Origin of the sequence: Staphylococcus saccharolyticus (genome assembly GCF_900458815.1) — a bacterium.
Taxonomy (GTDB): domain Bacteria; phylum Bacillota; class Bacilli; order Staphylococcales; family Staphylococcaceae; genus Staphylococcus; species Staphylococcus saccharolyticus.
Map to the genome: position 1 here is coordinate 2,191,512 of NZ_UHDZ01000001.1, position 115,343 is coordinate 2,306,854.

Genomic DNA, 115,343 nt, shown 5'->3' on the forward strand with positions numbered 1-115,343 from the left:
TAACGGAATTGATAGGATGCGCGATGTCACGGAATTCACCATCTGGTGTACGTTTGCTTGGCATTGCGACGAAAAGACCAGAGTTTCCTTCAATTACACGTAAATCATGAATCACAAAGGCTTCATCTAGTGTAATGGAAACAAGTGCTTTCATTCTACCATGTGTTTGTATTTTTCTAAGTCTTACATCTGTCACTTTCATGTAGTGAGCCTCCCTAGTATATATTTATATTATTAGAAGCTTGACAATTTTTTAAGAAAATTATAATTCCTTAACTTTACCTATCAATTCAATTTCTACCTTTACGTCTTTAGGTAACCGTGATACTTCAACACAACTGCGTGCTGGTTGATGTTTGACGAAATAGTTTCCATAGATTTGATTAATTTGCTGAAAATCATTCATATCAGAAACAAAAATTGTCGCTTTAACGACAGAATCTAAATCAGAACCTGCTTCTTTCAATACCACAGTTAAATTTTCTAAAACTTGTTTCGTTTATTCTTGAACATTGTCACTTATTAGTGTTCCATCGAGGGTCAAAGGAATTTGACCAAATGTGAATACTAAATCATTTAATACAGTTGCAAGTGAATATGGACCTAACGCTGCTGCCACTTTTTCTGAGTTGATTACTTTCATGATGTTTGTGCTCCTTTTAAGAAAATTTAGACAAACTATTGCCAGGCTCTACTTTGAATTCTTGATTGTACTCATCGACATCTGATAATCTGACTAAGGAAGTATAATCTTCAATTAATCTTTGTTTAACTTCTTTCGATTCTACAAGTACTGATACCCCTTTTACATGAGCTTTAAACTCGTTCATCAAATTCATCACTCCGTTAATGGAACCACCAGCTCTCATAAAATCGTCTACTACAAGGACATTAGAATTCTCAGCCAATGTACGTTTGGATAACACCATGGTCTCTATCTTTCTAGAAGATCCAGAAACATAATTAATGGACACAGTAGAACCCTCAGTAACTTTATTGTCTTTTCTAATTACTACTACAGGTAAATTTAATACGTTTGCTACTGCATTAGCAAGTGATATACCTTTCGTCGCAATTGTCACAACGGCATCTAAGTCCTCATCCATATAAATACTCGCAATTAATTTTCCTACTTTTCTAAGCAATGTAGGATTACCTACAAGGTCAGATAAGAATAAATATCCACCTGGTAACAAACGTTCCTTCTCTTGCAAATGAGAGATAACATCGTTAACAACTTTAGTTGCCTCTGACTTGCTCATCATTGGTTTATAAGTAACACCACCACTTGCACCAGCAGTTGTTATTACTATACCCAATTCTTCTTTTTGAAAAGTATTTTTTATAATTTGTACGTCCTCACTAATTGAAGATTTCGCTTGTTTAAATTTTTTTACAAAAAAAGTGAGAGGTATTAATTTATTCGGATTATTCATTAGGTATTGTGTCATAAACACTATACGTTCGCTTCTTTTATATCTCATCTTTTCAAACCCTTCTATCCTAATAATCTTACTAAGTACACTTCATTGCAACATCCGTTGACTGCATTGTAAATATTCTTAGCCTGTCTTTCTTTTTGTGCTAAAGCATAGACGGTAGGTCCACTTCCACTCATGAGTGCTCCGTCTGCACCGCATTGCATCATATTATCTTTGATTTTTTTAATTTCAGGATGCATTGATATTGAGATTGGCTCAAGACGATTAGATAAACTTTTGCATAACATATCATAATCATTCAATTTCAATGCGCTCTTACACAAATCATTATGAACGATATGTTTCTTATTTAAATCAAGTGCTTTAAAAACTTCAGGGGATGATATTCCTATATCTGGTTTAGCTAAAACGACCCATGCAGAAGGCGGTTTATCCAAAAATGTTATACATTCCCCTCGTCCTGTACAAATAGCTGTCTGATTAAAAATACAAAATGGTATATCTGTACCGATTTCTATCCCTAAAGCTGATAAATCATCTAAAGATTGTCCTAATTCAAATAATCGATTCATTCCTCTCATAGTAGCTGCAGCATCTGCAGACCCACCTGCAAGACCTGCTGAAACTGGAATATCCTTATCAATCGTTATCGTAACGCCTTCTTTAATATGATAATGATTCAACATCAATTCTGCTGCTTTATATGCAAGGTTTTTATTATTATTAGGCACATAATTATGCTCAATATCTACTACTATTTTTTTATCTTTCCGTTTTTGAAATGATAGCCGGTCATTTAAATCAACCGTTGTCATAATCATCTCTATTTCATGATAACCATCATTTCTTTTAAGCAGTGTATCGAGCGTAAAATTTATTTTGGCTGGTGCCGTTTCATATATCATTTTCTCGCCCTCGCTTCGAATTGTTATTAAGATGATTTTAACATAAAGGACTTAAATATTTGATAGATTATGTGCAATTTTTCGTAAAATCTTAATGAAATACATTTTAAAAGGTAATAATATACGTTTTTTGAATTTTATAAATATAGATTTACATAAGTGTAAATATCTAAAGTATACTGATAACTAAAAATTTATTATTTCATCAACATAAAACTATAAAGAAAAAGAGTATTGAACTCAATGCCCAATACTCACCTTAATTAATAAAATATAAAACTATAAAGTTCAGAGTAAACTCTTTCTCTAGTTAATTGATTCTTATTAGTGTGCGACTGCTTCTTGATGATTATTTTCTTCAAATGAAACTTGTACATTTTCTGTAAGCACATCAGTGTATGTATATGATACGCGTTCAAAGTTGTGTTTATCTTGATCTAATTCGACTATGAATACTGAAGGGTATGTTTCTTTTAAAACACCTGAGCGTTCAATCGTCTTCTTACGTCCACCATTGGCTTTAAGTACAATACGATTTCCTAAATGACAATCAATAGAATTTTTGATGTCCAAAATTGATTTTGGCATAGTGCCCCACCTCGCTACAAGTTACATAATACCATATTTGAGGCGTTTTCGTCAAATAAAGATAATTTTATCAATGTCAAAGGACTTTGTCAACATTTTAATTTGTTAATTTAGGGAAATTTTTCTTTTCTTCATATAATTTGGCAAAATCTTGAATTGTAAGCGTTTCGCCACGTCTTTTAGGATCGATACCTGCGCTCTCTAACCATTGACGTATATCATCTTTGTACTGTTTACCATCTTTAAAGAAGTTTTTATAGTTATTATTAATTGTTTTACGTCGTTGTGCAAAAGCAGCTTTAGCGAGTTTGAAAAATGCTTCCTCGTTATCTACATCTATAAGCGGTTGTTGCCTTTGCATTAATTTAACTACGATAGAGTCTACATCTGGGGGTGGCATAAATACAGTATTAGGCACAGTTAAAACTTTACTTGTTTCTGTATAGTACTGCGCAACAATAGATAATGAACCATAAGCTTTAGTCCCAACAGTTGCGTTAAGTCGTTCGCCTACCTCTTTTTGCATCATAACAACAAATCCATCAATAGGAACATCTTGTTGCATTAAGTTAAGTAATATAGGAGTCGTAATATAATAAGGTAAATTAGCAACTACCATTATCTTGTCACAATCTTTTAGGTGTGTATTCACAGATTTAGTGATATCGGCTTTAAGTATATCTTCGTTTATTATTGTGACATTATCATAAGGTGAAAGTGTATCTTCAAGAACTGTAATAAGTCTTTGGTCTATTTCAAATGCCATGACTTTCTTAGCATTTTTAGCAAGTTGCTCTGTCAATGAACCCATTCCAGGTCCTACTTCAATCACTCCTGTTGATTTATCTATTTGACTTGCCTCAATAATTTTATTGATAATATTTACATCAACTAAAAAATTTTGTCCTAAGCTCTTCTTAAAATTAAATCCATATTGATCAAGCAAGGCACGTGTACATGATGGGGTAGCAATATCTTTATGTTCCATTTAATTCTCCTTTTTTTTTTCAAATAAAGCCTTTCTCACATCATCCTCAGTATATCCAAAAGCATTAAGTTTCTTTAAGAGTTGTTTACCATTAGAATGTCCGATATGAAGCTTTCGTCCTAAGACTTCTCTTTTATATCTAGCATCTTTTCCTATAATAAGTCCTAAATCGATAAGTACACTTTTATCTATCGTTTCTTCAGATTCCTCAAAGGGTGAACTCACATGCATCAATGCTTCTTGAATATCTTTTATATTAGCATGTTCTATACCAATTTTACCCCTTTTATTTTTAGCTTTTTCTTTATCAAGATATGCATGTTTGACACCAGGAACATGATTACGTATTGTCGTTCTAATTTTATCACCCGGGAAATCTGGGTCAGTAAATACTATCACACCTCTATTTTCTTGAGCATTTTGAATAACATCTAAAATGTCTTTATTAATCGCACTACCATTCGTTTCAATAGTATCACACTCTACTGCACTTTTTACACGTTGTGTATCATCTCTACCTTCAACTACTATGAATTCATTTATTTTCATTTTATAACCTTCCAATAATGTTAAAGTTGTTAGCCTCATTTTATAAAATCTATAAGTATTATCAAAATGTAAACAATTAAACATGAGCTGTTTACGATGCTCTTATGCTCATGTTTAAAGAAAATGAGAAAGATATCCTTAACTTTTGAAAGAGTAAAGATTTACCTCCTATTCAAAGTTAGACACCTTTCTCATTGGAAAACACACTTATAATTGCTTTAAGTGAAATAAGCGCTCTGCATTTTCAGTTGTTTGTTGACATACTTCCTCATATGATATACCACGTAACTCAGCTATCTGTTGAGCGACTAGTGTAACACGTTCAGGCTCATTTCGTTTACCTCTATACGGATGTGGAGATAAATATGGTGCATCAGTTTCACATAATAATCGATTCATAGGCACATGTTTTGCCACTTCTTTCGGTTGTTTAGCATTTTTAAATGTTACCGGTCCACCAAGGGACACATAGAAGTTTAGTTTATTAATAATAACGTCAGCAATTTCAGGTGAAGCACTAAAACTATGCATAATACCTCCGACTTCTTCAGCATGTTCTTCTAATAGGATGTCCACACAGTCTTGAGTCGCTTCACGATTATGAATAATAATAGGTAATTGAACACGTTTAGCAAGTGCAATTTGTTTTCTAAATACTTCCTTTTGCACATCTGCTGGTGATTTATCCCAATGATAATCCAAGCCCATTTCTCCAATACCTATAATTTTAGGATGCTTAGATAGACTTTCAATCCATTCCAATCTCTCTTCCGTACAATCAATAGCATCGACAGGATGCCAACCGATAATGCCATAGATAAAATCATATTTATCTATGAGTTCCATAGTACGTTCTATCGTAGGTGTATCAAACCCCACTACAAACATTCTATCCACGCCTGCTTCTCTAGCGCGAGAGATTACCTCATTTAAATCTTCATCATATTGTTCATCATTTAAATGTACATGTGTATCGATCAACATCATCATCTCTCCTATCTTTAGACAAAATTACTTTATGATTGCACCATTCAGTATAGCACTTGGTAAACTTACTAAAGTAAGTACACCATCTTTTTCAGCAGATAGAATCATACCTTCAGATTTTTGTCCCATTAATTTAGCAGGTTTTAAATTTGTTACGACAGCGACTTTTTTACCAATAATGTCTTCAGGTTTATAGAATTTGGCTATACCTGATACGATTTGGCACTGTTCATTACCTAATTCAACTTGAATTTTCAACAATTTATCTGATTTTTTTACGTTTTCAGCATCAGTAATTGTTGCTGCTTTAATCTCAACTTTATCAAAGTCTTTAATATCAATTTGTTCCTTACTTACTACTTCTTCTTTGTCTTCAGATTTAGGTGATTGCATTGATGCTTTAATATAGGCAATTTCTGCTTTAGTATCCAATCTTGGGAAAATTGGTGTTGGCTTTTCAATAACAGTGATTGGTTCAGTAAGGGCACCATAATGATCAAGACTTTCTAATTGAGATAATTTAGGGTCGTTAATGTTGAGTTGTTTGAAAATCTCTCTAGGTGCATGTGTTAAGAATGGTTGTAATAATATAGCTGCAAAGCGAATATTTTCAACAAGGTGCGCCATAACGTTACCAAGCATGTCACGTTGTTCCTCGTCTTTGGCTAATACCCATGGTTGTGTTTCATCGATATACTTATTCGTACGACTAATAAACTTCCAAACTGTAGATAAAGCCACGGAGAATTGTAAACTTTCCATGTTCTCATTAAATGTTTTAACCGTTTCAAGTGACATTGCTTCCATGCTTTCATCTAATTCATGTTTAGGTCCTTGATAAGCTGGTAACTCACCATGGAAATATTTATTAATCATAGAAATTGTACGATTAACTAAATTTCCTAAGTCATTGGCTAAATCATAATTGGTTCTTTCAACAAAAGCTTCTGGTGTAAACACTCCATCTGATCCAAATGGTAACTCACGCATTAAATAATAACGTGTTGCATCAAGCCCATAACGATCAATAAGAACATTTGGATCAACAACATTACCTTTGGATTTACTCATTTTACCGTCTTTCATTAATATCCAACCGTGTGCGAAGACCTTCTTAGGTAACGGTAAGTCTAAAGCCATTAATAAGATAGGCCAAATAATTGAATGGAAACGTACAATTTCTTTAGCCATTAAGTGAATATCTGCTGGCCAATATTTGTTATATAACGTTTCATCATCTGAAAGATAACCTAATGAAGAAATATAGTTAACAAGGGCATCTATCCAAACATATACTACATGTTTAGGGTTTGATGGTACACGCACACCCCAATCAAATGAAGTACGCGATACAGCTAAATCTTCTAAACCAGGTTTGATAAAATTATTAATCATTTCATTTTTTCTAGATGGTGGTTGAATAAAATCCGGATTTTCATCATAGAATTCAAGCAATCGATCAGTATATTTATTAATATTAAAGAAGTAACTTTCTTCTTTAACTAATTCAACTTCATGCCCGGAATCAGGGCTTTTACCACCAATGATTTTTCCATTTTCATAAACTGGTTCAACAAGTTGAGATTCAGTATAGTATGTTTCATCTGGGACAGAATACCATCCCTCATACTCTCCTAAATAAATATCTCCTTGCTTTAATAACCTTTCGAACACTTTTTCTACAACCTGTTTGTGGCGTTCTTCAGTAGTTCGAATAAAATCATCATTTGAAATTTCAAGCTTACTCCATAAACTTTTAATTCCAGCAATCATTTCATCTAAATATTCTAATTCTGTTTTACCAGCTTTATGAGCTTTTTCTTGAATTTTTTGGCCATGTTCATCAGTACCAGTTAAATATCGAACATCATATCCTTGCATTCTTTTATAGCGAGCAATGACGTCACCTGCGACTGTTGAGTATGCATGACCGATGTGTAAGTTCCCACTAGGATAGTATATTGGGGTTGTTATATAAAATGTTTCTTTAGCCATCACTGGTCCTCCTCATTAATTACATAATAAATGATATCTAAATTTATTTTTCTTTTCAATGAAGTAGCGCACCACTATGTATTAGTTTTTACAAATTCACATCATTTGAAAATTAATTGTCATCATCTTTACTACAATACCATAAAATCAATGTATTATGGTGCTTTTACTTTAATTTACTCATTTCAAATATACGATTGAGATATACAGTTTTTAAACTCTAGAAAGTTGATAAATAACACACAAAAACAGTAAGCATGATTATCACTTACACATCTTACTCAACATTATGATAAATATTGTAAACTTCTCCCGTTTTCATCTGTCGATCTTGAGCAACCATTTTAATTGCTTGCTTAGGTTTTATTTGATTATTTTCGATGTAGTAATTAACATGTTCTTTGATAGTGAACATTTCATACCAAAATTCATCATTCAGAGGCACTGCACCTTCAATTAAAATGACAAATTCCCCTTTTAGTGGTATTTCTTCTTTGCTAATTTTTTCTATCATAACGTCAACAGAATGCGTAAGTACTTGCTCAAATTTTTTTGTAAGCTCTCTACCGACAGTTACATATCTTTGAGAATCAACTTTCGCAATGGCTTTCAAGGTGTCAGTAATCCTATGAGGAGATTCATACAATATTAATGTGCTATTTTGAAACATTCTCATATTCAATATTTCAATTTTTTCTTTCTCTTTTCTAGGTAAAAATCCTAAAAATGTATATGTAAATGAAGGGAGTCCACTAGACATCAAGGCAGTTAATCCTGCATTAGGACCAGGTACAGTTTCAACGTTAATATTCTTAAGTCGTGCCTCAACAACTAGTTCATAACCTGGGTCACTTATCAAAGGGAGTCCTGCATCAGAAACTAAAGCAATATTTAATCCCTCTTCTAATTGGTCAATTAAATAACTAGTTTGTTGTTCTTTATTATGTTCATGGTAAGACTTCAAGGGAGTCTTAATATCATAATAATTACATAACTTACTCGTCACACGAGTATCCTCGCAAGCAATCATGTCCACTTTTTTTAATGTTTCTATAGCACGATATGTAATATCACCTAAATTTCCTATTGGTGTACCTACTAAATATAAAGTTGTCATCCTATCCCCCCTCTATCATTTTTAACTTTTTTTGTCTTGAAAAGGTTTTTATTTCATATTCTCGTTTTAACGCTTCAGATTTTGTATAATAAACTTCTTGATAAACTAACTGAACAGGGCGTCTCATTTTTGTATATTTAGCACCTTTTCCTTCATTATGCATACTAATTCGAGCATTTACATCTTTGGCATAACCTGTATATAAACTTCCATCGTTGCACTTTACTATATAAACAAAATGCTTATCCATAATATATACCCTTCATTTCATCACTATACGTGTTATCTTCATTATAAATGTATAAAGGTTGACGAATGTCTAACCCTTGTTTACCACCTTTACGCCCTTCCACTACTATGGCTTGAGCAGGTTTGTTCATCTTACTATACACAAGCGTGAGTCTCTTTGGCTCAATTTTAGCACTTCTCATTTCAGTTAAGACATCCATAAGTCTTTCCGCTCTGTGAACAATGATAAATCGTCCACCTTCTTTAAGTACATGCTTAGCAGCTACAACACAATCTTTCAAATCACACATTACCTCATGACGCGCTATTTTATGAGCTTCTATTTGATGCTGATTGAGCTGATTCATTTTAAAATAAGGAGGGTTACAGGTAACTAATGTGTATTGTGAAGGTTTGAATGTACGATTTACAGTTTTTAAGTCCATCAAGTGCATTGTCAGCTTACTATCTAGCTGATTTAAAACAAAGCTTCGGCGTGCCATATCAACTAGTTGAGGCTGTACTTCAATGCCTTCAATAGATTGTGTGCACTTTGCAGATAGTAATAATGGAATAACTCCATTTCCAGAACATAAATCTATTATCTTGTCATTTTTTCTAACTTCTGTTAAATGGCCTAATAATAATGCATCTGTTGAAAATGAAAAAACATCATCATTTTGAATGATTTCATAACCTTCTCTAATCAAATAATCAATTCGTTCGTTTTCTTTTAGCATGTCACTTACACCTAAAAAAAGGATGTATTTATAGCATTAAGTCCATACTTTTAATACACCCTTATGTTTACCCTTTCAATCATTTAGAACTTTAATCACTTAAAACATTTAAACATAATAGACAATCTTCACCATACCGATGTTTTCCAAATAATTCACCTTTACATATATGAAAACCTTCTCGATAAAGCATTGCCAAATTATCTTTACTCGGAGATGGCATCTTTATATTTTTTGAGTGGTTTCTTTCTTGATTGTTATCAGTTGCTTGCTCAGTTTTATCCATTAATCTTTTTAAATTTTCATTCTCTACTTGTAGAGCAACGTTGTCCTCAACCAGCTCTACAGCTAGATCTTTGAGTTCTATCATATCTTCAGTCAACTGATTTACATTACGTTCTAACCTTGTAAGTCTTTCAAACAATTCATTTCTATTCAAAGATCAGTCAACCTCCTTAGTTCAACGCTTCTATTTCTTCCAATCTATATTCTAACGGTTGCTCAAGACCTTCTATTTTAACCTGCATAGAAATATCTAAAATATTTAGTCCAACGACCTTTCCATTACCATCAGGAGTATGAATAGTATCTCCAATATCAGGTAATTGAGATCTTGCTTCTTCATAATAATCATTTTCATATTTAAGACAACACATTAAACGGCCACATGCTCCTGAAATTTTAGTAGGATTTAAGGATAAATTTTGATCTTTTGCCATCTTAATAGAAACAGGTTCAAAATCTCCTAAAAAAGTAGAGCAACATAGTGAACGGCCACATGGACCTATACCACCTAATAATTTCGCTTCATCTCTGACACCAATCTGACGTAATTCAATTCTTGTTTTTAAATTTTGTGCCAATATTTTAACTAATTTTCGAAAATCAATACGATCATCAGCTGTAAAATTAAAAATCACCTTAGATTTATCTAATGTATATTCACAATTTACTAAACGCATATCTAGTCTTTGTTCTTTCACAACTCTTTTGCATAGTTCTAATGCTTTTAAAGCATCACGTTCATTATTGTCATATGTAGTTTTATCTTCATTAGTCACTAAACGTATAATTTCTTTTAATGGTAAAGTAACATCTTTGTTATCCACTTCTTTTGGCGGAAACTTTACTAGTCCTATTTCAATACCTCTTTTAGATTCAACAACAACCTGATCTCCTACCTTTACATCTAAGTGGTTAGGCGCGTAGTATTCCAATTTCCCAGCTTTCTGAAACTGAACACCTACAACATTTGGCATTTTAAATCACACCTTTTATTACTATTTGTTCAAATACAAGTGTTGGGTTAACATTTTGATTTAATTTTTTGTGCGCTTCAGTGATTTGATCATACATTAAAATTAACTGATTATACGTTAAACGTTCCGCATAATTCTTAATTTCTTCACTTAAATCACTATATATAAAATGATTGTCAATATCTACTTTAGCGTGCATAATATCTTCAAAAAAACCATTCACTGCAGCTAAAGTTAACAATTGTAATTTGCGATTCTTGGCTTGTTTAAGTAATTCAATAATTCCTATCAAAGCCATGGATTTATTTGTTAAAATTAATTCGCACCATCGAATCATTGACTTTCTCAAAGCAGTTAAATCAAATTCTTCATTTAATGATATAGCAGTTTCTAACTGAGTTGTATATGTACTTATCATTTCTGCCACTGGTCTCGTTAAAGAAGCTTCTACCAATTTTTCAATAAATTGCTGTCTGTCTATAGGCTTAAAATAAACATGTTGGCATCTCGAATGTATAGTATCCAAAATTTGTTCAGGCTTGGTAGATAATAAAATAGCAATTGTATTCTTAGGTGGTTCCTCTAAAAATTTTAGTATACTATTTTCACCTTGAACAGTTAATTTTTCAAAATCTTCTATAATATAAACTTTATACTGACCTTCTATGGATAATTGATTCATGTGATGAACAAGTTTTTCAATTTGTTCTTTTTTTATTGTATTCTCTTCAGTTGAAACATACATAAAGTCAGGGTGATTAAACGTACCAACTTTCAGTTCACATTGCTCATCATTATCACAAAGAATTAATTTAGAAAAATTAATAGCAACACGCTTCATTGTTTGAGCATCATCACCTTCAAACAAGTAAGCATGGGATAATTTACTTGAATGATACGCATTCGCTAACTGTTGTTGCTCATCCATGATCAGCTTGCTCCTTCTACTTACTCTTTTATAATACAAAAAGGCCACCCAAATCATAGCTTTAGACTTTCGACATGTTTCCTTCATTCAAATTCCAAACGACAAATACAATCTTAATCAAACGCATATAACTATTAAATTCTATGCTATAATTCTAAGGATATTCATTAAAATTTGAATGAAAACGTCTTTAATCTTAAACTTCATTTAAAGTAGCCAACATTATAAAATAAAGAATTCTATATTAAAAATGTACCCCAATAAATTCATTCATCAATGTTGTCACAATTATACGTAAACGACATAATCAATCTTTATAACTGATTAAAATTGATGAAATGCTTCAATTGGCATTACAAATACTGTTGCTCCGCCTACTTCTACTTCAACAGGATAAGGAATGTAAGAATCTGCACTGCCACCCATTGGTGTAATTGGAGAAACAAGTTGTTCCCTATTACCACAAGTGTTATCAATAACATATAAAATTTCATCTACTCGGTCATCATCAACACCACATAGGAAAGTTGTGTTACCGGCTCTTAAAAATCCGCCTGTTGTCGCTAATTTTGTAGCTTTAAAATTATTTTTTACGAGTTGGTCTGAAAGTTCTTGACTATCTTGATCTTGAACGATCGCTATAATCATCTTCATCTTTTTAACACCTCTTATCGACATTATATCATAATTGTTTTAAATATTTGATGATACTTTGATAAGTTTCATCAACGACGTGTTCCAAATCTTGATTAGCATTAATCTTAATAAATCTGCTTGCATTATTTTCAATCACTTTACGGTACCCTTCTATCACTTTATCATGAAAATTTTTATCCTCTTGATCTAAGCGATTTTGGTCACGTTTATTTTGTATAATACGTTGGTGTCCTACTTCTGTACTAACATCTAAGTAAATTGTTAAATCTGGATATAATCCATTAATTGCAAATTCATTTAAAGTTTTGACTTCTTCAATACCTATACCCCTTGCATACCCTTGATATGCTAAAGAACTATCAATATATCTATCGCAAAGGACAATTTTACCTGCTTTTAAAGCTGGAATCACTTTTTCGACAAGATGCTCTCGTCTTGAAGCTGCAAATAACATCGCTTCAGTACGAATATCCATATGATCACCATCAAGCACAACTTTGCGAATTTGTTCTCCTGTAGATACACCTCCAGGCTCACGAGTTGTAATAACATCGTAATCCTTTGCTAGTTTTTGATTAATTTCTTTGATAACTGAGGTTTTACCAGCTCCCTCTGGTCCTTCGAACGTTATAAAAGCAGACATTTTTACTCATCCTTAACTATAATTTTTTTATTACTTAATCCTTCAACTTTTAGACCTTTACTTGCGTAATCTTTAAATAATTCTATCATATGACGAGTAACTACTTCCCCTTTAAATAAAATTGGAATACCAGGTGGATAAGGCACTATATGCTGAGCTAATATCTCACCTTCCGCATCTTCTATCGACACTTCTTTAATTTTTTGAAAGTACGAAGCACTATAATCACTCGATTTTGTCATTAGCGGAGAGACTTTAGAATTTATCTTTTTTCTCTCTGGAATAATCATATTTTCAATTTTTTCAATGAGTACCTTAAATGGATATATATCGTTTTTATGCCATAAAGGTAATACTAATAATATTTGAAATTCATCTGCTAGCTCAATATAAATATCTTCATTTTCAAACCACTCTTGTACCTCATAACCCTCAAAGCCATCATAATTAATTACTATCTTTAAAGGATCTGCTGGCTCATGTAAGTTAAAACCTTTCTTTAATAATGTTTCAATTAACTTAGACCTTTTTTCGAAAAATATGTTACTTTTAAATTCCTCAAAAAATTCTTGTGCAAGTTCTAAACTAGACATAATCAAATATGATGGACTTGAAGTTTGAAAGTACGTCAAGTATTCAATAACTTGATCTTTGCGCGGTGCTTCTTTATGTATAAACAACACAGAACCCATCGTTAAGGCAGGCAATGTCTTATGATAAGATTGGACCACATAATCTGCATTATACTTCATAGATGACCTAGGAAAACCCTCTAAATCAAAATGCGCACCATGAGCTTCATCTACTAATACTGGTATGTTTCTGTCATGCAGTGTTTCAATCCATTTATCAACCTCAAATGTTTCCCCATAATAATTGGGATAAGTACATATACCTAACTTAAATTCTTCATCGAAGTCATTATTTAACAGAGGTTCAACATACTGATGAGTATATCGACTTACTTGCATACTTGTAATTTTAGCTTGTTGTTTTGTTAAATCTAAACCATGAAAAACTGATTTATGTACATTTCTAGATATCAGATATTTGCTATTCCCTTCTGAAAAAGCTTGAATAACAGTTAATATTCCTGAAGTAGTACCATTAACTAGAAAATAAACATCATAATCATCATACTTTTTAAACTTTTCCATACTTTCTAAGATAATTTCTTCAGGATGATGCATATCATCAAGTCCAGTAATTTCAGTCATATCCAAAGCAAGATTTAATTTTTTTAGATTACCAATCGTCATATTTTTGTGTCCAGGCACATGCATAGAAATAGCACCATGATTCTTTAACCTAGTAAGATTTTTTATTATTGGTTTATTCATTATTAGCCACTCTTTTCAAATACAAATCTAACACCTTATCTTATATGTGATAAATCGTCATCATGTTTATTAATCCAATTTTTCTTGAGTAAACCCATAACATAACAATCTCTGTACTCACCTCTTGTATAAAAATGTTCTTTTAATGTTCCCTCTATTTCAAAATTATTACTTTTATAAATATGTACTGCTTTCTCATTCTTTATATCCACATATAAATATACTTTATTCATATTTAATACTAAAAATGCGTAATCTATTGCCATTTTAAATGCTTTCTTAGCATAACCTTTATTCGCATATTGAGGATCAATAATAATCAACACTTCACATGTTCTATGTATAAAATTAATTTCTAATAGCTCTACAACACCTATAGACTTCGACTTTTCTTCTACAATGAAACGACGCTCTGACTCATCTAAGATATGTTTCTTATATAAATTTTCTAATTCACTCAGTGATTGGTAAGGTTCTTCAAACCAATATGACATAATAGAATACTCATTGTTCAAATAATGAACAAAAGGTAAATCTGTCTCTTCCAATGCCCGAATAATCATAATAAAATCCTTTCCTCTTATATCTATTTAATACTAGTGTATTAAAAAAACAAAAAATACTCTAATACTTTAAACAATTACTATTTAAAACTTGCGCTTAGTATGATAAAAAGAGACATTCAATACTTTCATTTTTCAACGTCTACTTCCAAGTATGATATATTGTCTAATAATTTCCAATAGTTCCTAATAATTCACATTATTAATTAAGGAGATAGGATAGAATTCGTTGTCCCACCCCAGCAACGAAAGCTAGTGTTGAAAAAAGCTTGACTTGATATAAGTGCATTTTCAATTCAGTCATCGATTGCCGATACAAAAGAGACCTGAGACAATGATTGATGTCCGAGGCTATTTAGAACATCAGTCTACTACCATTGGGTACTAAAAAGCTTACTCTACTCAAGATAAGCGCTCTCATCTTTCTTCATTTGTATCCCTCATCAGATTCATTTAGCTCGACTAAATTCGTTGCTCTCGCTTCTTAATTCATTAGCTCCAAACACTTTCTCTTCGTTGAGAATTTTACTTTTTCTATATCAAATACTCTCTATTTTTAAACATAAAAAAAGAGACCTTACGGTCCCGATTCAGCTCATCGCATCCATACGATTTGTATATTGCCTGGCAACGTCCTACTCTAGCGGAACGTCAGTCCGACTACCATCGGCGCTAAGGAGCTTAACTTCTGTGTTCGGCATGGGAACAGGTGTGACCTCCTTGCCATTGTCACCAGACAAGTGAATGTTTATACATTCAAAACTAGATAGTAAGTAAGGTTTTGTGTCGCAAAACATTTTTATTTGATTAAGTCTTCGATCGATTAGTATTCGTCAGCTCCACGTGTCACCACGCTTCCACCTCGAACCTATTAACCTCGTCATCTTCGAGGGATCTTATAACCGAAGTTGGGAAATCTCATCTTGAGGAGGGCTTCATGCTTAGATGCTTTCAGCACTTATCCCGTCCATACATAGCTACCCAGCTATGCCGTTGGCACGACAACTGGTACACCAGAGGTATGTCCATCCCGGTCCTCTCGTACTAAGGACAGCTCCTCTCAAATTTCCTACGCCCACGACGGATAGGGACCGAACTGTCTCACGACGTTCTGAACCCAGCTCGCGTACCGCTTTAATGGGCGAACAGCCCAACCCTTGGGACCGACTACAGCCCCAGGATGCGATGAGCCGACATCGAGGTGCCAAACCTCCCCGTCGATGTGAACTCTTGGGGGAGATAAGCCTGTTATCCCCGGGGTAGCTTTTATCCGTTGAGCGATGGCCCTTCCATATGGAACCACCGGATCACTAAGTCCGTCTTTCGACCCTGCTCGACTTGTAAGTCTCGCAGTCAAGCTCCCTTATGCCTTTACACTCTGTGAATGATTTCCAACCATTCTGAGGGAACCTTTGAGCGCCTCCGTTACCTTTTAGGAGGCGACCGCCCCAGTCAAACTGCCCACCTGACACTGTCTCCCACCACGATAAGTGGTGCGGGTTAGAAAGCCAACACAGCTAGGGTAGTATCCCACCAACGCCTCCACATAAGCTAGCGCTCACGTTTCAATGGCTCCTACCTATCCTGTACAAGCTGTGCCGAATTTCAATATCAGGCTACAGTAAAGCTCCACGGGGTCTTTCCGTCCTGTCGCGGGTAACCTGCATCTTCACAGGTACTATGATTTCACCGAGTCTCTCGTTGAGACAGTGCCCAAATCGTTACGCCTTTCGTGCGGGTCGGAACTTACCCGACAAGGAATTTCGCTACCTTAGGACCGTTATAGTTACGGCCGCCGTTTACTGGGGCTTCGATTCGTGGCTTCGCAGAAGCTAACCACTCCTCTTAACCTTCCAGCACCGGGCAGGCGTCAGCCCCTATACATCACCTTACGGTTTAGCAGAGACCTGTGTTTTTGATAAACAGTCGCTTGGGCCTATTCACTGCGGCTCTTCTGGGCGTAAACCCTAAAGAGCACCCCTTCTCCCGAAGTTACGGGGTCATTTTGCCGAGTTCCTTAACGAGAGTTCGCTCGCTCACCTTAGAATTCTCATCTTGACTACCTGTGTCGGTTTGCGGTACGGGCACCTGTTATCTATCTAGAGGCTTTTCTCGGCAGTGTGAAATCAACGACTCGAGGAAACAATTTCCTCTCCCCATCACAGCTTAGCCTGATGAGTGCCGGATTTGCCTAACACTCAGCCTTACTGCTTAGACGTGCACTCCAACAGCACGCTTCGCCTATCCTACTGCGTCCCCCCATCGATTAAAACGATACTAAGTGGTACAGGAATATCAACCTGTTATCCATCGCCTACGCCTGTCGGCCTCAGCTTAGGACCCGACTAACCCAGAGCGGACGAGCCTTCCTCTGGAAACCTTAGTCAATCGGTGGACGGGATTCTCACCCGTCTTTCGCTACTCACACCGGCATTCTCACTTCTAAACGCTCCACATGTCCTTGCGATCATGCTTCAACGCCCTTAGAACGCTCTCCTACCATTGTCCGAAGGACAATCCACAGCTTCGGTAATATGTTTAGCCCCGGTACATTTTCGGCGCAGTGTCACTCGACTAGTGAGCTATTACGCACTCTTTAAATGATGGCTGCTTCTAAGCCAACATCCTAGTTGTCTGGGCAACGCCACATCCTTTTCCACTTAACATATATTTGGGGACCTTAGCTGGTGGTCTGGGCTGTTTCCCTTTCGAACACGGACCTTATCACCCATGTTCTGACTCCCAAGTTAAATTAATTGGCATTCGGAGTTTGTCTGAATTCGGTAACCCGAGAGAGGCCCCTCGTCCAAACAGTGCTCTACCTCCAATAATCATCACTTGAGGCTAGCCCTAAAGCTATTTCGGAGAGAACCAGCTATCTCCAAGTTCGATTGGAATTTCTCCGCTACCCTCAGTTCATCCGCTCACTTTTCAACGTAAGTCGGTTCGGTCCTCCATTCAGTGTTACCTGAACTTCAACCTGACCAAGGGTAGATCACCTGGTTTCGGGTCTACGACCAAATACTCAACGCCCTATTCAGACTCGCTTTCGCTACGGCTCCACATTCGCTGCTTAACCTTGCATCAGATCGTAACTCGCCGGTTCATTCTACAAAAGGCACGCCATCACCCATTAACGGGCTCTGACTACTTGTAAGCACACGGTTTCAAGTTCTCTTTCACTCCCCTTTCGGGGTACTTTTCACCTTTCCCTCACGGTACTGGTTCACTATCGGTCACTAGAGAGTATTTAGCCTTAGGAGATGGTCCTCCCAGATTCCGACGGAATTTCACGTGCTCCGTCGTACTCAGGATCCACTCAAGAGAGAATACGTTTTCGACTACAGGATTATTACCTTCTTTGATTCATCTTTCCAGATGATTCGTCTAACATGTTCTTTTGTAACTCCGTATAGAGTGTCCTACAACCCCAACAAGCAAGCTTGTTGGTTTGGGCTCTTCCCGTTTCGCTCGCCGCTACTCAGGGAATCGATTTTTCTTTCTTTTCCTCCGGGTACTAAGATGTTTCAGTTCTCCGGGTCTGCCTTCTGACATGCTATGAATTCACATGTCAATAACATGACATCACTCATGTTGGGTTCCCCCATTCGGAAATCTCTGGATCAACGCTTACTTACAGCTACCCAAAGCATATCGTCGTTAGTAACGTCCTTCATCGGCTTCTAGTGCCAAGGCATCCACCGTGCGCCCTTAATAACTTAATCTCTGTTTTCGCTCAACTTTAAGTCAATCGCTTTCATATGGCTTCGTTTCCATTCGTTACCTGAAAAACGATTTCTTTTAAAGTTTAAAACAAAAACACGTTATTAATCTTGTGAGTGTTCTTTCGAACACTAGCGATTATTTATGAATTCAAGCTTATTTAAAACTCTATTCACTCGGTTTTGCTTGGTAAAATCTTTACTTACTTATCTAGTTTTCAATGTACAATGTCTAATTTCAAGTCAAGCATTTGTAACGTTGTCGTTTTCATTAGCCTAATTTTGAAATTATTTTCACTTGAATGATAATAAACATTCAAAACTGAATACAATATGTCACGTTATTCCTCATCTTCTACGAAGATATTCCGAATATATCCTTAGAAAGGAGGTGATCCAGCCGCACCTTCCGATACGGCTACCTTGTTACGACTTCACCCCAATCATTTGTCCCACCTTCGACGGCTAGCTCCAAAAGGTTACTCCACCGGCTTCGGGTGTTACAAACTCTCGTGGTGTGACGGGCGGTGTGTACAAGACCCGGGAACGTATTCACCGTAGCATGCTGATCTACGATTACTAGCGATTCCAGCTTCATATAGTCGAGTTGCAGACTACAATCCGAACTGAGAACAACTTTATGGGGTTTGCTTGACCTCGCGGTTTCGCTGCCCTTTGTATTGTCCATTGTAGCACGTGTGTAGCCCAAATCATAAGGGGCATGATGATTTGACGTCATCCCCACCTTCCTCCGGTTTGTCACCGGCAGTCAACTTAGAGTGCCCAACTTAATGATGGCAACTAAGCTTAAGGGTTGCGCTCGTTGCGGGACTTAACCCAACATCTCACGACACGAGCTGACGACAACCATGCACCACCTGTCACTCTGTCCCCCGAAGGGGAAAACTCTATCTCTAGAGGGGTCAGAGGATGTCAAGATTTGGTAAGGTTCTTCGCGTTGCTTCGAATTAAACCACATGCTCCACCGCTTGTGCGGGTCCCCGTCAATTCCTTTGAGTTTCAACCTTGCGGTCGTACTCCCCAGGCGGAGTGCTTAATGCGTTAGCTGCAGCACTAAGGGGCGGAAACCCCCTAACACTTAGCACTCATCGTTTACGGCGTGGACTACCAGGGTATCTAATCCTGTTTGATCCCCACGCTTTCGCACATCAGCGTCAGTTACAGACCAGAAAGTCGCCTTCGCCACTGGTGTTCCTCCATATCTCTGCGCATTTCACCGCTACACATGGAATTCCACTTTCCTCTTCTGCACTCAAGTTTTCCAGTTTCCAATGACCCTCCACGGTTGAGCCGTGGGCTTTCACATCAGACTTAAAAAACCGCCTACGCGCGCTTTACGCCCAATAATTCCGGATAACGCTTGCCACCTACGTATTACCGCGGCTGCTGGCACGTAGTTAGCCGTGGCTTTCTGATTAGGTGCCGTCAAGACGTGCATAGTTACTTACACATTTGTTCTTCCCTAATAACAGAGTTTTACGATCCGAAGACCTTCATCACTCACGCGGCGTTGCTCCGTCAGGCTTTCGCCCATTGCGGAAGATTCCCTACTGCTGCCTCCCGTAGGAGTCTGGACCGTGTCTCAGTTCCAGTGTGGCCGATCACCCTCTCAGGTCGGCTACGCATCGTTGCCTTGGTAAGCCGTTACCTTACCAACTAGCTAATGCGGCGCGGATCCATCTATAAGTGACAGCAAGACCGTCTTTCACTGTTGAACCATGCGGTTCAACATGTTATCTGGTATTAGCTCCGGTTTCCCGAAGTTATCCCAGTCTTATAGGTAGGTTATCCACGTGTTACTCACCCGTCCGCCGCTAACGTCAGAGGAGCAAGCTCCTCGTCTGTTCGCTCGACTTGCATGTATTAGGCACGCCGCCAGCGTTCATCCTGAGCCAGGATCAAACTCTCCATAAAAAATTATGATGTTTGATTAGCTCATAAATACTAATAGTTTATAACGTTTCGTTACTATTTATTGGAATTAACGTTGACATATTGTCATTCAGTTTTCAATGTTCATTTCGTTACCGACAAGAAGTAATTATACGCTTCATTAAAGACTAAGTCAACAACTTTTTATAATTAATTTCAACATCGATTTTGAAAGTTCGTTAAGTTGTTTCGCTCAACAAATAAATACTATACAGGTTTCGAGATGTTTTAACAACAGTAAAATTTACACTAAATTAACATGACACTTCTGATCCCAAACCAAAAACCGAACTTTTTTACCTAAAAACGAATTAAAAGCCATTATATCATTAAATATCAACTTATATCACATTAAAAAACTTACACTATAGAGCAATTCACAAACTTTGAATGCTTTATTAATTTCTCTAATCTTTATAGGATTTTCGACTTATTCTTACTAATCCCTTCAACATTTTCAAACATACCCCTGTTCTTTAATGAAACCATAACTTTTAATTTTAAAAAAAGACAACACCAACTTGGCATTGTCTTTACGAACATATTTACATTTCAGTTCTTCCTGCAATCGCTTTAGAAAGTGTCACCTCATCTGCGTATTCTAAATCACCGCCGACTGATAACCCTTGTGCTAAGCGTGTGACTTTTATTCCAATAGGTTTAACTAATCTTGAAATATACATAGCAGTAGACTCCCCTTCTAAATTGGGATTCATTGCTAAGATAAGCTCTTTGACTTCATCGTTTTTTAAACGTTCTACTAATGAGGGTATATTAATATCTTCTGGCCCAATCCCATCCATAGGTGAAATTGAACCATGAAGTACGTGATATAATCCTTTATACTCGCGCATTTTTTCCATTGCAATAACGTCTTTATCATCTTCAACTACACAAATCACTGACCAATCGCGTTGTTTGTCCTCACAAATATAACAAGGATTGTTTTCAGTGATGTGTCCACAAACACTGCAGTAAGTAAGCTCTCTCTTAACATCTACTAAGGCCTTAGCAAATTGTACAACATCGTCTTCTTTCATATCTAAAGTATGAAAAGCCAGACGTTGAGCCGTCTTAGGACCAATGCCTGGCAATTTCATAAAACTGTCTATCAGTTTTGAAATAGGTTCTGGATAGTGCATTCTTTATCACATTCCAGGGATATTTAAGCCTTGAGTATGTTTACCTAAACGTTCTTGTGTTAACTCATCAGCTTTATTCATCGCTTCATTTGTAGCTGCTAATACTAAATCTTGAAGCATTTCTACATCTTCTGGATCAACAGCTTCTTCTTTAATCTCAACATCTACGACTTCTTTATGACCTGTAACAATTACAGTGACCATACCTCCACCGGCTGTTCCAGCAACACGTTCTTCTTTTAATTTTTCTTGTTCTTGAGCCATTTTCTTTTGCATTTTTTGCATTTGTTTCATCATTTGTTGCATATTTCCGCCACCGCGCATAATATCATTTCCTCCTCGAAATTAAACAGTTTCTATAAAAAATAAGCTTTTATTACATTATACATACGAATATATTGCTTGTCATGTATCATTCCTCATCAATCATATGTACAGTTTCTTCACCAAATAAGTCTTTTGCTTTTTGAGCAACATCCACGTATTGACTTTGTTTTACGCTATGTTGTTCATTATGATTATCTCCAGAATTACGGTTTTGTAAATACTCAGCTCTTACTCTTAACCATTGATCTGAAGGAACTCCAACAACTTTCACAGATTTATTAACAATATTACATACAACGCTCTCGATATTACTACGTTTTTCTTCATCTTTATTGACGATTTCACAGTGTATTTCTTCATCGAATTTGACTAACACATGATCTTCGCTTGCTGCTACTGGTTCAGAATTTTGAAGTAAGCTTACTAAAGATTTTTTATCATTACTTTTCGCATGGTCTATCACTTCTTGCCAGTGGTTTTTTAATAATTTAATGTCTTCTTTATTAGCCTTGTCTAACACTTTAGCTATCTGTTGTATAGAGAAGGCGTTTTTCGAACGTTGTATTGATCGTACAGGTTTTTTAGATTGTTGATGAGATGATCCGCTACTTACACCTTGTGCTTTCAGAGCTTTCAGTTCACTTTCAAGCTGTTCCAAGCGTTGAAGTAACACTTCATTATCAGGTTCAGTAGCTACAGCAGTTGTTGAAACATTCTGTACAGTTTGTGGTTGATTTTTAATCATTTCCGCAAGTTTAACTAACAGTACCTCGAAATGAACATTTTGATTCACACTAAATCGAATATAGACTAAAGTATCATTAATAACATCAATTATTCGATATAACATATCTAAATCAAAATGAATAAGTGCATCATGTTCAATCGTTTTATCTGATGTTTTATTCATAATGGTATCTCTCACAAAATAAATCATATCATTGATAAGTCGATTAACTTCTTTTCCTTCAGATATAAAATGATGATATCTGTTAAATGCTTCCTTTACGTTACTATTGACGACATCTTTAAATAATTCATTTAAAGATGCTTCATCAACGCTGCCAGTTACATTCAAAGCATCTTGTAACGTTAGGCGCTCATCCCCGAATGCTATGGCTTGATCCATGATACTTAATGCATCACGCATCCCTCCCTCAGAAACTTTAGCAATAAATTCAAGGGCAGCTTCATCGTAGTCTAAAGATTGAGCGTCAGCAACGTATTTTAAACGATTGATAATTTGATCCATACTAATCGCTTTAAAACCAAAACGTTGTGCTCTTGATATAATGGTAGGTGGTATTTTATGAGGCTCTGTCGTTGCTAAAATAAAAATAGCATGTGATGGTGGTTCCTCTAAAGTTTTAAGCAATGCATTAAATGCACCTGTCGTTAACATATGAACTTCATCAATGATATAAACTTTGTATTTAGACTCACTAGGTGCATATTTAACCTTATCTCTAATGTTTCTTATTTCATCCACACCGTTATTACTTGCAGCATCAATTTCAATGACATCAGAATTTGTTCCTTGAGTTATACCTTTACATATTGCACATTCATTACAAGGCTCTCCATCATTACTATTCAGACAATTAATTGCTTTGGCAAATACTTTAGCAATACTTGTTTTACCTGTTCCTCTAGGCCCACTAAAGATATACGCATGCGATTGTTTACCTTTAGATATCGCATTACGTAGCGTTTTAGTTACATGTGTTTGACCCACAACATCATTAAAACTTTGCGGTCTATACATTCGATACAAAGCTTGGTAATCCACGTTAGCACCTCCATTAACAATTACTCATCATTATATCATGCTTGTGACTTTTCTTTACAAATAAAATTAATAAAAAACCTCAGGATAATGAACTACCATGCTAGACCATTCATTAGGATATGGTTTCAATAATTTAACAAGCAACGGATTTTCTACACTAACGTTTTCCATACTTATATGAAATTGTTTAGCTTCTTCATATCCCACCTGCTTAAAATACTCTGAATGACAATTCACAAAAATTGCTTTGTATCCTTGGTTATTTGCTCTTTCTTCTACAGCGTTTAAGAGGGCTTTACCTAAGCCTTGATTTCTAACAGTTGCATCCACAGAAAGTGCACTGATTGCTAAAGCGACTTCTTCTCGACTTTGAGAAAAGAGTGAAACTTCAGCTAGCATGACATGTCCAACCACATCATTTGAATCATTTTTAGCTATAACTTCTAATTCATAATTGTAATTCTCGGACTTTCTTAAATGCTTAACACGTGCTCGGTCTTTCCAACTCATTTCTGGATTTTGGTCATAATTATTTTCAATACTATCTAATGATGTATCGTAATCAACTTCGGTTAATGTACTTAAATAAATCTGCATGTATCCTCCAAATTCAATAGTTGTTGTGTTATGTTACTCCATTACTAAAATGATTCTATATAACGGTATAACCTTAACAAATTATAAAAAATTAATCCATATAATAAAAAAAGCGACTCAACTAAAAGTCACTCAATCATCTATTTTCATTTTTTAAATTAATATTAAAAAACCATGCACCTTCGTATCGAACACATATCATAAACGTTACCGAAGTCGACAGCTAAATCTCGGCTACCCTACGGCACATATGAGGATCCACTTAATGCTGCTTCCGTCAGGACCTGACATGATTCATGGGTTCATATTGCATAGGACCGAAATCTTCAAACACTACGTGCTTCGGGCAGACTTTACAAAAATGCGCCCTCAACAAAGGAATTAAGTCTCGCATAAAGCGGATTTCGAGTACAGGGAACCGCTACCTCCCCACCTAGCACGGCAAAGCTTATAATACTATAATTGAGTATCTCTTTGCAAGCGTAAAAATTTCATTTTTTACTCTTACCTTTATCAAAAAAATTTCAAACATGAAACTTTTCTTAAACTTCAACACAATTTAATTATCGCCGTCTTGAAAACTCTTTAAATTTAAACTCTGTAGCTAAATGCTTTGAAATATTATATTGAAAACATGTGGTATCTTTTAAAAAAACAGTACTTCTGACAGTAGCCGTAAAAGGCGTGAGATGATTCCCAAAAATTTCATAGTCCAAAGATGAAAAAGATTCAAATGTAATTGCTTTACTTGAATAACTTATATCTAATTTCAATTTATTCTCTAAATACGCATAAATTGAGTCTTGAGCTATACCTTTAGTGATTGCCTCAACTACTGATTTCAAGAAGAAATCTTCATCGAAGATTTTCACTTTATTGTGAATAGAACGTGTCCGTTGAATATGAACTAATTTTTCATTGTCAGAAACCTCTAACTCTCTTTGAACTTCAGGAAATGCTTGTGCTTCTACAATTTCGTTTAAAATCACATTTGTTTCGTGTTTAAGATCTAATTCTTCTTTTACTTCTTTAAAGCTAATTAACTCAGAAAATGGAAATTCAGTAATTTCTTGATAAATAACCACTGAACCTTTACCTCGGATTTTTTGAATCATTCCATCTTGTTCTAGCATATGTAATGCTTTTCTAACAGTCTCACGCGAAGCATCATAAGTAGAAACTAAGTCATACTCAGAAGGTAACTGATTACCATAATTTAAATCTTGAGTTAAGATATTACTTTTAAGTTCATTATAAATAGTTAAAAACTTCTTTTGTTTCATGGTTGTTGCCTCATTCTTCAAAATTCATGCGTCTCAATGACTATCGAACCAAAACCAGATATTTCATTATTCGTTATTTTACCATTTTGAATAATAATATCTCCTTCAGTATTTAAATCAGTCGGTAATTTTATAACTTCTTTCGAAAAGTTGGCAATCACAAGCCAAGAAGTAGATTGATAATCACGACGATATGTAAAAAGTTGATCGTGGTTCATATATAAAGGTGTAATATTTCCGTATGTTAAAATATCATAATCGTGACGTAATTCTATCAGTCGTCGATAAGTGTGCAGTACTGAATTGGAATCTTTAATTGCTTGGTCGACATTCACATTTTTGTAATTAGATGTAACATTTATCCATGATTTACCCCTCGTAAAACCAGCTTCTTTACTATTACTCCATTGCATTGGGGTACGTGAATTATCTCTGGATTTCTGACTTAATATTTTTAATATATATTCCTCAGAATAACCTTTACTTTTTAATTCTTTAAAGGCGTTTAAAGATTCAACATCACGGTATTGATCGATAGTTTCAAAACGAGGATTGGTCATACCAATCTCCTCACCTTGATAGATATAAGGTGTACCTTGTAACATGTGTAGTGCAATAGCTAAAGTCTTTGCACTTTTTTGACGTAATTCCTCAGTCGTAGCATCTCCAAATCTAGATACTATTCTTGGTTGATCATGATTACATCAAAATATTGCGTTCCACCCTCCACCTTCATAGATACCTACTTGCCATTCCATTAATCTCTTTGTCAATTGTTGGAAATCATATTCGGCATATGTCCATTTTTCTCCATTGGCGTAATCAACTTTTAAATGATGGAAATTAAAAACACTATTTAATTCTTGTCTTTCAGGTTGAGTGTACTTAATACAATGATTAATAGTCGTTAAAGACATTTCTCCTACGGTCATTAACTCTTTATCACCAAAGGTATGACGATTTAGTTCATTTAAATACTTATGTACATGTGGTCCATCCGTATAGAATTCCTTCCCAATTTTCGAAGAATCCTTGAACTCACCTTTTGATATCAGATTAATGACGTCAAATCTAAAACCGTCAACACCAAAGTCAATCCAATAATTAACAATTTGATATAATTCTTGTCTTACCTTCAGATTGTCCCAATTTAAATCAGCTTGAGAAACATCAAATAAATGTAGATAGTATTCATCCGTTTTATCATCATATTCCCAAGCGTTACCACCAAATTTGGATTCCCAATTTGTTGGTGGTCCATCATCCGATTGTCTAAAGAAATAATAATCTCTTAAAGAACCTTCTTTAGAGGACTGGGCTTCTTTAAACCACTTGTGTTCTGTGGATGTATGATTGATAACAATATCTAACATGATTTTTAAACCTCGATGATGTGCTTCATCTACAAGTCTCTTAAAGTCGTCAATCGTTCCAAATTGCTCATTAATCTGTAAGTAATTACTAATATCGTATCCATTATCATTCATTGGAGATTCATATATAGGTGTAAGCCATAAATAATCGACACCTAAAAACTCTAGATAATCAAACTTTTCAATAATACCATTTAAATCTCCTTTGCCATTTCCAGTCGTATCATTAAATGATTTAGGATAAATTTGATAAACTACCGATTTTCTCCAATCATTCCGTGACATAATTTTCCCACCTTTTAACAATTTTACTTTTAAATTTCACAATTTATCGTTAGTCTGCCACAAATTCTTCTACCATTTCTTTAACTTCTTGTTTGCTTAACTTTGATAGGAAAATGGTTATAAAGAATGGAACAATAATTGCTAAAACCGTAATAATACCATAAATCAACCAAAACTCTTTTTGGATTGAGATAATAGCTGGTACTCCTCCGACACTTACTTTTCCTAAAACTTGGTTAGCTCCGATAATTCCACCTAACACACAAGATGTAGATATTGCTGCGATAAATGGATATTTCAATGGCAAATTGACACCAAACAAAGCGGGTTCAGTAACTCCAAGCAGTCCTGACACTCCTGATGTTAAAGCTAAGCCTTATTTCTTAGACATCCGACGTCGTTTATAGACATACCAAGCCCCAAAAGTTGTATAACCTTGACATATATTTGAGATGGCTACTATCGGCCATAAATATGTGCCTCCTAATCGACTACCCATCAACTGAAAATCAACAGCTAAGAACATATGGTGTAAACCTGTAATAACAAGCGGTGCATAAACCAAGCCATAGATAGCTCCACCAAGCCAACCAACGTGTTCAAAAACAAAAGTAACTGCGTTGGTAATACCAGTACCAATAAGAAGTACGACAGGACCAACAATAATAAACGCTAAGAATCCAGTCACAAGCAAAGCAACTGGTCCAACAACGAGCACTTTAATGGAGGCATGAACTACTTTGTTTAATACTTTTTCAAGTTTTGCTAAAATATACGTTGCTATAAGAACCAGCAATACCTGTCCTTGATAATTAAGTTGTTTAATATGTAAACCAAATATATTCCAAGTTGGTATATTCGTTTTGCCGATATCGTATTGAGAGACAAGTTGGAGATTCACCGAGCACTAAACCTAATATAGGACTCCCACCAAATACTCTCATACTACTCCATCCAATTAAAGCTGGTAAAAATATGAAAGCTGTGTTTGCAATCACATTGATGATATCGGAAATATCTGCAATTTGTGGATACATTTCAATTAATTTTTCAGGGCCAAATAAACCTTTCATAGTAAGTATATTGCTAATACCCATGAGTAAACCTGCAGTAACTATAGCCGGCAATATAGGGATGAAAATGTCTCCCAATAATTTAATTAAACGTTGTAATGGATTACCCTTTTGTGCAGCTGCTTTTTTTTCTCATTTTTTGATGATGCTTCAACGCCTGTTTCTTCAATAAATTGTTTATATACTTCATCTACTGTACCAGGTCCTATAACTATTTGATATTGATGGTCTGCTTTAAATTGTCCTTTTACTAGTAGATTTTCATCTAATACAGTTTTATCAACTTCACTATCATTTTTTAGCACTAATCTTAGACGTGTTACACAGTGTGTTGCTTTATCTAAATTTTGCTTTCCACCAATTGCTTCAACAATGGCATTTACATCTTTTCTTTTTACAGCCATACATTTCACTCCCTTACTTTCTTATAAAAAGTATAACTTGTCTAGATAAGTTATATAAAGGCTTACATGAAATCGTAAAAAAATAGATACTGGCCATTCTAAATTTAACTCCTCTAAATAATGGATTAATTCCGAAATTTCGCTCGTGTTTATAAAGATTACAAATACAATATAAAAAAGGCAAATACTCATTAAAATAAGTACTTGCCTTTTGTATCTATTAGTCTTGGAATTTAATTCTAATGGCGGAGGAAGAGGGATTCGAACCCCCGCGGCCCGTTAAGGCCCTGTCGGTTTTCAAGACCGATCCCTTCAGCCGGACTTGGGTATTCCTCCAAAGAACACAATAACAATCATATAATAGCGTTCATTAAAAGTCAATATAATTATTATTGTATCTACACTAGAATTTTATTACTTAAATATTTATCAACTGACTGGGCAATAGCACGACCTTCTTTAATGGCCCAAACAACTAAACTTTGCCTGCGTCGAGCATCCCCTGCTGCAAAAATTTTAGGATGATTAGTTTGGAAGTCAACATTGTTTGCTACAATCTTATTACGTTCAGTATGAATCTCAAAAGCATGTGGAACAGTTGTCTCCGTTCCAATAAAACCGATAGATAATAAGACTAAGTCAGCAAGCCAAAATCGTTCAGGCCCATCTTCTATGACCATACCATCAGACGTTTCCTTTAATATTTGAGTGTATAGTCCTCTAACATTACCTTGATCGTCTACATCATATCGCATTGTTTGAACTCCTTAAGCACGTGGCTCTTGACCGAACTTAGCTTCATATTCTTTATGGGCATAATCCATCTTAAATACAGGCATTGCCAGAGGCCATGAGGTGTTACTTTCAAAAGTTATTTCTTCGGGTTGCTTAGTATATTTATTAAACTGAACGATAGATTTACAGTTCTCACGCAACGCAGTAGCCACACAATCGGCTTCAGTATCACCAGCACCTATGATTATAACATTCTTATCTTTAGCAGTGATAGATACATCATCAATCTCACCATTTAAATACTGAGTTTGTTCAGTGAGGTAAATCCATAGCGAAGCGTATTCCAAGCCCCATGCGTCCCTCTAAAGGTAAGTCTCTTGCATTTTGAGAACCTGTACAAAGAATAATTGCATCAAACATCTCTTCAAGTGTTTCTCGACTCATATCAACACCAATTTCGACACCTGTTTTAAAAACAATTCCTGCCTCCTTCATCAATGATATCCTGCGACGAACAACTTCTTTATCTAGTTTCATATTCGGTATACCATACATTAGTAAACCACCAGATTCATGCGCTTTTTCATACACTGTCACTTTAAACCTTTAATATTCAATTCTTCTGCTGCTGTAAGTCCAGCTGGCCCACTACCTACAATTGCAATTGTTTGGGGTTTATTGTCTTCAGGATATTTAGGTTGAACCCATCCGTTATCATACGCTTCATCTATAATCGTACGTTCGATACCTTTAATCGCTACTGACTCCCTATTAATTTTCATGACACAAGAATTTTCACAAGGGGCTGGACATACTCTTCCAGTAAATTCAGAAAAATTATTTGTTTCGCTTAATCTCTCATATGCCGTTTTAAAATCTTGATGATAGACTAAATCATTCCATTCAGGAATGTAGTTTCCTATAGGACAACCTATCGTTTCTCTTCCATAAGGTTGACCTGTTTGACAAAATGGTGTCCCACAATCCATACAACACGCACCTTGAATTGAGGCATCCTCCTTTGTAAAACGTTGTTGAAACACTTCATGATTAGAAAGACGGTCTACCAAAGACAATTCTGATAGAGACTGTTTATTATATTTCATAAATCCTTTAAATTCGCCCATGATAAATCCCTCACTTTCCTAATAGATAACTGCTGGTTGTAATTCTTTTTCAATATTTTTTCTATCATCGTAGAACGCTGCAAGTGTTGCCTCGTCTTCACGTTCAATTTTACGTTTTTGTAAATCAATCTTTTGCATCATTAATTTATAGTCTTTTGGAATAACTTTCACTACAAATTGTTCAACACTTTCAAATTGATCCAATAATTTTTGAGCTTTAGTACTATGAGTATATTTATAATGCGCTTCAAGCATCTCTCTAATTAGAGTCTTTTCTTCTTCATGACACACATCACTAAATTCTAAAGTTTCCAGTACATTTACCTTTTTAAATCTTTCTACATCTGAAGGGAAGATATAACTCACACCACCACTCATACCTTGACCAAAGTTTTTACCTACATCTCTTAAAATAATGACATGTCCGCCAGTCATATATTCGAGTTCATGATCACCAATACCTTCTACTACGACATCAGCCCCACTATTTCTTATACAAAAACGTTCTTCTGCCTTACCATTGATATAAGCTTTACCTTTGGACGCTCCATAAAAGTTAACATTACCAACAATAATTTCATTTTCTCTTTTAACATTAGGTGCTTTAACAATAACCGTTCCACCGGATAAGCCTTTCCCAACATAATCGTTGGCATCACCTGTATGATGTATGGTTAAACCTTTCGGTGCATAGGCAGCTAAACTTTGTCCCGCATGACCTTCTGTATATACAAAAATTGTATCTTCAGGCAATCCTTCTTCACCGTAATGTCTTGTAATAGAACTACCTGTAATAACACCTACATCGCGTTGTTCATTATTTATAACATAACTACCAGTAAATGAATGACCACTCTCAATACTGTGTTTCGCATCTGGATATAAATAATTTAGATCAAAACCTATATCCAATGGATGTTGTTAAGAAATTTCCTTTGTATTCGGTCCATCAAAGTATTCGATTAAATTCTCTATTTGAATTGTAGCCGCTTTACTTCCAACTTTTAGTTGAGACGAACGCTTAAGAAAATCTGTACGTCCAACTAACTCTTCTACCGTTTCTAAACCTAATGAAGCTAAAATTTCCCTTAGTTCCTCAGCAACAAAGTACATAAAATTCACAACATATTGTGCCTTTCCTCTAAATAGAGCACGTAGATCTTTGTTTTGTGTCGCCACACCTACTAGACATGTACCGTTATGACACACTCTCATCATAATGCAACCTAAAACAACGAGCGGAGCTGTGGCAAAGCCAAATTCTTCTGCCCCAAGCGCACATGCGTATGCAACATCCTTTCCTGTTAGCAACTTACCATCCGTTTCTAATTTCACACGGCTACGTAAATGATTGAGTTTCAGTGTTTGGTGTGTTTCAGCTAGACCGATTTTCCAAGGTACACCTACATGCTGAATACTTGTCTTAGGTGATGCCCCAGTTCCACCATCGTAACCACTAATCACGATTTTGTCTGCAAAAGCTTTTACTACGCCTGAAGCTATTGTACCTACTCCTGTTTTGGATACGAGTTTAACTGCAATATCTGCCTCTATATTTGAATTTTTCAAATCATGTATAAGTTGAGCTAAATCCTCTATTGAATATATATCATGATGAGGTGGCGGAGATATCAAACCGATACCTACTGTTGAACCCCTAGTTTCAGCTATCCATGGATACACTTTTGAACTAGGTAACTGACCCACCTTCCCCTGGCTTAGCGCCTTGCGCAACTTTTATTTGAATTTCTCTAGCGTGTTGCAAATAGTCACTCGTTGCACCAAAACGACCAGATGCAACTTGTTTTATCGCACTTATTTTATTGCTACCATCTTTTTGAGTTTCATAACGTGATGGGTCTTCGCCGCCTTCGCCACTGTTACTCTTACCACCTATTTGATTCATCGCTTGAGCTAACGTCTCATGTGCTTCTGCTGAAATAGACCCATAACTCATCGCACCAGTGTTAAAACGTTTAACAATCTCACTTGCAGGTTCAACTCTACTAATATCTATCGCACGTTGAGGTTTGAATCCTAACAAATGTCGTATATGATCAATACGTTTAAAATTTACTTCCTCTGAAAATTCCTTAAATAGCTCATAATTATTGTCTCTACATGCATGTTGTAACAGGAAAATTATACGAGGATTAAAGGCATGATGCTGACCTTGTTGTCTCCATTGGAATGTACTTCCTGATTCAAGGTAGTCTGACGCACCACTTTGTCTAGCTTTATTCTCCTCATCAATTTGTTCAATACTAATACCAGATAATTTCGATTGAGTACCCGTGAAATATTGATCAATAACTTTTTGAGATAAACCAATCGCTTCAAAAATTTGTGCACCTTGATAACTTTGAACCGTAGAAATCCCCATTTTAGCCATCACTTTAATAACACCTTCAGATATTACATTAGAGTATATGTGTCGACGTTCCTAGTCACTTCATCTGAAAGCTGTCCTTGGAGCGTTAATTGTTCAATCGTACGCTGAGTAAAATAAGGTACCACCGCATTTGCACCATATCCGAGCAGACAAGCAACATGGTGAACTTCTCTAGTTTCTCCCGATTAAACAACTAGACTAGTCTCCATTCTTAAACCTTCACGAATTAATAATTGGTGAATATGACTCAATGCTAGTAACATTGGCATCGCATAACCACTCTCATTTACAAGTGGCTTATCATCTAAAACTAAAATTTTTGCGCCATTTTTAACAGCTTTTATCGCTTGTTTGCCTAAGTCAGTTAAACTATTCTCAAGTTGATCAGTATATAACGTAGATAGATATGTCACTTTGAAACGTGTTACATCTATAGTTGCCAACTGAGCCTCAGTTAAGACTGTTTTTTTTAATTGGATACGTTGTAACGCAGAAACATCAGGATGAAGTAAATTTCCTTCGCCACCTAAATAGGATAGTTCGCTAGTGACGATTTTCTCTCGATATGCGTCAATTGGAGGGTTTGTTACTTGTGCAAACAATTGTTTAAAATAATTAAACAATGATTCAGGCTTATCATTCAGTACAGCAATAGGTGCATCATAACCCATAGCTCCAATAGGATCTTTCCTATTTGTTACTAACTCCGTCATATATTTGCTTATATCTTCTTTTGTATAAGCGAACTGTTTTTGTAAACGGAATAATGTATCATCACTCCACTCAGAAGGTTGATAGTCAATATTATCTAAATCATACGACGTCTTATTCTCTTTTAACCATTGTTCGTAAGGTAACTCATTCGCAATATCTGCTTTCAACTCATTATTCTCTACAACTTTATTTTGTAAAAAGTCGACCAACAATAGCTTTCCTGAATTCAATTGCCCCTTAAAAGCCACATTTTCTTCAGGAACGTCAATTACACCTACCTCAGATGAAAAAACAATAAAATTATCTTTAGTTATAGTGTAACGACCTGGCCTTAATCCATTACGATCGGTAAGTGCACCAATTTTATCTCCATTACAGAACGAAATCATTGTTGGTCCATCCCATGGTTCCATTAAATAACTATAAAATTCATAAAAAGCTCTTACATTTTTATCATTCGATTTATTATATAACCACGGTTCTGGAATCAAGAGCATTACTGCTTTTTCTGGTTCCATAGCTAACAATAGAAATTCTAAAGCATTGTCTACAATAGCTGAATCACTTACGTCCTCATCTACGTTAAAACGAACTTTATTTTTTCATCTTTAAACAATGTTTCAACGAGTTTACTTTGTCGCGCTCTCATCCAATTAACGTTACCTTTTATCGTATTGATTTCACCATTATGCATAAGCATACGATTAGGATGTGCACGTTTCCAACTTGGGAACGTATTTGTACTAAATCTAGAGTGTATAAGTCCTAACTTAGATTGAAAGTTTTCATTCTGCAAATCTAGATAAAGACCCTTAATTTGATCGGAACGTAACCAACCTTTATACGCTATTGTTCTATTTGATAAACTTGTAAAATATATATCTAACGAGTGTTCCTCACCATATTTTTCAATTTGCTTTCTTGCTAAAAATAGTTGTTTTTCAACTTCTTTAACTCCTCTAATATTTACAAATACTTGTTGAATATAAGGCATAGTATCTGCAACATGCTCAGCAATAGCATTTGTATCTACAGGAACATCTCGATATCCAATAACTTTAAATCCTTCTCTTTCAAAGTAATGATTAAATTTCGTTTCATGTATAGAGTCTTTCACTTGTTCATTAGAAAAAATAATCCCACGGCATAATGACCTTCACCGGGAACTTGTATATCTGATAATTGATCAAAAAACTTAAATGGAATTTCTGTCATAATCCCTGCGCCATCTCCAGTGATACCATCAGCCCCAACACCGCCACGATGATCTAGTCGACGCAACATTTCTAAAGATTTTTAATAATATCGTGAGATCTTTTATTATCCATATTGGAATAAAACCCAATACCACACGCATCATGTTCTTCACGATAATCATATAACCCCTTTTTTAACTTCTCATTGTACATGATGCACACTCCATTATTAGAATTTTATGACAATTTTGGTTTGATAATAATTATTATAATGTAATATATTTATCTGTTCAATATATAAATTAGATTAAACCTATCTAATAATTAGAATGATTTAGCAGAGTATTGCTATATTAGTTTTGTTTACAGAATTTTAATATGGAGTTTAGGAGGGGTTTACATTATGGATATAAAGCAACTTAAATATTTTGTAAAGGTCGCACGTCGTGAACATATTTCAGATGCTGTACTAGAGTTGAATATAGCTCAATCTGCCATTAGTCGACAAATTAATCAACTTGAAAAGGAATTAAATGTCATACTTTTTAAAAGAAGTGGACGAAATATTATCTTAACTACAGAAGGTAAGCAGTTACTCTCTCAAGCTACTCAAATATTAGATCAAATCGATAAGACTGTTCAATCTTTTCAACAGCAATCTTCTACTGACCGACGTACAATTTATGTGGGTTATGAGGAAAGTGACGTATCACAAATGATGTTACCGCTCATTCAATCTTTTGAACAACAAAGTACTAGTATTATGACTCCACAATTGATGTGCTATAAGACAATGATGGAAGACTTAATTACAGGTGTGTTAGACATAGGAATAACCGAATTGACTGAGGAAATCACAACTGAATCACAACTGCAAATGATGCCTTTATTTGAAGAAAATTATCATATATATGTACCTAAAGATCATCCTATCGCTTATGTCAATTCATCCCTTACTGTCTCAATTTGAAACTGAACCTTTATATTGCCTCACACCGTTTGCCAAAAGCATCAAAAACAAATTGAAGGTAGCGACAAAGTCTAAAGTACACTTCCTATCAAACAAACAACTAGCACAATATGTCTTACGTCAAAATAAAAGTTTTGTGATTTGTTCTCAAAACATCAATTTAAATGACAATAATGAATGGGTAGACATTCCACTCATACATACAGAACTAAAGCGTACAATATGCGCAGTCACACGGTTTGATAATAAAAAAACGGACATTAAATTAGCATGGAACTTGATTTACAAATTAATGAACAAAACAACACCATACTAATGGTTAAATGATTTATTATTTGATTCTTACCTATCAGCTATCAATACTAAAATTTCAATTAACATTCTTTATAAATTTTTGTAATCAATAAATAATGGTCGTATAATCACTATATCAATTTAATTGAATAAATTGAGAATTGAGGTTTTAAAATGCAATTCAAAACTTTTTTTAAAAATCCTTTCTCTTGGATGTTGATTACTTTTGGCTGTTTATTTTTGACTGCTTTTATATTTACATTTTTTAATGATAAATTTTATAATATGCCAATCGGTCAAATCACTCAAGTCAATCATGTTCATTCCGAAAAGGTTACAGATAAACAACATAACAAAGACATAAAATACAAGGAGAAGCTAACTCTAAAGATTCTAAATGGCAAATTTAAAGGGCAAACAACCACGATTGACCACCAATATATGAAATCACAAGTAGATTCAGAATCATTCTCAAAAAATGATAAAGTTTTATTACATATTTCTAAAAAAACTAGTGATGCAAATATTATAGAGAAAAAACGTGATAGTTTAGTTGTTGCAATTACAGGAGTTTTTCTACTGACTATCCTAATTGTTGGAAGAAAAGTAGGTCTTCAGTCTATACTGTCACTGATTGTAAATACTATTGCCGTAATAGGCACAATATATATACACAATCAACACGGTCAAACCAACCTTTTCTTATTAATGACAGGCGCAATTATTTTCGCAACTTCACTCACACTATTACTTGTCACGGGTTGGCATATGAGAACACTCGTTACCATAATAAGTGCACTCATAGGTACTTTCTTATGCGTGAGTATCACTCATATAATTATTAAATTGACAGGTGGTAATGGTATAAAATATGAAACTATGACATTCCTAACACTCCCACCTAAAGACGTATTTCTAGCTTCCGTCTTAATAGGAACATTAGGTGCAGTTATGGACGTAGCTATTACAATTGCAAGTGGTATGTATGAAATTCTTCAACGTACACCCACTATTTCAATGAGACGCTGGGCACTCGCTGGTCGTAATATTGGACAAGATATCATGGGTACAATGACGAATATTTTACTCTTTTCTTATTTATCCGGTAGCTTACCAATGTTTCTGATTTACTTAAAAAATACCAATACAATTACTTACACAATTTCAATGAACTGGTCATTAGAAGTTGCTAGAGCAATAACTGGTGGTATTGGCATTGTCTTAACTATACCTATAACCATTGCATTGATGGAAATTTGGTTTAAATTGCGAGGTGTTAAACAATGAGTGTCATTACTATCCTAGGACTCTTACTACTTATTTTAATGATGATTTTCGGAGGTAAGAAAGGACTCATATCTTTCTTTACATTATTTTTAAACTTCATCATTCTTATTATAAGTATCCTCTTAATTATTTTTGGTACACCTATTTATTTAGTTACATTTTTCTTTTGCATTGTCATAGCAGCAATTAATTTATTCGTTTTAAATAGTTATAATGTAAAAACGCAGGCAGCTTTTATTGGCACTATTGTAACAACTCTAATTTTAATATTATTGATTTTCTTTTCAATAAAACTAGGTCACCTTCAAGGATTCGCCACAGAACAACAAGATGAAACATACGTCTACTCGATGAATATTGGAATTGATATGGTGCAATTTATGGTATTTACAATTGTTTTAGCAGTCATAGCCGCTGTTATTGATTTAGCTATTACCATTAGTTCACCCATGTACGAATTAAATGAAACTAATCCAAATTTAAATCAACATCAACTATTTCAATCAGGTATGCGCGTGGGGAGAGAGATTCTAGCAACCTCTGCTAACACAATTTATTTAGCCTATTTTGGTGGTCAATTGACGTTATTCTTTTGGTTCTTTAAATTGCATTATTCCTTTGGACACATCATTAACTCTAAGATATTCACACAAGAATTCGTTTCTATTCTTCTTGGAGGAATCGCTGTAACCATAAGTATCCCGATTACTGCTTGGATTACAGCATTTATGATTAAACGTACGAACTATAAAAGCTCCTCTACTACACAAAAGCATTAAAAATATCCCACTGCTATTGTGTTTAATAGTGATGGGATATTTGACTTTATAAATAATATTTCATGATATGAACAGGTCTGCCGACTAATAAACTATCATATGTATGAATATAACCAGCTTGACAATACAAATGAATCGCCTTTAAATTATCAGTATTAACTGCAAGCGTGATTTCATTTACCTCTGGAAAGTTCTTTTTAACGTATTTAGGTAATATTTGAATAGTTTTCTTACCAATTCCACGGCCTCTATATCGACAATCAACACTAAAAGATCTAAAGAAAACTGCATTGCGATTATTCGCATAGTCTTTAGGCCCATTACCTTCGTGTAAAGTAAAAAAAGCTACACACGAACCATTTTCCATGACTAAGATAGGATGACGTTCTTTATCATGTTGTGCAGATATAATGTTATCTATCGGTGTCTTTGTAAATATTGAATCATTAGGAGAAATCTGTATAGCTTCTACGAATGGATATAAATGAGGTTCATACGCTTTTAAAAACATGCCTTTACTTTTGTTACTCCTCTTTCAAAAAATTATCTATCCAAGTTATCACTGCAGGTGCTATATAAGTAGTATCTTCAATATCAAACCATTGTATATCTGTAATTTCATTATCTGTATGAATTTGAGACCAGTCAATAAACCTAGTCGTTCTATAACCGTTAAGTTCAGTTAATGTATCATGTTGTGGATATGCTTCACCTACGACTGTTCCTATAAATTCCAGTTCATGCGTAGTTAAATCCAATTGTAATTCTTCTTTAAGTTCTCTTTGTAAAGCTACGACATAGCTTTCACTTTCATCAATTTTACCGCCTGGGAAATAATATTTATTTCTATGACGAACTTGAACTAGTAACAACTTATTATCCTTTTCTTCAACCAAACATACACATTTAATCATTGCTAATCCTTCCCTATCTCTTTCTTAAACACTTCAAAAAACTTTTTATATTTAGTATTATGTTACCATAAATTAAATTATGCAGTGGTTTAACTCAATTGTAACTAATTTTGAAAATCAAAATTTAGCCACGCATTAAACTTATATAATTTTAATTATGTACGTTAACTACTGGAGGGGATTTTTATGGCAAAACAATCTAGCGCTTCACACTTAACTAATTTATTTAACGTTGCAGGATTTATTTTGGATGGATATAACGGTATTCGACACGATGCTAAAAATAAGCAATTGGTCTATTTGTCACTAGGTTTAAGTGCAGTTGGTACTGCTATTGATTTTTACGTTTCAATTAAATCGCCGTCTAAATTACGTAAATTAAGTGATTTAGGCTCGGTTTGCAATTAACGGGTTACGCTTGTTTACAAGTTTTAGAAAAGTCAAAAATGAATACGATTATCATTAATAAAGTTGAATTTTACATTGGTCTTATTGTATAAGACCAATTTTTTAAAAAATCTTTATCATGTGTAATTAACAATTTTTAAAATAATCACACATTATAATTGCAATGATTTATACAATTACATCAACACTTCCACTATCACATGGTGGAAGAACTCAAGCTCTACTTAGGCGTATAAAACTTATTGATGAAGAATTTGGAATAGCGAGTAAAATTCTCACTACAAACTACAATGGTAATCACCCCAGTATTTACAAACATTTTTTAAAAGAAAATAAAGTGACTGAAAATATGTACGAATGGTTATCCGGTTTCAAACTTTTTAAAACTCCTAAAACATTTATTACAAGAAATCCAAAATACGTTAAAATTCAAAGAAATATCAAAGATTTCACGCATAAAGAAGAAAGAAATGGTAGTATTATCGTTACTATAGCGGAGAAAACTATGTACGATTTCGAAAATACTATGGCACATCCGATGTTCTTAAACATGAGGTCTTTATTTCTACCACTACAGGATTAAAATATGAACGTCACGAATATAATTTATACGGGCAACTTCATAGAAAAATCTATTATTTTGATAATTCTAAGCTTAAATATAGCGATAAACTATTCGATACAATAGGTACAATGTATTGCAAACGATACTTTCAAAACAACGATAAAAACAAGATAAATCGAATTGAATTATATAAAAACACAAAAATATATAAGACCTTTGAAAATGATAAAGCATTAGCACAATTTTATTTCCAAGCCAAGTTCAAAGATAATGATGTTGTATTTTGTGATGCTAGATTTCTAGATCGTCCTCTTTTGAAACAAACACATCAAACCAAAAATATATTTGTATTTCACAGTTCCCATTTATCAAGTAACACATTAAAAAATCTTATAAATTCACTTTAGAACATTCTAAAGGCGTATATAAATTATATAGTTCTAACTGAACAGCAAGAACGTGATATTCAAAGAGTTTATCCTATAGAAGACCAGCGTTTCAAATTAATTCCTCATTTTATAGAAATTGCTGACGATATTCATACAGAAACACATAAGAAAAAAGACCGTTTTATTTATATAGGACGTTTTAGTGCTGAAAAACAAATTGATCATTTAATTAAAGCATATCGACAATTCTTGCAAAGTGGTCATCAAACATAATTACACTTGTTCGGAAGAGATGAAGATCAACAATTGACACTAATCAAATCACTGATTTCAAAACTTCATGATAAAGTTAAAATTTTAGATTATACTAAAAATCCACTTACAGAATTTAAAACTTCTAAAGCTTCTCTATTAACAAGTAAATATGAAGGTTTCGGCTTAACAATTATAGAAAGTATTGAAATGGGATGTCCTGCACTGTCATACAACATTCCCTATAGTCCCAGTGAAATTATTAAAAATGGAGAAAATGGTTACTTAATAGAAGAAAATAATATAGATAGCTTATCTTAACATATGATTGATATTGTAGAAAACCCAATTAAAGAAGTAAAAAATCAGGATAAATTAAAATACTCAGCAGCTGTAAACAACTATAAGCAATTACTTGAAGAATTAAAATTAATATAAATTATTTCCATCAAAAACACTATTATCAAAGTAAAAAAATTTCCTCTTCAGATATCAAAATAGCCCATTAATGAATTGATAACAAAGCATTAATGGGCTTATATTCTAAATCATTCTAGAAATAAAATATTTCTTTTATAACATAAATGTTAGTCATTTAGTGAATATATTTATAATTATAAACTTGGTACGCCGGGATTGTTCTATAAGTAACATATCCTGGAGCTGCACTCCAGTTCATTTCTGAAACTAAAATACTACCGTTACTGTTGATACGCTCAACAAATGCAACGTGACCATAGTAACCAGCGTCAGTTTGTGCTATCGAACCTACAGTTGGTCTGTAGTCAATTGTGTAACCATCTGCTACTGATGCATTATCCCAATTATTCGCATTCCACCAGTAAGTACTGATACCTTTACCTATTTCAGAACGTCTATTAAATACGTGCCAAGTACATTGTCCCCAAGTATATAAGTTTTGATGGCAAAATACTGGTGTGTAATAACCACCATTTGAACTAGAATTACTAGCTGATGAACTACCAGAACCACCTTTACCTGGAACTTTTAGTTTTTGGCCAGGATAAATAAAGAAATTATCAAGTCCATTTAACTGCATAATTTTTTGATATGTTGTTCCATACTTCGCAGCTATAGCTGATAATGAATCTCCAGCTTTAACAGTATAAACGGAGCCACCTTTAGATGATGTCGCCTTTGAAGATTTAGATGACGACCCCGATACTTTAAGAACTTGATTAGGGAAAATTAAGTTCGAAGTCAATCCATTCAGTGACTTTAATTTAGTAATAGAAATTCCATATTTGTGAGAAATTGACCAAACTGATTCTCCACTTTTCACTGTATGTGTTGTAGCAGCTTGTGCATGAGTTGATGCTAATGCGCTAATTGCAGTTGTTCCAATAAGAGCAGTTATGTATTTTTTTTGCACTTGAAATCCTCCTCTACTTTACTTTTTTATTCCCCGAATATTTATAACTCATTAATATTATACTACTTAATTATGAACACGATGTGTGTGTTTGATGACATTCTGATTACAAAAATTATCATTTATAAATAATAGGATTACACTCAAATATATTTACGACTATACAAATTCATCATTATTACAATATCTTTTTTATTACAAATTCTTAAAATATCGTTCAACTTACCTTGATTACACTTCAAATACAATTATCTCTCTATTTAAAAAGTCTTCATAATTAAAAACTATCTACACCTATGATTGGTATCTACTCTGTTCAAACTACAAAAAAATCTCATAATATGAAAAATTGAATTCTACATGTTATGAGACGCCATTGCAAAATGATTTTATTTTTCGGCTAATTCGGCTAAATCTTTTTCAATTTCTTTAATCTCTTTTTCAGATAAATTTATAGCTTTCTCTACGTCTTTAGTATCTTCTTTTAATGCTTTTTGAACTTCTTTTGAATGATAAAGTTCTATAATTTTTTTGTATGTTTTATTATCTTTGTCTTTAGAATTGACAGCCCCAATATTAATATATGGTTTTACTGCATCTGAACTTGCTTCTTCCAAATAAATTGGATCCTTTTTAGCATCTTTTCCTGCTTTGGTAGCAACACCGTTATTGATAACTATATATCCACATCAGAAAGTGCACGCGCTGTTTGTTGTGCATCGACAGCTTTAATTTTTAAATCTTTAGGATTACTTTCAATATCTTTTGTTGTTCCGTTTAATCCAAAGTTCTTCTTAAGCTTAATTAAACCTGCAGATTCTAATAACTTAAGTGCTCGAGCTTGGTTAGATACATCATTCGGAATAGCAACTTGTGCTCCTTTTTTAACATCTTTAATGTCCTTAACTTTATCTGAATAAATACCTAAAGGGGCTAATACAGTAGTGCTAAGTGCTTCAATATTGGCACCTTTATGAGCTTTTTTATATTGATCTAAAAAAGCAAAGTGTTGGAAGGCATTTAAATCGATATCACCGTCACTAAGCGCTTTGTTTGGAACATTGTAATCTGAAAAGTGCTTGATTTCTAAATCAATATCATCTTTTTTAGCTAATTCTTTAACTTTTTCCCAAGCCTTGGTGTCGTTGGATGCAACACCTATGGTTACCTTTTTACCATTATTACCACCACACGCTGCTAAAACTAAAATTGCAACGATTAAAAAACTTAAAATCTTTTTCATAAATGAGTTCCCTCTAAACAATTATAAAACACTTACTAGCATTTTAATTTCTACGGATGACTCTAGCGATAAAATTACCTAACGTTTGTATAATTTGAACAATAATAATAAGTACAATGACTGTAATCACAATGACTATTGTATCGAACCGTTGATAACCATAAACTAAAGTCAAATCGCCTATACCACCACCAACAGCACCCGCCATTGCTGTACTACCTATGAGACCAATAATAGCTGTAGTTATAGCTAGAATTAATGAACCTAGTGCTTCCGGTAATAAAAAATAACGCATAATTTGAAGAGGTGATGCACCCATTGCTTTAGCTGCCTCAATAATCCCGTCATCAACTTCCAGTAAAGAGTTTTCTACTAAACGTGCGATATAAGGTGCTACATAAACCGTGAGTGGTACAATGGCTGCTGTTGTGCCGATAGATGTGCCTACCAGCAATTTAGTAAAAGGCACTATGTCTATTAATAAAATAATGAACGGAATTGATCTTAAAATATTAATGATAGGATTTAATACTTGATGCAATATTGTATTCGGCCATATACCACTTTTTCTAGTTACCACTAATAAGATGCCAAGAGGTATTCCAATTAAAGCACCGATAACAAGTGATACTGTCACCATATACAATGTTTCATATAGAGCCTGTAATAATTGAGAAGAATCTAAACTTGAACCAAACATATTTATGTAACCTCCTCATACCGAATATGTCGTTCTGAAAGGTAATCTGTAAGTTTAAAATCATTAAAAGACTCATCATGCTCAAATCTCAACCACAAATAACAAACTGTTTCATCTTGAATTTCTGGCATAGAAGAAATAATATGTTGACGTTAAGATGATGCTTGTTGATAAGCTCATTCAATATTGGTAATTGAATTTGTTCGGAGTCTAAAAACAGTTTATAATTTGTGAAGTTTGAATCCTTTCTCGAGTTAAAAGATGCACATAACTCTTTTGAAGGCTCAGTGTTAATCACCGTCGACACAAAATTTTTTGCAGTGGATGTTTGTGGATGACTAAAGACATCTTTAACTGTCCCCATTTCTATCACTTCACCATTTTCCATAACAGCTACACGATGACAGATTTTTTGAATTACACTCATTTCATGCGTAATCATCATAATCGTCACACCAAATGTTCAATTCACATTGCTTAATAAATTTAAAATTGAGCTTGTAGTAGCTAGATCCAGTGCACTTGTCGCTTCATCACACAATCATATTTTAGGATGCGTCACTAATGCTCTTGCGATGGCCACACGTTGTTTTTGTCCACCTGATAATTCATCTGGAAATTGATCTTTTTTATCAGCAAGCCCTACAAATTCTAGCATTTCGTCAACTTTTTCCTTAATTTCTTTCTTATTTGTCTTACTTAAAATAAGCGGTATCGCAACATTTTTATAGACTGATTTAGAATTAAGCAAATTGAAATGTTGAAAAATCATACCGATATCTTTTTTAATATGACGCAAATCTTTCTCTTTATATGTATCAATCTCATGACCATCAACAATAACTTGACCATCAGATACTTTCTCAAGTTGACTGCCTAACCGAACTAATGTACTTTTACCAGCACCACTATAGCCAATCACACCAAAAATATCATGTTGGTCAATCTTAAATGATACATTTTTTAAAGCTTGAATAGTTTCTCTTTTTTGTGAAAAACTTTATTAACATTTTTAAATTCAATCACCTAATCTCTCCCTCCAATTTCCGATTACAATTATCTGAATATTTGAATTATATTGAATTGACGTCGCACCGTCAACACGCTTTTTGATTTTTCTAAAATTAATTAATATTCCGAAAAATTATATTCTACAAATAGTTACTTATCTCAAAAATTCTGTTAAATACACAATTCCAAAGTAAATATAAAACAAGAGATTAAGACGCAAAACGTTTTATTTCATCATCTTAATCTCTAACGAAATGATATTACTTCAAGGTATTTAGGGCTTGTTCTAAATCATTCACTAAGTCTTCTGTGTCTTCAATACCAATAGATAAACGAATGAGACCATCCGTAATACCTTCCTTGGCTCTTACATCTGATGGGATAGACGCATGCGTCATGAGTGCCGGTACAGATATTAGACTTTCTACTGCCCCTAAACTCTCTGCCAGAGAAAGTATTTTGTTGCGTGAATCACTTGTTTAGCCGCTTCTGTATCTTTAACTTCAAAAGAGACTACCCCTGTATGCTCAATTGCTTGATTTTGATGGATAGTATGATTCATATGTTCCTTAATACTAGGATGGAATACTTGTTTAACTTTAGGCTGCTTTTGTAACATTTGGACGATACCTTCAACGTTTCAGTTTATTTGCTCCATTCTAAGACCTAGCGTTTTAATACCTCTGATTAATAAATAGCTGTCTTGAGGTCCAAGTACGCCACCTGTTGAATTTGAAATAAATGCAAGCTGTGCTCCTAAATCATCAATAGCAGTTGCCACTAATCCGGCAACAGCATCACTATGCCCTCCCAATAAATTTCGTGGCCGAATGTAATACGATATCGATACCAAAATCTAGAGGATTTTGATAGTAAGGTGTCATAAATGTATTATCCACAACTGAAATCAAACCGTGTTTGTGAGCAAGTTCAGCAGACGTCTTTATATCAGTTACGCGCAATAATGGATTTGAAGGTGTCTCAATATATAACATTTTAGTTTCAAGTCTAATATACTTTTCAATATGTGTCGTATCAACAAAGTCCACATCGATGCCAAAACGTGTAAATGCTTTAGTTAATGCACGATATGTACCCCCATACACGTCAGAGTTAAGAATTAAATGGTCTCCTTCATCTAAAAGCATAATTACTGCACTGATTGCCGCCATGCCTGAACCAAACGCAAAACCATGTTCTAAGTTAGCAATCACACTTTCTAATGAAGCACGCTTTGGATTTGCTGTACGAGAATACTCATATCTTTGTCTCAAGTCTCCAATATCATCTTGTAAATATGTACTTGTTTGATATATAGGTGTAGTCACTGCTCCAGTAAAGTCATCAGTCATAAGACCCCCATGAATCATTTCGTTTTTTTATTCATAATCATTACTCTCCTTATAATTAAATATTTGTTTAGACATGTAGCGATCACTGCCATCTGGGAATATGGTTACAATCACACCTTGCTGAACTTGTTTTTTCAACTCTAGAGCACCTTGCAATGCAGCCCCTGAAGAACTTCCTACTAAAAACCCTTCTTTATTTGCGAGAAGTTTGACGTTATTAAAAGCGTCTTGATCTTTCATTGTAAAAATTCCATCTACTAATTTTTTATTTAAAAATGAAGGCCATTTCTCAGAACCAATGCCCTCCGTATCATGAGCATGACTTGGTCCACCATTCAAGACTGAACCTTCTGGCTCTACAATATAATTCTTAACTTGATAATCTTTCAAATGTTGTGCCACACCGGTAAAAGTTCCTCCAGATCCTACCCCTGCAACAAAATAATCTATGTGGTTAAGTTTCTCTGTTAATGATTGAGCAAGTGTATGTGTGTAAGCATTAGGATTATCTTCTGAGCCAAACTGATTCATATATAACGCATTGTACTTTTTTGCGTATGTTTTGGCTTCTCCTTGCGCACCTATCATTCCCTCTGATTTCTGGGTACGTCTTACATCCGCTCCCAACGCTTTCATTGAGAAATTTTTTCCTCAGCAAAACCTTTAGGTGCAAATATGACACACTTCACTTTATAGCGGTTTGCAGCAATTGCTAGTCCAATACCAGTACCAGTATTTCCGGCTGATGCCTCAACAATTGTACCTCCTTTTTTGAGGCGCCCGTCTTTAATAGCTTTTTCAATTAAATATTTTCCCAAACGATCTTTAACGCTACCTCCGGGATTAAATTGTTCGAGTTTGGCGTATATTTGAACTCGTTCATCACTAAAACTCTCTAATAACACGAGAGGTGTTTGCCCTATTAAATCAAATACAATCATTTTTATTTCGTTCAGCCAACATTCCCAGTATTATCTGAACTCAACCCACTTTCTATCTTTGTCAGTTATATAAATACTACTTAACCGATATGAATTGTAACTTAAAGAACTTCTCTTTGCAATTTTACGATGTTCAATTCATTTAACATTAGCTTGTCATATACTATTTTCAGTTAAATAATTTTTGCAATTTCAAAATAACTAAACTTGTATGAGAATAAATGTTTAACATGTTATCATAAATGTGAATATTACTAATTGTATATATTTGTATTATGTTATTAATAATAATCAAGCAATACGACATTATATACTAAAGGAGATTATTTATTATGGCGAAACAAGACTTATCCTTATCAGTTTTCACTAAAGAAAATTATAAGAATCTCCGTTATACATCTTCCAATTTTAAAAGTTCTATGTATGACGAATTAGAAGTGAATAAAAGTCGTTTTAAAAACTGTAATTTTAACGAAGGCATTTTTAAAAATATTAAAGCGATTTGCAACAGTAAATTTACAACTTGTGGGTTTAACAACTGTATTTTTGAAAATGTAAACTTTTATAAAAATCAGTTTAAAGATTCTACTTTTGTTAATACATCCTTTAACCAATCAGTTCTTAATAATCTCGTATTTCAAGATATTTTATTCGATAGTAATCTTATTCGTGATATTAAATTGAAAGATATAGTATTTAAAAATATAAATTTTAAAAATGTTGATATTGAAACTTCTTCATTTGAAAACATAAAATTCAAAAATTGTGAATTTAATAATGTGACAATTAAAAATTCTACAATGTCTCAAAAATTAATGAATGAACTACAAAAGCATAATGTCATACTTGAAAATATACAAAATACTTTTTAACAACGAAAATTCTTATAGCGGGCTAAACTTAGTAAATCTTAGATACAATTTGATCCATATGGGATAGTATTGATAAAAACCGAAACGTTTAAATATCATGGGGGCTTTCATATGATTGAAAGTGACCGTTATTCAAAATTTGATAAAAGTAATATTAAGAGAGAGGATTTAGTATCTTTTAAAGAGATTGAAGAAATCATTAATAAGATCAAAACCAATGATAGACAATCTCAAGACGGCAAAGCCATACAATATAAAGTTGAAACTCATTTAAAAGACTGGAAAAATTACTTAAAAGACGAATATAGACCCGATAATCAACCTGAAAAAAACGTTTAGATCAGAGTCTTAAATGATTTGGAAGCTGCTTTTAATTATAAAGACGGGACCAAAGTGACAAGTTTATTGGAGCCAGCTTATCAACGTAGTAAAAAAAGATTTGCCATATGGAAGAGCGCTAATTATTTATAGTTAAGATAATATCGTTCAACGTGCTCAAACGTTTTATGATAAAACTGCAGAAAATGAGAAGTTAGCAAACTTTATTTTAGATAAAAATATCGAATTAAGTGAAGAAATAATGTTAAATGATTTTATTAAACTACTGAAACTTCATAAAGCATATTTGGAAACACTATTTTAGTAAAAAAATCAAACTTAAAGGATTTATTTACGCAAAAAACCTGAGACATCAATCAATGTCTCAAGCATTTCTATGTATTGGTAGTTGATGACTAAATTGAAAATGCGCTTATATTAAGCTTTTTTCAACTATAGTTCGGAACTCAACTTATCGGGATAGGACAACGAATTCAATTCAAATTCTGTCTCACACCCACGCACACTACTTAAGCAAAGCATCTTATTATATTTTGCTTTTTTTATATTAATTGCACTATAAAGACTAAAACAATAATGATTGGCATCACAAACTTAATTAAGTAATACCATGGTAAAAATAATTTGAATTTGTCTTTACCAAAGTTCTCTTTCAACAACGTTTTATCTAACAATTGGCCAACTACCAATGTCGTACCTAAAGCTCCCAATGGCATAAGTATATTAGATACAATGAAATCCATGTTATCAAAAATTGTACCTGCGCCAAATATTACTTCACGTAGACTACTAAAAGATAAAGTAGATGGAATGCTAATAATAAATACAAATATACTTCCTATAACTGCCACTTTTTTTCGTTTACTATTATCATTCTTAGAAAAGTTTGACACATTTAACTCTAATAAAGAGATAGAAGACGTTAATGCAGCAAATAAGAATAACAATAAAAATATAAAATAAAAGATAGCACCAAAATGCATTTGATTAAACACTAAAGGAAGCACTTTAAATAATAGTCCCGGTCCTTCTTGGGGGTGGTACCCAAATGTTTTTAGAGCAGGGAATATGGCTAAGCCTGCTAAAATAGAAATTAAAATGTTCATCACTACAATTGAAAATGCTGATGATTTAATTGTCATTTCTTTTGGAGCATAACTTGCGTACGTAATCATACCAGTTGTCCCTAGTGATAAAGTGAAGAATGATTGTCCTAAAGCAAATAATACGCCTTCTACAGATATATCATCTACTCTTGGTTGCAGTATATAACGAATACCGTCTACCGCACCGTCTAAAGTTAAAGATTTAGCTACTATAATAATCAAAAAGACAAATAATAAAGGCATCATAATTTTAGAAGCTTTTTCTAAACCTTTTTCCACACCAAGCATCACAATAATCATTGTTAAAAATATAAAAACACCTTGTCCTATTACTGTTAGCCAAGGATTACTAATAATTTCTTCGAATTTGATATCTATTAAAGATACTGATTTTAACGAAAGTGCCTGTATAATCACATTGCCTATATAAATGATAATCCAGCCACCGATGACACTATAGAAACCAAACAATATAAATACTGCTAAGTTACCATTCCAACCGATGATATTAAGCCACTTTTTTTCAGTTAATTTTTTATATATTTGAGTCGTATACGTATGTCCCATCTTACCAACAGTAAATTCCATAATAAGTAGTGGAAGGCCTACAAAGATGGTGAAAATTAAAAACATGAATAAAAATGCACCACCGCCATATATCCCAGCCATATATGGAAATTTCCACATTGCCCCTAATCCAATAGCAGAACCTGCGCTAGCTAGGATAAAACCAGTAGATGTCTTCCAATGTGAATGGTTACTCAAAATACCAACTCCCTTTAAAGCGCTAAAGTGTTTGAATACTCAAATTTCACTTTATCATGAGTTTATTTTATGTGCAATGTACCTATAGATTGTCAGAATAATTAGATTTAAACTAATTTTAAGATTCAATTCATTTTTGTTTGAGTTTAATCAAAATCATAAACTATATTTTGACCTTCACTTACTTCTTCTATGTCTAAACTTTCAATATGATCAACATTAATATAATGAATAACATCCTTTTTAATAAATAAGTATGGTAGTTCATCGAATTCATCTATTATTCGACTTACACAAGTATCGTACTCAGGACCATTTTCAAATGTTTTAAATTCAGTATATGTTTGACCAGAAACAGTTGTATAAGTTACTAAAAAAGTTCGTTTCATATCATTAAACTCCTTGCTTTATATATACTATTTATCGCTTAAAAAATTGAATAATTGCTTGTTCTACTTTTTCTACACCTTCCCCATGTGTCATGAGATGACCGCTTTGTGCAAATGATTCTAATAACTTATCGTCGCTGTTAATATGATTATAAATATATTGTGCGCTTTCTGCATATAATTCATCATCTTTTTCACCATATAATATACTTGCAGTCGATGTAATTTGTTTCAGATTAATCATTATTTCATCTATCACACGCTGAAAGATTTCAATCTCATTATTATAATGTAGAATCGTATCCATTTGTTGACATCGTTCACCTTCATCTAAACTTAAAATTTGATTCATTCTCTGACCATATCTTTCAAGTCTCCAGGCTATCTCACTTTCTCGCTTTTTGTCAGGGGCAGACATCACAGCAATACGATCTAATTTAAATCGCTCTGCAAGTCTTAGAGTAAATAATCCACCTAATGAAACTCCAGTTGCGCTGATGGTTTGATAACCTTCATTTTCCAGAAAATGATACGCGTTAATCACTTCATTCCACCAATCATTAATATCATACTGAGTAAATTTACTTAGCGGTAATCCATGACCTGGATAATTAGGTACGTAACACGTAAATCCTTCTTCATTAAGTAACGTGGCTAGATGTTTAACATCTCGCACAGTACCGGTAAATGAGTGCAATAATAAAATTGCTCGGTAGCGATGACCTTTTAGATAAATAGACTGAGGTGATTTAATCTTCATTTCCTAATTCCACTCCTAATTGAATAATTAACTTTAACATAGAGATTGTGACATTAATAAGATTTAATCTTTGGGTTTAACTGATCTATGATTCCGTTGCCTAAAAGTAACTAAGGGATAAGTCATAATAAATAATGAAACCCATAAACAAGCCAAGCTCACACCACCCACAACATCAGAAAAATAGTGGGCCGTGAAAGTAGATTCTACTAAATAAAACACTCATCCAAAACACACTAACAATAATGACCACAATAGATTGAATAGTCCTTCTTCTCAACATTGGGACAATCATTAATATAGTGATTAAAAAGAATAATGTACTCGCGTTTGAATGTCCGCTTGGAAACGACCATCCCGAATCAATAACTAAGTGACTGTATGGCCTAGGTATTTGAACCGTTTGCTTAATTAAATAGTTTAGCCATGTGCCTGTTGTGATAACCAAAATAATCCAAATCGCTTGATGACATTTTTTTAATAACAACACTATAACAGATAACAATATGGTAATGATAACTATAGATTTAACATCATCAAACGTTGCACAAAAATTCATATAATCATTACCAAATCCGTTGCCATATTTTCTCAATGGATCTCCAAATTGCTGTGCAAACCAATTCATCATCATCATATCTAATCGTTTCAAATAATATTGCTGTGATATCACACTATACATGGTCACACCAAATATAACGAACATGATAGTAAATAATGAAACTGTCACTTTTACAGAACTTATTGTTTTAAAATTCATACCAACACCTAATTCTATATTTCGTTCAACTACTATAATTTATTCTCAATGATAGACTTTTGCTAGTGTTTTAAATTAATTGATAACATTTGTTTCTTATTTTACACTAAACTACTCAAATTGGTCTTTTCAGACCTATATAAAAATCAACTTATTTTTCTATAATTAAAATCATTAAAATTTCATACTTATTACATATACAATAATGTATAATGTGTTTTATCATTACTAATAAATCTTAAATTTAGGGGGCGTATGTTTGATTAATAACAAAATACTCATCTATATAGCGCTTCTTATAACATTTGTCCGCTTCTTTATTCCTCTACATCCAGATTTTGACACTTTATTAATATGGTTATTTATACTTTATTTAAGTCCTATTATTTTATGTATCATTGCTTTTAAATCTGATAAACTTCTAGCCACGATGGTTATGATTCCTAATTTAATGGGCATAGGCTATCGATTATTTATCTTTTTCTATGATTATCTCCATTTAAAGTAAAAACAGTACTATCAATGAATGATAGCACTGTAGTTTTACACATTACTAATGTAAAACTTTTTCAAAGTGACTCTCTAACTTAAAGATAATCACTCTTTCACCAGTAACCGTACTTAAATCACTATGAAAACTTATGACTTGAATACCTGTAATATCAAAAATAATTTGATTTAAATCTTTTTCTCCAGATTCTACAAGTTCTGAACGTGTGCGCTTTATATTTAACAAGCCCTCATTGGTTTTACATACGCGATATTCCGCAGGCGTCAAAATCCCCTGTAAATTTACAATAACCATGTCACGAAGATGTCCGTTTTTACAGATAAAGAGCCTCTGCCTTAAAAATCCTTTTCTCATTGTGTAATTGCTTTACTAATTTCGGATTCATAAATACCCTTCGTCTTTTTCATAACTAGACTGCTCCTATTATGTGATTAGCTATAGTTTAACATTAAACAGAAGCAATCTGAAAATATATTCCCTCGTATCACTCTATAAGAATCACCAATCTTTCCAGTTATTATTCTCGTCTATACTTGCTAATCTTACCCATTGATGAGCCACTTTTTGACGGAAATGAGCATTGTGATTTAATAAACGTTGAATATGAGAATCGGGCGCTTGAATAACTATAAGTAATCGTATCGGCGCATGATACATTTCATTATCTCCCGCCATTACTGATTGCCATGGCAAACCATACATTAAATCACTGGAGTTTCCTTGCTTAACACCGACACCACTCGTTACAGATTGTGTTGTTTTATTTCCGCTTCCATAAAAGTGAGGGGCTACAGTTGACGCATAGTATTGTAAATTAATTCATTGTGCCACAAGTGCAGGTCCTAAAATAATTGTATTTAAGATTTGCCCATCTTCATCTTCAGTCCAATCATAATTATGAAGGAACGCACGTCCTTTTAAATCACTGGTTTCTGTTATATAACGTTTTCCTATAATAAATTCTGCATTACGTGCTAAACCCCACTCTGGACGTATTTCGCTCCAATCACTTGCAAAACGATAAGCTTCAGCTACAGGATACTTATGATGATTATCCACACTTGGCAACATAGCTAAACGTTCTAAATTTGCTTTATAACTTACCTGAGACATCGCTTCTTGCAGTCTATTGAAAGCTTGTTCAGCTGCTTGTGTTAATGTCGGTACATAAATGTATTCTAATTCATCCACTGACGTTTTATGTTCAGCTGCAATAAATACTGTTTCATCAGGGATGTCTATGCCTTCACTGGCTAATCCTTTTCTGACAGATGATTGATTACACATACTAGCTTAAAACCACTTGATGCACCGCCACAAGCGCCACATTCTAATGAGGCATGATATGGATTGTTATGAGACTTACTACCATGCCCTCCCAATACAATAAGGGGTGCAAAGTTATCTGTTAAATTCATTAATCGTAATGCATTTTTTGAAAAATAAATTTGTTCTGCTTCAGTAAAGCCAACAGGTAATTTAGAATATTCACCATGTTCTCGATTAACAGTTAGCTTCCCTTCAGGTTTACGCACCCACCTTTGAGTAAGACGACGTGCTAAGTGATACGCTTTTTTGGGTAAAACAGTATTAGCAATCGTACTAATACTTAAGAATGGACCGCTTAATTCTGGTAATAATAGACTTGGTAAAACATTATGTTTCATTAATTTAAAAGTATAAAATAGCGATGTAATAGAATGTTGACGTCGATTGTATACTTTTAAATCGTATCGATCAGCAAATTCCTTGATTCTATATGCTGGTTCTACCATCACTGGCAATGAATGATGTGAAAATTGTTCATCAAGTGTTTCCTTTTGTATTGGTAAACCAAAGAACCCAGCAATACCTATTATTTCAAATGGACCTTAGCTTTCTAAATGACGTCTAAAAGGTTCAGAACGTACATCAATACAAAAAGCAAGTTGTACTTGTGTTTGCTCTTTACTTTGCTGAGTTGGAGAATCATTAATTGTTTCTATTAATTGACGTTCATGTGTTTCCTCCCAAGCTTCTAGCCATAATTTTTGGAAGTACATCGGACTAAATTTTTCAGCCAATTGAATATAATTTTGTTGTTTAGACTTAGGTAAATCTAACCATTGATTCACTGATATTTGACTGTTAAATAAAAGATTACATATATTTTCTAACCCTTTTTTATATAAAAAGGTTGATGTGATGTCGTTTCAAATTGAGAATCTAAAAGTAACATTTCGACAAACAAACGCACAGCGACATAATCAATTAATAGTTTTCTTTCGTTTTCATCATTCTCAGCACGATAATACATCATACCTGCCCAGCCTGGGAGTGATAATAACTGACTCTCAATGTAAGCTTGTTGATTCTCACGAGTAAGTTTTAATCTTTGGATGGCTCTAGCAATTGCTTCATCCGCTTTATTTGGTAAATCTTTCACTTTTAAACGTTGTTCTTTGTTTAACATTGGGTCATGTTGAGCCAAATGTTTCCATGCCCTATAAAAACCTTGATTTCTTCTTGGCATCGTCCAGCTTGACTGAAAATCATCTAAATATAATTTAGCCCATTTTATAATATGGGCATCTAAAATTTCTATAAGCGGTTTTCCTTCGGATGTAAGACGATCGGCACTCTCAGCTCTCACTAGTTGTTTATTATCATATTCTTTATAGTATGTTTTTACCCATTGTTCTAATTTTAAATAATCTGTACTACTTAAAAATCTATCATCAACAGGTTTTACGTGTTTAGCATGTTCAATATATGCATGAAGTTCATCTTCAGAGAACGAATTCATATATCTTTTTAAGTCACTATAGAGTAAATCTTCAAATACGTGAACATCTATTTCACCTCTATTAATAGCTGTTTGTATAGCAGCATGTTGAGGATAAATATCAATATCTCTTATATCTTTAAGCCAGACTGCAACTTGATCAAATGTTGAATCTTCAAGACCTTCCCAAGGATTACGTGCTGCAAATATAGAGATAGGTGATAAGGGATTAATGACGCGTTTCGCTCGTTCAATAAACTCACTTATATCTTGTTGATATTGAGTCATAACCTTTTCCTCCTTTTTATAAAAATTTGTTTAAATATGTTGGATGGCTTTCAATAGACTTCGTTTTCGCCTCTCCGAACTTAACTAGCCATAAATAAAGTATCGCAAATGCGTGGGATTCTCTATGACGTGATACCCACATGCTTAAAAAACTTCCTAAAACTAAAATCACAATACTTATAAGTGGTGGATGTGTTACATGCATATAAACATTACTTAAAGTAGCATAGAAATAATGATGCGTGACAATATAAACTATCGCTACAATAACTATCATAAATAAACCAACTAATCTTCCTATCATCCCTCGACTAAAAGCAACTAATTGATTCCAAGAAACCATTAGCGACCAAGCAAGTATAAGTGCACTTAATACATCATATGAGCTACGTGTACTATTAAACCAAAATACGATAGCTATAATAATTGTCAAAAGACGTCCTAACACTAGCCAACTATATGAATGCTTTGCTGTTGATAGTGTCGGTATATTAAATCGGCGGACAATTGAACCGGATTGTAAAAATAAGGTCACTTTAAATACACCATATAAAATTAAATGAATAATGGCTGCCAAGTAAATACCCATAGCACATTGCACTTGCATAAAGCCCATTTGACTCATAGTTGTCTCTTATAATCAACATGAACTAAGCTAATACCAGATCCTAATAGCACTGAAATACTAGAGATAATCAACAATATTGAAATAGCAAAAGTATTATCAAATATTGGTGAAAAACGCGTCAAGATTATTCCTCCAGCATTTACGATCCCAGCATGCATGAATGCTGGCACAGGTGTTGGCGCAGCTACAGATTCAATCAACCAACTTTGAAACGGAAATTGCGCAGCTGGTATGATTACTGCCATTACGATAAGGATATTAATAAAAAGTTTTAAACCAGGATTTACTGAGTCAATGTAGTCATTGTATTGATGTGCCAATTTCCTGTGCTAACATATAACAACACGACCACAATCAATAACGATAGCCAACCTAAAGCAAATGATTTCCCAGAAATTTTGGCAGCTTCATATGGAATCTTCCATAATCGATTTAATCTAATAAGCATTGTAAGTGAGAATAACGTTGCTCCCCAAAACAACGCCATTAATCTCAAGTCACCACTTAACCATGCAAGCGAAGCAAAAGCCGTAATTAAAGTGAATAAAGGAAAGTATTTACGATAATTTCTATCTCCAGACAAGTAACGCACTGAAAATTTTTGAATAATAAACCCTAATATAAGAATGAAACTTGCTAATAACCAAGCAAGATGGTCTAAAATAAATGGCCCCACTTCTTCTCTTAATTGAGTAGTGAATAAACCAAGTAAACTTACTACAACTGGAAATACCAGTAAGCGTAAATGTATTTTTATATATTTAATTGGTACTGATAAATTTATAAAGATTAACCCACTCAATAAAGCAATGACAAGTGTTATAAAGAAAATTGATAGTACTACGACTTGACTTAACATTACACAGCCTCCATAATCACAATTTATTACAAAAAATTATTCATAATAAAAAGCCTACAATAGCCGAGCCTTTCACTTCTTTAATGAAAGAATTTTAACTATTGTAGGCTTCAATTCAACTCAGGTTAAACTAAGACTATAGAAGTCGAAAGCATCATTCAACAATAGTCATAGTTTTTCTTTGTTTAAATAAGCTGCCTATATACTTTTTAGCAAAGTAACAACTCCTTCTTCTTCATCAATTAAAAAATGTGACATCTATAATTGCTAAAGTAAGACTTAGTTATCACTTTTGCACATATCAGTATAAATATATTTCAAATAAAACAACGTGTCAATTTTTTAATTTGCATTGACTATAAATATAAGACAAAGCACCTATCTTATAATAGACTGATGTAATTACATTGCATGTGCTTATAATCTTTATTGTAAGGGTTTTGTAAAGATAGAAAGGCAAGCTCAACACTTAGGAACTATAGAGTGTATTTAAAGATTTTAATTTTATCACTTGAGACATCGTTCTTGTGAGTTAGGAAAAACAAATATATTTAATACTAATTGACGTTACACTAGACACATCAAGTAAGCAAAGGAGGTAATTTTAATGAGTGATGTAATCAGTAAAATCGTTGAAATTGTCAAAGGCTTAATTGAAAAGTTCACTAATAAATAAGTTTATTGATTCAATCAGCTACAAAGTTAGCTTTTGGATATTCAATAAAATTCTCTAACATACGCTTTTTGAAGGGAGGCAATTGAACATGAATATCATATCAACAATCATCGAAATCGTAAAAACTATCGTAGACTTAGTTAAAAAATTCAAAAAATAGTCTATAACATATACAAGCCACTATCCAAAAGGATAGTGGCTTTTTTAACTTCTTCTTCCTGTTATAGGTTCTACATTTTACTTCTTGTCATCCTCGTTCAACACAAACACATCAGCATTAATTATTTTTACTTTTCATATTAAAACCAAAAAATAACTATTGTAATAAATATATTTGTGCATATAATAGTATATACAGTTAATTATTTGCTGTAGCAATAAAGATGGTCTAGCCATATTTATTGACTAACGACATCGAAAGAAACGACAAAAATGAAGAAAATTTCAGTTTTCACAGTATTCTCTATCATTTTTACGCTTATTAGTATATTTATATGCTATACTACTGCGTTTACAAACTTATATAACGAAAGTGGATTTAGTTTCTGGTATTTTCCTGGAGCAGCAATTTTCGTTATATCAATTATTATTAATATTATAGCTATGTTTAAAGCTGACAAATCTTTGAATATAGTCCTATTTTTTATCAATTTCTTTGCATTACTTATTTTTACTACACCATTTGCGATAGCTTAATATTAATACTTGTTTCACAGTATTTGGAACATGAGTTAAGAAGGCAATTTCTATTGAAATAATATGGAAACTGCCTTTTTACTCATTAAGATAACATTTTACACCTCGTTCAATTTATTTTGGGTAAATGATTAAAGTATCTCATCTTTTCACACGTGAAACAATATCTTTTAAATTCTAATTTTAAAATACTGCTATCATTTCATCTGTTAAATAAATTATCTTCTTTGATTATAATACCAATCATATGGACTACTTAAAGATTTCCAATCAGCATCAATTTCACTACTATTAATGAGACATTCATCTAATTCCTGGGAAATTTTTACTTGATTCAAATCAGTTCCAATAATTACAAATTGTGTTTGACGATCTCCGTATTCAATATCCCAATCTTCTGCTACATCTTGTCGTGAATTCAATATTGCTTGCTGTTGACTTTCATTCACCGTTGCAACCCAATATGTTACCGAATGAATATTACAAGATAAACCAGCCTATGATAATAGACATGCAACATCATTATACTGTGCTAACCATACAATACCTTTCGTTCTCACTATATTTTGAGGCAAGCGTTCTAACCATTGATGAAATCTTTTTGCGTGGAAAGGCAATCTTCTTGTATACGCAAAAGATGAAATACCATACTCTTCGGTTTCAGGTGTATGCGTCGCATGGCCACCCTCTGTTAATTCTTTAATCCACCCCGCAGACTCACTTGCTTTCTCAAAATCAAATAACGCGTGTTAAGCACATCAGATAATTCTACTTCTGAGTTAACTGTTTTTATAATCTTTGCTTCTGGTTGCAAAGCACGTAGTACTTTTTCTAATTTTTCTAGAGCTTCATCGCTAATTAAATCAATTTTATTGATGATCATCACATCACAAAACTCTACCTGATCAATAAGCAAGTCAGCAATGGTACGTTTGTCATTCTCATCTAAACTCTCATCACGATCAGCTAATAAGTCTTCACTTCGTATATCATTAACAAAGTGGTTTGCATCTACAACGGTTACCATTGTATCTAATCGACATATTGAAGTTAAATCAATACCCAACTCTTCATCTATGTATGAGAATGTTTGAGCTACTGGTACAGGTTCGGATATCCTTGTAGATTCAATGACAATTTGATCGATACCACCATTTTTGACCAACCGTTCTACCTCTCGTAACAAATCATCTCTTAATGTACAGCAAATGCATCCATTAGAAAGTTCTACTAACTTTTCATCAGTTCACGATAAACCACCACCTTCTGCTACTAAATCTTTATCAATATTTACTTCACTCATATCATTCACAATGACAGCAATACGACGACCTTCTCTATTTTTTAAAATATGGTTAAGTAGTGTTGTTTTTCCTGAACCCAGATATCCACCTAATACAGTTACTGGTATTTTAGCCATTTAAAGAACCCTCTCTTTGAAAATAGTAATTATTGCGCTTTACATTCTATAAAAAGTCCCTTCTTTTATCAACACTAATATTTTTAAAAATCAATTTATGAATAACACAATTAAAAAGGTTAGCCAGAAATTCATCATTTCTAACTAACCTATAACTTATTATTTTATTTAAATTTTAGATATTTTCATCAATAAAATAATTAAAAACCCATGTAATGCCATTCAGATTATCTTTTACTTCTGCATGATAGGCATTAAAGAATGTTTTATCTAGTTTAACTTTAATACTTCCACCATCATCCACCAATCGTTGATAGACACGCTCTAGTTCTTCCTTAGAATCACATTCGATAATAAGGTGTGGATGTTTAGAAACTGGATGTTTATGAAACGTATCAGAAAAATGAACAAACGTTTGATTACCTATAATAAGCTGGGCATGGTATGTCTTACCATCTTTACCCAACAAAATTTCTGTATTAGCATTAAATACATCTTTATAATAACATAATGATTTATCTACATCTTTTACATAAATAAATGGACTTACATTCTTCATAAATCCCTCCGAGAATTTAGACTTTAAGTTTGTTTAACAAATATATATTAAACCTTTTTAAATTTCAAAAATACAAACCTATACTTTTTTGTTATTTAATAATACTTCGCTACAACAAAACCACTCCCGCATGGAGTGGTTTTGATTAGTATTTAGGTTCACCATTTACAAGAATACTTCTTAAGAAGTCGATGACTTTTTTAGAGAATTGAATTAAATCACCCAAGAATTTCATCTCCTCTTAATGATTGATACATATTCATTATAAAACGTCAAAGCTTTAATAAATCAATTTTGCCTAACTGACGAACATAAATACTAAAACGTCGATAAAATGATGTAATTTTACATTTTAAATTTATATTTATATATTTACAAACTAAATATTCACTTATGAACCAAAATTAACTCCCTTATTTTAAATACTCATGTAACCATGTTACTTTTATGGAAGAAAATGATACTTATCGCAGTAATAATAGATAATAAACCAAATAGAATTGAATCTTGCCTAATACTATCTAAAAATATACCTCCGATAACTGGAGCTAATAGCGCCCCCAAGTATTGTAAACCAGCCAACGAGTAATATGACCCCTTATAATTAACATCAGATAACTCATCTATACGTATATCTATCATTGTAAAAACTAACATCTCAGCAATCGTAAATCCTATCATTGCTAAGCATTTAAATATTATATAATCCGCCGTACCGAGGAGAAATAAACTTATCGGCATAAGAATAGCTCCTGTTATAATTGATGTTTTTACGGAAGTAATTTTACTGAATAAATAGATACAAAATTGGCAAGTAATGACAGTAATACCATTTACAGATAATAACAGTGCAAATAATTTTGAAGCATCATGATGCTTATAATGTAAGGCAAAAAATTGAGGCAATATACTGGTCATCACGGTATAACCAAAAACAAATAACACTAAACCAGTGATTAAACAAGAATATGCTCTATCATCACGAAATATTGTATATATACATTTTACATCGATTTTTGACGTGACATTTTTACTATCCAAATCTATTTTAAGAATGAAAAACGCATATATAAACGCATTAAAATTGAAACAATAAGCCATAAAAATAATATAACAAATAATATTTACACCTAAAAATTGTAGTTGAACCGACAATAATGGCGCTAATGTCGCAGAAATATTGATAAGATAATAACGGATATTAAACACGATATCTTTATATTTTTCATCAGTATAAATGGCCATAATTGTTTTATATGTTGGAGAAAGAAGGCTACTTCCTATACCATTAACTAATGCAAATACTATAAATAAACCGTATTGGTTGATTAATGGAAAGCACAGAAAACTTATTGCTGATAGAAATAGACCAATAAAGATAATGATTTTTTTATTAATCTTATCTATTAAAGGTGCTGCTATAAAGCTCATGAACAGTGACGTTATTGCAAATGTTGAAACAATGAATCCAATTTCCAAACCGCTATAGTAATAAGTTTGAGCTAAATATATTGATAAAAAAGGTATGATTAAAAAATAACTAAATCTTTCTAGAAACGTAGCTATAAAAAGTATATATATAATTTCAGGTAAATTTTTCAACCAAAATCACCTTTATTTGGTTAAAGAGGTGCCCATATAACATTCTTTCTATACCAATCATTGACTATATTCATTCTAGAAATGAGTTCATTTTCATTATTTCCCTCGATTAAAATAGATATGATATGATCAACACTTAATTGTGCATCATTATATACCTTATTTTCTTTAGCTATATTTTTAATTTTTACTATCCACTCATAGTCTAAATCCTTTTTTATTCCTTTAAAAATTCCACTTTGAGGTGGCAATAAGACAAAGCCAGAATATGTTTTAATTGGCTGTTGTTGAATGTCACGAGCATGAGTCTCATCCACTTGCAAACATAAACTTTCTTTATTTAACTGTATGTGTGTTGAATGATAAATTGCATTTCCTACTTCGCCACCTCCAGTCCTACTTCCTATTTCACACAAATATACCTTATGATTGTTAGTTATAAAATATTCAGCATGAAAAGAACCATTTGTAAAACTTGGTAAAGTATCGATTACTATTTCAGTTTTATGTTTTAAAGTTAAATTTATCTCATTATTTTCTTCAATCATATAACTAGATAACGGTTGGTTTTTTTGAAATTCCAAACAACCATTATAATATTTAGAAACATAGGATAGGAACACTTCATTGTTGTGAACCAATCCATCAATATGATACATTTCTCCATTGATAAATTCCTCGACTTCAAAATCATCTATTGTTTTATGTTCTTCAAAAAAGCTGTCAATATCATGTTGGTTTTTTGCAATAAACACATGAGTAGATCCTGAACCATAAATAGGTTTGAGGACTACAGGATAATTGTTTTGAGACACAAAATTTTCAACTTGCTTTTTTGAAATGACCTTTTCAAATTGAGGAATATTAACAGCTGTTCCATATAGTAACTGTTTCATTAAAACTTTATTTCTATATGCTTCTGCACTTATCAAAGATTGGCCAGGTAAATTTAATATTTCTCTTAGCCTAGCACTTCGCTTCACATCAAATTCCGAGATAGATAAAACATGAGTGATATTATATAATTTACTCAACTGAATTGCTTTTATTTCTACATTTACATTATTCAAATAGTTCTCAAACGATTCAATCATTAAAAAATTATTTTTATTAAATGTATATTCTTTTTCTTTCGGACAAAAGAGTATAACATCATCTTTTGTGTTTAAAAACCATTGATCATAAGGTGTTTTCATCCCATCGGTACTAGATAGTATAATTACCGTCATTGTATCTCAACCTTTATAAATTCTTCGATTTTATTTATGATATTTTCGATTTCTTTAGTACTTCGACCTTCTAAAATAATATTTGCAACGAAACAACTAGAAAAATGTTCAGGTGGCATAACTACTTTATCGCCTGCCTCTTTTAAAGGTATGACAAGTTTCACACCGGGTATTTCCATGATATTATCCAAGCCCTCAATTTTTTTAAACGTTCCACTTTGATGTGCTCTTATACTGTAATAACATAATTTTTTATTATTTTTTTCAAAATCAGGCCATTGTTTTTTCACGTCATTCCCAACTGATACATCTATAATTTTTTCAATAAATGAGTATCCTGAAGATAATCTAATAAGATGTGATGTAATAAAACCTCCAGCTGGTCTTGCTGCCACCTCTATGACTTTAAAACCTTCTTTAGTCAATCTACCTTCTAAATGAAATGCACAGTTATCAATTTCTAAAATTTGAATCGCTAACGTTGCGCGTCCCTTAATTTCATCTTTCACATGTTTAGGTTTATCAGATGGAAAGAAAGCAATATATTCTAAGGAAAAATCATCTGTCACTCTCTTGTCAGTTATACCTGCTATAAATACCTCATTATTTTGTACAACGCCTTCAACAGAGAATTCTTCTCCTTCGATATACTCTTCATAGATATATTCATTAGGATAATACGTATAAACCTTATCATTTTTAGGAGAGGTAGCATCAACTAATGAATGAAAAATATTTTCTAAATGCTGAGCACTTTCAATCTTAAAAATCCCCTTACTACCTGAAGCACCAACAGGCTTTAATATACCTGGTATTCCGATATAATCTACTGCTATTCTTAAATCTTCCAAACTTTCAACCCGTTGGAATTTTGGAGATAAGTTTTTAATATTCGAAATTGCTTGTCTCATGTTATATTTATTTCTTACATTTTGGACGATTTCAGGATTTACACCAGGCAACCCTAACTCTTTATTTAAATACGACACAAGTTCTACATCTTTATCTGACCAAGTCAAAATACCACTAATTTTTACGTTTTTGTGATATTCCATAACTTTATTAATCGTTTGTCGGATATCATAAGAATCAATAATGATTAGCTCATCCAATAAATTCCCAATAAACTTGGGTTCTTTATCTGCCATCAATACCACTCGATATCCTAAATTCTTTGCTTCAATAATTGGTTGAACCCTCTCTACTTTATGACTTCTTATATTTATAAATAATAGGGTTTTCATTCCTTGTCACCTGCTTTATATATTTATGTATTCTTGTTGGTACCATTCTCTGTTATATATATCATTTTTAATATCTGTCTTAGCTTTTTTACACACATCTAACCAAGCTTGAAATAATTGTTTTAAAATTTCTTGATAATACATAGCAACTGCAAGATCATATTCACTATAGCTTTTTCCAAATTGTTTCATTAATCTTAAATCAAAGAAGGCATTATAAATATAACCTTCATTTGAAATGGATCCTGGGCATCTGATAGCGTGTCTCACTTTAGCAAACACGTGACCTTTATGGTGCTGATCACTCCACTGTGTGATATCTGCCATAGCCGGTGGAAAATAAAAATGGCGAGTGATACGAGTTTGATTATTCAAAAAATTTCCTGGGGTATAATGCCAGCTATTATATTCCATTCTTTTACTTATAGCAGTTAATATTCCTATTAACACTTTGGTATTACTTTGAAAGGCTTTTTTCATATTTGCACTTGGAACAACACAGCAAAAATATTCATTCTGTTTCCAATTAAAAATCTCTTCTAGTTCATCATTTTGATGTGCCTCATGAAACTTCAAAGGTGACCTAAATCCTCGAGCCATTCCAATATCAGATGATGTTTTAGAAATTGCTTTATTAATAATAATATTCATTATTTTGTCGATAATTTTAAATGGTTGCGAATAAAGATTGTTTTCAATAATTTGGTAGAAGAAATGATAAAAATCTATAGAAAATTCGACATTAGTTAGTTGTTCTAAATCTTTTTTTAAATATTCATCACTTATTTTGGATAACTCATTTTTTTCAATATATTTTTCTTCTTTATGTAAGTTAATTCCATTAATAAGTCTATATATTAAAAATTTATCTTCTATCTCTGTTCTCATTACATATGTTAGCTGTGCCTTCTCTTCAATCCTACAATCGTTATTTGTTTTAATTTGTAGAATGTCACTATATTCTTGAATTTTCTGATCGAAATATTCATTTAAAAATGACAGCGAAAAGTGAATTCCATTGACTTCTTCGCCACGTGATGGCGGTCCAGATTTGAGTAATAAGTACATATTAAAAACAAATATTTTCTCTGACTGCTTCCAATCATTTATATTTTTAATCAGTAAATCATTTAATAAAAATTCATTTGTATCTCCATCAAACTCTTCTACTAAGTTATTATAATTATAGAAAGTGCTGAAAGTTTGATCATTTAAATAGAGTAATATTGGTGCCATATGATATATATTGAACTTTATAAACTTTAATATTTCATTAATTTCGGTTCGATTTTTATTTTCAAAAAAAGGGATTAATTGTTCTTTGTAAAGCATACCTTCTTTTTCTTTACTTTTTCTAACTTTATCGTTAATAACTTTAATCATTGAATCTTTGACGATAAAACATCCTAAAATATAAGTATATTCATCATAAAAATTATCTTTACCTAGAATTAATCGTCCATATTCTGTTATTCCAAAATATACATTATTTTTACTATCTTTATTTATATTTTTAAAATCTGAAGCAAAAACAACTGTACAATTAAACTCATTTAAATTCTGGTATAATATAGTTTGTTCAATATTTAAGCTTTTATTACTGGTTATTTTATTAATTTTTCCATCTAGCGTAAAAAGTGTACTAATGATTAATGATGGATCTTTTAAGCTACTTACTTTATTTTGAATCTCTAACAACAACTTTCCAAAACCAATTTTGCTCATATTACCACTCTTCCTTGTCATCAAATGGAATTTTTGATATTTTTATTGATTCTGTTGGACATCCTTCAAAAGCATCATTTAAATTTTCAATTTCATCAAAAGGAATTGGTGCATTACCATTGTTGTTGTCTAAACATGCATATGCTATATCTTTCACATCATATTTAAATAAATTTGGTGCAGCAGCACCGCAAGCAGCGCAAGAAATACAGTTTTCTCTATCTACATAAGTAAAATATTTCATAAATAATCCTCCTTATATCCAATTTCAAGTGCAATATGTTTAAATACTTATTTAACATCTTGTTTAATATTGATATATAAAATGGAGTATTCTAATTATTAGTAGTAAGAAGCTTGTTACTTACATTATAGGTTTAATTAAAAGTTAGATTTTCCAAAATCGGTTTATTGCTAATTCAAATAAATCCCCTTTTTCTAACAATCCCAAAAGTATTTTAACTTTTTTAGTGAAAATTTGCAATAAAAATGAAATAATAATTTAACAAAATAATAAAGATTCTCATAATTGAATAAATTTTTTACAGAGACAGATATTTTATTTAATTTGATTAATTTCTATGAAATAGAATATCGTATTAAAAAAGGATATAACATATATCTTTAATTTTAGATAAGAAAAAAGCCACACCTTAAACGGTGTAGCTACGCCCTTTTCCAACGTCTAATCTAGTTAAAAGTATGCGTGGAGAGGAAATGAGATATGACTAAGGGTGAGAGGTGAACTTTGGGGGAGTATAACCTCTACACTCTTATTATTAATCAAGCGCAATTAATTGTCTATTTAAAACAACTATTTTTCAATAAATGTTCAATTGTTTTAGTTTTTGTAAAGATATTAATAAATGTTTAACAAACTAGACTTATCAACTTTCAAAGTTAAATTCAGCATACCTACTGTCAAAACAACATCTTGGTTTTGATTAATAATTTTACTGTGAAATAGATATAAATCATTTAAACGTTAACATAAATACACTCATGTAAAAGGAAGCAACATGAAAAAATAAGCGAGAAATTTACTATTAATATAAACTCGTATTCAAAACGTATTCAATATAAAAATAAACAGGCTAGAAACCCTTTTTTTGGTGTTTCTAACCTATTTAATATGATTAATTCATTATTCCCACTCGATTGTGCTAGGTGGCTTAGAAGTAATGTCGTAGACGACGCGGTTAACGTGGTACACTTCATTAACAATGCGACTTGAAATTTTTTGTAAGACTTCCCAATCAATACGAGCAAAATCACTAGTCATACCATCGATTGAAGTTACAGCACGGATGCCTACAGTATGGTCATACGTACGATAGTCTCCCATGACACCTACCGATTGAATATCTGGAAGTACTGTGAAATATTGCCAGATATCTCTTTCAAGACCTTCCTCACATATAACTTCACGCAAAATTGCATCCGACTCACGTACAATTTCTAATTTATCCTCAGTGATTTCTCCAAGCACTCGAATACCTAATCCTGGTCCTGGGAAAGGTTGTCTCCAAACTAAATGTTCAGGAATGCCTAATTCAATACCTAAAGCGCGAACTTCGTCTTTAAATAATGTATTTATTGGTTCGATGAGTTCAAATTCCATGTCTTCTGGTAATCCACCAACATTATGATGTGATTTAATTGTCTGGGCCGTCTTAGTTCCTGATTCAATGACATCAGTGTATAACGTACCTTGAGCTAAGAAATCAACGTCTGATAGTTTGGCTGCTTCATCATCAAAGACATAGACAAACTCATTACCGATAATTTTACGTTTGCGCTCTGGATCAGAAACACCTTTTAATTTATCCATAAAACGTTCTTGAGCATTGACGCGAATGATATTCATATCAAAACCTTCACCAAATTGCTCCATTACCATGTCGCCTTCACCTTTACGGAGTAAACCATGGTCAACAAAGATACAAGTTAATTGGTCGCCAATTGCTTTATGTAATAATACAGCAACTACAGATGAATCTACGCCACCACTCATTGCACATAATACTTTACGATCACCAACTTGTTCACGTATCTTTTCAATTTCAATTTCTATAAAGTTTTCCATTGTCCATTCGCCAGTACAATTACACACTCGCCTTACAAAGTTTCTTAATAAGTCATTACCATATTCTGTATGACTGACTTCTGGATGGAACTGTACTCCATAAATACGACGAGATTTATCTTCAATAGCTGCGTAATTCGTACTTGGACTGTCCGCAATCACTTCAAATCCTTCAGGAATTTCAATGACTTTATCTGAGTGACTCATCCATACTGTTTGTTCAGATGGTAAACCAAAGAAGAGCTCATCTGATTTAGCATTAATAATGGCTTTCCCATATTCACGCTCATTTGCACGCTCTACTTTTCCGCCTAAAAGTTTAGTTGTCAATTGCATACCATAACAAATACCTAAGACAGGAATACCTAGATTATATATTTCCGGATTAATTGTAAATGACCCCTCTTCATATACTGAATTGGGACCACCTGAGAGAACGATACCTTTTGGATTCATTCTTTTAATTTCCTCAATAGAAATTTCATGATCATGTAATTCACTGTAAACGCCCATTTCACGAATGCAACGTGTAATTAACTGGTTATATTGGCTACCAAAGTCTAAGACAAGAATTAACTCTTGCTCTTTCGCCATCTCCATAGTAATGAATCTCCTTTATTATATAATTTTATCTAAAGCTGAGAGAAACGCTCCTCAAGGTGTCTTTCATTTGTTTTTAAAAATGAATTTAACGCAAGAACAAACACCATTAAGAAGAGCGTTCTCTTAAATTATGAAATCATTAATGTTGCTCATTAGAAAGAATAGTTTGGTGATTCTTTAGTAATTTGAACATTATGTGGGTGACTTTCAGCTAAACCGGCTGGACCCATACGAGTGAATTGAGCTTCTTCACGCAATTCTTTGAGATCTCTTGAACCAGTATAACCCATACCTGCTCTGACACCACCCATTAATTGATAAACTGTATCTTGTAAAGGTCCTTTGTAAGCGGTACGTCCTTCAATACCTTCGGGCACAAATTTCTTAGGTGTTTTGTCTTCTTGGAAGTAACGGTCGTTAGAACCTCTTTCCATTGCACCTAATGAGCCCATACCACGATACACTTTATATTGTCTACCTTGGAATACTTCAGTTGCACCTGGACTCTCTTCAGTACCCGCTAACAAGCTACCTAACATTACAGCATGACCACCGGCTGCTAAGGCTTTGATAATATCTCCAGAGAACTTAATACCGCCATCAGCAATAATCGCCTTACCATGTTTACGTGCTTCTGTCGCACAATCATAAATTGCAGTAATTTGAGGTACGCCTACACCTGCAACCACACGAGTTGTACAGATAGAACCAGGTCCAATACCTACTTTTACAACATCAGCACCCGCTTCAAATAACGCGCGAGTCGCTGCTGCAGTAGCAACATTACCGGCAACAACTGTAATTGCTGGGTATGTTTCTTTAATTTGTTTAACTTGTTCAATAACACCTTTAGAATGACCATGAGCTGTATCAATAATTAAAGCATCAACACCCGCTTCAAATAATTTTTGAGCACGGATTTCAGTATCTTTAGAAGTACCGATTGCAGCTGCAGCTAGCAATCTACCATGTTTGTCTTTGGCTGCATATGGGAACTCAAGCACCTTCTCAATATCTTTAATTGTAATTAAACCTTCTAAACGACCATTTTCTACTAATGGAAGTTTTTCAATCTTATGATCTTGAAGTATTGCTTCTGCTTCATCTAAAGTTGTACCAACTGGTGCAGTAATTAAATTGTCTTTCGTCATTACACCAGAAATCTTAATTGAGAAGTCTTCAATAAAACGTAAGTCACGATTCGTTAAAATGCCTACAAGATTTCTATCAGATTTATTATCAACAATTGGAACACCTGAGATATGATATTTACCCATTAAAGCTTCCGCTTCATAAACACTTTCGTCCGGAGTTAGGAAGAAAGGATTAGTAATAACGCCATTTTCTGAACGTTTAACTTTTTGTACTTCATCTGCTTGTTCTTCAATGCCCATGTTTTTATGGATTACACCTAGACCACCTTGACGTGCCATTGCAATTGCCATTTTAGATTCAGTTACTGTATCCATACCCGCAGAAACAACAGGAATATTTAATTTGATTTTGTCTGATAATTCAACACTTAAATCAACATCACTTGGCAAAACATCTGATTCAGCTGGAATGAGTAATACATCGTCAAATGTCAAAGATTCTTTAGCAAATTTGTTTTCCCACATTTAAAAACAGCCTCCAATTTTATTTTGAAATTAGTTACATTATTTCACATTTTCATCACTTTGTTTATACTTTATACCGTTAAAAAAGAAATTTAAGATTATCGCTGAGATTGCACCTAGTACAATGCCGTTTTGTGTTAACCAAGCAAATTGCTCTCCTAACCCTTTAAATGCTTGAGGTACCGCACTGATTCCAGCTCCTAATCCCACTGAAACTGCTATAATTAATAAATTGCTCTGGCTTTTAAAATTAATATTCCCTAATATACTTACCCCATATGCCATAACCATGCCAAACATTGCTATCATAGCTCCACCTAAAACAGGTAATGGAATAATATTTGCTAAAGCACCTAACTTAGGTATACATCCACAAATGAGTAGTAAGATAACCATGCCATATATGACATTATTCTTTTTTGCACCTGATAATGACACAAGTCCAACGTTTTGTGAATAAGCTGTATAAGGGAATGAATTAAACATTGATCCTAAAATAATGGCTAGACCTTCCGCAGTGTAACCTCTACGAAAATCCTTTCTATTCAACTTTTTACCTGTAATTTCACTCAGTGCATGATAAACACCAGTAGATTCAATTAAACTTACAACTGCAACAATGAAAAATACAAGGATTGAACTTAAATCAAAACCAAATCCTGAAAATCTAAACGGTAAAGGAAAACCAAACCAATGTGCATCTCCAACTTGTTTAATATCGACCATGCCAAACACACTAGCTAAAGCAGTACCTAATGCTAACCCTATAAGAATGGCAATAGATTTTAAAAATCCCTTTGTAAATCTTTGTAAGATTAAGATGATTAATAATGTTACGCCACCTAAAAGTAAGTTCTTAGTATCGCCGTAATTTTTGGCACCTTGACCACCTGCCAAATAATTCATAGCGACTGGCATTAAATTAACACCTATGATTGTAACAACACTACCTGTTACAACCGGAGGGAAAAATTTAACAAGATGTGAAAAGAAGGGTGCAATTATTACAACTAAAATACCAGATGCAAAAAGAGAGCCGTAAAGTTCATCAAGCCCTTTCGTCTGTCCTATAAGGATCATTGGTGCTACTGCAGTAAAAGTACATCCAAGTACAATAGGTAAGCCTGTACCAGTGATTTTATTCGCTTGAAGAAATGTTGCTACACCACACATAAAAATATCGACTGTAACTAAATAAGCTATTTCTTCAGGCGAGAATTTCAAACTCGTTCCAACAATAATTGGAACAAGAATCGCTCCAGCATACATAGCTAACAGATGTTGTACGCTTAATATAAAATTTTTCATTACGCTTCACCAAGAAGTGTTACTTTATTGCCTTTTAATGAGGCTACTTTACACAATGAAGATACGTTTAATCCTGAATCTTCTAAACGTTGACGCCCGTTTTGGAAACTTTTCTCAACTACAATGCCGACACCAATAGTTGTCGCGTTTGCCTGATTGACTATGTCATTAAGACCTAATGATGCATCACCATTGGCTAAAAAGTCATCAATGATTAGCACTTTATCATCTACTCCTAAAAACTCTTCAGAAACAATGACTGTGCTTGTTTTATTTTTAGTAAATGAATGAATTTCCGTACTATAAAAACCATCCTTTAAAGTACTAGGTTTTGCTTTTTTAGCAAATAAACAAGGGACATCAAAATGGAAAGAAGCCATAATCGCCGGCGCAATACCAGAAGCCTCAATAGTTAAAATTTTAGTAATTCCTGAATCTTTAAACTCTTCATAAAATGTTTTACCTACTTCATTCATTAGTGTAGCGTCAATTTGATGATTTAAAAAACCATCTACTTTTAAAATTTTCTCATCAATGACTACGCCATCCTCTTTGACTTTACGTCCTAACGACTCCACTCAAAAAACCTCCTCAAATGAATTCATAATTGATTTCAAGAAAAAAATCCTCAAACTAACTATCAATAGTTTCAGGATCTATGAGTGAACGTGCAATACTTTGCATTGAAGCAAATTAAGATGAAAATACGCATGCTTAGTCCTAAAAACGCCTTATTTAATTTAATAAAAATGAACTATAATTGTATTAAAGTTATATAAGTCTAGGAATACCTATCATGAAGCAAAGTAGGTATATCAAACACGTTTCTCTTTGTGTTGCTTTAGCGATTTAAACTGCTCTTAATGTATTGTATTGTTACTCATAGTCATGTCGTTTATGGCGACACGGTAGAAACTTCCAAAGCCATATTCTTTAGATTATATGAGTCATATAAATTATTTAATGATGATAGCAAATTTTTTATGTATTTTCAATATGATTAAAAATATGTTCAAAGTTCAGAAAACAACTTTTTAATGTAAGCGTTTTAATTTTCTGAATGGATTACCATTGAAAAAAATTTAGCTCAAAATTATATAATTATGTATGTAAAAGTTTTATAAAAACAGACTAGGGTATAACGTTGGTAAAACAAGTTAAATTTAAAGGGGCGATAATCTGTGGCAGAAATTACTGTAGTTAATGACAAAGATGAATTATATAAAGTTATTAACCAAAAGAAATCAGAAGGATACTTAGAAACTGAATTAGCCGTAATTAGTAGAAGTAAATTACATTTAGATGACTTACACAATTCTCAAATTTCATTAATGGCTACAAGCGGTTCTTTCAGCGACCGTATGTCTCGATTACTAACTGGTGAAGACGGTGAAGAAGCTGTACTTTCTCGTTATAATTTATCTGACAAAGAATTAGAAGAACATAAACAAGATATTTTAAATGATAAAATGTTAGTTGTAGCAAATAGTGATCATTCTTCTCACGATGAAGTTGAAGATAATAACGCTGCTTATGAAGACGTTGATATTACCCACTATGCTGCTGAATCTAAAGGACCTAAATCATAATTGATTTGCTAAGAATGATTGAGACAATGCACCGTAATGTTTGCGCAATCATGCACAACATTGTGGTGTTTTTTATTATAATTAGAACAGCGATGAAAAATCAAGATTTAAAAACTTGTAACCTTGGGAGGATTAATATGAAATTTAAATCAATTGAATCAGCTAAAGACCCATTGTTCAGAGAAGCCCTTAAACTATATGATGCGAAATTAGACATTGGCTTAAATGAGGATAGTACAATTTTTAAACGCTCTATTGAAAACAATAAAACAAAGAATGATTATGCCTTTGTAGTAGGTATTGAAAATAATCATGTCATAAGTTTAGCCACTGCACATTATGAAGCTACAACCAACGTTGCCTTCCTTATCTATTTAATTGCTCAGGACGGTTCAAAGCATGACGAATTGATATCTTTAACTCTAGAAGAGGTTGAAAAACAATTAAACCGTCTATCTCATGAGGTACATCATCGAGATATTAATTTTATTATGTTGGAAGTCCCAAGGGAACCATCTCCTGCACATATTGATGCTAAACAGGAGAATATTTTGGAACATCGACGCCAATTTTTATTTGAGAATGGATTTAAAAAGCAAGAGGAAATTGACTACATTCATCCAAACTATAATATCATGGAAACATCTCAAAGAGTCGATTTGTTTATAAAAGCAAATATTGATTTAACTAAAGATATTTATGGCACAAGTGTTAAATCCAATTATATATTGAAATACGTATTCGCTAACGGTATTTCAAGAGATATTATTTACCCTCTTTTAGAAGAAATGAATTTAAAAAAGCCTTTATAAGTATACTTGAAATCGTATTAAAGAAAAGGTAAACTATCATATTAGGTAAGACTGACGTTTAACTGGCCGAAGACAAACGTCACTATACATAAACTATATTATGAAGGGACTTTTTCAATGTTAACAAAAGAATTTGCACAACGTGTTGAACTAAGCGAAAAACAAGTCCGCAAAATTGTTCAACATTTAGAGGAACGAGGGTACCGTCTTAGTAAGACTGAATATCGAGGACGTGAAGCTACAGACTTTAAAGAGGAAGATATCGAATTATTTAGAGATATCGCTAATAAAGTAAAGCAAACAAATAGCTACGATTTAGCATTCGATGAATTAGAAAAAGAAAAAGATTTTTTACAAGTCATTGTTAAAGATGATGATAGTCAACTACCTACTAATCAAAAAGTTGCTCAACTCGTAAAAGACTTACGTACTGAAATTCAAAAAATGAGTGAAGAACGTCAAATGCTTGGCCAAATGATTAATCAAGTTCATCAGCAACAACAAGAACTTAAGGAATTACAGACAGATATTACAACAAAGATTGACGCAAACACTGAATCCTTAAAATTAATTCAAACATCTCAAGAAGCCATCCAAACATCTCAAAAAGAGCAAGCTAAAGATATTGCTAAGGCAAATGATTTGAAAGACAGCCAATTACAAAGTCATTTCACTTCAATGTCAAATAGTGGTTCATTAAGTAATAGTCATGCTTCTGCAAGTATGGGACAGTCTGAACCAGTTAGTAATTCTCTAAGCACTTCTGATAGCGGATCTAAATCGATTTCTAATTCCACTACAACATCAGAAAGTGATATAGGTAGCGATTCTATTTCTGGAAGCACTTCTACAAGTATAAGTACGTCAGAGTCGACTCATGTAACGAGCTCAGAAAAATCTGAATCAGAGGCTGAATCTCATTCAACTTCAATGGAGTCTTCAAACTCACCTGTTAATCATCAGCAACCTAAAGAAGAGAAAAAAGGATTCTTCGCTCGTTTATTTAACCTATAAATGCAACTTAAATTATTAAGTTAAATCATTAAAAGTATTAAAGCTTCACTTGTATTATGCATACTACTTAACGATCGTTCTGTAGTATGCATTTTATTTTTAATAGGTAACATTAATGGCTCTGTTTTCAATTACACCCCTTTTATTCAAGCAATCATTAATCTCCTTTTTTAGCTTTTACCTCATCTAAAATATTAAATTGCTCACTTCAAAATTTAATTTAGTATTTTAAGAATGAAGTTCCTTTAAATATTTATGAATATTATCAAGATTATAACTAATATCAGATTACTTGAATTATATATTCATGTTCATTATCCTTATTATATATGTCAGAATACTAGTTAGCTTCATTATCATGTTAAACACAATGGCTAGAAAGCATGTTTCATTTCCTAAACGCGTATTTACAGCTTTAGGCATAGGCATTGCATTGGGTATTATTTTACATCTCATTTATGGAACTCAATCTAATGTACTCAAACAGTCTACAGATTGGTTTAGCATTGTCGGTGACGGTTACGCAGCTTTACTACAAATGATTGTAATGCCACTTATTTTCATTTCTATTGTCGCCACTTTTAGTAAAATTCAAATTGGGGAAAAATTTGCTAAAATCGTCTCCTTTATTTTTCATGTTTTTAATAGGTACCGTAGCGATTGCAGCTATAGTTGGTATCATTTATGCATTAATATTTGGTTTAGATGCTTCATCTATCGATCTCGGTAATGCCGAACATTCACGTGGAAGCGAAATTAGTAAACAAGCTAAAGATTTAACAGCCAATACACTACCTCAACAAATTCTAGTTACCAAGCAATCCATTTTTAGACTTTACAGGTCAACGTACAACTTCTACGATTGCTGTGGTAATATTTGCAACATTTGTAGGTTTTGCTTACTTTAGAGTTGCACGTAAACACCCAGAACACGGTAATTTATTAAAACGTGGTATCGAAGCTGTATACTCAATCGTAATGGCAATCGTAACTTTTGTTTTACGTTTAACCCCATATGGTATCTTAGCTATCATGGCTTCAACATTGGCGACAAGTGATTTTTCAACGATTTGGACACTTGGCAAATTTTTGATTGCTTCATATGCAGCACTTATCACAATGTATATAATACATTTAATTATTCTAAGTGTTTTAGGGATTAATCCATTTAAATACGTGAAAAAGACTCTAGAAATACTTATCTTTGCATTTACTTCACGTTCAAGTGCAGGTTCATTACCATTAAATGTTCAGACTCAAACACAACGTTTAGGTGTACCTGAAGGAATAGCAAACTTTTCTGCAACGTTCGGTTTATCAATTGGACAAAATGGCTGTGCCGGTATTTATCCCGCTATGTTAGCTACCATGGTCGCTCCAGTTCAGTTGCACATGTATATTAAAGTTGCATATTGCAATTGTACAAATAAATTTGAGGAGGTTATCATTCATGAAAACACAATTAATTCTTACTTCGGTACTTGTAACTGGGATAAGTGGGTTAGTAATAATTGGAGATGCAGATGCAAATACGCTTAATTCAAATAGTGGCTCTGAAACGTAGATAACTATCATGGTTTAAAATCATCAAAAACCTATGATTTTACTACTTCTTTACGAGCAATTCAAAAAGGAAGAAAATCAGGCGGTTACTGGATTAGAGGCACTACTAATAAGAGTGTAATATCAAAGTATAAACACTATACTCATCAGGGGCATGCTTCAGTTATAAATGGGAATGGTACACATAAAAGTGGTGAATGGAAAGCCAAAGGACATTGGTCAGATGCAGTTTTAAAAAGAACAAAGCATGGTAATGAAGCTTTTTATGATCACACATAACTCTATTCATAGATTAATAGTGGCACCTACCATTATAGGTGGATGTTTTATTTAATGAGAGGATTTTTTATGAAAAAAATCATTTTAAATTTATTGCTAGTATTCACAATATTTTTTAGTTTAGTAATTACAAACACAGTCAAAGAACTATCAGTTTACAACACAATAATAAATGGTCACGAGAAAATAATTTACAATGAGACGAGTGAGAAAAAGAAACATACAAATTTCCCCAACTGGGACATACTATATGACTGGTAAGACAGAAGATAAAGAAAGATTAGTTTCACTTATTAACCAACACGCAGGAGAAGTAGAAACGTCTAAAACTCTAAATATTTTATCTTATTTGTCACTTCTTTTTTTATTAGATCTTTTAACATTTATTGTTTATTGTCACTACGTTCAACGAAATAAAAGAGATTTAAAAATTTTATCTGACTTAGGTTACTCTAAAAGAAATTTATTCATGTTCATTATGAGGGAATTAAAAAATGTTATTAGTTCATACATTATATTTTCTATAATTTTCACTATACTTATATATTTAATTATTTATAAGGATAGTCACTTACTATATTTACTAATTATAATTACCTTAACGATGTTACTGAATATTATTCTGCTTATTACTATTACAATAATATCTCTAAATTGTTTTCAAAAAGGATTCTCTATCAATAAAAACAAAGTCAACATAAAATTAGTTTTGTATCTCTATATTTTACTAGCTATAATCATGTCATTATTTTTATATTCATCAATAAATAAAGTTATCAATAATACCCAAAAACTTCAGTCAAAGATATTTTCAATGAATAGTTGGGAAAATACAAAAAACGTATACCAACCTGAAGTACAAGATAATGGCGTAGTTCATAATAAATCATTGGAATTGGTACAAGATAAAAACTTGAAAAACTTTTTAAAAGCAAAGACAATTTTGGCTTCTTGATAGATACTGAAAATTTCGATGGAGAGGATGAAGGTGACCCATTATATGTTTTAAATGAAGATAAAATAATGAGATTGAACCTAATGGGAAATCAATTACAATCGATCAAAATTATTTAAAACGTCATCATATCGATACAGAAAATAGTCAAAATGTTTTAAAAAGCATTCATCATAACAACCATACGCGAAACATTCTTGTACCAAGTAAATTTAAACACTATGAAAAAGCAATCAAAAATAATTTCTTAGATGACTTTCAATTTAAACGCACTTTGAAAGATGATTATAGAAAAGTTAAAACACCTTTAAGTATAAATATTATCTATGTAAAAAATGATTCTAAATACCCTACTTATAATAAAGACATAGGAGGAAAAAATAATACTATTAATGCTCCTATTGCTATCGTCGAAACTGGTAATACTAGTATTAGAAATTATCAACATTATATGACTGAATGTTATTTCTTCGAAAGTAAGAAGCATAACCCTTATGAAAGTATTAAACCATTATTAAAAAAATATAATCTACTGGGTGACATTACTTCTATACAATCTATATATGACACTAAAGTCGATGACATCAGTAATTTAAAAACCGAAATAGTAAAATTTTTAACTCTAACGCTCAATACTTTTATGGTATTTATTACTTCAATGCTTACTGCTATACATCTTTATTTTACAAATTGAAAATATCTTATTTTTATTAAATATATTCTAGGATATAGCACTTGGAGAGCTCATAAATTTATATTTATAACACTACTCAATATTCTATTACTTATTATGTTAATAAAAAATCATTTCATTTTTGGAATTTTAATTTGTTGTTGTATATGTACCTTTGAAGCCATTTTACTTAGTATAGAATTTATGACTTTAAACAGAAAAAATAAGAACGAAATTTTGAAAGGGAAAGAGTAAACCATGATTGAATTAAAGAACATATCCAAAAAATTCAATAATAATTATATTTTAAAAAACATCAACCTTACTATTAACAAGAATGACTTTGTCATAATAAAAGGTAAAAGCGGACAAGGTAAATCAACACTCTTAAATATTATTAGTTTACTCTAGCCCCCAACAAGTGGTGAAATTACTTTTAAAAATCAATTTCCAAAGTCGCCATCTCTAATTAGAAAGTTTAAAAAAGAAGATATAGCGTACATTTATCAAAATTATGGTTTATTGGAAAATCATACAGTGCTATATAATCTTACCTTGCCTTTAAATGTATCTAAAAAAGATCAATCTAAAATCATAAAAGTAATTCAGTTTGTTGGATTAAAAAAAGAAATACTTAGTAGAACAGTCTTTACATGTAGCGGAGGAGAACAACAGCGTATCGCTATTGCTAGAGCAATTCTTAAACAACCAACTATAATATTTGCAGATGAACCTACAAGTAATTTAGATGAAAAAATGCTTTAGATATCATAAAAATTTTTAAATCTCTTAACCAAGAAGGCACAACAATTGTAATGGCAACTCATAATTCTAAGTTTTACAATATTGGTAGTACACTTTTCGATTTAGATAGTTTTTTCACTTAATTTTAGACAATCTTATCCATAGTTTTATAAATATTATTATTAATTGTTGATATACTTTTTGCATTTAAAATCTAAAAAAATAAATGGACACCTATACTTATGAAATAGTACTTGTGTCCTTTAGTATTGAATATCTATCGCTTAATTAATCCTGCTTTTCTTAATTCATCTAACATATCTAGGCGAGTTTTCCGTCCTAAAAATGTTTCAATTTGTCGAGACCATGTTTCAGAACGTTCTCCATTCGTACGTTCTGTATAATAATCGCTCACGACTGTATCATATTTTTCTAATTCTCGTCGTTGTTGATCATTACTAGCATCGTAATAGTTTTTATGGAATACATGCTCAAGTGGTAAGCGTGGTTTAGGAGAACCATTTTCTTCATCAGCAGGTACACCTACGGCCATACCAAATAGTGGAAATGTATACTCAGGTAAGTCTAAAATTTCACGCACACGCGCTACGTCATTACGTAATGAGCCCAAGTATACAATGCCGTAACCCATATCTTCCGCGACAACAGCCATGTTTTGAGCTACTAATGCAACATCAATTGTACCTACTAATAATCCTTCTGCAGAACCATAAGAGATTTCCATATTTGACTCAGCTTTCTCATCAACGAGTTTATGGCGATAATAATCTAAAACAAATACAAACAAATATCCATTCTCTAACACATACGGTTGTCCAGATACTTCTTTTAAATTTTCTTTAATTTTTGGATCTTCCACACCTATAATTGAATATGTTTGAAGATAGCTCGATGTTGAAGCACTTTGACCTGCTTCAACTAATTTTTTTACTGTTTCCTCACTTAGAGTATGCTTTTTAAATTTTCTTACTGAATGATGCTTTTTCATTAAATCATAAACGTAATCTGACACAATATTCACTCCCATTATATAAGTACTACACGCTTTTGTTTATATCTTTTAATATTTTATACCCTAAATGAAATATATTTAAATTTATTTGCACACTTTTTACCATAAAGTTATCATAATAGTAATAATTTTCATACATTTTAAAAGGGAGATTTGATGACTCAAGCTAACAACAAAGTAGCTCACGAATTATTTAATGCTTTTAGAAATAAAAAACCTATTGAATTTATAAGCAAGACTTATGATTTAAATGAAGATGAGGCCTATTTAACTCAAGATGAATGAATTAATCAATTAAAGTTTAAAGACCATTCAACAATAGCTGGTTATAAGGTAAGTATGACAAGTAAGACTACCCAATCCATTGCACAAACTGATGAACCTGCATACGGCACAATTTTATCCAATAAAATTATAAAGGGAAACAAAAATGTATCACTTTCTCAATTATTCACTCCATTACTAGAACCTGAAATCATATTTATTGTAAAAGAAGACTTACCTTATGACGCAGATTTGCAAACAATTATACTTAACACACAAATTGCTGCAGGTATAGGATGCAAGATATAAAAATTGGTTCTCTAATTTCACATTAGCAGACTTAATTGTTGATAATACAGGTACTGGAATAATTATTATTGTCAACGAAGGAGATCCGCTTGATATAAATACATTTGCAAATGTTCATTTAAATTTATATAAAGATGGAAATTTAATTGCTACAGGGCCGTCTTCTGAAGTATTAGGTAATCCTTCAAATTCACTGCAATGTTTGATTAAAAAGTTACATTCTCATAGCAAACGATTAAAGAAAGGAGATATTATATCTTCTGGAACATTTATTTCACCCTTAACATTAGATTATGGAACATATCGTGCTGAGTATAGCGGGTCGAGTTCACTGTAACTAAATAAATATATGGTTAATTTTATATATTGAGGTCATTATAATTTTAATATTATAAATGTATAAAACTCTCAGAGAAGAAATACAAGGATTATAAATGTTATGATGTTATTGTAGATGTAATAAAATTACACCTCATTATCAATAAGTTATTTTTAGTTGAGAATATTATGTTAAAAACCAATTATTTTAATATTAAATTTCAAACAGAATATGTAACTATCTCAACAGTTGTTTTGCGTATTAAAGCAATTTCTAAACGTTTTAAAACTCGCACAATTATGCATTTTATCATTTATTTTAGAAATTATTGAGTTTCACAAGTTGACTATTTAAAATCTAGATGTAATAATACTAATCAAGAGATTAGAATTATTATAAACAAGCAATTATTTTAAGTAATTCTAATTAATACTTAACTTTTCAGGAGGAATTTACCTATGTCTTTAATCAATAAAGAAATTTTACCTTTCACAGCACAAGCTTATGATCCAAAAAACGACAAATTTAAAGAAGTTTCACAAGAAGATTTCAAGGGTTCTTGGAGCGTAGTATGTTTCTATCCTGCTGACTTCTCATTCGTATGCCCTACAGAATTAGAAGATTTACAAAATCAATACGCTAAATTACAAGAATTAGGCGTTAATGTATTCTCAGTATCAACTGATACTCACTTTGTACACAAAGCTTGGCACGATCATTCTGATGCAATCAGTAAACTTGAATATAAAATGATTGGTGATCCATCGCAAACAATTACTCGTAATTTTGATGTATTAGATGAAGAAGCTGGTTTAGCACAACGTGGTACATTTATTATTGACCCTGACGGCGTTGTTCAAGCAGCTGAAATCAATGCTGACGGTATCGGCCGTGACGCAAGCACGTTAGTAAATAAAATTAAAGCCGCTCAATATGTTCGTCAACATCCAGGTGAAGTATGCCCAGCTAAATGGGAAGAAGGTTCAGAATCATTGCAACCCGGTTTAGACTTAGTGGGTAAAATCTAAGGAGGCATTAAAACATGCTTAATGCTGATTTAAAGCAACAATTGCAACAATTACTTGAGCTCATGGAAGGCGACGTTGAATTCGTCGCTAGCCTTGGCTCTGATGATAAATCTAATGAATTAAAAGAGTTACTCAATGAGATTGCTGATATGTCAGCACGTATCACAGTAACTGAAAAGTCTTTAAAACGTACACCTAGTTTTTCTGTTAACCGTCCTGGTGAAGAAACAGATATTACGTTTGCTGGTATCCCTTTAGGACATGAATTCAACTCACTTGTGTTAGCTATTCTGCAAGTAAGCGGACGTACGCCTAAAGAAAAACAATCAATTATCGATCAAATTAAAGGCCTCGAAGGTCCATTTCATTTCGAGACTTTTGTTAGTTTAACTTGTCAAAAATGTCCCGATGTAGTACAAGCGCTAAACTTCATGAGTGTTTTCAATCCTAATATTGCACATACAATGATTGATGGTGCTATTTTCCGTGAAGAATCAGAAAATATCATGGCAGTTCCAGCTGTATTCTTAGATGGACAAGAATTCGGCAATGGCCGTATGACAATCCAAGATATTCTAACAAAATTAGGAAGCACACAAGATGCTTCTGAGTTTTATGATAAAGATCCTTATGATGTATTAATTATCGGTGGTGGCCCGGCAAGTGGTAGTGCTGCAATCTATACTGCTCGTAAAGGGTTACGTACAGGTATCGTTGCCGACCGTATCGGTGGTCAAGTAAATGATACTGCTGGCATCGAGAACTTCATTACAATTAAAGAAACAACTGGCTCAGAGTTCTCTTCAAATCTTGCAGAACACATTGCACAATATGATATCGACACAATGACTGGCATTCGCGCTACAAACATTGAAAAAACAGATTCAGCTATTAAAGTTACTTTAGAGAATGATGCTGTTCTAAAAAGTAAAACTGTCATCATTTCTACAGGTGCAAGTTGGCGTAAACTAAATATACCAGGTGAAGATCGTTTAATTAATAAAGGTGTGGCGTTCTGCCCTCACTGTGATGGCCCTCTATTCGAAAACAAAGATGTAGCTGTTATTGGCGGTGGTAACTCTGGTGTCGAAGCTGCTATTGATTTAGCCGAAATTGTTAAACACGTAACATTATTTGAGTACGCTTCTGAACTGAAAGCGGATAATGTATTACAAAACCGTTTACGTTCATTATCTAACGTTGATATTAAAACAAGTGCTAAAACAACTGAAGTCATCGGTGACGATTATGTAACTGGTATTAGTTACGAAGATTTAAATACTGGTGAGTCGCAAGTTGTTAATTTAGATGGTATCTTTGTTCAAATTGGATTAATACCTAATACGTCTTGGTTACAAGATTTGATTGAGTTGAACGAACGTGGTGAAGTCGTGATTAATCGTGATAACGCTACAAACGTTCCAGGTATTTTTGCAGCTGGTGATGTAACTGATCAGAAAAATAAACAAATTATTATTTCTATGGGCGCTGGTGCTAACGCAGCCCTCAATGCATTCGACTATATTATTAGAAACTAATTCTAAATATTTATCTATTACCATTTACATCAATAGAGCCTTAGAAGTTTAAGGCTCTTTTTTTTATTAGACGTTCTTACTTTTAATTTTTTCTGACCTTCTTAGTGAATTCAATACCGATTTCATCTATATTCCCCGCCATAAAATAGTCAAAACTAAAGATGAACCTTGTTCTAAAACATTCAAAAATTTTTTGATAAATGATAATCTAATAGATGTATAAAAATGATAAACAATCTTACTTGATAATAGAGATCTAAAAGGAGTTACTTAAACCTATGAAAAAGAGAATCATTGCATGTTTGACGCTAACATTCTCATTAGTACTTACGGCTTGTTCTAATACTAGCGAAGACAATAATCAAGATAATCACAGTAGTGTGCTTGCACCTAAACATGCGAAAACGATTAAAGAAAAAGATATTTTCACTTCTAATAAAAAAGGTCAAAAGATTAATGAAGCTGAAATGAAAAAAGCTTTAAAACAATACTTACGAGTTAATAGTGACGTCTTAGATAATAAATACGTAATGCAACATAAGTTAGATAAGCAAAGTGATAGCAACCCTAAAATCACGAAATCTCAAGCCAATAAATTAAGTGAGTTATCTAACTTAGCTGTTAAAAATGACTTACATTTTAAAAAGTTTGTAAATAATAACAACATACCTAAAGAATACAAAAATCCTACACAACGTATTATAAAATACTTCCATGCTTTAAACAGTACGATTGCAAATGTAGATGAAGATATTGAAAAATTAAATTATCAACCTCAAAACTCTATTAACGTGGTAGATATACCAACTAAATATTCTGGTGACGTCAACAAAAAACAGCAGGATAAAATTACAAGCTTCCTTAAGAAAAAAGGAATAGATACAAAAGTATTTAATAAATAATTTTAATTATTCTAAGACAGCTATTTACGTCATTTTGACAGTTTATACTAATTGTTACTCAATAATAACAACTCGTTATTTATTTATATATTTTCTATTTTTTAAAATTCAAAACAGGGGAGAATAATGATGAAAAACGTCTAGCATTTATTACTTTAGCTATTTTATCAACAGTTGCGCTAATACTTGTCACAGCAAAATATCCAACAGGTCCACATACCATTACCTATGATAATCCCATTACAATAATAACAGCAATTAACTCAATCGTCCTCATGGCTTTACCTGCTCTTATATTAGGCATCTTTAATCATATCGTTTGCAGAGTGATATCAGCCATAATGCAAATGAGTGCAATTATGTTATGGGTTATCTTTGCAATCGTTACATTATAATAGGAGACATACCTATTACATTAATGGCTCTATTAACCTCAATCCTAATCTGCATTAGTATAATCTTCACACTTGCAGTAAATCGTTAAACCTCTTAAAATCTTTATTAAAAAGTAAATTAACTATTATAAAAAGTGAGACGCAGAAAAGCAACATATACCTTTTACATCTCACTATTACTATTTTTCAATTAAATAAGGTTGGCAATTGATGATGTCAGTATTTATTGCTTCCTCTTTATTTACCTTTCCAAAATAAACGAGTAAACATCTTGATAACTTTCACCTTTAGGTGGCTCTATGTAAAACTATGTCTAAAATTTTTTTCATATCGTATGTCATGACTTATTTCTTGTTTACTCTTACCTTCAAAGACTCCTAAAGAACGTTCTCTTAATTTTCTTGAATAAGTAGTGGGTATGTCATAAGGGAAGATTCCATTATAAGTATGTTTGGTTCTTAGTTAATCATATACATATACATGCTGGACGTCTAATTGTCCACAAAAATATGGATGACCATGTGCGTTATCATAATTAGATTGCGATTCCCCATGCCTAACCAAATAAATTTTCACTTGATATCACCTTTTTTATATCAACTACTTTTACTAAGTAATAAATTAATTGATAAGCCAATTAATACGAATCCTACAATATAACCAAATACTGCTTTAAACTTAGGCTTACTAAACAATAATTTAATATATTGAAAAATAAATACACAGAATAGGGACCATAAGCTTGTTACAGCAACTACTGAAAATGCGAAGAGTGCAACTTTAGATTTCAATATGAATACCTCCGTTTGAAAGAAATTGAGGAAATATGCTGACATAAAATAACAATGCTTTAGGATTAAGACTCGTCCTTAGAAATCCTTGCCTATAAGACGTTAAATAGCTTAGCTAATGCTTTCACTATGTGCACTAATTATACTTTTTACACCTAAATAAATAAGGTAACATGCACCGAGAATCTTAATTGTTAAAAAATAAAATGTAAACTTGTAAGTATGTACATAATTCCAAATATAGCTAACGAAGAATATAAAATATGACCCGTAGTGATACCAAATGCAGCCATAAATCCATTCATCTTACTAGAATTAATCGTATTTTTCATTACAATGATAAAATCTGGACCTGGAACAATAATAAACCTTCCATTCGAAACCTCCTAGATGTCGTAATATAAATCATTATTACATACTCAACACTAGGATTTAAACCTTCCCGCAGGCTTCCCTCTAAAGTAATAATATTGGAAATTTTAAAAATCAAAACCTTAAATGTTGTCAGATAAATGACAATCATGATACTATAAAGATATAGTTAAAAATTAACTACAAAGTCTTTTATATTCATGAACATAATACTCCTGGATGACGTAACCTAGCGTCATCCTCTTTTTTGTGCTAAAACTGCTATTTAAAGAGAAAAAATGGCCTTTATGAAAAATAAAGACCATTCTTAAAAATTGTGCATGTTATTTTTTTCTTAATGCTTTTAAAATTAATGAAACAATGAAAATTAAAACAATTGAGCCGATTAATGCTGGGAAAATATGAATTTTACCTAATTGTGGACCCCAATGACCAAAAATCAAAGTACCAACCCATGATCCAATAATACCAGCAATAATATTACCTAAAATTCCACCTGGAATATCTTTACCTAAAATTAAACCAGCGATCCAACCAATGATACCGCCGACAATAATCATACCTATTAATCCAAACATAATGATTATCTCCTTTACTTATTAGTATTTATTCATTATTACTTGATACCCCTTGTGAAAATCATTAAACCATTTTTATGGAAATTTTATTTTAATACCAAAAATAAATTTATTTTTATCTTCTTAAAATTTATCATTATTACCTCTAATTCAATTATGTTAAACTATTTTTATTGTGTGTTAGAAAATCACTTTTCACATAAAATATTAATAAAAGTAGGCAATTTTTATGAATCAGAAAAATAAATATAGAGTTATAAATCAAATCGTTCAGATTATAGTTTTTCTCTCATTACTTGCAATAATTACAATTATTGCATTGAATTTCTCTGTTAATGGACATTTACATGGTCAATTTGAGATTGGTTTTAATATACAAAGCATTCAAGTATATGTGTTCACTACACTCATTATCATTATAATTATTTGTGCTATCCTATCATATATTTTAGAAAAGCTAGATTCTAAAAATAAAAAATTTAATCACTAATTGGCATTAATTTTTAAAATAATGACACATATCAGCTTCATAACTCATTAAAATTGTTATATTATAATAATAGGGTACAATGACATCTATAAAGCACCTAAGATTATTCCATCAAGAATAGAAGATGTAGTGAGTGAATTTACATATTCTATATAACTTGAGAACTAAAGAACATTTAGAAATCGAAGAATTAGCACGGCAATTAAATGCTAAATATGGTACACATTACGAGGCGCATCAGATATGGAAGTGGGAAAATCATTATCACGAACCTATATTTAATGATGCAATGCATTTAGCAGACTTTTTCAATGCTCCATACCAGATGTTTTTAGAAAGTAAAGTGAAAGAGCATCAAAAGCATTTAGATGAAGTAGATATACGAATGTAACACCTGTGAGACAAGATGAAAAGCTAAGATAGTACGTTTCTGTTAAGTAAATATGAAACGTATTACCTTAGCTTTTTATAATACATTATCGTTTTTATTTTATTGATATCTATGATAATCATATCACTCTATAAAACAACTACAACTTTAATCAACAATAACTTAATTTAAATCCACTATCGTTAGTTCCGATATTGGATAATCTTTTTCTCCTAGCTTTTTACCGTTTTTCGTGTATTTAGCTTGGAATACTATTTTTTGTGCATTTCTTAGGCGATAAATCATCATTCCTTTTTTATATTCACCTTTATTTATCTTCTCATTATTTTGCATCATCCACGTTCTATATCGTTTAAAATGTTTAATATTTTCTCTTTGAATTAACGTCTTTTTATTTTGACAATTTCATTTCCTAAAACTAGTTTATCTTCCTTTAATTGAATAACATCTTCATTTGATTTATAACTTTTACTTTGATTATCGTTTTTAAGATTATCACATGAAACTAAAAATAAAAACACTATTAAAATAGAGGTTAAAAATTTTTTCAATGCACTCACTTATAATAAAAATCATATAATAATATTATTATATTTTAATTATAGATACACAAGCTTTTATGTAAAATATTTCACTTTATTTACCTTTCTTCTAATTTTCAAAACACAAAAATAACCCCGTAAGCCTATACTTACGGGGTTTAACAATAAGTTATATACTATTGTTCTTCTTTTATATAGGTGAATTTTATATCATTTCATTCACTATCAAAATACCTTTATATCAATGATTATAGGCGTATGTTTCCAACAAACATATTCATACGCTTGCCCTTATCATCAAAATTATGCCCTTTTTTTGCCCTTAAAAGTTATCTTCTATTCGTTTAACTAATCTCATTTTTCAATACCTAACCTAAATCTAATTTTATTTGGTATATCTCCTAAAAATTGATCTGCCAATCTTGCCCTCATAGTCATACTACCGTAGACCAAAATACCTACACCTATACTAATTACAAGAATAGTCAGCGAACCAATTTTTGATTCTGTTGAAATGAATAATTGCAAAATAAAAAATGTTAATTCTACTGCAATCATCATGATAAAACCATACATAAATATTTTTCCGAAATGTAACCAAGTTTCGAAAAAATTAAATTTCGCATATTTTTTAAGTATATAAAAATTACATATTACTGCAAATAATAATGCTATTGCTGTACTTAAAATTGCTCCAGTTGAGTGGAAAGTTACAATTAAAGGAGTATTCAGTATTATTTTTATCACTACAGACGCTAAAATTACAAAAACAGTTAATTTTTGTTTATCAATCCCTTGTAACATTGAAGCTGTAACACTTAGTAAAGCGATTAATATTGCTACTGGTGCATAATAAAACAACATATGACTACCAACAATACTAGGTTTATAGAAAACAGTATATAAAGGTAATGCAAGTGCCATTATACCTAAACTTGCTGGAACTGTTATGTACATTAAAACACCCAAAGATGTACGTATTTGTCTGTGCATTTCATTTAGTTTACCCGATGCATAAGATTTAGTAATAAATGGAATTAAACTTACTGCAAAACCTGCTGATAATGATGTAGGTATCATCACAATTTTATTTGTTGTCATATTCAAAATTGTAAATAAACCATCATGTAAATTTCTTGGTACTCCTGCAATACTTAACGCTTTGTTATGTGTAAATTGATCCACTAAATTAAACAAAGGAAAATTCAAACTTACTATAACAAACGGAATACTATAGGAAATAATTTCTTTATACATTTTTCCATAAGAAACATTAATTTCTGTATAATCCTTTACAACCATACTTTCAATATTAGGTTTTCTCTTACGCCAGTAATACCATAATACGAAAATAGCTGCAATCGCACCAATAGCAGCGGCAAAAGTAGCTATACCATTTGCTGCAAGCATACTCCCATTAAATACATTAAGTACTAAATAACTACCAATTAAAATAAATAAAATACGTGCAACTTGTTCAATAACTTCTGAAACAGCCGTAGGCCCCATTGATTTATAACCTTGAAACACTCCACGCCATGTAGCTAATATAGGAATAAAAATCACAACAACACTAATAATTCTTATAATCCAAGTAATCTCTTCTACAGACCAACCATCATGCATATCACCTTTATTAGCTAAAGTAATTGAAGCTATGCTCGGTGCTACTAAATAAAGGATTACAAAGCCAATAAAACCCGTTACGGTCATAACAATAAAACTGGATTTATATAACTTTTGACTTATTCTGTATGCACCTAATGCATTATATTTAGAAACATATTTTGAAGCTGCTAACGGCACGCCTGCAGTTGCAATTGCAATCGCAATATTATAGGGTGTATAGGCATAGTTGAAAGGTGCCAAGTTTTTTTCTCCACCAATAATTGCATAGAATGGAATAATATAAATTACACCCAATATTTTAGTAATTAATATACTAAACGTGATTAAGAAAGTACCTCTTATCAATTCTTTACTTTCACTCACACAAATCTTCCTATCTTAAAATTAATTGTATCTTTATAATCTTAATAGTAACGTTGTAACTACTTTTTTTCAAAATTATGCTACTATAAAAAATATTGACTCTTCACAAGTGTTAATCTTCTTAAAATCTGATTGATTCTAAGATATTGAGTAACAAACATTCATTTATATCAACGATAGTGTTCTAACTTTTTCACACAAAAAAGCTTAGTATCTAGATAAGTGTTCGTGTATGTAAATAAAAAAATAACCGTATCAATTAAGATACGGTTAAAGTTAAAAAGATTTATATTTAGCTAGTATTAATCTAATTAATTTTATACTTATCGTCACAAGTACGTCTACCATCTATATGCAGCGAAAGGCTATCTCTAATATCAGAACCTAAAGAATCTAACACAAAATCAATCCCTTCTGTTCTTGCTAATTTAGCAGCAGGCACAAAATCACTATCCCCAGCTATTAAAACAATTTTATCTACTTGATGTTTAAATGCTAATGAAGCAATGTCTAAACCTATTTTCATATCAACACCTTTTTGTTTCAATGATAAGGTGAAGTCTTTTTCTTCCAAATCGTTTAGCTCAATACTTCCATTCAGTAATTTTTTTGTACTAGAGTATTTTAGATTATATTCAACTGAAGATTCACTTAATTCCCCTAATCTTAATGCAACTTTTCTCTTTTTACTTATTTCTTTGAAAAAATCTTCTGTCCATTTTTTAGTATCACTTTGAGCAAAATTTATATTTCTTTTCAATAAAGGGTGATAAACTTGTTTATCAATTGGAGGACAATCATAGTAAAAAATTCTATATAATTTATTATGTATTTCTTCTTTAAAATGTTTATCCTTTAAGTGTCTATTACAATATCTATATAATTCATCAGCTCTTTCTTTCGCCGTAACCTTACCATAAACTTTTGCACTTCTTTTTCTATAATACCCACCATCTACTAAAATAGCTACTTTTTCCATTTCATCACTCCTTTATATGACAAAAAACCCATGATTTCGAAAGCCCCATATGGTGGGGTTCCTACTCTCATGGGTGGATTTACTAAGATATCTATAACTAGATATTATCACTATTAAACTAATTTTTCAATAATTTTCTCCATTTCAAAAATAATATTCTTTATTCCTCAAATCTACCTAATATCATCAATATGAAACTCTGAATTTGGATATTATTTATTTAGGCTTTCTAAATCTCTCTCATTCTTTTCATCATCTTTATCAACAAAATATTGGCGTTGGTACATTCACTTATCTAACATTACAAATTACAATACATGGTTGAATATTTTGTTCGTTTCTTAGATCAGGTTACTTAAGACATCGTGTTCCCCTACTCACTTTACGGAATTACTCATGTAGCTGCCGTCACAAATTGTTACATAAGCTCATGCACTAAAGTGGTGCGTCAGCTTACACGCTAAAATACTGTATGAGATGTATACAAATTTGTATATATCACTGTCCATATTTGGACTGTGAAACTCACTGCGCAAATCTGCGCCACGAGATCATACATCATAAATATATTTCGACTATAAGCTGCGTACTCATTGTAGGTACATAGCTTTCATTCCTCAGATTTGGGGAGTGATAATATCCCACATATTAAAATTTTCATTTTAAGCTGCGTAGCCAAATTGACTACGCACATCTATAAGTTAGATAACCGATATTTCGGTTTTCCAAAGTAACGTTTTAGTAGTTTGGATATAAGAGAACTCATATTTGAGTTTTCTAGCTATATATATTCAGACAAGCCACATTTGGCTTGTCAGAACTTATAGAACGGATATAGTCGTTTTCTGATTTACCGTTGTGATATATCTACTAGTGCCGACATTTCGGCTGTATTCAGCTTAATTTTAGAGAACGAATATTTTCGTTTTCTAATGCACTGACTTAGTGCGTCAGCATTTGTATTATTAATTAATACGCTCATTTGAGCTGAGTAAATATATAGAGCTATTCAGTTCTATTATTGAACCCACATTGGGGCTGTGTATAAATCAATATCCCCAAATTTGAGGATATTAAGCTAAGTAGATAATACGTCCACTTACGGACACATTTAACGAAACCACATTGGGTTCGGTTATACACAAAAAGGTACCCCTAATTTGGAGCACCCTTTATTCTAATATCAAACCACTTACCTATTTTAAGGTACTGGTTACAAACCTACTTTTAAATCTGTTTGTAACTTTATGAAATGTACAGTTTTGACAAGTTAAAAAGACTACATCTAACGGATACAGTCATTTAAAGGATACTCAATTTTGAGTAGTACATTTCAGTAGATACGTTCATTATCTTTAAGAAAACTATAATTGTAAATGTTAAACATCTACTTTTGTGTTTATAAATCACACTTACATTTATTTTTTTATTTTAGTATTATTTCTGTATAATATCAAAGCAAGAGGAAACTCGTTTTCAACTCGCTTCAAAAACCCTCCTGATTTTTAGAGAAAAATTCTCTTATTTCATCGTCTTTAATAAAATAATATGCCATCTTTCCCTCTTTATAAAAATCAAGTACCTCATTTTTATATAAAAGTCTTAAATGATGTGAAGTTGAAGCAACACTCATTTTCAATATCAAAGAAATATCACAAACACACAACTCATCTTCTTTAATCAAAGATAATATAATTTTCAATTTCTTCTCATCACAAATTTTTTCTAAAATGTTAAGTAATTTCTTAGATTTATCATCTTCTAAAAAACTTAAAGCATTGTTAACTTTATCCTCATGTACACAGATCACATCACAAGCATTTTCATAACTCATATGAAATCACACCCTAAATTAAAATATAAATCCTAAAATTGTTTGAATAGTGTCATTTTCTATAATAATAAATAAACCTAAAGCTATATAAATAACAGCCATAATCCAACGGCTAAATTTCTCAACAATTTCTCCAACTCCTGGAATATTAGCTAATTTTTGTGCAGTAAATACCAAGAAGAAAATTAAAATTAAAAAGACAAACAAAGTAATGAATAAATTAGTAACACTTAATGTCACAAAATACGGAACAAATAAACCAATATTATCAGCACCACAACTTGCTATCGTAACAATTGCAACCGTACCAACTAATTTAGACAATCCTTTTTCATTCAATTCTTTTTTAGCTCTCTTTTCTCCTTCACAATCATCATAAATAGCCACTTTAATTCCTAAATAAATCGGTATTAACCCTAATAATCCTAATATCCATTTTTCAGGAACATAATTTAAGACAAAGGCAAAGAATAAACTTACGACAATCAATGTCACAGATCCTACATATTGACCAATATAAATATCTCGATATTCCTTTTTAGTCTTTGCTTTAGCAAAAAATATTAACAAAATCACTAATAAATCTACTGCTGTCGCAATATAAAGAATAGCAGCAGTTACAATAGTCTGAATCATAATTACACCTCATTCAAAAATATTTTTGAATATATTATAACTTATGTTTTCAAATAATCATAGATGCTTTATTCCAATTGCTTTATTGATATCGATACTTAGAATTTTTAACAATTTCAAAATCAACATAAATGAGCAATTTATTTTTGTGAATACTTCTTAAAAATTCCAATAATCCAATTAATTAAAAATACAGTTAAAACACCAAAAGCAAGCCCATCTAAAATTTTAAAAGTTATTGTATCAGATGACGGAAGTAAATAATTCATGGTACAACGAAGCATAATTACCAATACTAAAGCTTTTAAAAAGTAATTAACTTTGTCCAATTACCATTCTCCTATTATTTTTTAATCTTACCCCTTTTAGATTATCATTTATTAATCAATTAAAATACTAATAAAATAATATCTCAATTAAAATCAAAAATGCCCATCTGAATATTTTCAGATAGGCTCTATTTAATCCTCTAACGGTACATTATTAACAATCATTTTTCTATTAGGATAGTTTTCTTTTATTTTATCTAGCTCTCTCTGTTGATCTTCTTCATCGCCCTCATTCCATTCACCAATATTAACAATTACTGGAGTATCACCAGTGAACTCTTTTTTCTCGGTAAATAGTTTATGATACTTGCCAAGCATATCTCTAGCACGTAAACGGTCACTCGGCTTAATAGGTACTTCTACCATTTCTACATGCTCATTATAAACTAGGTTCATTCTGTCAGTATCGGGATTGCGTTGAAATTCACCACGTTTAACGACAACCTCTCTCACTTCACTCTCATCACCTACTGCTGCATTACTTAAGATATGAAGTAATTCGTTAGCAGATAGCACGCCTTCGTCAATGATTCTCTTACGTTGCTCGTCAATATACTTAGCTACTTTCTTATTCTTTAGCAGCCTACTTCCCTGTTCACTTGCAGTATGAGGACTATAACCAGCTTTAATAGCACTTTGTGTAATGTTCAGTGTCTTTAGGTACTCTGACACAAATTTTTCTTGTCTAGGATTTAATTTACTCATTTTTTACCTCCTTTCCAATAATTATTAAGAGAAAAGGTAATTTACTTATCTTTGATAATTCGATTTGCTTTAGCTAACTCTGAAAATCTTTTGCTATTTTTCGATTGTTGGGTTAGCTCATCTTTACGTAGGTCTCTAAGATTTTGTGAAAACTGTTCTTCTACAACATCCAATAAATCACTGCATTCTTCTCCAGAAAGTGTTGTTTCAGTCAAAATGTAATTCTTAACTTTATCTAAATTGTATTTTCTAGCCATTATTTAGCACCTCTATTTTTCAATTTATTTCTTGTATCAACGAATGGTAATTCATCTGCCCCAATATAGTTACTGTATTGATTCGGATTAAAATGATTTCTTATTTCATTTCTTACGACTTCATCTTCTTCAAAGTTTTCTAGGTCATAAAGTCTTACATATCTATAAAACTCAGCTCCATATTTATCATTTAACATTTCGATTTCATCTATTACTTTATTATATTCATCTATGATTGGTTTAAATTTCGACAGTATGCGTTCTTTATCATTCTGATATAAATTGGGAAGCTCTCCCTGATGTTTGATAATATCTACAGCTTTTTTACGTCTGGCTTCATCAAAGACCTCTTTTTTAGTTGCTAAACGTTTTTCTAATGCTTTTAATTTTTTCTCGTTACTATCAAATGTAGAATAAAGTTTATCAGCTTCATCATCTTTTGAGTTTGCAATTAGTTCTTTATATTTAACTTTATCTTCTTTAATTCGTTGCGTGAGTTCTTGACGTTCTTTTTCAAGTTTATTGATATTCTCTCTTTGACCTGTCACATATTCATTGTATTCATCAAAGTATTTAGCTGTTTTCAATGATATACCTCGTTTCAGTTATATTTTTTAAAATTATTACTCTTGTGCAATCTCAGCAGCACCACGTACTAGATAACCTTAAATATCCATTTTCTTTAATGCCTCATATCGCTTCATACTACCCTCAATATGACGCTTGATACTTCTTAAAGCTAATTCTTTTTGTTCATCAGATTTAACCATAAAATAGCCTTTTGAGTCCTTTTTATAGCTATATCCTATAGCATAACCATAATCAACAACTAGGCTATGGATTGTGTTTCTTAACCATCTATCGTTGTTTTTATTAAATTCTATGTTTAGTTGGTTAAAAATACTTTGTTTCGTAATAATCTCTTGCTTAGTATTGCGTAACACATTTAATACCTTAATGTGATCGCTCGTTAATTCTTTTTCAATTGTAATTGTCATAAATTATTCCTCTTTTCATCTTTAATGAGGAGGCACTATATAGACAATAACTAAAACCACAAATATTCAATCCTTATTTTTGTCCGATATATAGAAGTCATTTACTTCCTAACACTATTATACTAAATTTACACCTAAATAACAAACGTATGTTCCGATATTTATAGAATTTAAATAACTCCTTAACAATCTATAAAGTGTTGTTATATACGTATTTCCATAGATTTTCACACTGTTCCACAGACATTCATCAATGGAACAAATGTTCGTTTTATGCCTGGATTATTTCTTGAATAACTAACAAATCTTAACAATTACGATTTACATATAAAAAAGCCATGCACCTACTAAGTGCATGACCTATAAATTTATACATATTCTTTTAGATTTTTAATTTGTTTAATATTCATTTTATAAATTGGTTTAGATTTACCATTTACATTATAAGTACGTTCAATCAGATTTTTAGGTAATTGAGCAATTTCATATGCTCGACTTATCGGCATATCTGCATTAGGCATATCATCTGGCGTTCTCTTAATTCTTTCTAACACCCACTTATACTTATCATAGTTTTTTAAGTTGATACCATTCAACACACAATATAATTTCCATGCTGCAAACTCAAAATATTTTTCTACCTGTTCTAATTCTAAGCAAATATTAATATATTTAGCTTTTCTGTTATCCCATTTGTAAGGAATAGTTGGAATAATATTTTTATCATAGTAAGTAATAGTAGCAACTTCTACACGCTCACATGTTACATATGATTTATTTAAATCTAATGCGACGACCAATGGCAATATGTTACCTACTACATTATCATGATGATCTATCAATACATATTCATTACTATTTAGCGTATAATCTTCTTCATTTAGTTTTAAAAATTCTATCAACACATCATCAGTTAGATTTAAGTTTTTAATATCCTTACCAACTATTGTCATTGTTTCACACCCTTATAATAAGAGTGTTTCAACTCATTTAATCGTTCAATTAATACTTTACTATCATCTTCATTCGCCTTCTCATTCTGAATAAACTCAGTAATGATTTTCAAGCCCTCTACTAATTCTGGTGCTGGTTCATTAATTCCAGTAGCTAACTGATACAATGCCTCCATATTACCTATAACATCAGCATTACTAGATTGAACGCCTTCAAGTTCGTCTATATTGAAATCTCTACTCATGTAGTCGAACATGTAACTATTATTACTTTCTGCGAACGTCTCAAGTCCATACATGAAATACTCATTATCAAACATGAAACTAGCCATCATATCGCTTATAGTGTCATGTGTACCATCATGTAAATCATATCCAGTATAATGCCCCTCAATGCTCTCAATGAGTTTCTCAGTATGCTTTTCTGACGCAATCTCAAAAGTTTTTCTCACTTCACAATCTTTTATTAATACATGAGCATACATTTTACCTTTACTTACTAGATACACAATATTAAACGGATCGTTATATATCTTAAATGCAAAAGGTAATTTATAACTACTTTCACATAAGCCCGTAAAATATCTTAATAATGTTGCTGCTCTAGTTTCAAATTCATTTGCGATAATCTCTACATTCATTTTATTCATCTCCTTCATTTTTTGTTTTACTGAATTGTTCAAATTTACCTGTCTTGGGATTAAATTTTTTAATATAACGAGCAGGAGCCTTATCAATACATCCCATATCATCACTGTCATAGAAATTAATATGGTGTGCTTTTGTTAAAGCCATACATACGATTGGCGAATACCATATTTCTTCATCATCTATATATTCAACAAATAAATTCTCTGGTGCTGGTATAAGTTGAATCGGAGCATCATAGTCCAGTCGGCTATATATTTCATCTTTTTTATTCACTTTAAACGCACTCCATTTCTTTCTTACAAATATTAAATGCAACGGGCAACCAATGATCTGTTTTAATATATTTAGACTTCACTATCGGTAAGTCCAACCCTTTACCATCAACTAGATAAATAATTGGTGGACAAATATCCATCTCAATTAATCCATCTCGTTTAAGTTCGGCAATTATATTAAACGCTTCTTGGTTCCATCCAATCCAAAACACTATATTTGGATGTTGGCCACTTGTATATGCTCCATCACCTTTATAATTAAAGTTATTTTCTTCAAATACATTTTCTATTTCTACAAAAGTAGTTCCATCGTGTGATTCTATATATTCTAAAATTTCTGATTTTAATTGATTTTTATTCATTTTTTCCTCCTAAAATTGTATAGGTGTCTCACTGTCTTATTTGCATTGTTTTTTTAGGACACACAAAGACACCCTTCAATTCTTACTCCCTCAAGAGTTTCGATTAATCTGTCTTACTGTCTCCCTACTTACTACCTATATATATCTATATTTCGTACTTTGTGTATATATATTCTGTAAAACTTTTAACTAAAAACTATCAAGACACCAAGACACTTATAGCATGGCATTACTGCCACAAGGGATTAAAGGTGTCTTAAACCTGTCTTATAAGTGTCTTACTGTCCTAAAATTTATGACGATTCGACTTTAAGTTCCTTATAGTAAGAAGATAAATCTATGCTAAAACCATACTGCTTGCCTATGCCTTCACCATATCGCGTTTGCTTTTTCACTGTGCTACAATATCGTGTATTTCTTAACGCTTTATCAATCTTTCTTAAATGATGTTGTTGTGGTTGGTCATCTCGTTTCATCATCACTTTCCAAATTTCCATACTACATACTTTGTCACGCCATACATAAGCACCTGGTTTTGTATTTGGTAATTCAATTAATTTACCGTCACCATATAATTTAATATAATCTTGGTCTATAACATCGTGAGCAGATATTCTTTTTTCTTCTAATGTTCTATACCAATAGTCAGATGGAATAGGACGCTCAAGAAATTCTTCAATTTCACCGACTAAAGCATCTTTTTCAGAATGTTCTTCTTGGACTTTCAATGCTGTTTCACTAGCTTCTTTATCTAACAACAATGCTTTATCCGTTGGATCATCATCAAAATAAACTTTAGCTTCAGCAAACATTTGTTGAACAATGTCTTGTGTTAAATCGTCAAACGGACTTTTAGTTGCTTTATTTTTATCTGTCGTAATAGGAAAGAAACGACGGTTACCTGTTTGGTCTTTTAGAAATTCATAATTATTTGTCGTACCTATAAACACACATTGGCGTGGATGTCGCTCAATACGTTTACCGTATGAAGCTCTATATATATCTACAATCGCACTAATGAAACTTTTAATATCTTCAATAGTAGACTTTTGAAATGCTGCGAGCTCTTCTATCTCACACAACCAGGAACCTTGTATTTTTTTATAGGACTCATCCCCTTTAAACGTTTTTAAACTTTGGTTATACCAATGACCACCTAATTTACTTACTGTCGTAGACTTTCCATCACCTTGCCCGCCATATAAAATAATCATGGAATCGTATTTGATACCAGGATGATAAATTCTAGCAACCGCACCCATCATCCATTTTTTAGTCACTTCACGATTGTAGTGATTATCTTCGGCACCTAAATAATCAATAAATAGTGTTTCAATTCGCTTATTGCCATCCCATGTTTTAGATTCAATCATGGACTTAATAGGATGAAATTTATTATGATAAGCTTCTTTTTCAATGACACTATCCATAATGTCACGACTAAATTGCACATTATAATATCTATCTATATGAGAAATGACATGAGTTGTATCAATATCAGCCCAATAATAATTATTATCATCGTTGGTACGCCAATATGGTAGACGTTTTAGTTTAGTAATTTTTTCAAAGGAATCGTATTGTACTAACCCTTTTAAGCTTTCATCATTTTCCATTATTAATTCTGCGTTTGCAGTGGTCTTTTTAAGGGCTTGTGTTGTGGCTGATCGTCTTAATTTACTACGCCAATCATCACTATTGGCCAAATAATTATTTTCATCAATCAACTCAAATACTTCTTCTTTGGTTACATCTTCCAAATAAAAACCTCCTCACTTATTCTTGTTATCTTTCTTCAAAATGCTTTTGAATGTACGATTAACTTCCTTTTGTTCAATAGGTGGTCTGCAGGTCATCGCCCATGCGCTTACCAATCCGTAAACAAGGTTAGCGTCCACATAACGACGCAATAGGTATCCTGTTAAAGAAGCTAATGTTTGGTTGCGTTCACCTTCACCTACACCAAATGCAATTTCGCGCCAATATGAACTATCGCGTTTATGAAAATGATTTGAATAATCGACAGTTATTGGCTCATTTTTAACAACCATCTTGTTTAACTCTTCTTTTTTTATTACTGGTGCGTCATTATATTTAAAAATGTAAATTGATTCCTTTGATTTTTTTACTGGTAAGGCCATAGCTTGTGATGGTACAAAACTAGCTTCATCTACTGGGTAACCAATATAACGTGCTAATCCATTTGAATACTTCCGATAGTCTGATGCACTCACTGGCTCATTTAAAGGTACTATAAGACGAATACGAGGCTTTTCAACAGTATATGAATACGTTGTGTGAAATACCCAAGATACATGTTCCAATTTAGTTTTCAGCACTTCATAAAGGCCTCTAAAATCTTTGATTTCGTCATAGTCCAATGTAATAGCAGTTCGATTGATTAAAGTTTGATCACTACGATATTTACTAATAGTTTGATTATCTTTTTCAACATCTTCAAAATCACCATATACACATAAACCACGTATATATTTATCTGAGTTGATTCTTGGTGTTTGTAGTTTATCTAACCACTTAGACCATTCACATAAGCCAGAACCATTACATGAATTTGAATACAAATTTTTATATTGAACAATTTGAATTTTAAAATCGTTATTTAATTTCACTTTTTGAAAATCCAATTTTATACCTCCATGTATTAAAACAAGAGCAAAGATGTTATAATACAAATGGAGTATTTTCTTATTGCTCTTGTGTTTTATAAATTTTGTAAATTACGCGTTATCTGATTTAGTCGCCAAACTATTCACATCAGATGACGCTCTTTTTAATTCTTCCATTGCATTGTTGTAATGATGTTCCACTTGTTCAATCATTGAACTCACATCAGTAAAGATTGAATTGATAACTGCAAGACAAACAAAATGATTTTGAATGCTTTCATTTGCAGTATATGTTGCTACTTGATCGTTAGACGCAACTAGCATTTTCTTATATTTCTCAGCACGTTCCATTTCATCTGCTACTAAGTTTCTGAGTGCGCTGAGTTTAGAAGTTAAATCTGCACTTACTACTTCATCTTTGATTTCGTGAATTTGATATTTTAATTTTTTCATTTACTACTCCTCCAATCTTTCAACAAAAACTAGCATTTCTTCAACAGCTAATTTTAATTCTTCAATATCGTCTTTAGTTAAGAACTTACTAATATTAGAATCTTCGTAAATGATAGGGAAATCTGTAAAAGTTTCAGTAGCTTGAACAAGATTTTTGTATTCTTGATAATCATTAGTGATTTCTAAAATCTCATTATTATTTAAATAAGGGTACATTTTTTTAATAATTGAAATATCTTTGTTACGACGTTTTTGTAATAGTTTCGTCATTTTTTTAATATGCTTTTTGTCTTTAAAAATTAAATCGCCACTTACTTTACTTTCAATATTTTTGTAATCATTTTTAGTTAAATTTTTCATCTTATTCATTCTCCTCATTGATATTAAAATTTTTCTCTAACTCTTGGACTGCCCATTTCATTATTATTTCAAGATGTTTTTCTCGATTAATTTGTGAAACTACTTCTTGACCGTCTTTAAACTCGGTGTGCTCATAACTTTCAAAGTGATTATAAATACTTGTTTTAAGTTGATATTTCACGTGTTCTAATACATCAATTTGTTCTTGATTCATTTTATTAATCACCCTTTTTGTATTCGTACTTATCAACAATTGGTAATGTTAAAGTTTGTATTAGTGCAGTTATTGCAATCCCATGAATAAAATCAATAGAATATGCATATAAACAACCAATTGTTATAGCTAGTACAGAAATCAAAATATATAATCTCATTTGTTTCACTCCTTTTTACATCCAATCTTTATGACGTTTTTTCATGTACTCTTCAAAACGTGGAATACTGATAACTGTCATCGTTGATGATAGAGAGTAATATAAATCATCAATACCTTTATGATCTTTTTCCCACTCTATTAGTATTCGTCTAGTTGATGAATAGCTAATACCAAATATTTCGCTTAATGCCGACGGTTTAGCAAATAACGGATTGACTACAACTTGCTTTGGTTCTGTAATTACATTTTCTTCACTAGGTATATCTTGCAATTTTGTTCTTGGCACTTATTTAACCCCCTCTTTTTCATTGATTCCAAAAAATTCGTTCAAAGTTACATCAAGGGCTTTACACAATTTTGAAACAGTACTAAAACTTGGATTAATTTGTTTTTCGTGATACAACTCGTGAATTGTCGTTCTAGAAACACCGGTATCTTCACTTAATTTTGTAGCTGTAATCCTCTTTCGCCCCATAATCATACTTAAATTATTTTTCATATTATCACCTCTATTTGTAGGCTTTCATATTTTTGGGAATTGCCTACAAAAAGAATGTACCACAAAACATATTTTACAGTCAACACTTTTATTCTTTGGAATCAATCCCTATAATTGTTGTATAATGACCTAGAGGTGATTTTATGAAATTTGGAGATATATTAAAGGAATATAGAAAACAATTAAAGTTATCTGTAAATCAACTTTCTAAACTATCAAACGTATCAGTAGGCTATATTAGTAAACTTGAAAATAATAAAAGGAAATTCCCGACTACTAGAACATTGTTTTTATTATTACTAGGATTTAAAAACTCAAAAATAAATGATCAATCTAAATCAACACAAGATGTAGACAATGAAATCAAAGATATTTTAAATGAGTTTATAAAAGCTGAAGATAGCGACATAGATAGTGAAGAACTGGAAAATTTATACAAAGATTTCAATACTTTCTATGAGGGTTTACACAAAAAAGTTGGAAATAAAGATGAAAGAAATAAAAATATGAATATATTCGTATATGAGGATGACGAAAAAGAGAAACACTCTGTTAATTTAGAAAAACCTATAAACGATATAGCATTTCATCTTAAAGATAATGAAAATCAAAAATTTTATAACGGTGTAATGTTAAATGAATATGATAAAAACATGATAAATGAAATCATTAATTCATTTTTAGTTACTAAATTATCGCAAGAACAGGTCGATTTAAGTGAAGATATAGAACAACTTCAAAAAGATTTTAATGATTTCAAAAAAGAATCTATGTTAAATAAAAAGCAATTAAAAATGTTTGCTATTCACAACAATATTCAATCACTTAAAGATAAATAATAAAATAATATAACAAAGGGGAAATGTAGAATGTACTTCAATGATTGGAAAGTTACTATTAACGGAAAAGGATCACATGATGTTGTGACAAATGAAGATACTTTGTTAATTTTGCAAGATTATCAACATGTTGAAATAGCATTAAAATTAGTAAACGATACTATTCAAGTAAAATCATTAGGCTATGGAGAGGATGTAAGCATTAACCCTACTACAAAAGAAATAACGGTTAATGTAACAAATTTATTAGAAGATGATGAGTAATTAAACAAAGGAGACTTTTACACATGTGGCATGAGAAATTTACTAATAAACATGGTGATACTAAATATCGCTATTATGAGAAGTATAAAGATCCACTCACAAACAAATGGCGACGTGTTAGCGTGGTACTTAATAAGAATGGTAAACAGTCACAAAAGGAGGCTCAGAAACTCTTAAATAAGCGTATAGAGGCGAAGTTGAACGATAAGACACCTACTACACTTAAGTCACTAACTTTCCATGCTGCATGTGATGAGTGGTTAGAGTATTATAAAAATCATTCTGGTTCAAAGGCTACAACAATCAAAGAAAAGATTAGCAATACAAACACAGTTAAAAATGCTATTGATAAAGAAGTGCTGATAAACAACATCACGCATACATACCTACAAGATATTATTAACGAGTGGGCTAAATTACACAGTAAAGGTCATGTTCAATCACTAGTTATCATTATTCGTTCTGTGTTCAAATATGCGTTTAAATACTATGATCTACAAGATATAAGTGTACTAGATAAAATTGATATCCCTAAAAAAGCTAAAACTAGAGATGAACTACAAGCTAAACGAAACAATTATTTAGAAGATAGTGAAGTTAAAGAGTTATTGGATTGTTTCGACTATCTAATAAAGCATAAAAACCATTCATCTCGTAAACGTAACTACAATATGGTTAAAGCTATAGTACAGTTTCAAATTGCCAATGGCATGCGTATCGGCGAGCTACTAGCTATTAAATCAGACAATATAAACTATGCAGATAAAACTCTAGATATCGACGGTACAATTAATTGGGTAACTGATAAAGAAACGGGAGCATTTGGAGTAAAAGAAACTACTAAAACAAGTAAAAGTTATAGAACAATAGGACTAACTACTCAAAGTATCAACTTACTTAAAACACTTATTTTGGATAATAAGAAAGAAAACCAGTGGAATGAAGATTTTATTGATAGAGGGTACATATTTACAAATACAGCTGGTAGTCCTATCGACTTGAATAAAATAAACAACATTATCAAAGAGGCTACTGATATTAGTTCAATAAAGAAACGTGTTACAACGCACACATTACGTCACACGCATATATCCACACTTGCGCAAATAGGCATTAACCTAAAAGCTATACAAGACCGTGTAGGCCACTCAGACTATAAAACCACCCTAGAGATATACACACATGTTACTGATCAGATGGCTAAAGATATGATGAATAAATTAGAAACTATCAATATTGTTTGAAATACGTCTATATCAAAGGCGTATTTTTTAGGTTTATAAAGCAAAACTTTCATATAATGCCCTTTTTCTGCCCTTTTTAAATATTCCAAAACACAAAAACAACCCCGTAAGCCTATACTTACGGGGTTTTACAATAATCGATATATTATTGTTCTTCTTTAACATATGGTAATAAAGCCATATGACGAGCACGTTTTATAGCTGTAGTCAACATACGTTGATATTTAGCTGAAGTGCCTGTTACACGACGTGGTAAAATTTTACCGCGCTCTGAAATAAATCGTTTCAATAATTCAGTGTCTTTATAGTCGATGTGTGTAATACCATTTGCTGTGAAATAGCATACTTTTTTACGACGACGTCCGCCTCTTCTTGGTCCACCTGCCATGGTTAACTGCCTCCTTTAACTCAATTTTATTTTTACTCGTTCATTATTAGAATGGTAAATCATCGTCACTAATATCAATCGGGCCATTAGCGTTAGCAAATGGATTATCTAATTGATTAGAGTTTGATGAGTTATTGTTATTATAAGACGTATTTTGTCCTGATTGTTGGCCACCAAATCCTTGACCATAGTCTTGGAAATTATTGTTCTGCGAACGTTGGCCGCCTTGTTGTGCATTTTTAGGTTCAAGGAATTGAACACTATCACATACGACTTCAGTAACAAAGATACGACGACCTTCTTGATTTTCATAACTACGTGATTGTATGCGACCATCAACACCAGCTAAACTACCTTTAGATAAGTAGTTATTAACATTTTCTGCTTGTCTACGGAAGACAACACAGTTAATAAAATCAGCTTCGCGTTCCCCTTGAGCATTCGTGAAAGTACGATTAACTGCTAGAGTAAATGTCGCTACACTTACGCCTGAGGGAGTGGTTCTGTATTCTGGATCTTTCGTTAAACGACCTACTAATACAACTCTATTTAGCATTAAAACGCCCCTATCTAATTATTACTTATCTTGGTCTTCGCGGATAACGATGTAACGAATGATATCATCGTTGATTTTAGCTAAACGTTGGAATTCATCAGTTGATTTACTGTTATCAGTTTTAATACGTACGATGTTATAAAAACCTTCTTTGAAATCATTGATTTCATAAGCTAGACGACGTTTACCCCAGTCTTTTTCTTCTAAAACTTCTGATCCTTCTGAAGATAAGATACCGTTAAAACGTTCTACTAAGGCTTTTTTAGCATCTTCTTCAATACTAGGACGTACGATGTACATAATTTCATATGTTCTCATAGTTTATTTGCACCTCCTTATGGTCTATACGGCTTATCAGCTTATAGTATGATAAGCAAGGAATAATTTTCATTACTCACAGACAAAAATTATAGCATAGAGTATTACTTTTTACAATAAAATTCTTGTTAATCTTAATTTTAAATCGCATTTTAATTATTAACATTGCACAACACAGTTACTCATTTAAATAACTTAAGACTACCATCAGACTTACCAAGCTAATAATAAGCTAACTTCATTTTATTTTCCTACAAAATATATCCTGTATTACTTTATGTTCTAATTATATTAATCATATAAAATACACAGTTGCTAATCCGTTTTAATTGTAATAACATCAAAATTATATTTTACATATAATTGCACTTAATATTAAATCAAATGATAAAGGAGCACATTTATTTTATGTTAAAGAAAATCTCTTACTTGATGATTTCATTTTCAATATTAGCAACAAGTTTTGGAACGATAAATGCTCATGCTCAAGAATCTTCACATAATCAATCAAATAGAGAAAAAGGAACTATGGGTTATGGTTACCAAAAATATATAGAGAAACATCCTCATCAACAGAATAACGAGACACAAAATCGTTCTACATTCTCAACAAAATCAAGATCTATGAAGACAGATACTGGTAAGAGAGTGTTAGATATTTCTGAATGGCAAGATAATTTAACAAATGCTCAAGTAAAAAAATTAAAACAAAATTATGATTTTATTATTATTCGTGCTCAATATGGATCAGAATATGTAGACAAATCGTTAGAGCATAACGCTGCGTTATTAGATCAAAATCATATAAAATTCGGTGTTTATTCGTATAGTATGTATGAAAATGCGCAAGATGCACGATATGAAGCAAAAACTTTATATAATCGTGCGCCTAAAGCTGAATTCTATGTAAATGATTATGAACAACAAACAGTTACATCTGGAGATGCTGAAATTGCTACTAAAGCTTGGGCTAATCAAATGAGACAACTCGCTGGTAATAAGAAAGTTCTATTTTACTCATACGAGAATTTTATGTTAAATAATGTTCCTAATGCTTTAGGATCATATGACGGTTATTGGCTAGCTGCTTATCAAGCAGAAGAACCAAACAGAGAAAAAGTATTATGGCAATACACAAATAGCTATTATTCTCCTGAGTTACAGCAAAATGTTGACGCTAATTATATAGATAACAATATAAAATCATCTTGGTTCACCTCATAAGACGAACAAAATAGAACAATAGCACTTCACATTCGCGAACATCCGTTCTAAAATAATACTGAGGTGTTTAGCATGAACTTAAATTTAGATTGGAATAAGGATTTCCAAGAATTTCAAGATATCTTAAATTGTGGTATTCACCCTGAGTGGCTATATTGTGCTAAAGCTAATTTGGTATTGGAACCTGCTTACACTGGCGAAGGCAAACAATTTTTTAGCACACAAGACATAATTGAAGCAAGCAAAATCATTCCATTTTTTTAAGAACTTGGAAATGGAATTTATACAATTTTCCTCTAATAATAGATTCATTTAGGCATAAAGAATGCCGCGATCTTACTAAAAAAGGGTTATGACATTTTTTGGTCTTAATTGCAAGCTTTTTAGGGATAAAATTTTCAATAATGACCTTATGTTAAGTCCAATAATAAATATATTAACATTATCTTTATTTATAATATGTTACATATATAGATGAAGGAGGAATTTAAACATGTTAATAACTATTATAAGTTGGATAATTACATTTTTAGTTCTTGTTGCAATAGGTTCCTTGGCAAGTAAGTTGTTAAATAAAAAATGATCACATTAAACGTGTTAAATAATTTTTTCTATTCCTTCTTAGTTAATATTTCAAAATGCATCGGTTCTTTTTATTCAGTTATTATGTTATCTGTTTTTATCAAGTTAATCTTATATCAAAACCAAATCGATAATCTAAATAATATGATTAAAAGAGAACTTGTTCATACTGATTTAGACATTCTCTTAATTAAATATAGATATGTGAATAGCTAATATAAAAAAACTATTCCCAAATACTTCCCCCAAATTTAAAAGCACCCTAAAAGTTAGACTAGCATCTAACTTTTAGGGTGCACATTCATAAAAATAAATCTCACGTACTAATTAAACATTAAAACGGAAATGTACGATGTCTCCATCTTGCATAATGTAATCTTTACCTTCTAAACGTTGTCTACCTGCTTCTTTAGCTCCATTCTCACCGCCATGTTCAACATAGTCGTCATAACTTGTTACTTCAGCACGTATAAATCCACGTTCAAAGTCAGTATGAATAATACCCGCACATTGTGGCGCCGTCATACCTTGTCTAAATGTCCAAGCACGTACCTCTTGAACACCAGCAGTAAAATAAGTTGATAAGCCTAATAAATCATAAGTGGTACGAATCAATCTATCTAGACCAGGTTCTTCAATGCCTAAATCTTTTAAGAACATTTCTTTATCTTCATCGTCTAATGTCGCGATTTCTTCTTCAATTTTGGCACTTATGACAATAACTTCTGAATCTTCATTTTCAGCATATTCACGAATAGTTTTTACCTTTTCATTATCTTCATCACCAATCTCATCTTCTCCCACATTGGCAATGTATAACATTTTTTTAGAAGTTAATAATTGCGCTTGATTGACCCATTTTTGATCATCTTCATTAAAATCGATACTACGTACAGGTTTACCATCTTCTAAAGCTTCTTTTATTGTAGTTAAGATGCGCAATTCCATTTCAGCTGTTTTATCTTTTTGACGTGCCATTTTTTCTATCTTAGGTAAGCGTTTGTCTACAGATTCTAAATCTGCTAAGACTAATTCCATATTGATAACTTCTATATCATCTAATGGATTTACTCGACCAGAGACATGTGTCACGTTTTCATCATCAAATGCTCTAACGACTTGACAAATCGCATCCACTTCACGAATATGAGATAAGAATTTATTACCTAAACCCTCACCTTTAGAAGCTCCTTTAACAATACCTGCAATATCAGTAAACTCGAAAGTTGTAGGGATTGTTTTTTTAGGTTGCACCATTTCTTCTAGTTTAAGTAAACGTGAATCTGGCACTTCAACGATTCCAACATTGGGATCGATTGTAGCGAATGGATAATTCGCTGCTAATGCACCAGCTTTAGTAATTGCATTAAATAGGGTAGACTTACCTACATTTGGTAAACCTACGATACCTGCTGTTAAAGCCATTAATCATTCTCCTAACTTTCTTTATCTTGATGAGATTCAAGAACTTTTTTCAATTTCTTATTAAACGTTTGACGCGGAATCATAATATTACGCTGACAATGTTCACATTTAATTCTAATATCAGCGCCCATTCTAATGATTTTAAAGCGATTAGTTCCACATGCATGTTGCTTTTTCATTTCTACTATATCATTTATTCCATAATTTGACGTCATAAAATGGCCTCCAATGATAATTAGCTATTACTTTTGTTTCTCATTATATTGAGAAAATACAGGTTGTGGCATACGTATGCCTTCTTGTACAAACATTCTTTGAGCTTCTTTTCTAATAATACGCGCTCCTGAAGCTCCCTCACCTGGAATCGTTTCAGCAGAAACACGAATTGTCGCTTTGTTATTTTCAATAGCATCGATACCATCAACGACAGGATCGTTTACAAATAAATAATATTTACCGCGTAGAGTGGCAAATAATTTATTTAATTTTTTCTCAACTTGATCTAAATTCTCCTCAACAGAAACAGGCAGCTCGACAATTGATGTTCCGTTTGTAATTGAATAGTTTGTAATTTCACCCATACTTCCATTTGGTAAAATTGTTAACTCACCCGAAATGGTGTTAATGCGCGTAGATCTTAAACCAATTGATTTAACAGTACCTTCAGCAACAGTTGTTCCTGAACTATTGATTTTAACATAATCACCAACGTCAAATTGATTTTCAAAAATAATAAAGAACCCAGTAATAATATCTTTCACAATTGTCTGAGCACCGAAACCAACTGCGATACCAACAACTCCTGCACTTGCAATAATGCCTTCGACACTAATACCAAACTTACTTAAAATAGTTGTAACTACAATAAACCATACAATATATTTTACTACGTTTTGCACAAGCGAAACGAGTGTTTTTGAACGTTTCTTGTTTCCTTTTTTACTTTTATTTTGAATTTTAAATGCTTGCTCTATGATTTTATTTAAAATAGCTATAACTAGGATAGCCACAAGAATATAAATTAAAATCATAATAATCTTTGTAATTAAATTTTCATAGGTTTCAACCTTTGTTAAAGGTTCAAACAACGAAGATAAAATATGCTTCACTTGATTCATTATCTCATAACCTCCCCTTTTCTTTAGATTTATAATTCATACATTATAACGTAATTTAGTGTTTATATTAATCGGTCTTCGGTTTTATAATACCGACATTTCACACCCACAGTTTATCAAATGATAAATTGAACTCTATCTTGCTCAAATTTTAGTTCTAATCATTATGATTTTTATTCAGTTGTTGAATCAAACGCTTAAATTCTGCTTCTGATTTAAATTCAAAAGTAATTTTACCAATATTTTTAGCAGTTGAAATTTCAACCTTTGAACCATATCGTTCTTTCAATCGTCTTTCCTGTTGATGAATAAATTTAGGTTTATGGCTTTGTTTAGTCTGTTTATTACCCTTAATTGCATCTTGACTTGTTAGTTGATTGACCACTTGCTCTAAATATCTAACACTCCAAGACTCCCGGGAGGATTGTTTTGCTATTTTTTTCATTGTAGTTTCATCTTTTAGAGCTAATAGTGTACGTCCATGTGCTCCTGAAAGTTCACCTTGTTGTACCATTTGTGAGATGTTTTTAGGTAAGTGTAACAATCTCAACATATTAGCAATGTATGGTCGTGATTTACCCAATCGTTTCGCAACTTCCTGCTGAGTAATATTTAAGTCAGTCATCAGCTTCTTATAACTATCAGCCTCTTCAATAACGTTCAAATCTTCTCGTTGCAAATTCTCAATGATGGCGAGTTCCATCATATCTTCATCAGACAGTTTCTTAACTATTGCTGGCAATTCATTTAAACCTATAATTTGAGAAGCTCTGAAACGACGTTCACCAACTACGATATAATATCCTTGTATCGTTCGACGTAACACAATAGGTTGTAATATACCATGTTGTTTAATCGATTGAGCTAAATCATTTAATCGTTCTTCATCAAACGTTTTACGAGGTTGATATGGATTAGGTTTAATTAATTCAATGGATATTTTTTGCACACTTTCATCATTATTTAATTGCAATCTTTGATCATCCGCATGAGTCATCTCTCTTTCACATCTTTCTATTGTGATTTAACGATATTTTTCAATATATATATTTGCTTTTTACTCTATATTTATTTTAAAAACTTCATTCGTATTGTACAAGCTTTTCAAATTTATAAATTCATTTATTTTAAAAAAATTTTCAACTTAAATTATTCAAGTCGAACTGTCATACCTTTTAAAATTGATTGTTAAATCAAAATTTTCAGAAAAATTATTGACAAATCTTTTTAAACTATGTAACCTATGTATTAACAATTACAAAACAAGACATTTTACACACCGTAAAAAGGAAAGTAGAACTTACACTGCTAATACAGAGAGTCTTCACTAGCTGAGAGAAGGCATTGAAAGAAAGTTTGAAAATGGCCTTGGAGTGTTGATGCCAATATGAGGTATCAACGGGTTCGCCCGTTATAGCGATACAGTATTAACATTGATGTTAAATGGCGTACTGGGAAATGGTACAAGCCACATTTTATCGTTAATACTCATTTATTCACTACAGATTAAATGAGTTTTTTAGTTACTCAATACTAATAACGATAGAGTTTTAAAATTTTCAGTTCACATTAACATTGTGGCGTACTGATAGAGGTTACTTTAGCAATAAAGTGACAAACAAAGGTGGTACCGCGAAGTTGAAGCTTTCATCCTTTAAACCCGAGTGAATCGAATGTAAAGGACGAAAGCTTTTTTATTTTTAATTAGGAGGGTCTAGAAATGAAGGATACAGATTTAGCTCAAATTGCTTTAACTCAAGATCACACTGGTGCTATCGCCAATCCCATTTATTTATCTACTGCATGCCAACATCCTCATCTAGGTCAGTCAACAGGATATGATTATACAAGAACAAAGAATCCTACACGTTCAACATTTGAAGAGGCCTTTGCAAAACTTGAAAAAGGTGTTGCATCTTTTGCTACATCTAGCGGAATGGCTGCCATACAACTGATTTGCAATTTATTCAAACCAGGTGATGAAATTCTTGTTGCATTTGATTTATACGGTGGGACTTTTAGATTATTCGATTTTTATGAACAACAATATGGCGTGAAATTTATATATGTAGACTTTTTAGATTACGAAGAAGTAGAAAAGACTATCACACCACAAACAAAGGCATTATTTATAGAACCCATTTCAAATGCGCAAATGATTGAAATTGATATAGAACCTTATTACGTACTAAGTAAGAAACATCATTTACTAACAATTATAGATAACACTTTCCTAACACCTTATCTTTCAACACCACTTGAAGAAGGTGCAGATATTGTTCTTCATTCCAGCGACAAAGTATATAGGCGGCCATAATGATGTGTTAGCAGATGTAGTAACGGTCAAAGATGAAAGATTAGCTGAACAACTATTACAATTTCATAACATGATTGGCGCTACCCTATCACCATTGGATAGTTACCTCTTACAGAGAGGTCTAAAAACGTTGCATTTACGCATAGAACGCTCTCAAGACAATGCTCAAAAGCTTGCACAGCGATGTCGTCAATCAGAATCCATTGATGAAGTTTTATACACCGGTCGTACTGGAATGCTAAGTTTAAGATTAAATAAGACTTTTAGCGTTGCTAAATTTTTAGAAAATTTAGATATTTGTATATTTGCAGAGAGCTTAGGTGAAACGGAAACATTCATCACATTTCCATATACACAAACTCATGTTGATATGCCAGATGCAGAAAAAGACAAACGTGGCATCGATGAATATCTCATCAGATTATCTGTTGGAATTGAAGATTATAGAGATATCGAAACAGACATTATTCAAACATTAGAGAATTCTAAAGTAGGAGTGATTTCATGAGTTTAACTAAAAACACAGAAGTTATATTTGATTCACGTAGAGGCATTGACTACAACTCAGCCAATCCACCACTTTATGATTCATCCACATTTCATCAAAACGTGCTTGGTGGCGAAACAGAATATGATTACGCAAGAAGTGGAAATCCAAATCGCACATTGCTAGAAGAAAAACTTGCACGTTTAGAAGGAGGCACATACGCATTTGCTTATGCCTCTGGTATCGCAGCAATCTCAGCTGTGTTATTTACTTTGAAATCAGATGACCATGTCATTTTACCTGATGATGTGTATGGAGGGACTTTTCGATTAACTGAACAAATACTGAATCGATTTAATATTCAGTTTACTACAGTCGATGCTACACAAATCAAAGAAATTGAAAATGCTATACAGCATAATACTAAGCTTATCTATATATAGACGCCTTCAAATCCACTTTTTAAAATTACTGATATTCGTGCGGTAGCTAGAGTTGCAAAGCAAAATCATTTACTCTTAGCCGTCGATAACACATTCATGACACCTCTTGGTCAATCACCATTAGCATTAGGTGCTGATATTGTCGTTCGCAGTGCTATTAAGTTTTTAGGTGGTCATAGTGATGTGATTGCAGGGGTAGCCATTACCAATGATAAAAAAATAGCCGATACATTATACTTACTACAAAACGGTACAGGTACAGCTCTCTCAGCACATGATAGCTGGGCACTAGCAAAGCATCTTAAGACATTACCTGCACGCTTTAAACAATCTATCAGTAATGCTGAACGTTTAGTAGAATTCTTAAATCAGCGTGAAGAAATCTCTGAAGTATATTATCCAGGAAATAACTCAACGCATATAAGACAAGCTTCTACAGGAGGCTTTGTCATAGGTTTCAGATTAAAATATGAATCCAAAGCTCAAGCTTTCGTTGACTTCCTAACTTTGCCTCTCGTATCAGTAAGTCTTGGCGGTGTAGAAACTATTCTCTCACATCCTGCCACAATGTCTCACGCAGCTGTCCCAGAAAATGTGAGAGATGCACGTGGTATAACTTTCGGATTATTCCGTTTAAGTGTAGGTCTTGAGGATCTAGAAGAACTCATCGCAGATTTTAACTATGCTTTAAAGGAGGCTTTCAATGAGTCAATTTCTAAACCAATTACAGAACAACATTTTGGTAGCTGACGGCGCTATCGGAACTATATTTTATTCTGAAGGACTTGATACATGTCCTGAAGCTTACAATCTCACTCATCCAGATAAAGTTGAACGCATTCACCGCTCTTATATAGATGCTGGCACTGATGTTATTCAAACCAATACGTATAGAGCTAATTTTGAAAAGTTAAAAGCTTTTGG

General features: G+C 32.4%; 95 protein-coding genes, 1 tRNA gene, 3 rRNA genes, 1 other RNA gene, 26 pseudogenes, 1 riboswitch and 1 other annotated feature (2 of these 128 cut by a window edge). Of the genes and pseudogenes, 34 read left to right on the forward strand and 92 right to left on the reverse strand.

The features are described 5' to 3' along the window. The 33 genes and pseudogenes from spoVG to gltB form a co-directional block, all read right to left on the reverse strand. Positions 1–202, reverse strand: the 5' portion of a protein-coding gene (spoVG, locus tag DYE57_RS10760; protein ID WP_115313994.1) for a septation regulator SpoVG. Its footprint begins 107 nt before the window's first position; the window shows 202 of its 309 coding nt (coding positions 1–202); its start codon is at positions 200–202; its stop codon lies beyond the left edge, outside the window. A gap of 60 nt (positions 203–262) precedes the next feature. Continuing rightward, a pseudogene (locus DYE57_RS10765) lies at positions 263–643 on the reverse strand (Rid family detoxifying hydrolase). A gap of 16 nt (positions 644–659) precedes the next feature. Further along, positions 660–1,484 (reverse strand): pur operon repressor, encoded by an 825-nt coding sequence (gene purR, locus DYE57_RS10770; RefSeq protein WP_115313995.1) that lies wholly within the window; start codon positions 1,482–1,484, stop codon positions 660–662. 14 nt (positions 1,485–1,498) lie between these two features. Further along, a complete protein-coding gene (gene ispE / locus DYE57_RS10775; protein WP_115313996.1) occupies positions 1,499–2,347 on the reverse strand; it encodes a 4-(cytidine 5'-diphospho)-2-C-methyl-D-erythritol kinase in 849 nt (282 codons plus the stop codon). A gap of 324 nt (positions 2,348–2,671) precedes the next feature. Then, positions 2,672–2,935, reverse strand: a complete 264-nt coding sequence (gene veg / locus DYE57_RS10780; RefSeq protein WP_115313997.1) for a biofilm formation stimulator Veg — start codon at positions 2,933–2,935, stop codon at positions 2,672–2,674. Positions 2,936–3,032: 97 nt separating this feature from the next. Continuing rightward, positions 3,033–3,923 carry a 16S rRNA (adenine(1518)-N(6)/adenine(1519)-N(6))-dimethyltransferase RsmA gene (gene rsmA / locus DYE57_RS10785; protein ID WP_115313998.1) on the reverse strand — a complete coding sequence of 297 codons (891 nt, stop codon included), beginning with the start codon at positions 3,921–3,923 and terminating at the stop codon, positions 3,033–3,035. Next, entirely contained in the window at positions 3,924–4,472 is a 549-nt protein-coding gene (gene rnmV, locus DYE57_RS10790; RefSeq protein ID WP_115313999.1) for a ribonuclease M5, read from the reverse strand. A gap of 207 nt (positions 4,473–4,679) precedes the next feature. Further along, positions 4,680–5,456 (reverse strand): TatD family hydrolase, encoded by a 777-nt coding sequence (locus DYE57_RS10795; protein ID WP_115314000.1) that lies wholly within the window; start codon positions 5,454–5,456, stop codon positions 4,680–4,682. Positions 5,457–5,483: 27 nt separating this feature from the next. Then, positions 5,484–7,454, reverse strand: a complete 1,971-nt coding sequence (gene metG, locus DYE57_RS10800; protein WP_115314001.1) for a methionine--tRNA ligase — start codon at positions 7,452–7,454, stop codon at positions 5,484–5,486. A 277-nt stretch (positions 7,455–7,731) separates the two neighbouring features. After that, complete coding sequence (gene rsmI, locus DYE57_RS10805; protein WP_115314002.1) at positions 7,732–8,571, reverse strand: 16S rRNA (cytidine(1402)-2'-O)-methyltransferase; 840 nt, start codon at positions 8,569–8,571, stop codon at positions 7,732–7,734. 1 nt (position 8,572) lies between these two features. Then, a complete protein-coding gene (locus DYE57_RS10810; protein WP_115314003.1) occupies positions 8,573–8,821 on the reverse strand; it encodes a GIY-YIG nuclease family protein in 249 nt (82 codons plus the stop codon). Continuing rightward, positions 8,814–9,539 (reverse strand): tRNA1(Val) (adenine(37)-N6)-methyltransferase, encoded by a 726-nt coding sequence (locus DYE57_RS10815; RefSeq protein ID WP_115314004.1) that lies wholly within the window; start codon positions 9,537–9,539, stop codon positions 8,814–8,816. Before DYE57_RS10815 ends, DYE57_RS10810 begins: the two co-directional genes overlap by 8 nt. Before the next feature lie 91 nt (positions 9,540–9,630). After that, positions 9,631–9,978, reverse strand: coding sequence for a DNA replication initiation control protein YabA (gene yabA / locus DYE57_RS10820; RefSeq protein ID WP_115314005.1), 348 nt, complete (start codon positions 9,976–9,978; stop codon positions 9,631–9,633). 16 nt (positions 9,979–9,994) lie between these two features. Further along, positions 9,995–10,798, reverse strand: a complete 804-nt coding sequence (locus tag DYE57_RS10825; RefSeq protein WP_115314006.1) for a PSP1 domain-containing protein — start codon at positions 10,796–10,798, stop codon at positions 9,995–9,997. Between the two features lies 1 nt (position 10,799). Then, positions 10,800–11,726 carry a DNA polymerase III subunit gene (locus DYE57_RS10830; protein WP_115314007.1) on the reverse strand — a complete coding sequence of 309 codons (927 nt, stop codon included), beginning with the start codon at positions 11,724–11,726 and terminating at the stop codon, positions 10,800–10,802. A 324-nt stretch (positions 11,727–12,050) separates the two neighbouring features. Continuing rightward, positions 12,051–12,380, reverse strand: coding sequence for a cyclic-di-AMP receptor (locus DYE57_RS10835; protein WP_115314008.1), 330 nt, complete (start codon positions 12,378–12,380; stop codon positions 12,051–12,053). 28 nt (positions 12,381–12,408) lie between these two features. Beyond that, positions 12,409–13,026, reverse strand: a complete 618-nt coding sequence (gene tmk / locus DYE57_RS10840) for a dTMP kinase (RefSeq protein WP_115314009.1) — start codon at positions 13,024–13,026, stop codon at positions 12,409–12,411. A gap of 2 nt (positions 13,027–13,028) precedes the next feature. After that, positions 13,029–14,366, reverse strand: coding sequence for an aminotransferase class V-fold PLP-dependent enzyme (locus tag DYE57_RS10845; RefSeq protein WP_115314010.1), 1,338 nt, complete (start codon positions 14,364–14,366; stop codon positions 13,029–13,031). Positions 14,367–14,401: 35 nt separating this feature from the next. Next, on the reverse strand, positions 14,402–14,929 hold the full coding sequence (locus DYE57_RS10850; RefSeq protein ID WP_115314011.1) for a GNAT family N-acetyltransferase: 528 nt from the start codon (positions 14,927–14,929) through the stop codon (positions 14,402–14,404). A 622-nt stretch (positions 14,930–15,551) separates the two neighbouring features. Further along, positions 15,552–15,666 (reverse strand): 5S ribosomal RNA (gene rrf, locus DYE57_RS10855). Positions 15,667–15,732: 66 nt separating this feature from the next. Beyond that, positions 15,733–18,654: ribosomal RNA gene (locus tag DYE57_RS10860) — 23S ribosomal RNA — on the reverse strand. 381 nt (positions 18,655–19,035) lie between these two features. Further along, positions 19,036–20,586, reverse strand: a 16S ribosomal RNA gene (locus DYE57_RS10865). The 16S, 23S and 5S rRNA genes sit together here, the layout of an rRNA operon. Positions 20,587–21,149: 563 nt before the next feature. Then, the gene (recR, locus tag DYE57_RS10870; protein ID WP_115314012.1) at positions 21,150–21,746 is read right to left on the reverse strand and encodes a recombination mediator RecR; all 597 of its coding nucleotides are present in this window, start codon (positions 21,744–21,746) and stop codon (positions 21,150–21,152) included. A 6-nt stretch (positions 21,747–21,752) separates the two neighbouring features. Continuing rightward, positions 21,753–22,070, reverse strand: coding sequence for a YbaB/EbfC family nucleoid-associated protein (locus tag DYE57_RS10875; RefSeq protein WP_115314013.1), 318 nt, complete (start codon positions 22,068–22,070; stop codon positions 21,753–21,755). 88 nt (positions 22,071–22,158) lie between these two features. Then, a complete protein-coding gene (dnaX, locus tag DYE57_RS10880) occupies positions 22,159–23,862 on the reverse strand; it encodes a DNA polymerase III subunit gamma/tau (RefSeq protein ID WP_115314014.1) in 1,704 nt (567 codons plus the stop codon). A 66-nt stretch (positions 23,863–23,928) separates the two neighbouring features. Beyond that, positions 23,929–24,459, reverse strand: coding sequence for a GNAT family N-acetyltransferase (locus DYE57_RS10885; RefSeq protein ID WP_115314015.1), 531 nt, complete (start codon positions 24,457–24,459; stop codon positions 23,929–23,931). A 172-nt stretch (positions 24,460–24,631) separates the two neighbouring features. Beyond that, an RNA gene (gene ffs, locus DYE57_RS10890) (signal recognition particle sRNA large type) lies at positions 24,632–24,901 on the reverse strand. 121 nt (positions 24,902–25,022) lie between these two features. Next, positions 25,023–25,742 (reverse strand): trehalose operon repressor, encoded by a 720-nt coding sequence (treR, locus tag DYE57_RS10895; RefSeq protein ID WP_115314016.1) that lies wholly within the window; start codon positions 25,740–25,742, stop codon positions 25,023–25,025. 17 nt (positions 25,743–25,759) lie between these two features. After that, positions 25,760–27,400: pseudogene (locus DYE57_RS10900) on the reverse strand (alpha,alpha-phosphotrehalase). A gap of 49 nt (positions 27,401–27,449) precedes the next feature. Then, positions 27,450–28,877 (reverse strand): annotated as a pseudogene (treP, locus tag DYE57_RS10905) (PTS system trehalose-specific EIIBC component). Positions 28,878–29,120: 243 nt separating this feature from the next. Further along, a tRNA-Ser gene (locus tag DYE57_RS10910) sits at positions 29,121–29,213 on the reverse strand. Positions 29,214–29,275: 62 nt separating this feature from the next. After that, positions 29,276–30,739: pseudogene (locus DYE57_RS10915) on the reverse strand (glutamate synthase subunit beta). Between the two features lie 18 nt (positions 30,740–30,757). Beyond that, a pseudogene (gene gltB / locus DYE57_RS10920) lies at positions 30,758–35,254 on the reverse strand (glutamate synthase large subunit). Positions 35,255–35,444: 190 nt separating this feature from the next. Here gltB and gltC point away from each other — a divergent pair. The 3 genes and pseudogenes from gltC (at position 35,445) to DYE57_RS10935 (ending at position 38,371) form a co-directional block, all read left to right on the forward strand. Then, a pseudogene (gene gltC / locus DYE57_RS12635) lies at positions 35,445–36,327 on the forward strand (glutamate biosynthesis transcriptional regulator GltC). A gap of 152 nt (positions 36,328–36,479) precedes the next feature. Beyond that, positions 36,480–37,592, forward strand: coding sequence for a YibE/F family protein (locus DYE57_RS10930; protein WP_115314017.1), 1,113 nt, complete (start codon positions 36,480–36,482; stop codon positions 37,590–37,592). Further along, a complete protein-coding gene (locus DYE57_RS10935; protein ID WP_115314018.1) occupies positions 37,589–38,371 on the forward strand; it encodes a YibE/F family protein in 783 nt (260 codons plus the stop codon). Before DYE57_RS10930 ends, DYE57_RS10935 begins: the two co-directional genes overlap by 4 nt. A gap of 46 nt (positions 38,372–38,417) precedes the next feature. On the opposite strand, the gene DYE57_RS10940 is transcribed toward DYE57_RS10935, so the two are convergent. Both DYE57_RS10940 and DYE57_RS10945 read right to left on the reverse strand, forming a co-directional pair. Beyond that, a complete protein-coding gene (locus tag DYE57_RS10940) occupies positions 38,418–38,882 on the reverse strand; it encodes a GNAT family N-acetyltransferase (RefSeq protein WP_115314019.1) in 465 nt (154 codons plus the stop codon). Positions 38,883–38,895: 13 nt separating this feature from the next. Continuing rightward, a complete protein-coding gene (locus DYE57_RS10945) occupies positions 38,896–39,285 on the reverse strand; it encodes an NUDIX hydrolase (protein ID WP_115314020.1) in 390 nt (129 codons plus the stop codon). A 186-nt stretch (positions 39,286–39,471) separates the two neighbouring features. Between DYE57_RS10945 and DYE57_RS10950 the strand changes: the two are divergent. Then, positions 39,472–39,751: pseudogene (locus tag DYE57_RS10950) on the forward strand (hypothetical protein). A gap of 105 nt (positions 39,752–39,856) precedes the next feature. Further along, a pseudogene (locus DYE57_RS12755) lies at positions 39,857–41,337 on the forward strand (glycosyltransferase). Between the two features lie 157 nt (positions 41,338–41,494). Here DYE57_RS12755 and DYE57_RS10960 read toward each other — a convergent pair. The 6 genes and pseudogenes from DYE57_RS10960 to DYE57_RS10985 all read right to left on the reverse strand — a co-directional run bounded on the left by DYE57_RS10960 (position 41,495) and on the right by DYE57_RS10985 (position 47,539). After that, positions 41,495–42,292: a LysM peptidoglycan-binding domain-containing protein gene (locus DYE57_RS10960; protein WP_115314021.1), complete on the reverse strand. Its 798-nt coding sequence runs from the start codon at positions 42,290–42,292 to the stop codon at positions 41,495–41,497. A gap of 389 nt (positions 42,293–42,681) precedes the next feature. Further along, positions 42,682–43,535: pseudogene (gmpC, locus tag DYE57_RS10965) on the reverse strand (dipeptide ABC transporter glycylmethionine-binding lipoprotein). Positions 43,536–43,578: 43 nt separating this feature from the next. Continuing rightward, positions 43,579–44,235 (reverse strand): methionine ABC transporter permease, encoded by a 657-nt coding sequence (locus tag DYE57_RS10970; RefSeq protein WP_115314022.1) that lies wholly within the window; start codon positions 44,233–44,235, stop codon positions 43,579–43,581. Positions 44,236–44,237: 2 nt separating this feature from the next. Continuing rightward, positions 44,238–45,261 (reverse strand): annotated as a pseudogene (locus tag DYE57_RS10975) (methionine ABC transporter ATP-binding protein). Positions 45,262–45,506: 245 nt separating this feature from the next. Further along, positions 45,507–46,633: pseudogene (locus tag DYE57_RS10980) on the reverse strand (trans-sulfuration enzyme family protein). After that, positions 46,626–47,539: pseudogene (locus tag DYE57_RS10985) on the reverse strand (PLP-dependent cysteine synthase family protein). The pseudogenes DYE57_RS10980 and DYE57_RS10985 overlap by 8 nt, the downstream one beginning before the upstream one ends. Before the next feature lie 332 nt (positions 47,540–47,871). On the opposite strand from DYE57_RS10985, the gene DYE57_RS10990 reads away from it, so the two are divergent. Continuing rightward, positions 47,872–48,411: a pentapeptide repeat-containing protein gene (locus DYE57_RS10990; RefSeq protein ID WP_115314023.1), complete on the forward strand. Its 540-nt coding sequence runs from the start codon at positions 47,872–47,874 to the stop codon at positions 48,409–48,411. 111 nt (positions 48,412–48,522) lie between these two features. After that, on the forward strand, positions 48,523–48,750 hold the full coding sequence (locus tag DYE57_RS12525) for a hypothetical protein (protein WP_232619753.1): 228 nt from the start codon (positions 48,523–48,525) through the stop codon (positions 48,748–48,750). A 542-nt stretch (positions 48,751–49,292) separates the two neighbouring features. On the opposite strand, the gene DYE57_RS11000 is transcribed toward DYE57_RS12525, so the two are convergent. The 4 genes and pseudogenes from DYE57_RS11000 to DYE57_RS11015 all read right to left on the reverse strand — a co-directional run bounded on the left by DYE57_RS11000 (position 49,293) and on the right by DYE57_RS11015 (position 52,530). Further along, the gene (locus DYE57_RS11000) at positions 49,293–50,621 is read right to left on the reverse strand and encodes a sodium-dependent transporter (protein ID WP_115314024.1); all 1,329 of its coding nucleotides are present in this window, start codon (positions 50,619–50,621) and stop codon (positions 49,293–49,295) included. A 146-nt stretch (positions 50,622–50,767) separates the two neighbouring features. After that, a complete protein-coding gene (locus tag DYE57_RS11005; protein WP_115314025.1) occupies positions 50,768–51,010 on the reverse strand; it encodes a hypothetical protein in 243 nt (80 codons plus the stop codon). 31 nt (positions 51,011–51,041) lie between these two features. Then, positions 51,042–51,770 (reverse strand): alpha/beta hydrolase, encoded by a 729-nt coding sequence (locus DYE57_RS11010; RefSeq protein WP_115314026.1) that lies wholly within the window; start codon positions 51,768–51,770, stop codon positions 51,042–51,044. Between the two features lie 63 nt (positions 51,771–51,833). Further along, positions 51,834–52,530, reverse strand: a pseudogene (locus DYE57_RS11015) (phosphatase PAP2 family protein). A 259-nt stretch (positions 52,531–52,789) separates the two neighbouring features. On the opposite strand from DYE57_RS11015, the gene DYE57_RS11020 reads away from it, so the two are divergent. Further along, positions 52,790–53,038 (forward strand): hypothetical protein, encoded by a 249-nt coding sequence (locus DYE57_RS11020; RefSeq protein ID WP_115314027.1) that lies wholly within the window; start codon positions 52,790–52,792, stop codon positions 53,036–53,038. Positions 53,039–53,083: 45 nt separating this feature from the next. Here the strand turns inward: DYE57_RS11020 and DYE57_RS11025 are convergent. The 3 pseudogenes from DYE57_RS11025 to DYE57_RS11035 all read right to left on the reverse strand — a co-directional run bounded on the left by DYE57_RS11025 (position 53,084) and on the right by DYE57_RS11035 (position 57,580). Next, positions 53,084–53,448: pseudogene (locus DYE57_RS11025) on the reverse strand (Na-translocating system protein MpsC family protein). Between the two features lie 91 nt (positions 53,449–53,539). Beyond that, positions 53,540–56,093, reverse strand: a pseudogene (locus tag DYE57_RS11030) (DUF2309 domain-containing protein). A 16-nt stretch (positions 56,094–56,109) separates the two neighbouring features. Continuing rightward, positions 56,110–57,580: pseudogene (locus DYE57_RS11035) on the reverse strand (NADH dehydrogenase subunit 5). 607 nt (positions 57,581–58,187) lie between these two features. On the opposite strand from DYE57_RS11035, the gene DYE57_RS12920 reads away from it, so the two are divergent. The 3 genes from DYE57_RS12920 to DYE57_RS11050 all read left to right on the forward strand — a co-directional run bounded on the left by DYE57_RS12920 (position 58,188) and on the right by DYE57_RS11050 (position 58,952). After that, positions 58,188–58,256, forward strand: a complete 69-nt coding sequence (locus tag DYE57_RS12920) for an alpha-1/alpha-2 family phenol-soluble modulin (protein WP_115314147.1) — start codon at positions 58,188–58,190, stop codon at positions 58,254–58,256. 88 nt (positions 58,257–58,344) lie between these two features. Continuing rightward, on the forward strand, positions 58,345–58,416 hold the full coding sequence (locus DYE57_RS12925; RefSeq protein ID WP_115314148.1) for a PSM-delta family phenol-soluble modulin: 72 nt from the start codon (positions 58,345–58,347) through the stop codon (positions 58,414–58,416). 272 nt (positions 58,417–58,688) lie between these two features. Continuing rightward, positions 58,689–58,952, forward strand: coding sequence for a hypothetical protein (locus DYE57_RS11050; RefSeq protein ID WP_115314028.1), 264 nt, complete (start codon positions 58,689–58,691; stop codon positions 58,950–58,952). A gap of 218 nt (positions 58,953–59,170) precedes the next feature. On the opposite strand, the pseudogene DYE57_RS11055 reads toward DYE57_RS11050, so the two are convergent. From DYE57_RS11055 to xpt, 11 genes and pseudogenes are all read right to left on the reverse strand, one after another. Then, positions 59,171–60,372 (reverse strand): annotated as a pseudogene (locus tag DYE57_RS11055) (GTP-binding protein). A gap of 175 nt (positions 60,373–60,547) precedes the next feature. Next, on the reverse strand, positions 60,548–60,931 hold the full coding sequence (locus DYE57_RS11060; protein ID WP_115314029.1) for a VOC family protein: 384 nt from the start codon (positions 60,929–60,931) through the stop codon (positions 60,548–60,550). Between the two features lie 426 nt (positions 60,932–61,357). After that, on the reverse strand, positions 61,358–62,533 hold the full coding sequence (locus tag DYE57_RS11065; RefSeq protein ID WP_115314030.1) for an MFS transporter: 1,176 nt from the start codon (positions 62,531–62,533) through the stop codon (positions 61,358–61,360). A gap of 20 nt (positions 62,534–62,553) precedes the next feature. Continuing rightward, positions 62,554–63,762 (reverse strand): ATP-grasp domain-containing protein, encoded by a 1,209-nt coding sequence (locus tag DYE57_RS11070; RefSeq protein WP_115314031.1) that lies wholly within the window; start codon positions 63,760–63,762, stop codon positions 62,554–62,556. Continuing rightward, on the reverse strand, positions 63,759–65,006 hold the full coding sequence (locus tag DYE57_RS11075; protein ID WP_115314032.1) for an ATP-grasp domain-containing protein: 1,248 nt from the start codon (positions 65,004–65,006) through the stop codon (positions 63,759–63,761). Before DYE57_RS11075 ends, DYE57_RS11070 begins: the two co-directional genes overlap by 4 nt. Positions 65,007–65,021: 15 nt before the next feature. After that, entirely contained in the window at positions 65,022–66,731 is a 1,710-nt protein-coding gene (locus DYE57_RS11080; protein WP_115314033.1) for a hypothetical protein, read from the reverse strand. Between the two features lies 1 nt (position 66,732). Next, on the reverse strand, positions 66,733–66,975 hold the full coding sequence (locus DYE57_RS11085; protein ID WP_115314034.1) for a ferredoxin: 243 nt from the start codon (positions 66,973–66,975) through the stop codon (positions 66,733–66,735). 900 nt (positions 66,976–67,875) lie between these two features. Next, entirely contained in the window at positions 67,876–69,417 is a 1,542-nt protein-coding gene (guaA, locus tag DYE57_RS11090; RefSeq protein ID WP_115314035.1) for a glutamine-hydrolyzing GMP synthase, read from the reverse strand. Positions 69,418–69,572: 155 nt separating this feature from the next. Beyond that, on the reverse strand, positions 69,573–71,039 hold the full coding sequence (gene guaB / locus DYE57_RS11095) for an IMP dehydrogenase (protein ID WP_115314036.1): 1,467 nt from the start codon (positions 71,037–71,039) through the stop codon (positions 69,573–69,575). Positions 71,040–71,078: 39 nt separating this feature from the next. Further along, on the reverse strand, positions 71,079–72,347 hold the full coding sequence (gene pbuX / locus DYE57_RS11100; RefSeq protein ID WP_115314037.1) for a xanthine permease PbuX: 1,269 nt from the start codon (positions 72,345–72,347) through the stop codon (positions 71,079–71,081). Next, positions 72,347–72,925 carry a xanthine phosphoribosyltransferase gene (gene xpt, locus DYE57_RS11105; protein ID WP_115314038.1) on the reverse strand — a complete coding sequence of 193 codons (579 nt, stop codon included), beginning with the start codon at positions 72,923–72,925 and terminating at the stop codon, positions 72,347–72,349. The genes pbuX and xpt overlap by 1 nt, the downstream gene beginning before the upstream one ends. A gap of 285 nt (positions 72,926–73,210) precedes the next feature. Continuing rightward, positions 73,211–73,313: riboswitch (purine riboswitch) on the reverse strand. Positions 73,314–73,528: 215 nt separating this feature from the next. Between xpt and DYE57_RS11110 the strand changes: the two genes are divergently transcribed. From DYE57_RS11110 to DYE57_RS11140, 8 genes and pseudogenes are all read left to right on the forward strand, one after another. Continuing rightward, positions 73,529–73,936, forward strand: a complete 408-nt coding sequence (locus tag DYE57_RS11110; RefSeq protein ID WP_115314039.1) for a YflT domain-containing protein — start codon at positions 73,529–73,531, stop codon at positions 73,934–73,936. A gap of 137 nt (positions 73,937–74,073) precedes the next feature. Then, the gene (locus tag DYE57_RS11115; RefSeq protein ID WP_115314040.1) at positions 74,074–74,748 is read left to right on the forward strand and encodes a hypothetical protein; all 675 of its coding nucleotides are present in this window, start codon (positions 74,074–74,076) and stop codon (positions 74,746–74,748) included. A 117-nt stretch (positions 74,749–74,865) separates the two neighbouring features. Continuing rightward, complete coding sequence (locus tag DYE57_RS11120) at positions 74,866–75,762, forward strand: hypothetical protein (RefSeq protein WP_115314041.1); 897 nt, start codon at positions 74,866–74,868, stop codon at positions 75,760–75,762. Between the two features lie 307 nt (positions 75,763–76,069). Then, positions 76,070–77,145, forward strand: a pseudogene (locus DYE57_RS11125) (cation:dicarboxylate symporter family transporter); the annotation flags it as partial. Between the two features lie 300 nt (positions 77,146–77,445). Then, positions 77,446–77,604: a lactococcin 972 family bacteriocin gene (locus tag DYE57_RS12530; RefSeq protein ID WP_232619769.1), complete on the forward strand. Its 159-nt coding sequence runs from the start codon at positions 77,446–77,448 to the stop codon at positions 77,602–77,604. Between the two features lie 250 nt (positions 77,605–77,854). Next, entirely contained in the window at positions 77,855–78,559 is a 705-nt protein-coding gene (locus DYE57_RS12535) for a hypothetical protein (protein WP_232619751.1), read from the forward strand. 274 nt (positions 78,560–78,833) lie between these two features. Beyond that, the gene (locus DYE57_RS12540; RefSeq protein ID WP_126517395.1) at positions 78,834–79,253 is read left to right on the forward strand and encodes a hypothetical protein; all 420 of its coding nucleotides are present in this window, start codon (positions 78,834–78,836) and stop codon (positions 79,251–79,253) included. Between the two features lie 237 nt (positions 79,254–79,490). After that, positions 79,491–79,997: pseudogene (locus DYE57_RS11140) on the forward strand (ABC transporter ATP-binding protein). A gap of 256 nt (positions 79,998–80,253) precedes the next feature. Here the strand turns inward: DYE57_RS11140 and DYE57_RS11145 are convergent. Next, positions 80,254–81,009 (reverse strand): NADPH-dependent oxidoreductase, encoded by a 756-nt coding sequence (locus DYE57_RS11145; protein WP_165417852.1) that lies wholly within the window; start codon positions 81,007–81,009, stop codon positions 80,254–80,256. Between the two features lie 156 nt (positions 81,010–81,165). Between DYE57_RS11145 and DYE57_RS11150 the strand changes: the two are divergent. The 5 genes and pseudogenes from DYE57_RS11150 to DYE57_RS12545 all read left to right on the forward strand — a co-directional run bounded on the left by DYE57_RS11150 (position 81,166) and on the right by DYE57_RS12545 (position 85,853). Then, a pseudogene (locus DYE57_RS11150) lies at positions 81,166–81,919 on the forward strand (2-keto-4-pentenoate hydratase). Between the two features lie 440 nt (positions 81,920–82,359). Continuing rightward, complete coding sequence (gene ahpC, locus DYE57_RS11155) at positions 82,360–82,929, forward strand: alkyl hydroperoxide reductase subunit C (RefSeq protein ID WP_115314042.1); 570 nt, start codon at positions 82,360–82,362, stop codon at positions 82,927–82,929. A 14-nt stretch (positions 82,930–82,943) separates the two neighbouring features. Further along, the gene (gene ahpF, locus DYE57_RS11160; RefSeq protein WP_115314043.1) at positions 82,944–84,467 is read left to right on the forward strand and encodes an alkyl hydroperoxide reductase subunit F; all 1,524 of its coding nucleotides are present in this window, start codon (positions 82,944–82,946) and stop codon (positions 84,465–84,467) included. Between the two features lie 278 nt (positions 84,468–84,745). Further along, positions 84,746–85,369, forward strand: coding sequence for an NDxxF motif lipoprotein (locus DYE57_RS11165; protein ID WP_115314044.1), 624 nt, complete (start codon positions 84,746–84,748; stop codon positions 85,367–85,369). Between the two features lie 89 nt (positions 85,370–85,458). After that, a pseudogene (locus DYE57_RS12545) lies at positions 85,459–85,853 on the forward strand (hypothetical protein). Between the two features lie 90 nt (positions 85,854–85,943). Here the strand turns inward: DYE57_RS12545 and DYE57_RS11175 are convergent. The 3 genes and pseudogenes from DYE57_RS11175 to DYE57_RS11185 all read right to left on the reverse strand — a co-directional run bounded on the left by DYE57_RS11175 (position 85,944) and on the right by DYE57_RS11185 (position 87,505). Continuing rightward, positions 85,944–86,340 (reverse strand): annotated as a pseudogene (locus tag DYE57_RS11175) (histidine phosphatase family protein). A gap of 20 nt (positions 86,341–86,360) precedes the next feature. Next, positions 86,361–86,920, reverse strand: a pseudogene (locus tag DYE57_RS11180) (LysE family translocator). A 330-nt stretch (positions 86,921–87,250) separates the two neighbouring features. After that, the gene (locus DYE57_RS11185) at positions 87,251–87,505 is read right to left on the reverse strand and encodes a GlsB/YeaQ/YmgE family stress response membrane protein (RefSeq protein ID WP_115314045.1); all 255 of its coding nucleotides are present in this window, start codon (positions 87,503–87,505) and stop codon (positions 87,251–87,253) included. A gap of 229 nt (positions 87,506–87,734) precedes the next feature. On the opposite strand from DYE57_RS11185, the gene DYE57_RS11190 reads away from it, so the two are divergent. Next, positions 87,735–87,995 carry a hypothetical protein gene (locus tag DYE57_RS11190; RefSeq protein WP_115314046.1) on the forward strand — a complete coding sequence of 87 codons (261 nt, stop codon included), beginning with the start codon at positions 87,735–87,737 and terminating at the stop codon, positions 87,993–87,995. 133 nt (positions 87,996–88,128) lie between these two features. Continuing rightward, a complete protein-coding gene (locus tag DYE57_RS11195; protein WP_115314047.1) occupies positions 88,129–88,386 on the forward strand; it encodes an XRE family transcriptional regulator in 258 nt (85 codons plus the stop codon). 162 nt (positions 88,387–88,548) lie between these two features. Here DYE57_RS11195 and DYE57_RS12550 read toward each other — a convergent pair whose 3' ends face one another. The 22 genes from DYE57_RS12550 to DYE57_RS11300 all read right to left on the reverse strand — a co-directional run bounded on the left by DYE57_RS12550 (position 88,549) and on the right by DYE57_RS11300 (position 103,214). After that, on the reverse strand, positions 88,549–88,722 hold the full coding sequence (locus DYE57_RS12550) for a hypothetical protein (protein ID WP_232619750.1): 174 nt from the start codon (positions 88,720–88,722) through the stop codon (positions 88,549–88,551). 560 nt (positions 88,723–89,282) lie between these two features. Beyond that, on the reverse strand, positions 89,283–90,920 hold the full coding sequence (locus DYE57_RS11205; RefSeq protein WP_115314048.1) for a putative polysaccharide biosynthesis protein: 1,638 nt from the start codon (positions 90,918–90,920) through the stop codon (positions 89,283–89,285). Between the two features lie 307 nt (positions 90,921–91,227). Beyond that, positions 91,228–91,899, reverse strand: a complete 672-nt coding sequence (locus DYE57_RS11210; protein WP_115314049.1) for an NYN domain-containing protein — start codon at positions 91,897–91,899, stop codon at positions 91,228–91,230. A 1,486-nt stretch (positions 91,900–93,385) separates the two neighbouring features. Further along, the gene (locus DYE57_RS11215; protein ID WP_002447711.1) at positions 93,386–93,733 is read right to left on the reverse strand and encodes an ArsR/SmtB family transcription factor; all 348 of its coding nucleotides are present in this window, start codon (positions 93,731–93,733) and stop codon (positions 93,386–93,388) included. An 18-nt stretch (positions 93,734–93,751) separates the two neighbouring features. After that, positions 93,752–94,369 (reverse strand): CadD family cadmium resistance transporter, encoded by a 618-nt coding sequence (locus DYE57_RS11220; RefSeq protein WP_002447710.1) that lies wholly within the window; start codon positions 94,367–94,369, stop codon positions 93,752–93,754. A 140-nt stretch (positions 94,370–94,509) separates the two neighbouring features. Next, the gene (locus tag DYE57_RS11225) at positions 94,510–94,698 is read right to left on the reverse strand and encodes a hypothetical protein (protein ID WP_115314050.1); all 189 of its coding nucleotides are present in this window, start codon (positions 94,696–94,698) and stop codon (positions 94,510–94,512) included. Positions 94,699–94,830: 132 nt separating this feature from the next. After that, positions 94,831–95,403, reverse strand: a complete 573-nt coding sequence (locus DYE57_RS11230) for a terminase small subunit (RefSeq protein ID WP_115314051.1) — start codon at positions 95,401–95,403, stop codon at positions 94,831–94,833. A 41-nt stretch (positions 95,404–95,444) separates the two neighbouring features. Then, the gene (locus DYE57_RS11235; RefSeq protein WP_002473135.1) at positions 95,445–95,660 is read right to left on the reverse strand and encodes a hypothetical protein; all 216 of its coding nucleotides are present in this window, start codon (positions 95,658–95,660) and stop codon (positions 95,445–95,447) included. Then, on the reverse strand, positions 95,660–96,247 hold the full coding sequence (locus tag DYE57_RS11240) for a hypothetical protein (protein WP_002473138.1): 588 nt from the start codon (positions 96,245–96,247) through the stop codon (positions 95,660–95,662). The genes DYE57_RS11235 and DYE57_RS11240 overlap by 1 nt, the downstream gene beginning before the upstream one ends. A gap of 78 nt (positions 96,248–96,325) precedes the next feature. After that, on the reverse strand, positions 96,326–96,658 hold the full coding sequence (locus DYE57_RS11245; RefSeq protein ID WP_002502287.1) for a hypothetical protein: 333 nt from the start codon (positions 96,656–96,658) through the stop codon (positions 96,326–96,328). A 368-nt stretch (positions 96,659–97,026) separates the two neighbouring features. Continuing rightward, positions 97,027–97,611 (reverse strand): hypothetical protein, encoded by a 585-nt coding sequence (locus DYE57_RS11250; protein WP_115314052.1) that lies wholly within the window; start codon positions 97,609–97,611, stop codon positions 97,027–97,029. After that, positions 97,608–98,252, reverse strand: coding sequence for a pathogenicity island protein (locus DYE57_RS11255; protein ID WP_115314053.1), 645 nt, complete (start codon positions 98,250–98,252; stop codon positions 97,608–97,610). The genes DYE57_RS11250 and DYE57_RS11255 overlap by 4 nt, the downstream gene beginning before the upstream one ends. Position 98,253: 1 nt before the next feature. After that, positions 98,254–98,535 (reverse strand): hypothetical protein, encoded by a 282-nt coding sequence (locus DYE57_RS11260; RefSeq protein WP_002502284.1) that lies wholly within the window; start codon positions 98,533–98,535, stop codon positions 98,254–98,256. A 1-nt stretch (position 98,536) separates the two neighbouring features. Continuing rightward, complete coding sequence (locus DYE57_RS11265) at positions 98,537–98,899, reverse strand: pathogenicity island protein (protein WP_075778672.1); 363 nt, start codon at positions 98,897–98,899, stop codon at positions 98,537–98,539. A gap of 293 nt (positions 98,900–99,192) precedes the next feature. Then, complete coding sequence (locus DYE57_RS11270; protein ID WP_115314054.1) at positions 99,193–100,659, reverse strand: virulence-associated E family protein; 1,467 nt, start codon at positions 100,657–100,659, stop codon at positions 99,193–99,195. 12 nt (positions 100,660–100,671) lie between these two features. Continuing rightward, positions 100,672–101,544 (reverse strand): primase alpha helix C-terminal domain-containing protein, encoded by an 873-nt coding sequence (locus DYE57_RS11275; RefSeq protein WP_002468648.1) that lies wholly within the window; start codon positions 101,542–101,544, stop codon positions 100,672–100,674. Positions 101,545–101,637: 93 nt separating this feature from the next. Then, a complete protein-coding gene (locus DYE57_RS11280; protein ID WP_002468657.1) occupies positions 101,638–101,979 on the reverse strand; it encodes a diphosphomevalonate/mevalonate 3,5-bisphosphate decarboxylase family protein in 342 nt (113 codons plus the stop codon). 3 nt (positions 101,980–101,982) lie between these two features. After that, positions 101,983–102,339, reverse strand: a complete 357-nt coding sequence (locus tag DYE57_RS11285) for a hypothetical protein (RefSeq protein WP_002468640.1) — start codon at positions 102,337–102,339, stop codon at positions 101,983–101,985. 1 nt (position 102,340) lies between these two features. Then, positions 102,341–102,553 carry a type II toxin-antitoxin system antitoxin TscA gene (gene tscA, locus DYE57_RS11290; protein WP_115314055.1) on the reverse strand — a complete coding sequence of 71 codons (213 nt, stop codon included), beginning with the start codon at positions 102,551–102,553 and terminating at the stop codon, positions 102,341–102,343. A gap of 4 nt (positions 102,554–102,557) precedes the next feature. Next, positions 102,558–102,713 (reverse strand): hypothetical protein, encoded by a 156-nt coding sequence (locus DYE57_RS11910; RefSeq protein ID WP_165417851.1) that lies wholly within the window; start codon positions 102,711–102,713, stop codon positions 102,558–102,560. 15 nt (positions 102,714–102,728) lie between these two features. Further along, on the reverse strand, positions 102,729–103,001 hold the full coding sequence (locus tag DYE57_RS11295; RefSeq protein ID WP_115314056.1) for a helix-turn-helix domain-containing protein: 273 nt from the start codon (positions 102,999–103,001) through the stop codon (positions 102,729–102,731). Then, complete coding sequence (locus tag DYE57_RS11300) at positions 103,002–103,214, reverse strand: helix-turn-helix domain-containing protein (RefSeq protein WP_115314057.1); 213 nt, start codon at positions 103,212–103,214, stop codon at positions 103,002–103,004. It lies immediately after the preceding gene. Positions 103,215–103,357: 143 nt separating this feature from the next. Here DYE57_RS11300 and DYE57_RS11305 point away from each other — a divergent pair, with 143 nt between their 5' ends. Genes DYE57_RS11305 through DYE57_RS11315 form a run of 3 tightly spaced genes read left to right on the forward strand, consistent with a single transcriptional unit; the run spans position 103,358 to position 105,561 of the window. Then, positions 103,358–104,053 (forward strand): helix-turn-helix domain-containing protein, encoded by a 696-nt coding sequence (locus DYE57_RS11305; RefSeq protein WP_115314058.1) that lies wholly within the window; start codon positions 103,358–103,360, stop codon positions 104,051–104,053. 30 nt (positions 104,054–104,083) lie between these two features. After that, positions 104,084–104,317 carry a hypothetical protein gene (locus DYE57_RS11310; protein ID WP_002468636.1) on the forward strand — a complete coding sequence of 78 codons (234 nt, stop codon included), beginning with the start codon at positions 104,084–104,086 and terminating at the stop codon, positions 104,315–104,317. A 23-nt stretch (positions 104,318–104,340) separates the two neighbouring features. After that, positions 104,341–105,561, forward strand: coding sequence for a tyrosine-type recombinase/integrase (locus tag DYE57_RS11315; protein WP_115314059.1), 1,221 nt, complete (start codon positions 104,341–104,343; stop codon positions 105,559–105,561). A 145-nt stretch (positions 105,562–105,706) separates the two neighbouring features. On the opposite strand, the gene rpsR is transcribed toward DYE57_RS11315, so the two are convergent. The 3 genes from rpsR to rpsF are packed head-to-tail and all read right to left on the reverse strand — an operon-like array spanning position 105,707 to position 106,823. Continuing rightward, the gene (gene rpsR / locus DYE57_RS11320; protein ID WP_001831354.1) at positions 105,707–105,949 is read right to left on the reverse strand and encodes a 30S ribosomal protein S18; all 243 of its coding nucleotides are present in this window, start codon (positions 105,947–105,949) and stop codon (positions 105,707–105,709) included. Positions 105,950–105,995: 46 nt separating this feature from the next. After that, complete coding sequence (gene ssb, locus DYE57_RS11325; protein WP_115314060.1) at positions 105,996–106,505, reverse strand: single-stranded DNA-binding protein; 510 nt, start codon at positions 106,503–106,505, stop codon at positions 105,996–105,998. Between the two features lie 21 nt (positions 106,506–106,526). Continuing rightward, positions 106,527–106,823: a 30S ribosomal protein S6 gene (gene rpsF, locus DYE57_RS11330; protein WP_115314061.1), complete on the reverse strand. Its 297-nt coding sequence runs from the start codon at positions 106,821–106,823 to the stop codon at positions 106,527–106,529. A 408-nt stretch (positions 106,824–107,231) separates the two neighbouring features. Between rpsF and DYE57_RS11335 the strand changes: the two genes are divergently transcribed. Both DYE57_RS11335 and DYE57_RS11340 read left to right on the forward strand, forming a co-directional pair. Next, positions 107,232–108,047: a GH25 family lysozyme gene (locus DYE57_RS11335; RefSeq protein ID WP_115314062.1), complete on the forward strand. Its 816-nt coding sequence runs from the start codon at positions 107,232–107,234 to the stop codon at positions 108,045–108,047. Positions 108,048–108,119: 72 nt separating this feature from the next. Next, on the forward strand, positions 108,120–108,311 hold the full coding sequence (locus DYE57_RS11340; RefSeq protein ID WP_115314063.1) for a hypothetical protein: 192 nt from the start codon (positions 108,120–108,122) through the stop codon (positions 108,309–108,311). Between the two features lie 645 nt (positions 108,312–108,956). Here DYE57_RS11340 and ychF read toward each other — a convergent pair. From ychF to DYE57_RS11360, 4 genes are all read right to left on the reverse strand, one after another. Next, on the reverse strand, positions 108,957–110,054 hold the full coding sequence (gene ychF, locus DYE57_RS11345) for a redox-regulated ATPase YchF (RefSeq protein ID WP_115314064.1): 1,098 nt from the start codon (positions 110,052–110,054) through the stop codon (positions 108,957–108,959). A gap of 11 nt (positions 110,055–110,065) precedes the next feature. After that, positions 110,066–110,269 (reverse strand): DUF951 domain-containing protein, encoded by a 204-nt coding sequence (locus tag DYE57_RS11350; RefSeq protein WP_115314065.1) that lies wholly within the window; start codon positions 110,267–110,269, stop codon positions 110,066–110,068. 27 nt (positions 110,270–110,296) lie between these two features. Next, positions 110,297–111,172 carry a mechanosensitive ion channel family protein gene (locus DYE57_RS11355; RefSeq protein WP_115314066.1) on the reverse strand — a complete coding sequence of 292 codons (876 nt, stop codon included), beginning with the start codon at positions 111,170–111,172 and terminating at the stop codon, positions 110,297–110,299. 157 nt (positions 111,173–111,329) lie between these two features. Continuing rightward, positions 111,330–112,169 (reverse strand): ParB/RepB/Spo0J family partition protein, encoded by an 840-nt coding sequence (locus DYE57_RS11360; RefSeq protein ID WP_115314067.1) that lies wholly within the window; start codon positions 112,167–112,169, stop codon positions 111,330–111,332. A 275-nt stretch (positions 112,170–112,444) separates the two neighbouring features. Next, positions 112,445–112,830 (forward strand) — a binding site (T-box leader). 62 nt (positions 112,831–112,892) lie between these two features. Between DYE57_RS11360 and DYE57_RS11370 the strand changes: the two are divergent. From DYE57_RS11370 to DYE57_RS11380, 3 pseudogenes are all read left to right on the forward strand, one after another. Next, positions 112,893–113,997 (forward strand): annotated as a pseudogene (locus DYE57_RS11370) (PLP-dependent transferase). Next, positions 113,994–115,169, forward strand: a pseudogene (gene metC / locus DYE57_RS11375) (cystathionine beta-lyase MetC). The pseudogenes DYE57_RS11370 and metC overlap by 4 nt, the downstream one beginning before the upstream one ends. Next, positions 115,123–115,343 (forward strand): annotated as a pseudogene (locus DYE57_RS11380) (bifunctional homocysteine S-methyltransferase/methylenetetrahydrofolate reductase) (its annotated part continues 1,495 nt past the right edge of the window); the annotation flags it as partial. The pseudogenes metC and DYE57_RS11380, both read left to right, overlap by 47 nt.

Bases quoted from the DNA above. Each gene is read 5' to 3' on its own strand.
- purR (WP_115313995.1), bottom strand. From the start codon at position 1,484: ATGAGATATAAAAGAAGCGAACGTATAGTGTTTATGACACAATACCTA.
- ispE (WP_115313996.1), bottom strand. From the start codon at position 2,347: ATGATATATGAAACGGCACCAGCCAAAATAAATTTTACGCTCGATACA.
- veg (WP_115313997.1), bottom strand. From the start codon at position 2,935: ATGCCAAAATCAATTTTGGACATCAAAAATTCTATTGATTGTCATTTA.
- rsmA (WP_115313998.1), bottom strand. From the start codon at position 3,923: ATGGAACATAAAGATATTGCTACCCCATCATGTACACGTGCCTTGCTT.
- rnmV (WP_115313999.1), bottom strand. From the start codon at position 4,472: ATGAAAATAAATGAATTCATAGTAGTTGAAGGTAGAGATGATACACAA.
- DYE57_RS10795 (WP_115314000.1), bottom strand. From the start codon at position 5,456: ATGTTGATCGATACACATGTACATTTAAATGATGAACAATATGATGAA.
- metG (WP_115314001.1), bottom strand. From the start codon at position 7,454: ATGGCTAAAGAAACATTTTATATAACAACCCCAATATACTATCCTAGT.
- rsmI (WP_115314002.1), bottom strand. From the start codon at position 8,571: ATGACAACTTTATATTTAGTAGGTACACCAATAGGAAATTTAGGTGAT.
- DYE57_RS10810 (WP_115314003.1), bottom strand. From the start codon at position 8,821: ATGGATAAGCATTTTGTTTATATAGTAAAGTGCAACGATGGAAGTTTA.
- DYE57_RS10815 (WP_115314004.1), bottom strand. From the start codon at position 9,539: ATGCTAAAAGAAAACGAACGAATTGATTATTTGATTAGAGAAGGTTAT.
- DYE57_RS10825 (WP_115314006.1), bottom strand. From the start codon at position 10,798: ATGCCAAATGTTGTAGGTGTTCAGTTTCAGAAAGCTGGGAAATTGGAA.
- DYE57_RS10830 (WP_115314007.1), bottom strand. From the start codon at position 11,726: ATGGATGAGCAACAACAGTTAGCGAATGCGTATCATTCAAGTAAATTA.
- DYE57_RS10835 (WP_115314008.1), bottom strand. From the start codon at position 12,380: ATGAAGATGATTATAGCGATCGTTCAAGATCAAGATAGTCAAGAACTT.
- tmk (WP_115314009.1), bottom strand. From the start codon at position 13,026: ATGTCTGCTTTTATAACGTTCGAAGGACCAGAGGGAGCTGGTAAAACC.
- DYE57_RS10845 (WP_115314010.1), bottom strand. From the start codon at position 14,366: ATGAATAAACCAATAATAAAAAATCTTACTAGGTTAAAGAATCATGGT.
- DYE57_RS10850 (WP_115314011.1), bottom strand. From the start codon at position 14,929: ATGATTATTCGGGCATTGGAAGAGACAGATTTACCTTTTGTTCATTAT.
- recR (WP_115314012.1), bottom strand. From the start codon at position 21,746: ATGCACTATCCAGAACCTATTTCAAAACTGATAGACAGTTTTATGAAA.
- DYE57_RS10875 (WP_115314013.1), bottom strand. From the start codon at position 22,070: ATGCGCGGTGGCGGAAATATGCAACAAATGATGAAACAAATGCAAAAA.
- DYE57_RS10885 (WP_115314015.1), bottom strand. From the start codon at position 24,459: ATGCAGATTTATTTAAGTACATTAACCGAAGTTGATTACGATACATCA.
- treR (WP_115314016.1), bottom strand. From the start codon at position 25,742: ATGAAACAAAAGAAGTTTTTAACTATTTATAATGAACTTAAAAGTAAT.
- DYE57_RS10930 (WP_115314017.1), top strand. From the start codon at position 36,480: ATGCAATTCAAAACTTTTTTTAAAAATCCTTTCTCTTGGATGTTGATT.
- DYE57_RS10935 (WP_115314018.1), top strand. From the start codon at position 37,589: ATGAGTGTCATTACTATCCTAGGACTCTTACTACTTATTTTAATGATG.
- DYE57_RS10940 (WP_115314019.1), bottom strand. From the start codon at position 38,882: ATGTTTTTAAAAGCGTATGAACCTCATTTATATCCATTCGTAGAAGCT.
- DYE57_RS10945 (WP_115314020.1), bottom strand. From the start codon at position 39,285: ATGATTAAATGTGTATGTTTGGTTGAAGAAAAGGATAATAAGTTGTTA.
- DYE57_RS10970 (WP_115314022.1), bottom strand. From the start codon at position 44,235: ATGTTTGGTTCAAGTTTAGATTCTTCTCAATTATTACAGGCTCTATAT.
- DYE57_RS10990 (WP_115314023.1), top strand. From the start codon at position 47,872: ATGGCGAAACAAGACTTATCCTTATCAGTTTTCACTAAAGAAAATTAT.
- DYE57_RS12525 (WP_232619753.1), top strand. From the start codon at position 48,523: ATGATTGAAAGTGACCGTTATTCAAAATTTGATAAAAGTAATATTAAG.
- DYE57_RS11005 (WP_115314025.1), bottom strand. From the start codon at position 51,010: ATGAAACGAACTTTTTTAGTAACTTATACAACTGTTTCTGGTCAAACA.
- DYE57_RS11010 (WP_115314026.1), bottom strand. From the start codon at position 51,770: ATGAAGATTAAATCACCTCAGTCTATTTATCTAAAAGGTCATCGCTAC.
- DYE57_RS11050 (WP_115314028.1), top strand. From the start codon at position 58,689: ATGAAGAAAATTTCAGTTTTCACAGTATTCTCTATCATTTTTACGCTT.
- DYE57_RS11060 (WP_115314029.1), bottom strand. From the start codon at position 60,931: ATGAAGAATGTAAGTCCATTTATTTATGTAAAAGATGTAGATAAATCA.
- DYE57_RS11070 (WP_115314031.1), bottom strand. From the start codon at position 63,762: ATGACGGTAATTATACTATCTAGTACCGATGGGATGAAAACACCTTAT.
- DYE57_RS11075 (WP_115314032.1), bottom strand. From the start codon at position 65,006: ATGAAAACCCTATTATTTATAAATATAAGAAGTCATAAAGTAGAGAGG.
- DYE57_RS11080 (WP_115314033.1), bottom strand. From the start codon at position 66,731: ATGAGCAAAATTGGTTTTGGAAAGTTGTTGTTAGAGATTCAAAATAAA.
- DYE57_RS11085 (WP_115314034.1), bottom strand. From the start codon at position 66,975: ATGAAATATTTTACTTATGTAGATAGAGAAAACTGTATTTCTTGCGCT.
- guaA (WP_115314035.1), bottom strand. From the start codon at position 69,417: ATGGAGATGGCGAAAGAGCAAGAGTTAATTCTTGTCTTAGACTTTGGT.
- guaB (WP_115314036.1), bottom strand. From the start codon at position 71,039: ATGTGGGAAAACAAATTTGCTAAAGAATCTTTGACATTTGACGATGTA.
- pbuX (WP_115314037.1), bottom strand. From the start codon at position 72,347: ATGAAAAATTTTATATTAAGCGTACAACATCTGTTAGCTATGTATGCT.
- DYE57_RS11115 (WP_115314040.1), top strand. From the start codon at position 74,074: ATGAAATTTAAATCAATTGAATCAGCTAAAGACCCATTGTTCAGAGAA.
- DYE57_RS11120 (WP_115314041.1), top strand. From the start codon at position 74,866: ATGTTAACAAAAGAATTTGCACAACGTGTTGAACTAAGCGAAAAACAA.
- DYE57_RS12535 (WP_232619751.1), top strand. From the start codon at position 77,855: ATGACTGGTAAGACAGAAGATAAAGAAAGATTAGTTTCACTTATTAAC.
- ahpC (WP_115314042.1), top strand. From the start codon at position 82,360: ATGTCTTTAATCAATAAAGAAATTTTACCTTTCACAGCACAAGCTTAT.
- ahpF (WP_115314043.1), top strand. From the start codon at position 82,944: ATGCTTAATGCTGATTTAAAGCAACAATTGCAACAATTACTTGAGCTC.
- DYE57_RS11165 (WP_115314044.1), top strand. From the start codon at position 84,746: ATGAAAAAGAGAATCATTGCATGTTTGACGCTAACATTCTCATTAGTA.
- DYE57_RS11185 (WP_115314045.1), bottom strand. From the start codon at position 87,505: ATGTTTGGATTAATAGGTATGATTATTGTCGGCGGTATCATTGGTTGG.
- DYE57_RS11190 (WP_115314046.1), top strand. From the start codon at position 87,735: ATGAATCAGAAAAATAAATATAGAGTTATAAATCAAATCGTTCAGATT.
- DYE57_RS12550 (WP_232619750.1), bottom strand. From the start codon at position 88,722: ATGATGCAAAATAATGAGAAGATAAATAAAGGTGAATATAAAAAAGGA.
- DYE57_RS11210 (WP_115314049.1), bottom strand. From the start codon at position 91,899: ATGGAAAAAGTAGCTATTTTAGTAGATGGTGGGTATTATAGAAAAAGA.
- DYE57_RS11215 (WP_002447711.1), bottom strand. From the start codon at position 93,733: ATGAGTTATGAAAATGCTTGTGATGTGATCTGTGTACATGAGGATAAA.
- DYE57_RS11220 (WP_002447710.1), bottom strand. From the start codon at position 94,369: ATGATTCAGACTATTGTAACTGCTGCTATTCTTTATATTGCGACAGCA.
- DYE57_RS11230 (WP_115314051.1), bottom strand. From the start codon at position 95,403: ATGAGTAAATTAAATCCTAGACAAGAAAAATTTGTGTCAGAGTACCTA.
- DYE57_RS11235 (WP_002473135.1), bottom strand. From the start codon at position 95,660: ATGGCTAGAAAATACAATTTAGATAAAGTTAAGAATTACATTTTGACT.
- DYE57_RS11245 (WP_002502287.1), bottom strand. From the start codon at position 96,658: ATGACAATTACAATTGAAAAAGAATTAACGAGCGATCACATTAAGGTA.
- DYE57_RS11250 (WP_115314052.1), bottom strand. From the start codon at position 97,611: ATGACAATAGTTGGTAAGGATATTAAAAACTTAAATCTAACTGATGAT.
- DYE57_RS11255 (WP_115314053.1), bottom strand. From the start codon at position 98,252: ATGAATGTAGAGATTATCGCAAATGAATTTGAAACTAGAGCAGCAACA.
- DYE57_RS11265 (WP_075778672.1), bottom strand. From the start codon at position 98,899: ATGAATAAAAATCAATTAAAATCAGAAATTTTAGAATATATAGAATCA.
- DYE57_RS11280 (WP_002468657.1), bottom strand. From the start codon at position 101,979: ATGAAAAAATTAAAATATCAAATTCACGAAATCAAAGATGAAGTAGTA.
- DYE57_RS11285 (WP_002468640.1), bottom strand. From the start codon at position 102,339: ATGAAAAATTTAACTAAAAATGATTACAAAAATATTGAAAGTAAAGTA.
- tscA (WP_115314055.1), bottom strand. From the start codon at position 102,553: ATGAATCAAGAACAAATTGATGTATTAGAACACGTGAAATATCAACTT.
- DYE57_RS11910 (WP_165417851.1), bottom strand. From the start codon at position 102,713: ATGAGATTATATATTTTGATTTCTGTACTAGCTATAACAATTGGTTGT.
- DYE57_RS11300 (WP_115314057.1), bottom strand. From the start codon at position 103,214: ATGAAAAATAATTTAAGTATGATTATGGGGCGAAAGAGGATTACAGCT.
- DYE57_RS11305 (WP_115314058.1), top strand. From the start codon at position 103,358: ATGAAATTTGGAGATATATTAAAGGAATATAGAAAACAATTAAAGTTA.
- DYE57_RS11310 (WP_002468636.1), top strand. From the start codon at position 104,084: ATGTACTTCAATGATTGGAAAGTTACTATTAACGGAAAAGGATCACAT.
- DYE57_RS11315 (WP_115314059.1), top strand. From the start codon at position 104,341: ATGTGGCATGAGAAATTTACTAATAAACATGGTGATACTAAATATCGC.
- rpsR (WP_001831354.1), bottom strand. From the start codon at position 105,949: ATGGCAGGTGGACCAAGAAGAGGCGGACGTCGTCGTAAAAAAGTATGC.
- ssb (WP_115314060.1), bottom strand. From the start codon at position 106,505: ATGCTAAATAGAGTTGTATTAGTAGGTCGTTTAACGAAAGATCCAGAA.
- rpsF (WP_115314061.1), bottom strand. From the start codon at position 106,823: ATGAGAACATATGAAATTATGTACATCGTACGTCCTAGTATTGAAGAA.
- DYE57_RS11335 (WP_115314062.1), top strand. From the start codon at position 107,232: ATGTTAAAGAAAATCTCTTACTTGATGATTTCATTTTCAATATTAGCA.
- DYE57_RS11340 (WP_115314063.1), top strand. From the start codon at position 108,120: ATGAACTTAAATTTAGATTGGAATAAGGATTTCCAAGAATTTCAAGAT.
- ychF (WP_115314064.1), bottom strand. From the start codon at position 110,054: ATGGCTTTAACAGCAGGTATCGTAGGTTTACCAAATGTAGGTAAGTCT.
- DYE57_RS11350 (WP_115314065.1), bottom strand. From the start codon at position 110,269: ATGACGTCAAATTATGGAATAAATGATATAGTAGAAATGAAAAAGCAA.
- DYE57_RS11355 (WP_115314066.1), bottom strand. From the start codon at position 111,172: ATGAATCAAGTGAAGCATATTTTATCTTCGTTGTTTGAACCTTTAACA.
- DYE57_RS11360 (WP_115314067.1), bottom strand. From the start codon at position 112,169: ATGACTCATGCGGATGATCAAAGATTGCAATTAAATAATGATGAAAGT.